Raw genomic sequence first — 113308 nt, forward strand, 5'->3', positions numbered from 1 at the left:
TCCCGGTTGACCCCTATCGAGTACGAGACCATCATGACCCCACCGGCCAGTCAGGCCGCGTGACTGCAACTGTCACCTACCGGTGCAGCAGACCCGGGAGGAGGCTCGGGCTGAGCAAGTTGTTCGTGACGGCACCGCTGCACGCCACGAACTGCGCGTCGATGGCCGGGTTGTGGCCGGACGCGAGGCTGGCGATGCTGCCTGGCGCGCCGGGGATGACGGCCTGCTGGGACCACGCGCGCGGGCTGCGTCGGCACGAATTGCGGTTGGCGTCGTCGTCGCCGTACTGGTCGCTGACTCGGGTGTAGTCGCCGCTGCCCTCGCCCGAGGAGTACGAGTCGCCCAGCGCGACCACGAAGTGCCGGGGCTTGCTCGGCAGCGGCTGGACCGCGATGGCGTCCCAGGCGATGTCCTGCACCCCGGTGCCGTCCCGCGTGAAGTTGCTCAGTTCCACCTTCGGGGTGCCCGTTCCGGTGAAGTCGAAGACACCCAGGTTGACCCACTTGTTGGACTCCCACTGGGTGGGGATGATCCGATGCTCGACCGTGCCGTTCGGGCGGCGGACGGCGTAGTCCGCCTGCCGGGTGTGCGCGCCGTGGTCGGGCATGTGCACCCACACCCTGGTCCACGCGTTCGTCGGGTTGATCGTCCAGGTGCCGGTGACCCGGTAGTTGGGCTTCTCCGCCTGCTTGTAGGTGTGGCTGAACCAGAAGTGGCCGCCGAAACCCGCCCCGATCTGGTGGAAGTCCACCTTCCCCGGGGTCACCACGTCGCCGTCGAACTGGGTGAACGTGGCGAAGTTCAGGCCGAAGCTGCCGCCCCTGGTGTACGTGGGCGTACAGCCCTCCGCGCCGAGCGCCACGGTCGTGGTGATGTCGTCGATGATCCGCGCGCCGCTGGGCAGTCCGTCCACCTTGCAGGACCCGTCGCCGTTGGCCGGCGTGGGGTGGATGTTCTCCCCCGGCTCCGTGTACGGCCGGGGCTCGACGCTGGTGTACGTCCGTCGCTCCGTGCCGCAGGTGGAGGCGCAGCTTGCCCAGGTGGCGGGGCCGTGCCACCAGCACTTCAGGTCGTCGCGCTGGCACGCGCCGGCTTTGGTGGTCGGGTAGTCGCCGGGCACCTTCGGCGGCAACGTCTCGTCGCAGGTGTTGACGGTCGGCCCGCAGAACGTGTAGCGGGCGGGTTGCCCGTGCGCCGGCGTGCCGGGCGACCAGGCCGTCTGGTACGTCGGGAGGTACGCCTCCTCCTCGTAGTTGTAGCGGATCAGCGACGTGTAGGCGAAGCCGGTCACCCGCTCCGGGTAGGACCAGTGGTTGGGGTGCTTGGCGTTGTCGTAGGCGATCTCGTCATCGACGATCAGGTTCCCGAACGAGTCGTAGATGTCCAGCGGCATGGTGAGGAACATCGCCCGGTCCGCCGGGTAGTCGGTGTTGGCGGGATTGTTCGACCAGCCGACGCCGTAGGGCGCCGACGGGTTCTGGGGATCCTGCGGGTAGAAACCGGTGTTGTACGCCCAGATGGCGAACCACCAGTTCTCCAGGTACTTCGGGTCGCCGTCGTTGGCGATCAGACCGGCGTTGCGGGTCTGGTTCCACTTGTCCTGCAGGATGCGCAGCGCCGCGGCGACGTTGACGGCGTAGTCCGTCGCGACCGCCTTCTGCTTGGTCTCGTCCCACGTCACCCCCGCGATCACCTGGTTGGTGTCCGACCGCTTCATCCCCGAGGTGACCTGACCCGCGCCGTAGCCGCAGTCCGTGTGCGCCCAGTCGATGAACTCGTAGTTCGGGGCGGCCAGGTCGAGCCCGTAGTAGCCGAGGCTGGTCAGCGGGTTGCCCACCGAGGCGTCCACGGCGAAGCGGCTGGCCTGCCAGAGGTTCGACTCCTGGGCGAGGATGCCCAGGAAGATCTGCGCGGGAACGTTGCCGCCCCCGGCCAGCGCCAGGGACGGGAACATCCCCTGTGGTGAGTACGCCGGCATGCTGTTGTTGTTCCAGTTGGCGGGCCGCTGGAAGGTCAGTAGGCCGCGCACCGCCAGGTCCGCCGCCCACTCCATCTGCCGCACCGTCGGCTGGTAGACCTGCAACTTCGGGTCGTTGCGGGACACCGCGCAGCTGCGGTCGGGGTCGTCCGGCTGGTTCGGGTACGCCGTGGACGCGGTGCGGGAACCGGGCCGCGTCGGCTTCGGGGCGGGGCCGCCCAGGGCCGGCGACGGTCGGCGTCCCGCGCCGCTGTCCTCCGGCTGCACGGTGAACGTCAGGGAGCTGCCGTTCGTCGTCCGGCGGGCGGAGATGTCGACCCGGTCCGCCCGGCCCGCGTCCGGCCGGCCCGCCGGTCGGCCGGCGGCCTCGCGGCCGGTGGTCGCCCGCGACACCAGCAGCGCCCCGGTCGTCGACACGTCGCTGTCCGGGAGCCCGTCGATCGCCGACCAGCCCCGGGGCATCCGGGCGGCGACCCGGGCCTCCGCCCGTCCGCCGACTGCGAAGACGCGCCCGCCCGCGCCGGCCCGAAGCTTGATCTCGCCCTTCGGTGCCGAACCGTGGTCGCTGACCCGGCCACCCGCGAACCGCTTGAACTCGGTCCGTCCGTCGCGGACGACCTGGAAGGCCACCCCGTCGCGGCCGTCGGCGAGCAGGCGGAACGGGCTGGCCGTCGCGGACGCGACGGTCGTGACCCGGCCCTTGGCGCCGATCCGCACCAGGCTCGCGCCCTTGGAACCGATCAGCTGTCCGCCCACCGGCAGGGTGGAGGTGACCTGACCGGCCGTCCGGACCGCACGGATCGCCCGGGTCGGGTGCGCCGCGTCGACGGTGCCGATCCAGGTGTGTGCCGCTTCGCCGGGCCGGGCGGGCGGCTCCAGCCGGGACAGCGCGACCTGCTCGCCGGCTCCGCAGCCCGGATTGTGGTAGGCGAGGGAGACCCGCTCCGGCAGCTTCGTCACCGCGCCGGTCCTCAGGTCGACGACGGCGGCGAACCCGCCGCGCTGCATGAGCGGCTCCCGGTTGGTGAAGGTCCGGGGGCCGTAGACGACCACGGCACGCCGACCGGAGCCGGTGACGCAGGCCTGCCCGATCCACTGGTCGGCGTCGAGGCCGGGCTCGGCGAGGGTCGCCGCCGTCCGCCAGGCGTACGCCTGAGCCTCGTCGGCCACGAGGAGGTGCAGGCCGCCGGCGTCGCTGGAGGTGGTCACGGCGCGGTCCGTGGAGCGGCGCCACCCCGCGCCCAGCCGGGCGTCGGGGTCGCGTACCCGATCGGGGTGGGTGGGCGCCGCGGTCCTGCCCGCACCGGCGGGCGGCGTGCCGCCGCGGTCGGGCGAGCCGTCGGGCGCTCTGGCGGTCGCGGTGGCCGGCACCGACAGGACGGTGGCGGCGCAGAGCAGCGCCGCCATGGCGGCTGGGGAGTGTTTCATGGTCACCTCAAGCAGACGAGGGGCATCTGCGCGAAAGGTTGACCAACCCAATCATCACCGGGTCATCGGTGCTTCACGGCCACGGGAACGGCCGTGCCCGGCGGGGCCTCCCCACCGGGCACGGATCCGAGCCGGGCTCAGCCCTTGACGTACGGCTTGCCGCTTGCCGCCGGCGCGCGGACCCTGCCGACCAGGCCGGCCACGGCCAGCATGGTCGCCAGGTACGGCAGCATCGCCAGGAACTGGCTCGGAATACTGCTGCCGATCGCCCCGAGGTACGTGCCGAGCTGGTCGGCGAAGCCGAAGAAGAGCGCGGCGAGCAGCGCCCCCGTCGGGCTCCACCGGCCGAAGATCAGCGCGGCCAGGGCGATGAAGCCCTTGCCGCCGATCATGTTCTTGGTGAACGAGTAGAGCGCCAGCGTGTACGACGCCCCGCCGATCCCGGCCACCATGCCGGCCAGCACGACGTTGCGGTAGCGCAGCCGCAGCACCTTCACGCCGAGGGTGTCGGCGGCGGTCGGGTGCTCCCCGATCGACCGGGTGCGCAGCCCCCAGCGGGTGCGGAACAGGGCGATGTGGATGACGAGCACCAGCAGCAGCCCGAGGTAGAGGAAGATGTTGGCGCGGAACAGCGCCGGCCCGAGCAGCGGGATGTCGGAGAGAAGTGGGATCTCCCAGTTGCTGAACCGGGGCGCGGAGTTGTACTTCTCCGCGTTGGTCTGCATCAGCCCCTCGTAGAGGAAGCCGGTGATGCCGACCGCCAGCAGGTTCAGCACGATGCCCATGACCACCTGGTCCACCAGGTAGCGGATGGCGAACACGGCCAGCAACAGCGAGATGAACGCGCCGCCGATCGCGGCGGCGAACAGGCCCACCCAGACGCTGCCGGAGAGGCTGCCGAACAGCGCGCCACTGAACGCGCCCATCAGCAGCTGCCCCTCGATGGCCACGTTGACCACGCCGGAACGCTCGCAGAGCACCCCGGCCAGCGCGCCGAAGATCAGTGGCAGGGCCAGGATGAAGGTGCCGCGCACCATGTTGACCAGGGGCATGAAGTTCCGCCCCTCCGGGGCGGCGGAGACCTGCCAGCACAGGAACGACAGCACGAAGGCGGCCAGCCCGACGCCGAGCAGCACGGTGAACCAGCGCTTCGGCACCCCGGCCATCAGGGCCGCGCCCGCCGCCACGGCGATGATGCCGAACAGAATCGCGCCGACGGTGCCGTTGATCTCCAGCGCCGCGCCGCCCTCGGTCTCGCTGAGGGTGAAGCGGGCCTGCCGGTCGGTGGCGAGCGCCCCGAAGAGCACCGTCGCGAGCACGCCGAGCGTCAGCAGCACCGCGCCGATCTTGCGGGTACGGGTCCAGAAGCCCTCGTCGACCTGGGCCACGGCGACGTCCGGAACAGCCATGGTTGACATGCGTTACCAGCCCTTCGCCAGGCTCGTCTGCAACCGGGCGGCACGGGCGGCCCGGAGCTGGAAGATCGCCTTCACCAGGGCCGGCGCGGCGATGAAGATGACGATCAGCGCCTGGAGCACCGTGACCAGCTCCAGCGAGATCCCCGAGTACGACTGCATCCGGTTGCCGCCGGCCTGGAGCGCGCCGAACAGCAGCGCGGCCAGCAGCACGCCCCACGGCTTCACTCGGCCCAGCAGGGCCACCAGGATGCCGTCGAACCCGATCTGGGCGATCACCAGCGGGGTGAGCGCGTTCGCCGTCGAGCCGAGCACCATCTGGCTGCCGCCGAGCCCCGCGAGCAGGCCGGCGATCGCCATCACCAGCACGTACGTCTTCGCGACGCTGATCCCGGCGGTGCGGGCGGCGTCCGGGTTCGCGCCGACCGCGCGCAGCTCGAAGCCGAAAGTGGAGCGGTTGAGCAGCCAGGCGACGAACCAGGTGGCCAGCACGGCGAGCAGGATGCCGGCGTGCACCCGCAGGTCACCGCCGAGCAGCCGGGGGAAGTGAGCGGAGGAGTCGACGGGCTTGCTGATCGCGTCGGCCCGGTCGGGGTTCTGCACGCCGCTCTGAATGATGATCCAGGACAGGAAGTACACCGCGACGTAGTTGAGCATGATCGTGTTGATCACCTCATGGGCGCCGGCGCGCGCCTTCAGGATGCCGGGGATGAAGCCCCAGAGCGCGCCGCCGACCGCGCCGGCGAGCAGCGCGACGATCAGGTGCAGCACCGGGGGCAGCGGCAGCAGGAAGCCGGCCAGCGCGGCGAGGATGACGCCGATGGTGGCCTGGCCCTGCGCGCCGATGTTGAACAGGCCGCCCCGGAAGGCGAGCGCCACCGACAGGCCGGTGAAGACCAGCGGCGCGGTGTAGGTCAGCGTCTCCGAGATCGGGCCGAGCGCCGCGGTGAACCCGGACGCCTCGGGGTCGAAGATCGCCCCCTTGAACAGGTTCGCGTACGCCTCGCTGACCACCGTCCAGCTCGCGTTCAGCGCGTCGACCGGGCGGGCGGTGATGTAGCCGTAGGTGGCCAGCACCTCCGGGTCCGACACGATGATCAGTACGGCGCCGACGAGCATCGCCAGCAGCACCGCGAGCACCGTGACGGTGACCGTGTTGGCCGCCCACAGGTTGTCCAGGAACAACCGGCCCAGCGTGGGGCGGGCCTCCGGCTCCGGCCGCTTTCCGGCGGTGGCCGAGGCGGCCCGGTCGGCGCTGCCGGCCGCGACCCGCGCCGCCTCGGTCGCCGGGTCCTTGTCGGGGGAGCCCGACACCGGGTTGGGGTTGTTCATGCCTCGTCCTCGCTACCGGGGCCCTCGGGGGCCGGGGTCGCCGCGTCGGCGGCCGGAGTGCTGTGGCCGGCGGCTTCGGTGGCCGCGTCGGGGGTGATGCCGGCCATCAGCAGGCCGATCTCCTCGCGCGGGGTGTCCGGGCCGACGATGCCGATGATCCGGCCCCGGTACATCACCGCGATCCGGTCGGCCAGGCCGATCACCTCGTCCAGCTCGCTGGAGACGACCATGACGGCGGTGCCCACGTTCCGCTCCCGGATCACCCGGGAATGGATGAACTCGATGGAGCCGACGTCGACGCCACGGGTCGGCTGGGCCGCGATGAAGAGCTTCAGCGGCCGGGACAGCTCCCGGGCCACGATCACCTTCTGCTGGTTGCCGCCGGAGAGGGTGCCGACGGCCGCGTCGGCCGACGGGGTACGGACGTCGAACTGCTCGATCCGCTCCTGCGCCGACTTCGCGATGGCCTCCGGCTTCAGGGACAGCCCCTTGCCGAACGGCGGGCGGTCGTAGATGTCCAGCACCAGGTTCTCGGCGACGGAGAACTCCTTCACCAGGCCGTCGACGCTGCGGTCCTCGGGGACGTAGCCGACCCCGGCGCGCAGCACCTTCTTGGTCGACCACCCGTGCACCGGCTGGCCGTCCAGGGTGACCGTGCCGGCGAGGACCGGACGCAGGCCCATGATGGCCTCGATCAGCTCGGTCTGGCCGTTGCCCTGCACGCCCGCCACGCCGAGCACCTCACCCGCGCGCACTGTCAGGTCGACCCCGTCGACGGCGCGGATCTGCCGGTCGTCGTCGACGACCAGGCCGGCGACCTCCAGGATCGGCCGGCCCGGGGTGGCCGGCGGCTTCTCCACGGTCAGCCGGACGCTGCGGCCCACCATCTTGGCGGCCAGTTCGTCCCGGCTCGCGGTCGGCGAGGCGGTGCCCACGGTCTTCCCGCGCCGGATCACGGTGATCCGGTCGGCGATGGCCTTGACCTCGCCGAGCTTGTGGGTGATGAAGACGATCGACTTGCCGGCGGCCTTGAGCGACCGCATGACCGTGAGCAGCTCCGCGGTCTCCTGCGGGGTGAGCACGGCGGTCGGCTCGTCGAGGATCAGCAGGTCGACGTCGCGGGTGAGGGCCTTGACGATCTCCACCCGCTGCTGGATGCCGACCGGCAGGTCCTCGATCACCGCGTCCGGGTCGACCCGCAGGTTGTACCGCTCGGAGACCTCGGCAACCTCGCGCCGGGCCCGCCGCCGGTCCAGGAAACCGGCGATGCCGCCCTTGACCTGTTCGGCGCCGAGCATGACGTTCTCGGCGACGGTGAAGACCGGCACCAGCATGAAGTGCTGGTGCACCATGCCGATCCCGGCCGCGATCGCGTCCGACGGGCCCTTCAGCTTCAGCGGCTTCCCGTCGACCAGGATCTCGCCCTCGTCGGGCTGGTAGAGCCCGTAGAGCACGTTCATCAGGGTCGACTTGCCGGCGCCGTTCTCGCCGAGCAGGGCGTGAATCTCTCCAGGCTCCACCGTCAGGTCGATGTGGTCGTTGGCGACCAGATCACCGAACCGCTTGGTGATGCCGCGCAGTTCGAGTTTCAGCGCAACCTCCTGGAGTGCGAGCGATGGTGCGGCGGGGCCGCCGCGGGGCCGGTCACCGGCCGGGCCGGGCGTCGGGTGGCGCGGACCGGCCGCCCCGGCTCCGCGGGGTGCTCCCCGCGTACGTCGAGGCGGCCGGTCGTCAGGCGTGGGGCCCGCCGGCCCCCGCGGTCGATGATCGCACCGCGGTGGCCGGCGGAGCGGTCACTTGGTCGGCTGGGCCTTCGAGGTGACCGTGATGGTGCCGGCGGCGATGTCCGCCTTGAGCTTCTCGACCTCGGCCTTGAGGTCCGCCGGGACCTTGCTGTCGAAGTCGTGGTACGGGGCGAGCGAGACGCCGTTGTTGGCCAGGTTGCCCACGAAGCCCGGGCTGGCCTGGAGCTTCTCGCCACCGGCGGCCTTGACCACGGCCTCCTTGACGGAGTCGGCGATGTTCTTGACCACGGTGGTCAGCAGCACCGAGCAGCTCGGGGTGCTCTCGCAGCCGTCGGCGTCGACCCAGATGACCGAGTACTTGCCGCCGGAGGCCTGGGCCGCCGAGGTGGTGCCGAGGCCCGCGCCGCCGGCGACCGGCATGATGATGTCCGCGCCCTGGGCGAACAGGGTGTCGGAGACCTTCTTGCCCTCGTCCTGCTTCTCGAAGGAGTTGGAGAAGGAGCCCTTCTGGGTCGCCTTGTCCCAGCCGAGCACCTGGACCTTCTTGCTCTTGGCCTTGTTGTAGTGCGCCACGCCGTCGGCGAAGCCGTCCATGAAGATGGTCACCGGCGGAATCGGGATCGCGCCGTAGGTGCCCACCTTGCCGGTCTTGCTCATCCCGGCGGCCAGGTAGCCGGCCTGGAACGCGGCCTGGGCGGTGTCGAACTGCATCGGGTAGACGTTCGACTCGGGCAACTTCGAGTCGACGATGCCGAACTGCTGGTTGGGGTTCGCCTTGGCGATCTTCGAGGTCGCGTCGCTCATCAGGCCACCGACGGCCAGGATGAAGTCGCACTTCTGGTTGACGTACCCGGTCAGGTTGACCTCGTAGTCCGCCTCGGCCTTCGACGCGACGTACTTGATGTCGATGTTGTCGTTGGCCTTCTTCGCCTCCTGCAGGCCCTTCCAGGCGGAGGTGTTGAACGACTTGTCGTCGATGCCGCCGACGTCGGTCACCATGCAGGCGCTGTATTTCTTGGCGCCGGTGCTCCCGGCGTCCTTGTCGTCCTCGGGGGCCTCACCACACGCGGCGGCGCCCAGCACGAGCCCACCCGCCACGAAGGCGGAGGCGATCCGCATCCCACGCACAGAGCGCAAGACGTCTCCTTCCCATTGCACACCGCTCTGCGCGGTGGCAGCCCTTGAGCCGGCCTGCGCTGCGCCGCCGGCGTCCCACGTTACGGACGGGAGCGTACGCCCGCGTCCACCCACTGGCCGACAATCGTGCACGACTGTTGAGCGCCTGTTACCCCTACGTGATCCTTCGGGTGCGGCAGATCACTTGTGCCCTGACAGTGGGCCGGTCAGGTGTCGCGAACGTCCGTTTCCCGCAGCCTTCCCCTGGCCAGGACGCTACCGCCAGAAGACTGCCACCGCCGCGTTGACCAGGGTCAAGCCTGCGATGGCGAGGAAATGGCCACGGTTGACCGACTCCCGCTTACGGGAGAAGAAGACCATGACAAAGATCAGCAGCGCGAGCACCAACTTGGTAACAAGTTTCGCGGGGGCCGGTTCGTCGCCGTCGCGCAACGGGGCGGACAGTCCGATTCCGGTCAGCAGGCCGATGACCGACCCCCAGAGCATGGCCGCGTTGATCCGCAGCCGGCCGCTGACGTATTGGGCGATCGTGCCGCCGAGCAGCAGGGCGAACCCGATCAGATGGACGTAGAGAAGGATCAGTCTCAGAGCTTCCACCCAACCATCCTCCCCCATCAACGACAGTTCGTAGTAGCGGGGCAGACCAACGCGTGCCGATTGCCACCCCACCCCTACCCACCCCTACCCACCGCGCGATCTTGCACTTTGGGCCCTCGATCTGGGTCAGATGCCCCTCTTGTCGGGGCCGCAAGTGCAGATCGACGCAGCTGGCGGGGTGAGGGGTGGGGTGGGTCAGGTTAGGCGCCAGGTCTGGAAGGTGGGGCCGTCGGCCGGGAGGGTGATCGTGCCGTCCGCGTCGGGGCGCAGGGCGGGTGCGCCGCCGTGGATGTTCTCCGCCGGTCCCAGGCCGGTCAGGCGGACCGGATCACCGGCGGCGCGGCGGGCCAGGACCAGCACCGCGCCGGTCGGGGCCTCGCGCAGGAAGACCAGCGTGTCCGCGTCGGCGTGCAGCCGGCGCAGGCCGCCGTGGCGCAGCGCGGGCTCCGCGCGGCGCAGCGCGATCAGGGCGCGGTACGCGGCGAACGTCGAGGCGTCCCAGCTCTCCGGCCGGTGCCACGGCATCGGGGTCCGCGAGCCCTCGCCGTTGGTGCCGGTCAGCCCCAACTCGTCCCCGGCGAAGATCACCGGGGTGCCGGGCATGGTGGCGAGCAGGCCGGCGGCCACCTCCTGCCGGGCCGCGTCCCCGACGACGGTGCGGATCCGGGCCGAGTCGTGCGACCCGAGCAACTGCCACGAGTGGGTGTACGACCGCCAGGAGATCAGCGACCGGTAGGTGTCCATCGTCGCGAGCACCGCGTCCGCGTCCCGCCGCCGCACCCCGCCCGGGGTGCCGAGGAAGTTCGGCACCGGGTCGTCGCCGTGCCGCAGCCAGGACCAGACCGGGTCGGTGAAGCCGACGTAGTTCATCGTGCCGTGCCAGCCGCCGCGGTCCAGGTCGCCGGTGTGGTCGTGACCGTGCTCGGCCATCAGCAGCCCGTCGGCCCGGGTGTCGGCCACCACCTCGCGCAGCAGCGCCGCCACCTCGTGGGTGTACGCGTCGGCCCCCCGGCGGCCGGTCATGTTCGCCACGTCCACCCGCCAGCCGTCCAGCCCGTACGGGAGGCGCAGCCAGCGGCGCAGCAGCGAGTCGTCGGCGGTGGCGAAGCGGCGACGCAGCTCGGCGCTGCCCCAGTTCAGCTTCGGCAGCGACCTGACCCCGTTCCAGGACTCGTACGACGGCTCCAGGTCGCAGCCGGTCACCTCGTCGAAGTAGTACAGCTCCCGCTCGGGCGCGGACACGTCGGAGGCGGCCCGGGTGAACCACTCGTGCGCGTCGCCGGTGTGGTTGCTGGTGATGTCGCCGAGCAGCCGCCAGCCCCGGGCGCGTACGGCGTCGGCGAGGCGGGCCAGTGCGGCGTCACCGCCGAGCAGCGGGTCGACGGTGTCGAAGCTGGCCGCGTCGTAGCGGTGGTTGGAGCGGGCCGGAAAGATAGGGGTCAGGTAGACGGTGTTCACGCCGAGGCGGTCCAGGTGGTCCAGCCGCCCGGTGATGCCGTCCAGGTCGCCGCCGTAGAACTGACGGGGGGTCTCCGGGCCCCGGCCGATCACCGGGGTGTCCCAGTCGCACGGGATGGCCCAGTCCGGCAGGTCCCGGCCGTCCGCGGCGGCGGAGCGGGCGAACCGGTCCGGGAAGATCTGATAGATCACCGCGTCCCGGGCCCAGGCCGGGGGCGGGGCGTGGGTGACCAGCTTGAAGTCGCCGTTGTCGGGCACGTCGTGGGGCACCACGCCGGCGGCGTTCAGCCAGCGGTAGCCGCGGCTGCCGGTGAGCATGAACCGGTAGTTGCTGACCGGGTTGCGGGCCTCCACGGGGACCCGCCACCAGACGTCGCCGCCGTCGGTGCGGTCGACGACCGCCTCGGTGAACCGGGGCTCGCCGTCGCCGGTGGTGCGCACGTGCACCTGCCGGACGTCGGCACCGGCCGGCACCCGGACGAAGACGTCGACGGTGTCGCCGAGCGCGGGTTCCTGCTCGGGGACGTACAGGGCGGATCCGTCGTGGTGCGGCAACAGGGACATGGCGGTGCCTTTCGCGTCGGTCGGACGGGGAGAGGAATGGGCCTCCCGCCGCGGCCGGTTCCCCGACCGCGGCGGTCGATCCGTGACTGCTCCGGTGTACGTCGGACGCCGACGCCCTTGCCGTAGCGGTGAGCCGAGGAGGCTCAGCCCTTGACAGCTCCGGCGGTGAGGCCGGAGACGATGTAACGCTGGACCATCTGGAAGACCAGCACCGTGGGGATCGCGGTGAGCAGGGTGCCCGCCGCGAAGATCCCGAAGTTGTTGTTGCGTTCGCCGGCCACCAGGCCGAACATGCCGACCGCGAGGGTCTTCGACTCGCTGTTGGTCAGGAAGACGTTCGCCATCAGGAACTCGTTGATGGTGCCGATGAAGGCGAGCAGGCCGGTCACCGCCAGGATCGGCGCCACCAGCGGCAGCATGATCCGGAAGAAGACCTGGGCGTGCGTGGCGCCGTCCATCGTGGCCGACTCGTCCAGCTCCCGGGGGAGCGTGTCGAAGAAGCCCTTCATCAGCCAGGTGTTCACCCCCAGCGCGCCGCCCAGGTAGAGCAGCAGCAGGCCCCACGGGGTGTTGAAGCCGATCGCCGGCCACAGGTCGGTGATCGTCGTGAAGAGCAGGAAGATCGCCACGATCGCCAGGAACTGCGGGAACATCTGGATCAGCAGGAGCGACAACAGCCCGACCCGCCGGCCGGAGAACCGCATCCGGGAGAACGCGTACGCCGCCAGCGCCGACAGGACGACCGACGCGAACGAGGCCACCCCGGCGATGAGCAGCGAGTTGAGGAACCACCACCCGAACGCCGTGCGGTCGAACAGGTTGGTGAAGTTCTCCAGGGACGCCCCGGTCGGCAGCAACTCCGTGGAGGAGAGCGTGCCGAGCGGGTTGAGCGCGGCCGACAGCACGAACAGGATCGGGAAGAGGCTGAACGCGACCGCCAGCACGGCGACCAGGTGCCGCCAGCCGACCTGGGCGAACCATCGGTTGCGACGCCGGCCCGCGTTGCGGTTGACGGCCGGGGCGGTGCCGGTCGCGCCGCCCGCGACCGGAGTGCCGCGAAGCGAGGTCACGAGTACACCTCCTCCTGCTTACGGGTGCGCCGGAAGCTCACCGCCGACACCACCGCGACGATGGTGAAGATGAAGATCGACACTGCGGCCGCCAGGCCGAACTGGGCGCCCTGCGCGCCGAAGGCCAGCCGGTACGTGTACGTGATCAGCAGGTCCGTCGCTCCCGCCGTCGGGTTGTCCGCCGGGAACGGGCCGCCCTCGGTGGTCAGGTAGATCGCGTTGAAGTTGTTGAAGTTGTACGCGAACGACGCGATCAGCAGCGGGGAGAGCGCGACCAGCAGCAGCGGCAGGGTGACCGCCCGGAACGACTGCCAGGGAGACGCTCCGTCGACCGAGGTCGCCTCGGTCAGCTCCTTCGGGATGGCCTGGAGCGCGCCCGTGGCGACCAGGAACATGTACGGGTAGCCGAGCCAGAGCTGCACCAGGATCACCGCGATCCGGGCCGACCACTCCTGGCCGAACCAGTCCACCCCGAGCCCGAACAGGTTGTTGATCAGACCGAAGTCGGTGTTGAACATGTCCCGCCAGACCAGCAGCATCGCGAAGGACGGCATGGCGTACGGCAGGATCAGCAGGACCCGGTAGATGTTGGTGCCCCGCATCCGGGGCGAGTGCAGCGCCAGGGCGATGAACATGCCCAGGATGAACGTGCCGCCGGTGGAGCCGACGGCGAAGGCGAAGTTCCACAGCAGCGTGCCGAAGAACGGCCCGGAGATGGCCGGGTCGGTGAGCACCCGGGAGAAGTTCTTCAGCCCGACGGTGACCTTCCAGCCCTGGGCCAGCCGCTCGCCGTCGGGGGCGACGAAGGCGCCGGACTCCTCGTCCGCCGTCCAGGTCTTGCCCGTCTCGATGTCCTTGATGCAGTCGCAGCCGGCGTCGTACGCCCGGATCGCCTTGCCCTCGTAGGCGCGGGACAGGCCGGCGGAACGCAGCGCGCCGCCGGAGGTCGGCACGACCAGGTCGGTGATCTCCTGGCTGCGGGCGCTGGCCTGGCCGAAGTTGAGCACGGTGTAGCCGTCGGCGGCGGTGACCTTGCCGCCGGGGGCCACGGTGACGTCGGCCGGGTCGAGTTGGCGCAGCCCGCCGGCGTCGCCGGCCGAGACGGCGCGGGTGCCCGGGGCGCTGACCAGGAAGACGAGCGGGCCGGTCGCCGGGTCGCCCTGGGTGGCCACCGAGAGGGCGTACTCGGTGGAGCCGGGCACCTGCTTGACCGAGGCGGTCTGGATGGCGACGACGGCATCCTCCTTGGTGCCGCGGTGGCCGTCGCCGAAGTTCGTGAAGGCGGTGCTCGCCGTGTAGAGCACCGGGACCACCTGGAACGCGATGAGGAACAGCGTGCCGGGGACCAGGTACTTCGCCGGGATGTGCCGGCGGGTCAGGTAGAGGTAGAAGAGCCCGGCGGTGGTGGCGGCCAGCAGGGCCAGCCCGACCCACTTCTCCGCCTCGATGAGCGGGAAGGCCGCCCAGACCGCGATCCCGGCGGTCAGGCCGAGCAGGATCACCTTGACGAGCAGACCGGTCATGGTGATCGGCGCGTGGTGCCGCGCGGTGCGGGACCTGTCCGGGAGCCCGGGTCCGACGGGCTCCCGGCCCGGGGACTGCGTGGCAGCCCCCGGGCCGGACAGCGACGTGCTCATTACTTGATCTGGCCGGAGATGGTCCTGCCGGCCGCGGTGATCGTCTTGGTCGGGTCGGCGCCGCCGATGATGGCGGCCTCGGCCTTGCCGAACGGGTCCCAGATGGTGGCCATGGCCGGGATCGCCGGGAGCACCTGGCCGTTCTTGCCGGCCTCCTGGAACTTGGCCAGGTCCGGGTCGGTGCCCTTGACCTGGTCGAGGGCGGCGGTCAGCGCCGGCGGGCGGGGCTCGGCGTTGTAGAGCGCCACGGCCAGCTCGGGGGTGGTGACGTGGTTGGCCACGAACTCCTGGGCCAGGGCCTTGTTCTTGCCCTTGGCGGCCACGTAGAACGCCTGGACACCCACGAACGGCTGGGCCTCCTTGCCGCCGGCGAAGCCGGGGACCGGGGAGATGTCGTAGGAGATGTTGGCCTTCTTGGCGTCCGCGACGGCCCACGGGCCGGAGACCAGGAAGGCGCACTTCTTGCCGGTGAACGTGGCGATCGAGTTCTCGCCGGTGATCGAGCGCTTCAGCGCGCCGTCGCCCTTCTCACCGAGCTTGGCGATCTTCTTGAACGCCTCGATCGACTCCGGCTTGCCCACGCCCAGGTCCTTCGGGTCGTAGTCGCCGTTGGCGGCCGTGCCGAAGAGGTACCCGCCACCGGAGGTGTAGAACGGGTAGATGTGGTAGGCGTCGCCGTTCTGGCCGGACTGGAGGCAGAGGATCTCGCTGGCCTTCTTCTCGGCCTTGAGCTTCTTGCCGGCGGCGACCAGGTCCTCGACGGTCTTGGGCGCCTCGGGGGCCAGCTCGGTGTTGCGGATCAGCGCCAGGTTCTCCATGGCGTAGGGCACGCCGTAGAGCTGGCCGTTGAACGTGACGGCCTTGACGGCGGTCTCGTTGAAGCCGCTCTTCTGCTCCGCGGCGAGCTGCACGGGGTCGATGGCGCCGTTCTGGACGAGGTTGCCGATCCAGTCGTGCGCGCCGACCACGACGTCCGGGCCGCTGCCCTGCTGCGAGGCGGTCACGAAGTTGGTCTGCAGGTCCTTGGAGACGGCCTGGACCTCGACCGTGACGCCGTTCTCCTTGCCGAACTTCTCGGCGAACGGCTTGAGGGCGGCGGTGCGCTTGTCGTCGGCCCAGATCACCAGCTTGCCGCCGGCCGCCTTGGCGGACTCCTTCGCGGCCGGCGCGTTGCTGTCGTCGTCGCCACCGCCGCAGCCGGTGGCGGCCAGCGCCAGGCCGAGGACGGCGACCACACCCGCGGTACGGATGCGCATCGGTACTCCTGTCGTCATGGCGGATGTGCCGGGGAAGGGCTGCCCCGCCAGTGGGAAGCTTCGTAAGTTCTTGCTGCCCGGCGCCCGGTTGCTGCGCCGCTACTCCCGTATGTTGCGGGGACGTTAGCAAGAGGTTGCAGATAATGGAAGAGCTTGCAGGCGCGTACGCAAGAACTTGCCCTTGGGCTAAAGTGCGCCCATGCGCGCTCGACTGTCCGACATCGCCCAACAGGCCGAAGTCAGCGAGGCCACGGTGTCGCGGGTGCTCAACGACCGCCCCGGCGTGGCCCCTGAGACCCGGCAGGCCGTCCTCACCGCCCTCGACGTCCTCGGCTACGAGCGCCCGGCCCGGCTGCGCAAGCGCAGCGCCGGCCTGGTCGGCCTGGTCGTGCCGGAGCTGGACAACCCGATCTTCCCCGCCTTCGCCCAGGTGATCGAGTCGACCCTGGCGCAGAGCGGGTTCACCCCGGTGCTGTGCACCCAGACCCCGGGCGGGGTCACCGAGGACGAGTACGTCGAGATGCTGCTCGACCGCCAGGTGTCCGGCATCGTCTTCGTCTCCGGGCTGCACGCCGACACGGCGGCCAACCACGACCGGTACCGGGCGCTGATCGCCCGACCGCTGCCGGTCGTCATGATCAACGGGTACGTGCCGGGCGTCGCCGCGCCCTTCGTCTCCTGCGACGACCGGGAGGCCACCGAGCTGGCCGTGGCCCACCTGGTCGCCCTCGGGCACCGCCGGATCGGCCTGATCACCGGACCGGACCGGTTCGTCCCGGTGCAGCGCCGGGTTGCCGGCTGGCGCGCCGCCATGGAGCGCCTGGCGGGCCTGCCCGACGCCGAGCTGGACGACCTGGCCGAGCTGACCCTCTTCGGGGTGGAGGGCGGCGAGGCGGCGGCCGGGCGGCTGCTGGAGCGCGGGGTGACGGGCCTGGTCTGCGGCTCCGACCTGATGGCGCTCGGCGCGGTCCGGGCGGCCCGGCAGCGCGGCCGGTCCGTGCCGGGCGACCTGTCGGTGGTCGGGTACGACGACTCGCCCCTGATGGCCTTCACCGACCCGCCGCTGACCACGATGCGGCAGCCGGTGGCCGCGATGGCCGTGGCCGCCGTCCGAGCCCTGGTCGACGAGATCAACGGGCACGCCGCGCCGCACTCGGAGTACCTGTTCCGGCCCGAGCTGGTGGTGCGCGGCTCCACCGCCGTCGTCCGCCAGGACACCGCCGGCCCGGCGACGGGCGGCCAGCCCCGGCAGCGCCCGACGCCTCCGGCCCTCCCCGTCCCCGCCTGAGTCACCCCCGCCCTCCCCCGTCCCCGCCCGAGCCGCCCCGGGCTCGCGCCGGCCGCCGTCCCGCGCCGCGGATCGCCCGGCGAGTCCACCGCCGGGCCGGGCGTCGACTCCGCGCCCCGTCGCCAAGGGCGTCAATTCTTGCGCAAACCTTGCTTGACTCTTGCAGTGGCCGGGCGGCATTCTGCTCTGACACCCGGCTGACACACCGCCGTGCCACGCCGCGCCACGCCGTCCCGCGCCACAGAACGGGGATCGCCACCGATGACCGCCAGCAACCCGACGCCACTGACCTCCGACGACGACTGGTGGCGCTCCGCGGTCGTCTACCAGGTCTACGTCCGCAGCTTCGCCGACTCCAACGGCGACGGCGTCGGCGACCTCCAGGGCATCCGCGAGCGCCTGCCGTACCTGCGCGACCTCGGGGTGGACGCGCTCTGGCTGACCCCCTTCTACACCTCGCCGATGGTCGACGGCGGCTACGACGTGGCCGACTACCGCAACGTGGACACGATGTTCGGCACCCTCTCCGACTTCGACGCCATGATCACCGACGCGCACGCCCTCGGCCTGCGGATCATCGTCGACCTCGTGCCGAACCACACCTCCAGCAGGCACCCGTGGTTCAAGGCCGCGCTCGCCGCCGCCCCCGGCTCGCCGGAGCGGGCCCGCTACCTGTTCGCCGAGGGCAAGGGCGAGAACGGCGAGCTGCCGCCGAACGACTGGGAGAGCATCTTCGGCGGCCCGGCCTGGACCCGGGTGCCCGACGGCCAGTGGTACCTGCACCTGTTCGACCCGGCCCAGCCCGACCTCAACTGGCGGCGCCCCGAGGTCCGCGCCGAGTTCGAGGAGGTCCTGCGCTTCTGGCTGGACCGGGGCGTGGACGGGTTCCGCATCGACGTGGCCCACGGCATGATCAAGGCCGAGGGGCTGCCGGACGTCGGCTTCAACAGCATGACCACCGGCCGACGCCAGTCGGAGCTGCTCGGCAAGGGCCGGCTGCCGTACTTCGACCAGGACGAGGTGCACGAGATCTACCGGGCCTGGCGGCCGATCCTGGACAGCTACCCGGGCGGCCGGATGGCGGTCGCCGAGGCATGGGCCGAGACGCCGCAGCGGCTGGCCCGCTACATCGGCCCGGACGAGCTGCACCAGGCGTTCAGCTTCGACTTCCTCGACGCCACCTGGTCGGCCGACTCGTTCCGCAAGGTGATCGACACCGCGCTGGCGGAGGCGACGATCGTCGGCGCGCCGACCACCTGGGTGCTGTCCAACCACGACAAGCAGCGGCACGTCACCCGGTACGGCGACGGCGAGGTCGGCCTGCGCCGGGCCCGGGCCGCCAGCCTGCTGATGCTCGCCCTGCCCGGCTGCGCGTACGTCTACCAGGGCGAGGAGCTGGGCCTGCCCGAGGTGCTCGACCTGCCGGACGAACTGCGCCAGGACCCGTCGTTCCTGCGCACCGGCGAGAGCCGGGACGGCTGCCGGGTGCCGATCCCGTGGAGCGGCGAGCTGGCCCCGTACGGTTTCGGCCCTGCGGGCAGCGCGCCGAGCTGGCTGCCGGCCCCGGCCACCTGGGCCGCCCTCTCCGTCGCCGCCCAGGCCGGGGTGCCCGGCTCGACGCTGGAGCTGTACCGTGCCGCGCTGCGGATCCGGCACTCCCACCCCGCGCTCGGCCCGGACGCCGGCGAGGTGACCTGGCTGGAGACCGCCGGCCCGGGAGTGCTGGCCTTCCGTCGGACCGCCGGCGAGGCCGAGCTGACCTGCGTGGTCAACCTCAGCGAGGCCGAGGTCCTGATCGACGGGTACGGCCAGCCGGTCGCCGCCAGCGCGGAGCTCACCGAACAGGGCGTCGGGCACGTCCTGCCGGTCGACGCCGCCGCGTGGTTCGACCGGCGCTGACCTGGGTAGACTCCCAATTGAGCCCCTGGTCCTCCGTTGTGCCCCGCGCCGACGGAGGGCTGGGTCGTCGACCCCTTGTGGTGGGGGGTGAGGTGCCGCCGACGCCCTGCGGAGTCCGCTCCGCGGGGCGTCGGCGTCCATCTGGGCCACAGGACCGGCACCCGCCTCGCCGGGTCGCGGGACGGCGGTGGTGTTCCCCGTCACGTTCAGCGGGGAATCCCGCGGGCGTCCCGGGTCAGCCGCCCTTCTCGGTGAGCAGCTTGGCGATCCGGGCGAAGCCGGCCCGCAACTCTGCCTCGTCCGGCGCCGGGAGCGGTCCGGTCCGGTCGGCCGCCTCGGCCGCCGCCTCCAGCTCGTCGTCGACGACGTCCTCGAAGTCGCCGTAGAGGTCGGCCGCCTCGATCCGGTTGTCCTCGTCCCGCGCGGCGAGCTGGGCGGCGGCGATCTCGCTGCGGATCTCGTCCGGCGACAGCGCCGGCAGCAGGGGTTCGACCACCGCCATGAGTTGTTCCTCCGCCACCACCGACTCGGCGAGGGCCAGCGCGTGCGGTCGCTCGTACGGGCCGCAGACCACCGACTCCCACTCGTCGGCGTCGCCCAGCGGGGCGAAGGTGACGATCCACGGCAGGCCGTGCATCGGTGAGCCTTCCGGCAGGTCCAACGTCACGAGTGCGCCCACCGGCTCATCATGGTCGCTCCGGCCGGGAACGTGGGCGTCATTCGCCTCAACTTGCACCGAAGTAGCTCGGCAGCGGCGGAGGTGGCCAGCCGACCCCGACGATGTGCCGCCCCGAATCAGCGCGCGTTGAGGATGAGCGCGAAGTTCTCGTCGGAATTGTGGTTCGCGAGCAGTTCGAACCGGGAGGACCGCTGGCTCTGATAGTGCGGAACGGAGAAATCCGCGCTGATCAGCCAGTCGAGCACCGCCGTGCGCTCCTTGGCCTTGAGGACCGGGCCGAGACAACCCTCGACCAGGGCCTTCAGCAACGGCCGCCGCACGGCGCCATGAAGCCTGACCATGCAGAAGACGTGGGCCACCTCGTCCCGGCGGTCCTTGTTCGGCTGACCGACTGCGGCCGACAGTTGGTCCTGCGTGCCCGGCAGGGTCACGCGGATGGTATGCAGCGAGCCGTCCACCGTCACCGGACCGGGCCACCGCTTGACCCAGGCGTCCGTGACCCTGCTCGGTGTCATGCCGGCGAACGCCGGCACCGGTCCGGAGGGGGTGGCGGTGGGGGAGCTGGGCAGATATTCCCCCGGTTCACCTCTGGCACCCTGCGTACCGGGGGGGCGCTGCGGGGCCGCACCCCTGCCGTGCACCACCACGACGGCCAGGAGCGAAGCCAGCACCACAGCGGGCGCTGCCAGTAGGAGCCACCTTTTCGACGTCGCCCCGCCGCCTCCCGGAACCGATCCGGGTTCCCGTTCGGTCTCGTTCACAATTGCGCTCCCCGTGTCACATTTAAATGCAGCAGCGTCATTACACACTGCTGGCCGCCTCGGAGAGTACCCGCAGACGGTGCACCCGTCAATATTGTAGATCCATGACCGTATATGGAAGGGTGGCGCTTACGGCACAACCTAAACGACCACGGGGAGGACCACTTGAAAAACCTGCGAACAGCGGCGTTAACCGCGCTGACCTGCGCGAGCCTCGTCGCAGCCCTGTCACCGGCAGCCTCGGCATCGGCTGCGAGCTGCAGCCGCACCGGATGCAACGGAAAACTGGCATCCGCCAATGGGTGCATGACCGGCGCCTATGCCATTTCCAGCTTCACCCGCGTGGACGGCAACGACCCGGGCGGCACGGTGGCCCACGGCGATCTCTACTACTCGCCGGCCTGCGGGGCGATGTGGGGCGACTACACTGCCACGTATTTCGCGGACAGTTCCACGGTGCGTCTGGACTGGCAGCCCACGTACGGCGGTCTGACGCAGAGGGCAACCTCGGTGGCGGTAAACGGCATCGGCAATTACGTCACCACGATGTTCAGCTGGGAATATTCCCTGCAATTGTGCGCGTCAACTCCCACGGGCAACCCCAGCGGCAATGACACCTGCACCGCTTGGCGATGACCATTCATCTCGCACGGCACGGCCCTGGCGCTGATCGGCGCTTTCTGCGAACGGGGGAAAATTGAAAAGAACCAGCCACAAAGCATGCGCGGCGATAGCCGCACTGGTCACACTCGCCGGCACCGTCGGCGCGGTACCAGCGACCGCGGCGTCGACCGGCCGACCGACCGGCGCCTCAGCCACAGATCCTTCAGCGGTCCGGGACCCGGACGCGGCACTCGGTAAGGACTGGTCCGCCTCCTCCGACGTACTGGTCACCGGAGTGGGTGACAGCAACGGCTTCCACCTTTACGTGGCCCGGGAACGGAACGCCTTCGCCTGGTCGACGTTGGCCTCCCTGTCCGCCTCGTCGCTGGACATGGGGCCGTGGATGGGTGAAACCTGCGTGACCGGCTCCGGCCGTTACGCGGTGGCCGTGTTCGCTCCGAAGATGGCGGCCAACAAGCCCAGGCTCGTGCGGGCTGGAGCGATCGCCGCGGTGGTCGACATCGCCAACGGCAAGGCGACCACGGTGGCGACGGGGCTGCAACTGGCCTACTTCAACCCCGCCTGCGGACCGGACGACCGGGTGCTGCTCACCCGGGCCGTCGGCGAGGACATGCAACAGACCGACCTGCTCACCGTGGACGCTGCCGCTCACCGGGTCACCCAGACCCGCCGGATCGCGGCCCAGCTCACCACGCCCGCACCGGCGGCCGATGGCGACTACGGCATCGCCCGGGGACGACTGGTGAAGGTCGGGTCCACCGGAGCACTCACCGAGGTGGCCCGGCCGGTCGGGCCGGTCTCCACTCTTCGCGGCACCGCACGCAGCGGCATCGACCTGGTCGCCATCACTGGTGAACGGGCCGTGGCGCAGCGGTACCAGGCAGGTCGGCTGCGGACCGTCGTCGTCGGCAAGAAGGGTCACCTGCAGCTGATGGGCCAGGCGGGCGGCCGGAACGTGCTCGTCGGCACCGCACCGGCCCCCACGCGCACCTGGCCGGAGCTGGCGGTGATCCGGTCGGACCACCGGGTCCGGGCCGTCTCCGCGCGCGGTCACCTGCTGGCCGAGGAGATCACCACCGCACAGGGCGAGAAGGCGGTACGCGCGCCCCTGTCGCCGGCGGACCGGGCCGACGCCGGCCGGGTCCAGGTGGCGGTACACGCCACCGCCAGCGGTCGCCGTTCCACCGTCGCCTTCGCCACCTCGCGGACAGCGCCCCGGCTGGACGCGCTGCCGACCCATGCGGCGGCCGGGCCGACGGTGAGCGGGCTGGCGGTCGACCCGACGATCTCGAACCCGAAGTGCGCCGTACGGCGGAACGACCCGAAGGTGCAGGCGCAGCAGCCGAGCGCCAACATGGTCGAGTGGGCGGTGGACCGGGCGGTGCACGCCACCCTCACCACGTCCCGGCCGGCCAACTACCTGAAGTCCGGCCTGCCCTCCTACAGCCCGCAGGGGCTCTTCCCGAGGCGGGCGGTGGCCGGCGGCGGTGAGGTGCCGGCGCAGCTCATGTTGGGGATCCTGGCCCAGGAGACGAATCTCTCGCAGGCTTCCTGGCACGCCGTCCCCGGCGACCTGGGCAACCCGCTGATCGCCGACTACTACGGCAACGCCGGGGCCAGTATCGACGTCATCAACTACCCGAAGGCCGACTGCGGCTACGGCGTCGGCCAGGTGACGACGGGGATGAGCGTCGGCGACACGGTCTACACCCGCAACCAGCAGATCGCGATCTCGATCGACTACGCGGCGAACATCGCCGCCGGGCTCAACATCCTGATCGACAAGTGGAACCAGATCTACAACGAGCCGCTCGGGCGGAGCACCCTCAACAACAACGACCCGACCTGGATCGAGAACTGGTTCCTGGCCGTCTGGGCGTACAACAGCGGCTACCACCCGAGCAGCGAGGCCAGCGCCAACAACGGCCGGTGGGGCATCGGCTGGCTGAACAATCCCGCCAACCCGTCCTACGATCCGGCCCGGCCGAAGTTCCTCCGCGACACGTACGCCGACGCGGAGACGCCGAACCACTGGTCGTACCCGGAACGGATCATGGGGTGGGTCGAGACGCCGCAGCTGAAGGGCTGGCCGATCTCCACCGAGGCATACGCCCAGCCGACGTACGGCGCCAACTCTCCGAACTACCCGAGCCGCTTCACCAAGGTGCTGTCACTGCCGGGCGTCTACACGTTCTGCTCGCCGAGCATCAACAGCTGCACCCCGAACGCCGCGAGCCCGTGCCCGGCCGACAGCGAGGCCTGCTGGTGGCACGGCAGCGCGACCTTCGCCAACTGCCCCGGTGGGGCCTGCGCCAAGGAGAAGCTGACCTACAGCTCGACCTCAGCCGAGCCGGGGGTGCAACGGGTGTACGACCGGGACTGCTCGGTCTTCACCGGCAACTCCGACCCGGACAAGGACGCCACCCGCAAGACCAGCGTCGTGTACACCACGATCGACTCGTCGCAGTACGCACTGGGCTGCACCAGCGACCCGAACGACGGAAAGTTCACCCTCCGGGCCGGCTCACCGACAGGCAGCACGAACGCGCTCTACGCCGACATCGACCTGCACCAACTGGGTGCCGGTTACCAGGGGCACATGTGGTTCAGCCACGTCTACCCGACGGTCAACGGAAGTGCCAACCCGAAGCACCACCTGGTCGGCGCCTGGACCCCCAACCTGGACCTGCAACCGGGGGAGCGGATGCGCTTCGACGTCGTCGCGCACCTGCCGAGCCACGGGGGCGAGCACGACGCCGCGGAGTACGTCATCCGCGGCGGCAACGACGGCAGCGAGTACTACTGCGAGCTGGACCAGGGCACCGGGCTGCCCGGGGTGAACGGCCACGACAAGTGGGTGTACCTGGGCGCCTACGACATGGGCCGGGGATCGCAGGTGCTGCTCAACAACGCGGGGACGTCGACCTCCACCGGTAACGTCGATGTCGCCTGGGACGCCATGGCGTTCATCCCGATCTACAACCGCGCGGGCCACCACTGCAAGGATCCCTACTAGCAGGGGGCCGGCATCGGTCCGGCCCGCTGACCCTGAACGTCAGGAAGCGCCCCTTGTCACGCGAAAGAGCGTCGTGGCCGGGGGCGCTTCCCCTGTCCTCGGGTCAGGCCGGGTGTGCGGCGTCCAGGGCGGCCCGGACCAGGTCCAGCGCGGCATCCGGCGCCACCCCGAGCCGGAGCGCCTCGGCCGCGTAGCCGGCCGCCGCCCGCTGCAACCGGTCCACCGCGTCGTCGCGGCCCGGCGCCACGAAGGTGCCGTGCCGCCCCCGCGTCTCCAGCAGCCCGGCGGCCTCCAGCTCCCGGTACGCCCGGGCCACCGTGTTCGCCGCGAGCCCCAGCTCGCCGGCGAGCCGGCGGACCGTCGGCAGCCGGGTGCCGACCGGCAGCCGCCCGTCCCCGATCTGCTCGGCGAGTTGGCCACGCACCTGCTCGTACGGCGGCGTCGGCGACGCCTGGTCCACGATGATCCGCATGTCAGCCCGCTCCCCCGGGCGCACCCGGATCGGTGTCGGCGTCGATGTCCGCCGGCACCGGTCCCTCGGCCAGGTCCACCACCCGGCCGTACGGGCTGGTCGCGGCGAGCGCCGCGCCGAACAGGACGAGCTGGTTGAGCAGGTAGAGGTAGAGCAGCACGCCGACCGCCCCGGCCACCACCGCGTACGCCGGGTTCCGCTCGGTGCGCACCACGTAGTACCGCCCGACCGTGTTCAGCAGCGTGATCCCGACCGCGACCACGAACACCACCGGGCGCAGCCGGCGCCGGCTCATCCGAAGCCGGGGCACCGCCACCAGCAGCGCCGTCGCCAGCACCGCGTTGACCAGGACGCTGAGTACCGCGCTCACCACCGTCAACCCCACCGAGCCGGTGCTGCGCAGCAGGAACCGCAGCACCGACTCCAGCGTGTCCACGGCGGCCACCGAGACACCGAGCATCACGAACACCAGCACCAGCACGCCCAGGTCGATCACCCGGCGCACCACCAGGTTGCCGGGCTGCTGGTTGAGCCCGTATATCAGCCGCTGCGAGGAGCGGATCGCCTCCACCCAGCCGATCCCGGTGAAGGCCAGGATGACCAGGCCGATCACGCCGACGGTGCCGCTGCTCTGGGCGATCTGCGCCGGGTCCAGGAAGGGCAGGTTCTCCCGGAGGAAACCGGCGGCGGAGGCGCTGATCTCGTCGTTGTCCTCCAGGATCGCCCCGAAGATCGCGTACGCGACCAGGCCGAGCGCGAAGACCGCGAAGAAGCCGTAGTACGCGATGGCCGCCGCCAGCCGCGCGGCGAGCACATCGCCGTAGAGCGTCCCGGCCCGCCACAGGTGGTCGAACGTCCGTGACCGGCGGCGCGCGGCGGTGACCCGCCGGCCGAAGCCGGCCTCGATCCGCCCGATCACGTTCACGCCGTCATCCTCGCCGATCGGCCGCCGGCACGTCGACGGCCCGCCGGGTTCAACCGCCGAGCAGGAAATCCCGGCGCGGCTGCCACCGGGCCTGCCCGCTGTGGGAGAAGAGGGTGAACGAGCCCACCTCGAACATCGCCGAGAAGTCGGCCAGGTCCTCGTACACCTTGTCCAGCGCCTCCGGCGCGACGTCCTGGGCCACCGTGACGTGCGGGTGGTACGGGAAGCGGGTTTCCCGGTGCAGCTCCGGCGCGACTCTGATCGCGGCGGCCAGCAGCTCGCACTCGCTGATCCCGGCGGCCACCGCCACGAAGACCACCTGGGTGACGGGGCGGAACGTGCCGGTGCCGCGCAGGTGCAGCGCGAACGGCAGGTGGGCGGCGGCCACCGCGGCGAGGTGCCGCTCGACCGCCGGCAGCGCCGCCACCGGGATCTCGGTGGGCCCGAGCAGCGTCACGTGCGCCTGGACCACCAGGGGGTCGCCGGTCTCGACCCGGCGCCGGGTGAGTGTCCCGCCCCACGGTTCCGGGATGTCCACCGCGATCCCGATCTGGATGGTGTCGCCGGCCACCGGCGCCCCCTCCCTGCGATCCACGTTCCGCGCCACCCCTTCGGCCACCGAGCCGTCCACCCGTATCACGTCGCGCCGGCTACTCGAAGCACGCCGGCGAAAACATTCCGGCAATTCTGTCAGCAACCCCCGGCGTACGTCATTACGGGCCGGCGGGTCGGCTCTCGGCCGCCGGCACCGGGGCGGCGACCTCGCGCCGCGGCTCGGGCAGGCGCACCGCGGAGACCGCGAGCCGGGCCACGCGGCGCCCCTCCAGCGCGAGCACCCGCAGCAGCCACCCCTCGGGCGGGACGTCGGGGGTTCCGCCGTCGCCCGGGGCCAGGGGCACCGACACCTCGTCGCCGTCGATCGGCAGCCGGCCGAGCGCCGCCATCACGTACCCGCCGACCGTCTCGTACGGGCCGGCGGGCAGCCGCACCCCGGTGCGCTCGGCGAAGTGGGAGAGGTTGAGCCGGCCGTCCACCACGGCGGGCAGCCCGGACAGCGCCGGCTCGGGGGCGTCGTCGTGCTCGTCGTGGATCTCCCCGACCAGTTCCTCGATCAGGTCCTCGCAGGTGACGATGCCGGCGGTGCCGCCGTACTCGTCGACCACCACCGCCAGGTGGTGACCCTCGCGGCGCATCTCGGTCAGCGCGGCCAGCACCCGCTTGCTGCCGGGCAGCTGCTTCACCTCCCGGGTAAGCTCGCCGACGGTGGTGTCCGGATCGAGGTCGGGGCGCAGCAGCACGTCGCGCAGGTGGACGAAGCCGACCACGTCGTCGTGGGTGCCGTCGACCACCGGGTAGCGGGTGTGCGTCTCGGCCCGGACCAGCCGCTCCGCCTCGGCCAGGCTCAGCCCGGCGGAGAGGAAGACCACCTCGGTGCGGGGCATCATCACCTCACGGACCAGGCTCGCGCCGGCCACCAGCACCTCGTCGATGATCCGCCGCTCGTCCGGGTCGAGGACGGTGTTGGCGGCGACCAGGTCGCGCAGCTCCGCCTCGCTGATCCGTTCCCGGCCGGCCGCGGGGCTGGCCCCGAGCAGGTCGGTGACCAGCCGGGTGGCGCCGTCGGCAGCCCGGACCACGAGCCGGGCGACCGCCCGGGCCAGCGGCCCCGGAACGCGTCGGGCCCGCCCCGGCGATCGTCGTCGGAGCCCGGGACCGCCCGCTTCCCGCATGTCTGTAGATGGTAGAGCCCCGAGGGCCCGGCGATGGGCCGTGCGGCCACACCGGGCCGTCGTAAGGTGATCACGAACGGCCGCGCGAGGCGCGGCCAGGCAGGAGGCTCGACGTGAAACTGCTCGTCACCGGCGGCGCCGGCTACATCGGCAGCGTGGTGACCCGGATGCTGCTCGACGCCGGCCACGAGGTGGTCGTCCTCGACGACCTGCGCACCGGGCACCGGGAGGCGCTCGCTCCGGAGGCCACCTGGGTCGACGCGCCGATCCACGACGCGGCCCAGGTGCTCACCCCGGGGGCGGGCTTCGACGGGGTGCTGCACTTCGCCGCCCTGATCGCCGCCGGCGAGTCGATGGTCAGGCCGGAGCTGTACTGGCACACCAACACCGTCGGCTCGCTCGCCCTGATCGACGCGGTCCGGGCCGCCGGCGTGCCCCGGATGGTCTTCTCCTCCACCGCCGCCGTCTACGGCAACCCGGTCGAGCTGCCCATCCCGGAGACGGCCGTCAAGGCCCCCACCAACACGTACGGCGCCACCAAGCTCGCCGTCGACATGGCGCTCACCTCCGAGGCGATCGGGCACGACCTGGCCGCCGTGTCGCTGCGCTACTTCAACGTCGCCGGGGCGTACCTGCGCGGCGACCTCGCCATCGGCGAGCGGCACGACCCGGAGACCCACCTCATCCCGATCGCCCTGGACGTGGCCGCCGGCCGGCGGGAGAAGCTCCAGCTCTTCGGCGACGACTACCCCACCGCCGACGGCACCTGCGTGCGCGACTACATCCACGTCGAGGACCTGGCCCGCGCCCACCTGCTGGCGCTCACCGGCGCCGCTCCCGGTCGGCACCGGATCTACAACCTGGGCAACGGCGCCGGGTTCACCAACCGGCAGGTCGTCGACGTGGTCCGCGAGGTCACCGGCCGGCCGCTGCCGATCGAGGTGGCGCCCCGCCGCGAGGGCGACCCGGCCGAGCTGGTCGCCTCCGCCGCGCTGGCCCGCGAGGAGCTGGGCTGGGTGCCCGAGAAGCCCACCCTGCACGACATGGTCGGCGACGCCTGGGCCTTCTACCGCACGCACGTCCTGAAGCGTCCGTGACCGATCCCGCGCGTCCCGGCCCCGCCGGTGACGTCGCCGACCGCGCCGCCGCCGGTTTCCGGCACCGGTACGGCGAGCCGCCCGCCGGCCGCTGGGCGGCTCCCGGGCGGGCCAACCTGATCGGCGAGCACACCGACTACAACGACGGCTTCGTGCTGCCGTTCGCGTTGCCGCTGCGTACCGTCGTCGCCGCCGCGCGGCAGGACGGCGGGCGGTGGACGGCCTGGTCGGAGCTGTCCGACTCCCCGGTGGAGTTCGGCGTCGACGAGGTCGCCGCGCCCGGCCGGGTCGCCGGCTGGGGCGCGTACGTGGCCGGGGTGGTCTGGGCGCTGCGCGACGCCGGCCACGACGTGCCCGGCGCGCGGCTCGCCATCGCCTCGGACGTGCCGGTCGGCTCCGGGCTGTCCTCCTCGGCGGCGCTGGAGGCCGCCGTGCTGGCCGCCCTGGTCGACCTCGGCGGGGTGGACCTGCCGGCCGAACGGCGGCCCCGGCTCGCCCAGCGGGCCGAGAACGCCTACGTCGGCGCCCCCACCGGGATCATGGACCAGTCCGCGGTGATCCGCTGCCGCCCCGGCCACGCGCTGTTCCTCGACTGCCGTACCGAGTCCGTCGAACACATCCCGTTCGACCTGGCCACCGCCGGACTGGCCGTGCTGGTGGTCGACAGCCGGGCCCCGCACCGGCACGCCGGCGGCGAGTACGCCTCCCGCCGCGCCTCCTGCGAGCGGGCGGCGAAGCTGCTCGGGGTGGCCGCGCTGCGCGACGTCCCCGCCGCCGGGCTGGACGAGGCCCTCGCCCTGCTCGACGACGACGAGACCCGCCGCCGGGTCCGGCACGTGGTGACCGAGAACCAGCGGGTGCTCGACACCGTCGAACTGCTGCGCGCCGGCCGGATCCGCGACATCGGCCCGCTGCTGACCGCCTCGCACGCCTCGATGCGGGACGACTTCGAGATCACCGTGCCGGAGATCGACACGGCGGTCGAGGCGGCCCTCGCGGCCGGGGCGTACGGCGCGCGGATGACCGGCGGCGGCTTCGGCGGCTGCGTCCTCGCCCTGGTCGACGCCGACCGCGCCGACGCGGCATCCGCCGCCGTCACCACCGCCTACGCCGCCCGCGACTTCCCCGCCCCCAACTTCCACCTGACCACCCCAAACACCCACCCCCGCCCCTGACACCCGGCCGCCGCCTCACCCCCGCCCCGGCCGCTATTTCACGGAAAGAGTCACCATCCGGGCTTGGATGGCCACTCTTTCCGTGAAATAGCGCGGTGTTCGAGGGGCGGCGTCAGGCGGTTTCGACGATCATGCCGGCGCCCACGGTGCGGTTGGTGGTCTCGTCGATGATGACGAAACCGCCGGTGGTGCGGTTGCGGCGGTACTCGTCGGCCAGGAGCGGCACCGTCGTCCGCAGCCGGACCCGGCCGATCTCGTTGAGCCTCAGTTCGGTGGCGGTCTCGTCGCGGTGCAGGGAGTTGATGTCGAAGCGGTAGTGCAGGCCCCGCACGATCGCCCGCGCCGAGCGGGTGGTGTGCTTGATCGCGTACTTGCCGCCGACCTGCAACGGGCGGGTCTCGTCCATCCAGCAGACCATCGCCTCGATGTCCTGCGCCACCGCCGGGGCGTTGTTCGGCCGGCAGATCATGTCACCCCGGGAGATGTCGATCTCGTCTTCGAGGCGGACCGTGACCGACATCGGCGGGAACGCCTCCTCCACCGGCCCGTCCGCGGTCTCCACCGCCGCGATGCGGCTGGTGAACCCCGACGGCAGCACCATCACCTCGTCCCCCGGCTTCAACACCCCCGAGGCCACCTGACCGGCGTACCCCCGGTAGTCGGTCACCGTCGTGGACTGCGGCCGGATCACGTACTGCACCGGGAAACGCACGTCCTGCAGGTTCCGGTCCGAGGCGATGTGCACCCGCTCCAGGTGGTGCAGCAACGACGGACCGTCGTACCACGGCATGTTCTCCGACCGGGACACGATGTTGTCCCCCCGCAGGGCCGACACCGGTACCACCGTCAGGTCGGGCACGTCCAGCTTCGCCGCGAACGCCGTGAACTCGTCCGCGATCCGCTCGAACACCTCCTGCGAGAAACCGACCAGGTCCATCTTGTTCACGCACAACACCAGGTGCGGCACCCGCAATAGCGAGCACAGGAACGCGTGTCGCCGCGACTGCTCGACGAGGCCCTTGCGCGCGTCCACCAGGATCAGCGCCAGATCGGCGGTGGACGCCCCGGTGACCATGTTGCGGGTGTACTGGATGTGCCCCGGGGTGTCGGCGATGATGAACTTCCGCCGCGGCGTGGCGAAGTACCGGTACGCCACATCGATCGTGATGCCCTGCTCCCGCTCCGCCCGCAGGCCGTCGGTGAGCAGAGCGAGGTTGGTGTACTCGTCCCCCCGCGCGGCGCTGACGGCTTCGACGGCGGCAAGCTGGTCGGTGAACAGCGACTTCGTGTCGTACAACAGCCGGCCGATCAACGTCGACTTACCGTCGTCGACGCTCCCCGCCGTCGCGAACCGCAGCAGGTCCATCGGCCGCGCCCCGAGATCGACCTCGGTGGCCACAGTGTCGGTGCTCATCAGAAGTAGCCCTCCCGCTTACGGTCCTCCATCGCGGCCTCACTGACCCGGTCGTCACCCCGGGTAGCGCCCCGCTCGGTGATCCGCGTCGCGGCCACCTCCTCGATCACCCGCTCCACCGAGTCCGCGTCCGAACGCACGGCGGCGGTGCAGGAGGCATCGCCCACCGTCCGGTAGCGCACCTGGGCCTTGAACCGCTCCTCACCCGCCCGGGGGCGGAAGAACTCGTTCACCGCGTAGAGCATCCCGTCCCGCTCCACCACCTCGCGCTCGTGCGCGTAGTAGATCGAGGGCAGCGGGATCCGCTCCCGCGCGATGTAGTGCCACACATCCAACTCGGTCCAGTTCGACAACGGGAACACCCGGATGGACTCCCCCGGGTGATGCCGACCGTTGTACAACGACCACAACTCCGGACGCTGGTTCTTCGGATCCCACTGCCCGAACTCGTCCCGGAACGAGAACACCCGTTCCTTCGCCCGCGCCTTCTCCTCGTCCCGCCGCGCCCCACCGAACAACGCGTCGAACCGGTGCTTCTCCACCGCGTCCAACAACACCGGCGTCTGGATCCGGTTCCGCGTCCCGTCCGCCGCCTCCCGCACGAACCCCCGCGCCAACGCCTCCGGCACACTCGCCACGATCAACTGAAGGCCCAGCTCGGCCACCCGGCGATCCCGGTACTCCAGGACCTCCGGGAAGTTGTGCCCCGTGTCGACGTGCATCACCGGGAACGGGATGTTCGCCGGCGCGAACGCCTTCTGCGCCAACCGCAGCATCACGATCGAGTCCTTGCCACCGGAGAACAGCAGCACCGGCCGCTCCATCTCCGCGACCACCTCGCGCATCACGAAGACGCTCTCCGCCTCCAGCGCGTCGAGGTGCGAGACCTGGTACGCGGCGGGGGCGGTCATGACACGGCCTCGATTCGCTCGGATCCGCTCATGGGATTCCAGACCTTTCCGGTCGGACACGTAAAGAAGAACGCTCAGGCTACCCGGACTGCCTCTGCAACGCTGCAAGCAACCGGCTGGCGAGATCCTTGCGGCAGACCAGCAGGTCGGGCAGGCGCGGATCAGCCTCGTTGTATCTCAGCGCAGAACCGTCGATCCGGGAAGCATGCAGTCCGGTGGCCGTCGCCACAGCTACCGGGGCGGCCGAGTCCCACTCGTACTGGCCGCCGGCGTGGATGCACGCGTCGACCTCACCTGTCACCACTGCGACGATCTTCGTCCCCGCCGAGCCCATCGGAACGAGATGAGCGCCGACATCCTCCGCCGGATCGGTCAGAAAAACCGGCGGAGGAACTACGACTGGCCGCCAACCGGATGACCCTCCCTCCGCCAACGGTCGCCGCCTCCGGCGTCATCGGCGGGTGCGCCGGCTGCGGTTCGCCCGAAAGGCGCAGACTACCGGCCGGGCCTCGGGCATCCGCCTACGCCCCGCCCGGGTCAGGCCCCGTGATACAGGTTCTGGGTCGGCTCCACACCCCGGGTGACCACCGACTCGACGACGTCCGCCGCCCGGTCGACCAGGAACTCCAGCTCCTTGCGCTCGGCGGCGGAGAAGTCCGACAGCACGTAGTCCGCCGGGTCCTGCCGACCCGGCGGCCGGCCGATGCCGAACCGCACCCGGACGTAGTCCTTCGTGCCCAGCGACTTCGACATCGAGCGCAGGCCGTTGTGCCCGCCCTCACCGCCGCCGCACTTCACCCGCACCTGCCCGTACTCGATGTCCAGCTCGTCATGGACCGCGATCACCCGGCCCGGCGGCACCTTGTGGAACTGCGCCAGCCCGGCCACCGGCCCGCCGGAGAGGTTCATGTACGTCAGCGGCTTCGCCAGCACCAGCTTCGGGCCGCCGAACCCGAGCCGCCCCTCGGTGACCTCAGCCACCGCCCGCTTGTGCCGGCCGAACCTGCCACCCACGCGGGCGGCCAGCAGGTCGGCCACCATGAAGCCGACATTGTGCCGATTGCCCGCGTACTCCCGACCGGGGTTGCCCAGGCCGACCACCAGCCACGGCCCCGCCTCGTCCGTCACGCCACGCCCCTCCCGCTCTCAGCGCCGCCCACCACGGCCGTGCGACCCGACGACCACCGGATATGCCGACAGGCGCCCCCGATCACGGGAGCGCCTGTCGCACGGAACGGGGACCGATCAGGCCTCGGTCTTCGCCTCGGCCGGGGCCTGCTCGCCCTCGGCGGCCGGGGTCTCGGCACCCTCGGCGGTCTCCTCGCCGACCTCGGCCTCGGCCTCGGCGGTGGCCTCCTCGACCTCGGGGAGGGTGGCCTCAAGCTGCTCGGCGGTCGGCGCGGCGGTCACCGAGGCGACCGTGGACTCCGGGTCGGCGACCAGCTCGACGCCGGACGGCAGCTCCACGTCGGCGGCGGTGACCTGGGTGCCGGCCTCCAGACCCTCGATCGACGCCTCCAGGTGGTCCGGCACCTTCGTGGCGTCGGCGATCACCGAGAGGGTGTCGTGGTCGTGCACGATCAGCGTGTCCTTGGCGGCCTCGCCGGTCAGCTGGACCGGGACCTCGACGGTGACCTTCTCGCCGCGGCGGACCAGCAGCAGGTCGACGTGCTCGTAGCTGTCCCGGATCGGGTCCCGCTGGATCGCCTTCGGCAGCGCCAGCACCTGGGTGCCGTCGCTGACCTCGATCGCGAAGAGCTGGTTGGCGCCGCCCTTGCGGATCGCGGCGGCGAACTCACGCACGGGCAGCGCGATGTGCTTGGGCTTCTCGCCGTGGCCGTAAAGCACGGCGGGCACCAAGCCGGCCCGGCGGGTACGACGGGCACCACCCTTGCCGAACTCGGTACGGGGCTCGGCGCTGATCTTTACCTCGGACACGGGGAAACTCCTGATGCTTTCGCTGCGGCGGGCTTGTCGACTGGCGGTGCTGGGGCGAGGGGCTCGCTGGGGCTCATGCGTCATGAACGACTGCCCGGAGCACCGCGTCGATGACGGTGCATCCGTGCGGCGCTTTTCAGCGGCCCGCCGGGCACCCTCGCCGTGGCAACCGTAATAGTCTACCCGAGTTGATTGCGCCCCTGACGGCAGTCCCCGCCTCCACCATCCGCAGGAGCAAAAACGCCCAGCGGACACCGTTCCGGACGCCGGTCGGACATCGACCCGGACGCCCGGCGGAGCCGGTCCGGTACCCGCGCGCCGGCCTCGGGACGAGAGCCGGCGCGCGGGTGGCCGTCAGCTCAGGCCGCCGAACAGGGTGGTCACCGACCCGTCGTCGAAGACCTCCCGGATCGCCCGGGCCAGCAGCGGCGCGATCGACAGCACGGTGATCTTGTCGAGCTGCTTCTCGGACGGCAGCGGCAGCGTGTTGGTCACCACGACCTCGGTGATCGGGCTGTTCTTCAGCCGCTCGGTCGCCGGGTCGGACAGCAGCGCGTGGGTGGACGCCACGACGATCTCCGCCGCCCCGGCCGTCCGAAGGATCTCGGCGGCCTTGGTGATCGTGCCGCCGGTGTCGATCATGTCGTCGACGATCAGGCAGACCCGCCCCTCCACCTCGCCGACCACCCGGTTCGCCACCACCTGGTTCGGCTTTAGCGGATCCCGGGTCTTGTGGATGAACGCCAGCGGGCAGCCGCCCAGCCGGTCCGTCCACCGCTCCGCCACCCGAACCCGGCCCGAGTCCGGCGCCACCACCGTCATCGGCCGACCGGCGAACTTGCGCTCCACGTACTCGGCCAGGATGTCCATCGCGAACAGGTGGTCCACCGGGCCGTCGAAGAAGCCCTGGATCTGCGCGGTGTGCAGGTCCACCGTGAGGATCCGGTCCGCGCCCGCGGTCTTCAGCAGGTCCGCCACCAGCCGCGCCGAGATCGGCTCCCGGCCCCGGTGCTTCTTGTCCTGCCGCGAGTACGGGTAGAACGGCAGGACCACGGTGATCCGCTTGGCCGAACCGCGCTTCAGCGCGTCGATCATGATCAGGGTCTCCATGACCCAGGTGTTGACCCCGTGCGTCACGGACTGCACCACGAAGGCGTCCGAACCACGCACCGAGTCCTTGAACCGTACGAAGATCTCCCCGTTCGCGAACTCGTACGCGTCGGCGGGCGTCGGCGCGACGCCTAGCACCTCGCCGATCTCCTTGGCCAGCTCCGGAAAGCCACGTCCGGAGAAGAGCATCAGGCTCTTGCGGTTTTCGGCGACGATGCTGCCCATGGGCTCGTCTGCTCCCGTTGGTCGGTGGTCCCGGCTGCGGTCCGGCCGGGGACTATGCGGTTGCAGTATCTCCCCCGCCTGGCGGCCCTCGAACCGCCTCGGCGCCCCCGTGGATTGCCTCACCTTCCCTTGCGGCCCTCAGGCCTCCGGCGCATCCTCCGCCGCTTGCGCCACAGCCTGGCGGGCCCGCTCGGCGGCCTCGGCGGAGGCGGTGCCGGGCCGCCTGCGGGCCACCCAGCCCTCGATGTTGCGCTGCGGCGCCCGGGTCACCCCGAGCGCACCCGGCGGCACGTCCTGGCTGACCGCGCTGCCCGCCGCGACGTACGCGCCCGGGCCCACCTCCACCGGGGCGATCAGGCTGGTGTCGCAGCCGATGAACGCCGCCTCGCCGACCGTGGTGCGGTGCTTGTTGACCCCGTCGTAGTTCACGAAGATCGTCGCCGCGCCGATGTTGGCCTTCGCCCCGATCGTCGCGTCACCCACGTACGACAGGTGTGGCACCTTCGCGCCCGCACCGACCTCGGAGTTCTTCACCTCGACGAAGGTGCCGACCTTGGCCCGCTCGGCCAGCTTCGCCGCCGGCCGCAGGTACGCGTACGGCCCGACGCTGGCCCCCGGGCCGACCTCGGCCTCGACGGCGTGGCTGCGCAGCACGGTCGCCCCCGGACCGACCACCGTGTCGATCAGCGTCACGTCCGGTCCGACCACGGCCTCCGCACCGACCACGGTCCCGCCGCGCAGCTGGGTGTTCTGGTCGATCACCGCGTCCCGGTCCACCGCGACCGTCACGTCGATCCAGGTCGTCGCCGGGTCCAGGATGCTGACCCCGGTGCGCATCCACCCCTCGTTCACCCGGTCGCGCAGCAGCCGGCGCAGCGCCGCCAGCTCGACCCGGTCGTTGCAGCCCAGCGTCTCGACGTGGTCGGCGGCCACGTGCACCGCCACCGGCTCGCCGGCGGAGACGAGCAGGCCGAAGACGTCGGTGAGGTACTCCTCGCCCTGGTCGTTGTCGGCGGAGAGCTTACCCAGCGCGGCGCGCAGCCGCACCGCGTCGAACGCGTAGATGCCGGCGTTGATCTCGCGCAGCGCGCGCTGGGCCGGGGTGGCGTCGCGCTCCTCGACGATCTGCTCCAGCCGACCCGACGGGTCCCGGACGATGCGCCCCAGCCCGGTCGGGTCGGGCACCTCGGCGGCCAGCACCGTGGCCGCGGCCCCCGCGCCCTCGTGCGCGTCGACCAGCGCGGCGACCGTCTCGGGGCGGAGCAGCGGCACGTCGCCGTTGATCACCACCACGGTCCCGGCGGCGTCCGGCGCCGCGTCCAGCCCGATCCGGACCGCGTGGCCGGTGCCGAGCTGCTCGGCCTGGAGCACCGGGGTGGCCGCCGGGGCGACCTCGGCCAGGTGTGCCCGGACCTGGTCCGCGCCGTGCCCGACCACAACGACGGTCCGGTCGGCCGCAAGCGGCGCGGCGGCGGTCAGCACGTGGCCGAGCAGGGTCCGGCCGAGCAGGGGATGCAGCACCTTGGGCAGCGCCGACTTCATCCGCTTGCCCTCCCCGGCGGCGAGCACGACGACGGTTCGGAGGTGGAGCTGGGACACGACGTAGCTCCCGTCGGACGGCGACAGTCTCGCGGCCATGCTAACCACGCAGTGGCGGCGGTACAGCGGAAGCTCCCGGGAGAGGATTCGAACCCCTATAATCAGGACCAAAACCTGACGTCCTGCCATTAGACGACCCGGGACGGTCTAAACGGACAAACCAAACGGTCGGCAGACCTCTACACCATAGCGTCCCGAGCCCTCGATGCCATCGCCCATTCCCCTCATGATCCCTTCGGTCCTCCAGAGCGGCCGGCGCGGCACTCCGACGGCACGTCGCGTGGCACGAAGGCATCCACGCACGAAACTGTCCCGCGCGGCTCCACGCGCACGCCGGGTCCCCCCGTGCCGGCCGACGCCGGGTCGACCGGCACGGGTACGGTCGGACGACGCGGCGGCACCGTCCCGGCTTCGGACGGGTCGGCGGCGTGAACAGCGGAGGCAGCGGCATCCCACGACAGGCGTCCCCGAGCGCCGGCGAGGTGACGACATGGCGGACGGTCCGGTCGGCGAGGGTGGCCCAGGTCGCCGGCGGCGCACGGTTGCGGCGGCGGCGGGAAAGCCGCCCTCGCGGGTGCGGATGTCGGCGGCGCAGCGGCGTGAGCAGTTGATCTCGATCGGTCGGCAGCTGTTCGCCGAGCGCGGCTTCGACGCGACCTCGATCGAGGAGGTGGCGGCCCGGGCGAAGGTCTCCAAGCCGGTCATCTACGAGCACTTCGGCGGCAAGGAGGGGCTCTACGCGGTGGTGGTGGACCGGGAGGTCCGGGCCCTGCTGGACCGGATCACCACGGCCCTGACCGCCGGTCATCCGCGGGAGTTGCTGGAGCAGGCGGCGATGGCCCTGCTCGGGTACATCGAGGAGGAGACCAGCGGGTTCCGGGTGCTGGTCCGGGAGTCGCCGGTGATGTCCGCGACGGGCAACTTCAGCAGCGTGATGAACGACGTCGCGCACCAGGTCGAGCACATCCTCGGCGCCGAGTTCAAGACCCGGGGGTACGACCCGAAGCTGGCCGAGCTCTACTCGCAGGCCCTCGTCGGGATGGTGGCACTGACGGGACGCTGGTGGCTGGAGGTGCGCAAGCCGCGTAAGGAGACGGTGGCCGCGCACCTGGTCAACCTGGCCTGGAACGGCCTGTCGCACCTGGACGCGAAGCCCACCCTGATCACGGCGAAGGGCCGGTGACCGGGGTCCGGAACGGCCGGGTTCAGCGACCGCCGGGGACGGCGGCGCGGCGGTGCCGGCGTTCGGCCTCGGCGCGCTCGGGCGGGCCGACCTTGTCGTAGAGGCCGGTGGCTAGGAGCACCAGCCCGAACAGCAGCGACACGATGACGGTGGACATCGAGAAGTTGAGGAAGTTCGCCGAGGTCTGCAGGACGGACATCATCAGCACGCCGGTGACCAGGAAGACCACCCCGGCGGTCAGGTTCATGTAGTGGCCGAGGTTGCTCCGCCGGGACGCCCCGACCATCAGCACGGCCCCGAAGATCACCGAAACCAGCGAGAACGCGAGGTTGGTGCGGAGGCCCAGGGCCCAGGTGCCGCCCCGGTCGAACAGCCCTTCGCCCCAGGTCGCGACCACTCCCCAGACGCCGAAGACCAGGATGTAGAGCCCGATGACCCCGGCGAGGACGCGGTAGAGCGCTCGCGCCGGGTGATTGACCGGAAAGTGCACCATAACCCCTCCGTCCGGATGTGTCCGTTCGGAAGGATTGTCGCCCGCGCGGGCGCCGGATACGGGCCGAACCGCCGCAGCGGGACCGGAACCAGCCGATCCCCGCGGCGGGCAACCCTGGTCAGAGGACGAGCCGGGCCTTCTGCCAGGCCTCGCTCTCCTCCTCGGTGCCGATCTTGCCGTACATGCCGACCATCAGCAGCACCAGCGAGAGGGTCAGCACCACGATGTCGGTGAAGACGGTGAAGTTGAAGATGTTGGCGTCGGTGTGCAGGAAGGCCAGCGCGGCCAGGCCGAGGACCATGAGCGCGTACGCCAGCCACTGGTTGATCGCGACGTCGAGGTTGCGGCCGATCGCGGTGCCGGCCAGGATCGCGACGCCGATCAGGACGCTGAGCAACGAGAAACCGAGATTGGTCCCCTGGCCGAGCACCTTCGTGTCATCCTGGGCGAAGAAGTCGTTGCCGGCGCTGGCGATGACGCCGAGCACTCCGAAGACCACGAAGTACAGACCAACGAGCCCGCCGATCGCCCGGTAGATCGGCCGCGCGGGGTGGTTGACGGGGGTGTGGGCCATGTCTGAATCTCCAAGACCGTGCGGGTGAGGGGTCACCTGATTGTCCCGCACGGCGGGCTGTGACGCCGCACACCCCCCACCCGAGGCCGGCTCGCCTTCCGTGAGCCGGCCGGCTCAGTTCCCGGGGACCTGCTCGGCGAGGGCCAGCCAGGTCTCCTCGACCTGCTCCCGTTCGGCCCGCACGTCCTTGAGTTGGGCGTCCAGCTCGGCGACCTTGGCGTAGTCGGTGGCGTTCGCGGCGAGCTGGTCGAGCAGCGCCGCCTCCCGCTGGTCCAGCTTGCCGATCTGGCGTTCCAGCCGGGTGAGGTCCTTCTTCGCCTGCCGGGCCTCGGCGGCGGACATCCCGCCGGCCGGCGGGGTGGCGCCCGCCGTGGCGGTGGGTCCGCCGGCGACCGCGGCCAGCGGCTGGTTCGCGGTCCGGGCCAGGTACTCGTCGACGCCGCCGGGCAGGTGCACCAGCCGACCGTCGCCGAACATCCCGTACGCCGTCTCGGTGACCCGCTCGATGAGGTACCGGTCGTGGCTGGCCACGATGACGGTGCCGGGCCAGGAGTCGAGCAGGTCCTCCAGCGCGGCGAGGGTGTCGGTGTCCAGGTCGTTGGTGGGCTCGTCGAAGAGCAGCACGTTGGGCTCGCCGGCGAGCAGCCGGAGCATCTGGAGCCGGCGGCGCTCCCCGCCGGAGAGGTCGCTGACCGGGGTCCAGAGCCGGCGGTCGTCGAAGCCGAAGACCTCGGCGAGCTGGGCGGCGGAGACCTCCCGGTCGCCGAGCTGAACCCGGCGCGCGACCTCCTCGACGGCTTCGAGGACGCGCAGGTGACCGGGCAGCTCGGCCAGCTCCTGGGAGAGGAACGCGGGCCGGACGGTGGAGCCGGTGGCGAACCGTCCGGCGTCGGGGCGGGTGATGCCGGCGAGCATCCGCAGCAGGGTGGTCTTGCCGGCGCCGTTGCGGCCGAGGATGGCGATCCGGTCACCGGGGCCGACGTGCCAGGTGGCGTCGTGCAGGATCTCCTTCGGGCCGGCGTGCAGCCGGACGCCCTCCAGGTCGTACACCTGCTTGCCGAGCCGGGCGGTGGCCATCCGTTGCAGCGACATGGTGTCGCGCGCCGGCGGCACGTCGGCGATCAGCGCGTTGGCGGCGTCGATCCGGAACTGCGGCTTGGAGGTCCGGGCGGGCGGGCCCCGACGCAGCCAGGCGATCTCCTTGCGGAGCAGGTTCTGCCGGCGGGCCTCGGTGGCGGCGGCGACCCGCTCCCGCTCGACGCGGGCCAGGGTCCAGGCGGCGAAGCCGCCCTCGTACGCCCGGACGGTCTGGTCGGCGACCTCCCAGGTGGCGGTGCAGACCGCGTCGAGGAACCACCGGTCGTGGGTGACCACGACGAGGGCGCCCTTGCGGCCGACCAGGTGCCTCGCCAGCCAGTCGACGCCGCCGACGTCGAGGTGGTTGGTGGGCTCGTCGAGGATGAGCAGGTCGGAGTCGCGCACCAGCAGGGCGGCCAGCGCCACCCGGCGGCGCTCGCCGCCGGACATCGGGCCGACGGGCTGGTCGAGGCCGAGGTGGGGCATGCCGAGGCCGTCGAGGATGCCGCGGACCCCGGCGTCGCCGGCCCACTCGTGCTCGGCGCCCATGCTCTCGCCGAGCCAGGCGGTGCCGAGCACCACGTCCCGGACGGTGGCCTCGGGAGTGAGGGTCAGAGCCTGCGGCAGCCAGAGCACGCGCAGGTCGCGGCGGTGGGTGACCCGGCCGTCGTCCGGGTCCTCCTGCTTGGTGAGCAGCCGCAGCAGGGTGGACTTGCCGGCCCCGTTGAGGCCGACCACGCCGATCCGGTCGGCGTCGTCGAGGCCGAGCGAGACGTCGGTGAGCAGCGGCCCGGCGGCGCCGTACCCCTTGGACACCCGGTCCAGGTTGACGATGTTGGCCACGAAGCCACCTTTCATGATGAAGGCGTCCCGGTGCCGGCGGGCACCTGGGGACGCCTGGCCTCCAAGGGTACGCGGACCCGCCGGGGCGCCCCGGCGGGCGTACGCTCCGCCCGCCGGGCGAGCGTGTTCCCGGCTCAGCCGATCCGCGCGCCGGGCACCGGGCCGTGCGCGGTGCGCGCCTGGCGGCACACCCCGGCGGTCGCCAGCTCGGCGGCGATCCGCTCGGCGTCGTCGGCGTTCGCGGCGAGGAACACGCAGGTCGGCCCGGAGCCGGAGACGATGCTGGCGAGCGCCCCGGCGGCCTCGCCGGCCTTCAGGGTGCCGGCCAGGGACGGGCGCATGGCGAGCGCGGCGTCCTGGAGGTCGTTGCCGAGGCTGGCGGCGAGCACCCGGGGGTCCCGCTGCCGCAGCGCGGCGAGCAGCCCGTCGGTGCTGCGCAGCGGCGGGCCGGCGGCCCCGGCGTCGCGGAGCCGGTCGAGTTCGGCGTACGCGGCGGGGGTGGACAGCCCGCCGTCGGCGATGGCGACCACCCAGTGCCAGGAGGTGGCGCGGGCCAGCACGGGGCTGACCGCCTCACCCCGGCCGGTGCCGAGCGCGGTGCCGCCGTAGATCAGGAACGGCACGTCGGAGCCGAGGTCGGCGGCGATCCCGGCCAGCTCGTCGCGGGACAGCCCGGTACCCCAGAGGGCGTCGCAGGCGACCAGCGCGGCGGCGGCGTCGGCGCTGCCGCCGGCCAGCCCGCCGGCCAGCGGGATCTGCTTGCGCAGGTGCAGCCGGGCGTGCGGCGCGACGCCCGCGTACCCGGCGAGGGCGCGGGCGGCCCGGATGGCCAGGTTGGTGTCGTCCAGGGCCAGTTCGCCGGTGCCCTCCCCCTCCATCGTCAGGGTGAGGGTGTCGCCGCGGCGGGCGGTGAGCTCGTCGTAGATCGAGATGGCGTGGTAGACGGTGTTCAGCTCGTGGTAGCCGTCCCGGCGCAGCGGGCCCACCCCGAGGTGCAGGTTGACCTTGGCGGGCACCCGCACCCGGACCGGGCCGCTGGCCCCGCGCCGCTGCTGGTCGTCATCGTCGTCCGGTCCCCAGGCCTCGGTCACCGCGCCAGCCTACTGCGCGGCCGGTGGGGCGGTCGGGGCCGACGCGGCGATGGCGGCGAACTGCTCGACGGTGAGCGACTCGCCGCGCGCGCCGGGGTCGACGCCGGCGGCGGTGAGCGCCGCGGCGGCCCGGTCCGCGCCGCCGGCCCAGCCGGCCAGGGCGGCCCGCAGGGTCTTGCGGCGCTGGGCGAAAGCGGCGTCCACGACGGCGAAGACCTGTTTCCGGGGCACCTCCGGGCGGGGCGGCTCGCGGCGGGTGAAGGCGACCAGGCCGGAGTCGACGTTGGGCACCGGCCAGAACACGTTGGGCGGCACCTTACCGGCGGCGCGGGAGCGGGCGTACCAGGCGAGCTTGACCGACGGGATGCCGTAGACCTTGGAGCCGGGGCCGGCGACGAGCCGGTCGGCGACCTCCTTCTGCACCATCACCAGGCCCTGCCGGAGGCTGGGCAGCTCGGCCAGCAGGTGCAACACCACCGGCACGGCCACGTTGTACGGCAGGTTCGCCACCAGCGCGGTCGGCGCGGGGTCGGCCAGCTCGGCGGCACCGATCCGCAGGGCGTCGGCGTGGTGCACGGTCAGCCGGGCGGCGGCCGGCCCGGCGAACCGGGCAGCGGTCTCCGGCAGCGCGGCGGCCAGCGTCGGGTCGAGCTCCACGGCATGGGTGTGCGCGGCCACCGGCAGCAGGGCCAGGGTGAGCGAGCCGAGGCCGGGGCCGACCTCCAGGGCGACGTCGTCCGGGGCCAGGCCGGCGACGGTGACGATCCGGCGCACGGTGTTCGGGTCGTGCACGAAGTTCTGGCCGAGCTTCTTGGTCGGGTGCACCCCGAGGCGGGCGGCGAGTTCCCGGATCTCCGCCGGGCCGAGCAGGCCGGTCACCACGGGCCGAAGGCGCGCTCGCCGTTGGCCGACAGCGCCGCGCACAGCTCGTCGAGGTCCGCGCCGGCGGTCGCGGCCAGCGCCCGCACGGTGAGCGGGATGAGGTACGACGCGTTGGGCCGCCCCCGGTGCGGGGTGGGGGTGAGGTACGGCGCGTCGGTCTCCACCAGGAGCTGGTCGAGCGGGGTGAGCGCGGCGGCCTCGCGCAGCGCGACGGCGCTGCCGAAGGTGACGGTGCCCGCGAAGCTGAGCAGGTAGCCGCGGCGCACGCAGTCGGCGGCGAACCCGGCGTCGCCGGAGAAGCAGTGCAGCACGACGGTGTCCGGGGCGCCCTCGTCGTCGAGGATCCGCAGCACGTCGGCGTGCGCGTCCCGGTCGTGGACGACCAGGGCCTTGCCGTACCGCTTGGCGATGGCGATGTGCGCCCGGAAGCTCTCCTCCTGCGCGGCCCGGCCCTCGTCGCCGGTGCGGAAGAAGTCCATCCCGGTCTCGCCGATCCCGCGCACCCGGTCCCGGGCCGCGAGCGCCTCGATCTGCCGCAGCGCCTCGTCGAGGTCCGCCAGCCGGGGCGCCTCGTTGGGGTGCAGGGCGACGGTGGCCAGCACCGCCGGGTAGCGGTCGGCCGCGTCGGCGCTCCACCCGGAGGACCTCACGTCCACGCCGACCTGGACGAGCCGGTCCACGCCGGCCTCGGCGGCCACCGCGACGGCCGCCGCGACCGGGTCGGCGGCGGCGGCGTTCCCACCCGCCCCGCCGGCCGGGGCGCCGGCCTCGGTGACGGTGATGTCCAGGTGGGTGTGGCTGTCCGGCACGGGGCGGGGCAGCGGCTCGGGCGCGGGCGGGAACTCCCCGGCCCGGCGGGTGGCCCGTTGGCGGCGGGACTCAGTCGGCTCGGTCATCGCCGTCAGCATCACACACCGCCGGTCGGCCCGGAGCGGTGGTGGGCGGGCATAACGGCGGGAGGGCCGGGAATGCGCCGGGCGTCCGACGGCCCCGACCCCGCTCCGGGAGAAGACATGCCCTTCATCACCGTCGGCGCGGAGAACTCCGCGCCCATCGACCTGTACTACGAGGACCACGGCGCCGGGCAGCCGGTGGTGCTGATCCACGGGTTCCCGTTCAACGGGGCGACCTGGGAGAAGCAGACCAGCGCCCTGCTCGCCGCCGGCCACCGCACGATCACGTACGACCGGCGGGGCTTCGGCAACTCCAGCCAGCCGGCCGCCGGGTACGACTACGACACGTTCGCGGCCGACCTGGACGTGTTGCTGACCGAGCTGGACCTGCGCAACGTGATCCTGATCGGGCACTCGATGGGCACCGGGGAGGTGACCCGCTACCTCGGCACGTACGGGTCGGGCCGGGTGGACCGGGCGGTGCTGCTCGCCCCGCTCGCGCCGTTCCTGCTGAAGACCGCCGACAACCCGGAGGGGCTGGACCGGAGTCTCTTCGACGGTTTCCAGCAGGCGATCCTCGCCGACCGGTTCGCGTTCCTCACCAGCTTTTGCGACAACTTCTTCAACTATGCGGAGAACAAGGGCAAATTGGTCAGTGAGGAGGCGTACCGGGCGCACTGGGAGATCGGCACGCGGGCCTCGGCGATCGGCACGTACCAGAGCGTGGACGCCTGGCTGACCGACTTCCGGCCGGACCTGCCCCGGATCGACGTGCCGGTGCTGATCGTGCAGGGCGACCAGGACCGGGTGCTGCCGTACGCGGCGACCGGGCAGCGATTGCAGCCGATGCTGCCCGACAGCCGGCTGACCACGCTCAAGGGAGCGCCGCACGGCATCCCGTGGACCAACAGCGACGAGGTGAACCGCGCGATCCTGGAGTTCGTGGTGGCCCCGGCGATGGCCCGGCGCTGAGGTCGCCGCCGACCGTACGGCCGGCGCGGTCCCCGGGGGCGGGGGCCGCGCCGGCGCGGTGGGTCGGGCCGGCGCGGTGGTCAGCCGGTGAGCCGGGCCAGTTCCTCGTCGACGATCGACGGGTCGAGCTTGCGGAAGACCGGCTTCGGCGCCGCGAGCGGCCGGCCCGCCTCCAGCGGTACGGACTCCCAGCGCGTCCCGACCGTGTAGTCCCCGGTCAGCACCGGGTACGCGGGCCCGCCGTCGAGGTCGTCGACCTCCTCCAGCACGGGCATCGGCGCGTGCACGCCGGTGCCGCCGAGCAGCTCGTGGATCTTCTGCGCGGAGTGCGGCAGGAACGGGGTGAGCAGCGTGTTCGCGTCGCTGATCACCTGGAGGGCGACGTGCAGGATGGTGCCCATCCGGGGCTTGTCCGCCTCGTCCTTGAGCTTCCACGGGGCCTGCTCGGAGAGGTACTTGTTCGCCTCGGCGACGACCCGCATCGCCTCGCCGATGGCCTGCTTCTGCCGGTGCCGACCGATCAGGTCGCCGACGGTGTCGAAGCCGGCCCGGGCGGCGGCGAGCAGCGCCTCGTCTGCCTCGGTGAGCCCCGCCGGGTCGACCGGCGGGATCGCGCCGAAGTTCTTCGCCGCCATCGAGACGGACCGGTTGACCAGGTTGCCCCAGCCGGCGACCAGCTCGTCGTTGTTGCGGCGGAGGAACTCGGCCCAGGTGAAGTCGGTGTCGTTGCTCTCCGGGCCGGCGACGGCGATGAAGTAGCGCAGCGCATCGGCGTCGTACCGCTCCAGGAAGTCCCGGACGTAGATGACCACCTTGCGGGAGGAGGAGAACTTGCGCCCCTCCATGGTCAGGTACTCGCTGGAGACCACCTCGGTGGGCAGGTTGAGCCGGCCCAGCCGGCCCGGCTCGCCGTCGCGCGTGCCCTCGCCCGAGTAGCCGTCGAGCAGCGCCGGCCAGATCACCGAGTGGAAGACGATGTTGTCCTTGCCCATGAAGTAGTAGCTCTGCGCGCCACCGGCGGTGCCGCCCTCGGCGTCCTTCGGGTTCCAGAACTTCCGCCACGCCTCCGGGTCGCCGGTGCGGCGGGCCCACTCGATGGACGCGGACAGGTAGCCGATGACCGCGTCGAACCAGACGTAGATCCGCTTGTCCGGCCGGTCCCGCCAGCCGTCGAGGGGGATCGGCACGCCCCAGTCCAGGTCCCGGGTGATCGCCCGGGGCTGAAGGTCGTCGAGCAGGTTCTTCGAGAACCGCAGCACGTTGGGCCGCCAGCCCTCCCGGCTGTCCAGCCACTGCCGCAGGGCGTCGGCCAGGGCCGGCAGGTCGAGGAAGAAGTGCTCGGTCTCGATGAACTCCGGCGTCTCGCCGTTGATCTTGGACTTCGGGTTGATCAGGTCGACCGGGTCGAGCTGGTTGCCGCAGTTGTCGCACTGGTCGCCGCGGGCGCTGTCGTACCCGCAGATCGGGCAGGTGCCCTCGATGTACCGGTCGGGCAGGGTCCGGCCGGTGGACGGGGAGATCGCGCCGACGGTGACCTTCGGAACGATGTAGCCGTTGCGGTGCATCCCGGAGAACAGTTCCTGCACCACGGCGTAGTGGTTGCGGGTGGTGGTGCGGGTGAACAGGTCGTACGACAGCCCGAGCGCCCGCAGGTCCTCGGCGATCACCCGGTTGTACCGGTCGGCCAGCGCGCGCGGGGTGACCCCCTCGGCGTCGGCCTGCACCTGGATCGGGGTGCCGTGCTCGTCGGTGCCGGACACCATGAGCACGTCGTGGCCGGCCATCCGCATGTACCGGGCGAAGACGTCGGAGGGAACGCCGAAACCGGAGACGTGGCCGATGTGGCGCGGGCCGTTGGCGTAAGGCCAGGCTACCGCCGCGAGAACGTGACTCATGACCAGCAAGCCTAGTGACCTCGCCGGGTACGCCGCGAACCAACAGGCCACCCGGGCGGTCGACGCCCCGCCGGGCACCCCCGGGCCGGCGCGGACGGGGCGGGGCGAGGGGGCCTCGGCGGCCGGGCGGCGTCGAGCGGACGATCGTTGCCCGAATTGTCGCCGACACGCGGCCTGAGCTGCCTGGACACCCACGCCGACCGGTGTCCAATGAAGCCCGTGACCGCCAGCCGAGCCGCCCGGGACCACGAGGAGCCGCCCGCCGGGTCCGCCCGCGACGACGACCCGCCGCCCGGACCGTCGCCCCGGGCCGGGGCCGTGGCGCCACAGCCCCGGCCGGTCCCGCCCGCCGAACCGACCGGGGCGTCCGCCGCCACCACGCCCCGGCCGACCGGACCGATCGCCCTGCCGGGGCCAACCCCGCCCATCGCCCTGCCGGGGCCGGACCCCGCACCCGGGCCGGGCGCGCTGCTGTCCGGTTCGGGTGTCGTTCCCGGGCAGGCCACCGGCGGCCCCGGCCGGCCGGTGGAGGTGGAGCCGACCACGGGGGCACCGGTCGGCGCCGTGCCGCGCCGGGTCCCGGTCCGGCAGCCGGGCGGGCGGCCCCGCCCGGGAACCGCCGTCGGCGACCCGCCGGGGTCCGACGACGGGCCGTTCTGGGCACCGATCGAGGAGGTGCACTGGGACGGCACGCCGCTCGGGGAAGGGCACGGCCGGTGGCGGCAGGGCGACGGCGACCGGGCGGCCCGGGCCCGACGGCGGCGGGCCGACCGCCCCGCCCGGCCGCCGGAGCCCTGGCGGGGGCTCTCCGCGCTTCTGGCGCTGAGCCTGCTCGCCGCGTTCTTCGCCTGGGTGAGCGTCGGCCCGTTCTGGCTGGCCGTCGGGCACCGCGTCACCGGCACCGTGGTGGTCGACGAGTGCACCGGCGGCGGGCTGACCCAGCGCTGCCGGGGGATCTTCACCGCCGACGACGGCCGGTACGTCGCGTTCGGGGTGCGGATCAGCGGCGTGCCCGCCGAGCGCAGCGCCGCCGGCTCCGTCCTGCCGGCCGGGATGACCGGGCCGACGTCCGACGCGGCGTACGCCGACACCGGGGTCGGCCGGCACCTGCGCTGGCTGCTCGGGTTGCTGCTGGTGCTGGCGTGCGGTGGGGCGATCGCCCGGTGCACCGGCGCCACCCTGTTCACCGACCGGCGGGCCCGCCGCTGGGCGGTGGCCGCCGCCGTGGCCGGCCCGCTCGTGATCACGGCCGGCTTCCTTGCCGACGCCTGGTGACGCCCCCGCCGGGCGGACGGGGCGGGGATCTCCCGTGTCCCGTCGCCCACCTGGCCGCACCCGCGCCGCCGGCCGGGCGACGACGGGGGCGACCTCCCGACACCTCAGGCGTGCACGACCGCGTAGACGTCGCGGCGGCGCAGGCCGTACCCGGTGGCGACCTCGGTGATCGCGTCTCGCCGGGACAGGCCGGCGGCCTCCCGTTCGGCCACGGCGGCGCGCAGCGTCGCGTCGTCCGGTCGCTCGGCGGCTGCCGGCGCGGCACCCGCCACCACCAGGGTGATCTCGCCGCGCGGCCCGCTGTCGGCGGCCCAGGTGGCCAGCTCGCCGAGCGGCCGGCGGACCACCTCCTCGTACGTCTTGGTCAGCTCGCGGCAGAGCGCCGCCGGCCGGTCGGCGCCGAACTCGGCGGCCAGGTCGGCGAGCGCCCCGGCGATCCGGTGCGGGGCCTCGAAGAGCACCAGGGTCCGCTCCTCGCCGGCCAGGGCGCGCAACCGGGAGCGCCGAGCGCCGGGGGTGCGGGGCAGGAAGCCCTCGAAGCAGAACCGGTCGCTGGGCAGCCCGGACAGGGCCAACGCGGTGGTGACGGCGCTCGGGCCGGGGGCGGCGGTCACCGGCACACCGGCGTCGAGCGCGCCCCGGACCAGCCGGTACCCCGGGTCGGAGACGCTGGGCATCCCGCCGTCGGTGACCAGGGCGACGACGTACCCCTCGCGGAGCACCTCGACCAGCTCGGGGGTGCGGCGCTCCTCGTTGCCCTCGAAATAGGAGACGATCCGGCCGGGCACGGTGACGTCGAGGTCCCGGGCCAGCCGGGTGAGCCGCCGGGTGTCCTCGGCGGCGACCACGTCGGCGGTGGCGAGCACCTCGCGGAACCGGCCGGACGCGTCGGCCGGGTTGCCGAGCGGCGCGCCGAGGAGGACCAGGCGACCAACTTCGGACATTTCACCCACGAGACTTACTCCTTCATCGACATCTGTGCCGGTATTGGGGACGACGGGCGCCACCGGGCACCTCCGCAGCCTACGATCGCTTGGTGACGAGTGCGTCGACAGCGCAGAGTGCAAGCGCGGGCCAGGCGAAAACGGAGCACGCCGGAACCGGCGCCGCGACCGACGAGTCCGCGCCTGCCCCCATCAGCGGCGGTGGGGGCGTCCCCGCGATCGTGCGGCGGCGGCTGGCGACCGTCGACGCCCGGCTGGACGTCAACTCGTGGCTGGCCACCGCCGTCGTGGTGGCGATCGCGGCGATCCTGCGCCTGGTCGACCTCAGCAGCCCGAAGGGCAAGATCTTCGACGAGATCTACTACGCCCGCGACGGCTGGGGGCTGGTCGACAAGGGCGTCGAGTGGAACTACAAGGACAACGGCCCGTCGTACGTGGTGCACCCGCCGCTGGGCAAGTGGCTGATCGGGCTCGGCGAGTGGGCCTTCGGCTACTCCGACGCCGAGCACAACATCTCCGTGCCGGGGCACCTGATGACCACCGCCCCGGAGTTCGGCTGGCGCATCGGCGCCGCGATCGCCGGCATCGTGTCGGTGCTGCTGCTGGTCCGCATCGGCCGCCGGTTGTTCCGTTCCACCACCCTTGGCTGCGTCGCCGGCCTGCTGCTCGCCCTGGACGGCTTCCACCTGGTGCTCTCCCGCACCGCCCTGCTCGACATCTTCCTGCTGCTGTTCGTGCTGGCCGCGTTCGGCGCCCTGGTCCTCGACCGGGACGCCCGCCGGCGGCGGTGGAGCCGGGCGCTGGAGGCCGGGCTGGACCCCACCGCCGCGGGACGGGCCGGCCGGCCGGCCGGCGGCTGGCGGAACTGGCCCTGGTGGCGGCTGGCGGCCGGGGTGCTGCTCGGCTGCGCCTGCGCGGTGAAGTGGAGCGCCGTGTACTTCCTGCCGGCCTTCGCGCTGCTGGCCCTGTTCTGGGAGGTGGGCGTCCGCCGATCCGCCGGGGTGCGCCGGCCCTGGCGCGACGCCCTGCTCGACGAGGTGCCCTGGCTTGCGCTGGCCGGGGTGCTGATGGTCGTCACCTACGTGGCCACCTGGTCAGGCTGGCTGCTGACCGACGACGGCTACTACCGGCACGCCGGCCCGAACATGCCCGGGCTCAGCGACACCCCGTACCTCGGGGCGCTGAACAACCTGTGGGAGTACCACAAGGCCGCGTACGGCTTCCACACAACCTTGGACAAATCACACCCGTACCAGTCCTGGCCCTGGCAGTGGCTGCTGCTCGGCCGGCCGGTGGCGTTCCACTGGTCCGGTGACGGCGCCTGCGGAGCGCCGACCTGCGCCTCCGAAGTCCTGCTGCTCGGCACGCCGCTGCTGTGGTGGTCGTTCCTGCCCGCCCTGTTCGGGGCGGCCTGGATCGGCGTGGCCCGGCGGGACTGGCGGGCCGGGGCGATCCTGCTCTGCGCGGCGGCCGGCCTGCTGCCCTGGTTCTGGTTCGCCCTGGACGGGCGGACGATGTTCTCCTTCTATGCCGCGCCGGCCCTGCCGTTCCTGGTGCTGGCGGTGGTCTACGTGCTGGGCGCCATCGCCTCCCCCGCCCCCGCCGGGGCCCGGGCACCGGCCGGGGACCCGCCCCCCGGGCCGGACGACGCGGCCGACCGCCGACTGGTCGGCGGGATCGCGGTCGGCGTGTACGTGCTGCTGGTCGCGCTCTGCTTCGCGTACTTCTATCCGATCTTCGTGGGAAGACTGCTGCCGTACGCGGAGTGGTCGGCCCGGATTTGGCTGGACGGCCGCTGGACCTGACGACGGCCCGGCGGCGGGGCCCCGCGCCGGGTGGTCGGCCGCCGGCGTCGGAGCACTCCGGCCGTCGCGGACGGTGATGACGGGGCGGGCGCGGACAGCCGGTAGCGGAAACCGGAGGCGACGTCGGATATCAGATAGCCGGCAGCTACGGCGCGAGGACCTCAGGGGGCCCGGGCACGAAGAAGCGCGCCCCGATCGCCTGCCACGGGGGAAGCGGGCGATTGGGGCGCGCACGTGAAGCTTAACCACCGGGAACCATCGGCACAACGGGTGGACTCGGGTCAGATTTCCGACGGGACTCGCCCCAGCCTGGTGGTTTACACCTGACAGCTAACCGTCCGTCATCCGGTGAAGGCCTGGCAAGATCCCGGCCGGCCGCCCCCGCCGGAGTGCTGGTCATGCGGGCCGCTCGGGGCGGCCGGCCGGGTGCGGGGCAGCCGCCGGGGGGCGACCGACCGTCCGGAGTGGATCTCACTACACTCGCCCCGGTGATCAACAGAAGACGATCGACATCCGTCCTCGGTGGACTGCTGGCGGCGACCGTCCTGATCGGTCCCGGGATCGTGCTGAGCGGGCCCGCGCCCGCGTGGGCCGACGAGGAGACCCCCGCCGAGCCGCCCCGGGTCGAGCTGGTCCTCGACGTCAGCGGCTCGATGCGGGCCCGGGACATCGACGGGCGGAGCCGGATCTCCGTTGCGCAGCAGGCGTTCAACGAGGTCGTGGACGCGCTGCCGGAGGAGACCCAGCTCGGCATCCGGGTCCTCGGCGCCACCTACAAGGGCAAGGACAAGAAGGTCGGCTGCCAGGACACCCAGCAGATCGTGCCGGTCGGCCGGGTGGACCGGACCCAGGCCAAGGCGGCGGTGGCGACCCTCCGGCCCACCGGCTTCACCCCGGTCGGGCTGGCGCTCCGCTCGGCCGCCCAGGACCTGGGCACCGGCGCCACCGCCCGCCGGATCGTGCTGATCACCGACGGCGAGGACACCTGCGCCCCTCCGGACCCTTGCGAGGTGGCCCGGGACCTGGCCGCGCAGGGCACCAAGCTGGTGGTGGACACCCTCGGCCTGGCCCCCGACGAGAAGGTGCGCCGGCAGCTGCTCTGCATCGCCAACGCGACCGGCGGGACGTACACGGCCGCGCAGAGCGCGGACGAGCTGACCGGACGGATCAAGCAACTGGTCGACCGGGCCCGCGACACGTACACCGCGGCCCCGGCCGTGGTGGGCGGCTCCGCCCGTTGCCCGGACGCGCCGCTGCTCGCCCCCGGCGTCTACACCGACCGGGAGCAGTTCTCCGAGCACCGCTGGTACCGGGTCCCGGTGCGCCCCGGGCAGGAGCTGCGTGCCTCGGTGAGCATCGCGCTGGACCGCCCGGTCAACCCGGACTACGGGGTGCTGCTGCGGGCCACCGCCCCGGACGGCCGCGAGCTGGTCCGCGGCGTGGACGCCGGCAGCGGCCGTACCGACGTGGTCTCCGCCGGCCTGCGCTGGTCGGCCGCCGCCGATTCGGACGACGCCGACGAGGGGGAGACGCCGACCCCGGCGCCGGGCGACGCGGACGCCGCCCCGACCACCGTCTGCCTGGTGGTCAGCAACGCCTTCGCGCCCCGTCCCGGCACCCGGGCCAACCCCGGCATGCCGATCGAACTGACCGTGGACGTGGTCGCCTCGTCGCCCGCCCCGGGCGGGCCGGACCTGGGCCGGGGCTGGGTGCTGCTGATGCTGCTGACCCTGGCCGGCCTGCTCACCGGCCTCGTCGCCGGCCTGCTCACCCGCTGGTGGGTCGCGACCTGGAGGGAGAACTGACGATGCGTACCCCGCTGATCCGGTCCGGGGCGGCCCTGGCCGCCGCCGCCGTCCTGACGCTGCCGACCGCCGCCGCGCTGGCCCTGCCGACCGCGCCCGCGCTGGCCGGCCCGCCGCCCCCCGCGACCCGGGACGAGCTCGCCGCGCCCACCCCCTCCCCCGGGGCCACCACGGTCACCAAGGCCGGCACCTCGTTCCTGACCGCCACCGGAATCGCCGCCGGGCAGCCGGTCCGGGTCGGCGCGTCGACCGGCGACCACCTCTACTGGTCCTTCCCGGCCCGCGCCGGGCAGGTCCACGAGATCACCGCGACGGCAAGCTTCCCCAAGGGCCGCACCGGCGCGTCCACCTGGACCGTCGAGGTCTTCGACGGCCTGCGCCGCCGGCAGGCGTGCACGGCGGGGGCGCAGACCCCGACCGCCGCGGCGTCGGTGACCAGCGTCGCGCTCGGCTGCACGCTGCGCCAGGTCCGGTCCTGGGCGGAGCCGTGGTCGGCCGACCCGCTGCCCGGCACGTACTACGTACGGCTCTCGGTGGTGGACCTGCCGGAACCGGACCTCGGGCTGCCGATCGACGTGGACCTGCTGGTCTCGGACGTGGGCGACGGCGACGCCCCGGCCGACGACGGGGAGCTGAAGGCGCCGCTGGTGCCGAACACGAAGGCCGGCACGGTGCTGACCGGTGAGCCGGCGGCGGCACCGGCCGAGGAGGAGGACGACGGGTCCCTCCTCACCGGCTGGCTGCCCGAGGGGTCCTCGCGCTGGATCTGGACCACGGTCGGCGGCGTGCTGGCCGCCGTGGCCGGCGTGGTCGGCTTCGCCCTGACCCGCCGCCCGCGCCGCCCCTGACGGACGCCCCTGACCGACGCCCCGCCCGGCCCACCGCCCCTCCCGGCCGTGCCGCGTAGCCGAGTGCCGGTGGCCGCTCCCTCCGACCAAGGGGGGCGGCCACCGGCGGGGGCTCGTCCGGGGCCCTCCGGTGTCACCCGCTTGCGGTACGTTCGGCACCGATGAGCATCCGGGAGCTGACCACCGAGCAGGTGCCGGCCTGGCGGGCCGGGGCTGCCGGGGCCGGGGCAGGAAATGCGTGACCTGCTGCCGCCCGAGGTGGCGGTGGCCGTCGCCGGGCCCGACGACTGGACCGGGGAGTTGCTGCCCGCCGAGCGGGCCTGCCTCGGCGAGCGGGCGGTGGAGAGCCGGCAGCGGGACTTCACCGCCGGACGGGTCTGCGCCAGGCGGGCGCTCACCCGGCTCGGGGTGCCGGCGGTCGCCCTGCCGTCGGCCCCGGACCGGTCCCCGGTCTGGCCGGCCGGGGTGGTCGGCACCATCACCCACACCCGCGGCTACTGCGCCGCGGCGGCGGCCCGCACCGACCAGGTCCGCTCCGTCGGCATGGACGCCGAGCAGCACAGGGAGCTCAACGCCGGGGTACGCCGGCTGATCGGCCTGCCCGAGGAGTGGGACGAGTGCGCCCGGCTGCCGGCCGGCGTCTCCTGGCCGGCGGTGCTGTTCAGCGCCAAGGAGACCGTCTACAAGGTCTGGCACCCGATCGTCGGCACCTGGCTCGACTTCCACGACGCCCTGGTCGAGCTGGACCCGGACTCCGGCCTGTTCACGGCCCGGATCGCCGCCGCCCGGCTGGAGGCGGCCCCGGTGCCCGACCCGCCCGCGACGATCACCGGACGGTTCACTGTCGACGCCGATCTGGTCCGCACCGCCGCCATCCTGTTACCCCGCTGAGACGGTACGTGTACCCGGAGCCTTGCCAGGGGCGATACCGTCAGGTCGTCGCGATCGTGATCAGGTGCCGAGGAGTACGGTGAGCCACCCCCAGCCCCCTTACGGGCCGCAGGATCCATACCAGCCGAACCAGGAACCGCCGACGGCACCCGTGCCGCAGTGGCCGGCCGATCCGACCGCACCGCTGCCCCCGCCGCCCGTGTCCGGTGCGCCGTACGCGCCGCCGCCGGTTTCCGGCGCCCCGTACCCGCCGGCCTCCGGCGCCCCGTACCAGCCGCCGCAGGGCGGGTTCACGCCGTCGTCCGCCCCGGATCCGGCGTACCAGCCGGGTGGGTACCCGCCACCGGCCACCCCGGACACGGCGTACCAGCCGGGTGGGTACCCGCCGCCGCCCGCCCCGGACGCGGCGTATCCGCCGGTGTCCGGCACGCCGTACCCGCCCACCTCGGGATCGCCGTACCAGCCGTACCAGCCGGGTGCCGCGCCGGGCGGCCCGGGCTATCCGCTCGGCCCGGTCCAGCCGAAGAAGAGCAACAAGAAGCCGATCATCATCATCGCGGTCGTCGCGGCGGTGCTCGCCCTGCTCTGCTGCATCGGTGGCGTGGTGGTGCTCGTCAAGGGCGTCGACGAGGCAGCGAAGGAGGCGGAGCGGCAGCTTCCCGGGCCGGTGGAGACCGGTACTCAGGGCGGCCGGCCGACCGACCGCCCGTCCTCGTCCCCGGCGGACGGTGAGACGTTCAACCTGAAGGCCGGCCAGAGCCTGGTCATCACCGACGACGAGGGCACCCTGGAAATCACGGTGCTGCGGTTCCGCACCTCGACCAAGGGCTGCAAGGCGTACTCGTCCGCGCCCGACAAGGGGCTCTACCTGATCGCGGACATCACCGCGACGGTGAAGAAGGGCAAGATGTCGATCAACCCGTTCTACTTCCAGTGGGTCGCCGACGACGGCACCACCGAGAACGGGATCGCCGGCGCGTTCGCCGGCTGCGGCGACCTGCTCGACTCCGGCGTCAACCTGCGGGAGGGCAGCAAGCGCACCGGCAGCGTCACCTTCGACGTGGCCAACCAGAACGGCGCGATGGAGTACCGGCACAAGCTGGAGACCGCCGGCTCCTGGAAGCCGTAGGTCCGATCCGCGTACCCGGCTGGCCGGGCCCGTCGACCGGTCGCACAGTGAGCGCGGCGGAGGCCGCTCCCCTGCCGGGGGGCGGCCTCCGCCGCGTCGACGGGCGGCCAATCTCGATGGCAGCGGGACCGAAGGCTGCCCTAGGCTGTGCCGGCAATCGCGACGCACGGGATGAGGATCGGATGCGACGTCGACCCTGGAGCGTGGCCCTCGGGCTGCTGCTGGCCACCGTTCTGACGGGTTGCGACACGGCGGGCAACGCCGACAGCCACCCGGCCGGGGGCGAGAGTCCCGCCCCTACGGCAAAGCCGTTCGTCCCGGAGGCCGGAGCCTGTCACCCAGCGGTGGAAACGGTCGGTTACCGGGCCTTGTACACGACGGTGGACTGCGCGAAGACCCACCGCACCGAGACCGTGCACGTCGGCGCCTTCACCGGTGTCGACGCCGACCGGGTCACCCCTCCCCCGCCCGGCTCGACCGAGTTGCGCGCCGCGTTCGAGGTGTGCGACACCCGGACGACGGCGTTCGTCGGTGCCGACTGGCGCGGCGGGCTGATGTCCGTCCAGGTGGTCGTTCCCGAACCGAAGGACTGGACCGACGGCAGCCGCTGGTACCGCTGCGACGTCTTCACCCTGCCCGCGCTCGACGGCAACACCGCCCGCGAACACCCCGACGATCGGGCCGTGGAGCGTGACGGGACCCTCCGCGGGGTGCTGAACCGGCCGTCGCCGCTGGCCCACGGCTGCTTCACGGAGGACGAGTACGAGAACCTCTTGCCGGCCCCGTGCACAAAGCCGCACCGCTTCGAGTACGTCGGGGTCTGGGCCGCGCCGGACGGTAAGCACGAGGCGGCCGACCGTGACTCGAAGCTGATCCACCGGCGCTGCCGCTCGGTGGTCGCCGCCTACACGCGAGGGACGCCGAACGCGAAGCTGGCGCAGGGTGCCGGAACGACGTACCGGCTGCCGTCGCCGGAGGCATGGGAACGTGGCGACCGCGGGATCCGGTGCTTCTACTGGTCGGACGACCGCGACATGACCCGGTCGCTGAAGGGCTGACGCACCCGCTGTCTCACGAGTGCGGATCGGCAGGCGCCGGGCGGCCCGGGGTGGTCTGACCGACCACGAGTGGGGCGGGCCGGTACGACTGTGGTCGGCCCGGCCCGGCGGTGGCGGCCAGCTTGGCCCGGGGCCGGTCGGCGTCGGGGTGGCGCAGCTCGTCGAAGATGGCCGACGCCGCCCGCCAGGCCCGCCGGGCGGCGGCGAGGTCGCCGGCCGCGCGCTCGGCGTCGCCGAGGTTGTCCAGCACCTCCGCCTCGTCGTACCGGTCGCCCAACTCGCGGTGCAGCGCGAGCGCCCGCCGGTAGCAGTCCGCGGCCTGCCCGTGGTCACCGCGCCCGTGGTGGACGTAGCCGAGGCTGTCCCAGGTCAGGGCGGCGCCGTGCCGGTCGCCGTTCTCCTCGTGCAGCCGCAGGGCCGCTTGGCAACAGCGCAGCGCCGGCCCGGGTTCGCCGAGGCGGGCGTGCAGCCAGCCCAGGTTGTTGAGCGCCTTGGCCTGCCCGACCCGGTAGCCGGCGGCCCGGTAGAGGTCGAGCGCCCGCTGCGTCTCGTCGAGCGCCGCCCGGTGCCGGCCCTGCCGGGCCAGCACCCAGCTCACCCCGAGGTGCGTGTGCGCCCGCCCGGTGTCGTCGCCCAGCTCCCGGTAGAGCTCCAGGTCACGGCCGTAGTGCAGGTGCGCACCCCGGTGGTCGCCCAGCCAGGTGCAGGCGATGGCCAGGCCCCGGTGCGCCAGGGCCTGACCGGCCAGGTCGTCTCGGCGTCGGGCCGCCGCGAGGGCGGTGCGGTGCGCGGCGGCCAGCTCGGGCCAGTGCCCGCGCCGGTCGAGGTACGTGGTGAGGGCGGCGGCCAGCGTCCACGCGTGCCGGTCCAGGCCGGTGCCCGCCGCCTGTTCCACCGCGGCCAGCAGGACGTGATGTTCGGCGGTGAACCAGCCGGTCGCCCAGGCGTGGTCCGGCCGGTCGCCCACCGTCACTCCCGGCTCCGGTGCCGGCAGCGTCGCCGGCCGGGCCAGCCGGTACGGGTCGAGCAGGTGGTCCGCCGCGTGCGTGGCGTGCAGGTAGTGGTCGAGGAGGCGACTCCGGGCGGCGGCCCGCTCGGCCTCCGGGTCGGCCTCGTGACACAGCTCGGAGGCGTAGGCGCGGAGCAGGTCGTGCATGGCGTACCGGCCGGGGACACGCTCGGTGAGCAGGTTCGCCCGGGCCAGCCCGACCAGCAACGGGCCGACCCGGGACGGGGGCAGGCCGGCCAGGCTGGCCACCGCCGGCCGCGCGACGTCGGGGCCGGGGTGCAGACCGAGCAACCGGAACAGCCGGGCGGACTCGGCGTCCAGCGCCCGGTACGACCAGGAGAAGACCGCCCGGGCGTCGGTCGCGGGATCACCGGTCTCCAGCGCGGCGAGCCGGTCCGCGTTGGTCTTGCGCAGTTCCGCGGCGAGGGCGGCCAGCGGCACGTCAGGCTGTCCGACGGCCCGGGCTGCCACGATGGCCAGCGCCAGCGGCAGGCCGGCGCAGCGCCGCACGATCTCGTTGAGCGCCATCGGCTCGGTGCCGGCGCGACCGCGGCCGAGCCGGCGGCCCAACAGTTCCCGCGACTCCGCGGGCGCGAGCAGATCCAGGGTCACCGGACGGGCCCCGTCGCTGACGACCAGCCCGGTGAGCCGGTTGCGGCTGGTCACCACGACCAGGCTGTCCGGTGAGCCTGGCAGGAGGGGCCGCACCTGCTCGTCGTCGCGGGCGTTGTCGAGCAGCACCAGCACCCGCCGGCCGGCGAGCAGGCTCCGGAACAGCGCGGACTGCCCGGGCAGGTCGGTGGGCACCCGCTGGGGCGGCACGTGCAGCGCCGCCAGGAAGCCGCGCAGCGCCTCGGCCGGCGGGACGGCCCGGCCGTCGAGGTCGAACCCGCGCAGGTTGACGTAGAGCTGCCCGTCCGGATAGCGGTGCGCGATCCGGTGCGCCCAGTGCACGGCGAGGGTGGTCTTGCCCACCCCGGCGGTGCCGGCGATCGCGGAGATCACGACCGCCCGGCCGGCACCGTCCCGGCCGGTGCGGATGGGGCCGTCCTCGCCGTCAGGATCGCCGGGCAGCAGGTCGTTCAGCTCGCGCAGCGCCGCCGTCCGCCCGGTGAACCAGGCCGGCTCGCCGGGGAGCTGCGCCGGGGGCGGCCCGGCGGGCTGGGACGCGACTGCCCAGACGGGCGCGGCGGGCACGGGCGTGGCGGGCGGCGGCGGGCCGGCGGCGGGTCGGTCGGGCGCGGGCGACGGGCCAGGGCCCGACGGTACGGCCCGAGTCGACGCCTGGCCCCGCAGCACCCGCAGGTGCGCCTCGGCCAGTTCGGCACCCGGCTCCACGCCCAGCTCGTCGACGAGTTGGCGCCGGGTCTCGGCGTACAGCCGCAGCGCGGCGGCCTGCTGGCCGCAGCCGGCCAGGGCGAGCAGGTACCGGGCCACCAGCGGCTCGCGCAGCGGGTGGGCGGTGACCAGGGGGCGCAGGGCGTGCGCGACCCCGGTGCACCGGCCGAGGCCGAGTTCCACGGCGGCGAGCCGTTCGTGGGCGACCAGCCGCTGCTCGTCCAGGCCGGCGGCGGCGGTGGCGACGAAGGCACCCGCAGCGCCGGCGAGCGCCGGCCCACGCCACAGCGTCAGGCCGGCGCGCAGCAGCCGCGCCGCCTCCGCCGGCCGGCCGGCCGCCTCCTCGACGCGGGCCTGCTCGACCGCCGCGGTGAACTCGGCCAGGTCCAGCTCCGTCCCCCGTACGGTGAGCCGGTAGCCGCCGCCCTGGGTGACCAGCAGGTCGGCCGCGCCCTCGGCGCGCAGGGCCGCCCGGATCCGGGAGACGCAGACCTGGACCTGGGTCCGGGCGGTGGCCGGTGGGTCGTCCGCCCAGAGCGCCGCCACGAGTTGCCTGGCGGGGACCAGCCGGTCGGCGTCGAGCAGCAGCAGTGCGAGCACCGCGCGTTGCTGGGGACGGTCGATGGCGAGGACCCGGCCCCCGGCGGTCGCCTGGACAGGACCGAGGACGGACCACCGCATGACGTTCCCCACCAGTCGTGATCGGACGGCCCCAGTCTATGGATGGGAGGTGTGGGGCTGCCGGCGGCAAGCGGTCGGATAGCGGACGCCAAGCGCGTCCGCCCAGGCTTTCCCCAGCCGTCGGCGATGGACCGGCGGAGACGGGCCGGTGCCAGCGCGCCGACCGTCCGGGGTGGACAGGGAGATCGACAATGCGAGCAATCAGGGGACGTGGCGTGCTGACGGCGGTCGTCGGGGCGGCGGCGGTGCTGGGGGCGATCGGCGGGGCGGTGCCGGCCTCGGCGGATCCCGCCGGGCTGGAGACGGTCACCCAGTCGGCGGCCGAGAGCAGCCTGGACAAGTCGGCGCTCGCGTCGTGCCCGGCCGGCAAGGTCGTCACCGGGGGCGGTGGCTTCCTCACGGCCGGGTCGACGGCCGACGGCCGGGTCGGGCTGGACCGGCTGGAGCCGCTGGCGAACGGCACCGGCTTCTTCGTGACGATGCGGGAGGTGGGCCCGACGAACTTCACCGGCGACTGGGGGCTCCAGGCCCTCGCCCAGTGCGCCACCACACCGGCCGGCTACCAGGTCGTGGCGACGACCGGGGCGGTCGGGGCGGAGTTCGTCACGGCGAGCTGCGGGACGAAGAAGGTCATCGGGATGGGCGGGCGGATCAACAGCGGCCTGGGTGACGTCGTCCTCGACCAGGTGGTGCCGTCGTCCGACCTGTCGTCGGTGACCGTCCGGGCGGTCGCGGTGCAGGGCACCTCGCCGACCGGCTGGAGCGCCACGTCGTTCGCGGTCTGCGCCACCGCGCCGGCCGGGCTGGAGCGGATCGTGGTGACGGGAACGAGCTCGAGCGACCCGCAGAGAACCCACCTCAGGACCTGCCCGGCCGGCAAGGCGCTGTACAGCGCGGGGGCCGACATCAACGCCGGCAACGGGCAGGTGCTGCTCAACGCGATCAACATCACCTCGGGCACCACCGTGCGGGTGCGGGCGACCGAGGACGCCGACGGCTTCGCCGGCACGTGGAGCCTCAACGGGTACGGCATCTGCGGTAGCTGACCCGTGGGTCCGGGCCTGGCCCTCGATCGATCGGACGAGGCCCGGACGGGGGCCGCCGGCCTGGCGATCCGATCCGGTATCCAGCGGGATCCCGGGTCCGGTCGCCAGGCAGGCGGAGTCGGACCGTGCGGTCCGGGCGTGCCGGAACAGCCGTCAGACGGTGTATAGGATCTTCACCCCGCTGTTGCTCGTCGCCGAGACGGCCGTGCCACGGACGCCGGAGCTGAGGTTCCGCCAACCACTGTTGCTGGCCGCCTCGTGCACCACACCCCCGGCCACGGTGTAGACGATCTTCACACCGTTGAGGTTGATCGCCGCCAGGGCGTCGGCGCTGACCCCGGAGATGCCGGAGTTGAGGTTCCGCCAGCCATTGGCGCTGGACGCCTCGTGCACCATCCCCCCGGCCACGGTGTAGACGTACTTCACGCCGTCGACGCTGATCACAGCCAGGGCGTTGGCGCTGACCCCGGAGATGCCGGTGTTCAGGTTCCGCCAGCCGCTGTTGCTGGCCGCCTCGTGCACCGAGCCCCCGGCCACGGTGTAGACGATCTTCACACCGTTGAGGTTGATCGCGGCCAGGGCGTTGGCACTGACCCCGGAGATGCCGGTGTTCAGGTTCCGCCAGCCATTGGCGCTGGACGCCTCGTGCACCATCCCCCCGGCCACGGTGTAGACGTACTTCACGCCGTCGACGTTGATCACGGCGATGGCGTTGTTGCTGACGCCGGAGATGCCGGTCCACAGGTTGCGCCAGCCGGTGTCGCTGGACGCCTCGTACACCCGGCCGTCGTTGACGGTGTAGAGCAGCTTGTTCGTGCCCATGACCATCGACGCGGTGGCCGAGCCGGTGATGCCGTTGACCGGCAGCATCTGCCAACCGCTGTGGCTGCCGGACTCGTACACCTGGCGGTTGGTGTTGACCTGCCCGCAGTTCTGGCTGGTCATGTTCCGGGCCGCCGAGGTGGGGCCGGAGATGTACAGCGGACCGGTGTTCGGGCTGCCGTCGGAGGTGATGCCGGAGGCCACGCCGTTGAAGTACGACTCGGTCTTGACCCCGTCGCGCACCTGCTCATAGTGCAGGTGCGGGCCGGTGGAGTTGCCGGTGCTGCCGACCCGGCCGAGCTGCTGGCCGGTCGACACCCCCTGCCCGGCGCGGACCATCGGCGTCTCGATCATGTGCAGGTAGAACGTCCGCCAACCGCCGCCGTGGTCGATGATCACGTACCAGCCGCCGCTGTTGCCCCAGCCGGCGAACGTGACGGTGCCGCTGTAGGAGGCGAGGATCGGCCGGCCGTTGCTGGCCCCGCCGGTGAAGGTCAGGTCGATGTCGTAGTCTTCGTGGCCGTAGTAGGTGGCCATCCTCCATGTCTCGCCGCAGGGAACCGGCATCTGGAAGTTGGGCCGGGGGCCGGCGGCCTGGGCCGGCGTGGCCACGACAGCGGTGGTGCCCGCGACCGCGAGCACCGAGGCACCGGCGGTCGCGAGTGCCAGGCAGGCCGACGTGAGGACGCGGGCGAATAGACCCGTCATTGAGGAGTTCCCTCCGGATTGGGCTACGAGGTAGAAGGATGTCGATCCTAGTGGCGGGACAGCCGAGCCGGAAGATCGACCCAGCCGGCAGGTGCGCTGGGGCCGATGCGGGCCACACTCGTCGCGACACGCCGCCCGATCCGGCCTCATTCCGCTCTGACGACCACCCGCCCGGCCTGGCCGGCGACGAAGACGGCAGAGGTGTTCCAGCCCATGGCGCACAGACTAGGTAGCAACCACCTTGCGCTGCAAAGATCCGTACGGCCGTTGCTCGCCTTCTTCCCGGGCGGACACAGAAGAGCAGGTAGACCCACCCGGGTCACATCGAAAAAGGCCGTCTCCCCCATGGGAAACGGCCTTTTAACCGGGTGGAGCTGAGGGGATTCGAACCCCTGACCCCCTCGATGCGAACGAGGTGCGCTACCGGACTGCGCCACAGCCCCTCCGCCGGCGAACCGGCTTCGGTCCCACCCGGCTTTCACCGGGCGGGCCGGCAGCAAGACTAACAGCACACCCGTCCGCCGAGCGAATCACCCCACCCGCTCGGCGGATCTTGGTAAGAAACGGCCCCCGGAGGGGCCGAAATCTTCCAAGATCGCCCCAGCGCCCGCGAACGGGGGGGCAGGCCGAGCGGGGGTCAGGCCGTGTGGGAGGTGCGGCCCGACTGGTACGGACGGCCCCGCAGGCCGCCCGTCCGCCGGTACGACACCGAGCCGCCGCTGGCCGCGGGCGGCAGGTCTGCCGGGCGGTCCAGGCCCATCGCCGTGCGGCGTACCGCCTCGCGCTGGGCCGCCAGGCGGCGCTGCGCCTCCCGGCGGGCCGCCGCGCGGCGGGCCTGCTCGCGGCGCACCTCGGCATGGCGCGCGGCGAGCCACGCCGCCTCCCGGGCCTGGGCCCGCCGCCGCCGGCGCTCGACCAGCGCCAGCTTGCGCAGGTGCACGACGTACGTCACCAGCAGCGTCGCGGTGACCGAGAAGCTGATCCAGAACCCGGGGCCGACCACGGCCACGCCGATCAGCTCGACGAAGTTGAGCAGCAGCAGAGCGGCCAGCACCCGGCGGCGGCGGTAGATCGCCGGGGTGTGCTGGCGGCGGCGGGGCACGGCCCGTCGACGGGACTTCGCCGCCGGCGGGACGGCGCTCAACCGACGTCGTCGGCGGCCGGCGGCGGGCGGTGCGGAGACCGGGGTGGACAGACCGCCCGTGTTCGTATCTTCACTCAGGGTGACGACAAGGGCTCGGGAGGGGTTGACCGGTCGCCGGCCGGGCACAGTGCGGCCCCGCCGGCGGCGCTGGAGCACCCGCGCCGTCGACTGCGCCCGCTCCGCCACCAGCCGCTCGGTGGCGTCGTACCGACGAACCAGGGCCGGCGCGAGGGCGAGCAGACCGGCGGCGGCGAGGACGGCGAGGAGCACCGAGGTCGGCACCCTCACCCCTCCCGTCACCGAATTCGGGACAACCGCCGTACGGCCGCAGGATCTTCGACAAATCGCCTTCCTGTCGGTCGATCCTGCGGGCGGGCAACGCTTGCCATAGCTTGCAGTTACTTGAGGTTACGGGCCGCCGACCGTCTTGATTGTGCGCCGCGCCGATCAGGCACAGGTGGGCCGCTTCACCCGGCGGTCGCGCGCAGCCGGTGCCAGCGGGCCAGCAGGCCGCCCTCGGCGGCCACTTCTTCGCTGGTCATGGCGTATCCGATGTGGTCACGCCAGGCGCCGTCGATGTGCATGTAACGCACGTGGTACGACTCCTCACGGAAGCCCAGCTTCTCCACCACCCGGCGGGACGGCTTGTTCTCCGGCCGGATGTTCACCTCGATCCGGTGCAGCCCACCGGGGCCGAAGGCGTGGTCCACCGCGAGCGCCAGGGCGGTGGGGATGACCCCCTGCCCGGCGACCCGCGAGTCCACCCAGTACCCGGCGTACGCGGAGCAGAACGCCCGCCGGACCATGCTGCCGATGTTGAGGTGCCCGACCAGCCGCTCCCGCTCCTGCTCGCGCAGGCAGACCGCGAACGGCATCCCCTCGCCGGTGCGCGCCGAACGGCGCTGGTCCCGGTGCACCCAGCGGAACGCGGCCGGCGAGTTCAGCTCGTCCCAGCTCCCGGGCAGCGCGGACTCCCAGGGGGTCAGCCAGGCCCGGTTGGCCCGGCGCACCTCCGACCAGGCCGCCGCGTCCGAGCGCCGGTACGGCCGCAGCAGCACCGGACCGTCCACGAGCACCACCGGCCAGCCCGGCGACCGCCCGGCCCGCAACAGGCTCACTGAGCCTGCCTTCCGCTCGCGACTGCGGGGCTCGCAAGCTCACTCCTCGCGCTCACCGAGCCCGCCTTCCGGTCGCGACTGCGGGGCTCGCAAGCTCACTCCTCGCACTCACCGGCGCCGGTCCAGCAGGAGGACGTCCACGGTGGAGCCGGCGGCGGCGGCGGTGACCCGCTCGCCGAGCACCATCAGCCCGTTCGCCTCGGCCAGCCCGGAAAGGGTGAACGGGCCGCCCGACAACGGCTGGACGGTGTATCCGCCGCCGCGCCGCTCGGCCACGTGCGCCGGCCGGAACTCGCGCAGCCCGCCGGGCGAGGTGATGGTCTCCAGCAGATGCGCGCGGACGCTCGGCCGGAACACCGGCTCGGCCCCGGCCAGCAGGTTGATGGCGGGGCGGGCCAACACCTCGAAGCCGATCAGCGCCGCGCCGGGCTCACCGGGAAGACAGACCACCGGCACCTCCTCAGCGCCGACCGTACCGAACCCGAGGGCAGTGCCGGGATAGAGGGCCACCTCGGTGAAGGTGACCGGCCCGGCCCGGCCCCCCTCCCGGCGGGACAGGATCCGGCGCACCATGTCGCCCGGCCCGGTACCGGTGCCGCCGGTGGTGATGATCAGGTCGGCGCGCAGGGTCTGGTCCTCCAGCAGCCCGCGCAGCCCCTCCGGGTCGTCGTCGCAGATACCCACCCGGTACGCCAGCGCCCCGACCTCGGCCGCGGCGGCGGTCAGCGCGTGGGAGTTGGCGTCCACCACCTGGCCGGGCTGGCTGCCCCGGCCCACGTCGACCAGCTCGTCGCCGGTGGCCACGACCACCACCCGGGGGCAGGGCCGGACCACCACGTGCCCGATGCCGGTGGCGGCGAACACCGCGACCAGGGCCGGGGAGACGTACGTGCCGGCGCGGGCGAGCAGCGTACCGGCGGGCAGCTCCTCACCGGCGCGGCGTACCCCGTACCCCCGTTTGGGGGTGCGGAAGATCTCCACGGCGGCCATGCCCTGGTCGGTCCACTCCACCGGCACCACCACGTCGGCGGTGATCGGCAGCGGCGCCCCGGCAGCGACGGAGAAGCAGGAGCCCGGGGTGAGCCGGACCGGACGCCAGCTCGCCGCGCCGAGGTCGCCGACCACGTTCAGCCGCACGGTGCGGGAACCGGGCGGGCCGGGGTGGTACCCCCCGGCCCGGCCCGTGCCGGAGAGGTCCTCCCAGCGTGCCGCGTACCCGTCCACGGCCGCCTGGTCGAAGGCCGGGAAGGAGTGCGGCGCGACGACGTCCTCGGCGAGGACGTTGCCGTACGCCTGGGTGAGGTCGAGGTCGAGCGGAGGCAGCGCGCGTAACCTGCGCAGCACGCTGCCCAGGTAGTCGGCGAGCGGCGTCAACTCGTTCGCGGCCGCCTCGGCGTCGGCCGTCGCGGTCATGTATTAGGACCGCCCGACGCGCCTGCGGCGACGAACTCGCCGAGCCACGCACGGAACTCGGCGCCGAGGTCCTCCCGCTCGGCGGCGATCTGCACCACGGTCTGGAGGTACCCCAGCGGCATGCCGGTGTCGTAGCGGGTGCCCCGGTAGACGATCGCGTGCACCGGCACGCCCTCGGTGCGCAGCAGCTCCATCGCGTCGGTGAGCTGGATCTCCCCGCCGCTGCCCGGCTTCGTCCGCCGGATCGCGTCGAAGATCCGCCCCGGCAGCACGTACCGGCCGAGGACGGCGAGGTTGCTCGGGGCGTCCTCCGGCTTCGGCTTCTCGACCATGCCGGTGACCTTCACGACCTCACCGACGTCGGTCAGCTCCGGCTCGGCCGGCTCGACGGAGGCGATGCCGTACCGCTTCGTCTCGGCCGGGTCGACCTCGAAGAAGGCCAGCACGACGCCACCGGTGCGGGCCTGAAGCTCCAGCATCGCCGGTAGCAGCGGCTCGGACGGCTTGACGAACTCGTCGCCGAGCAGCACCGCGAAGGGCTGGTCCCCGACGTGCGACTCGGCGTACCCGACGGCGTGGCCGAGGCCGAGCTGCTCGGGCTGGCGGCAGGTGTAGATCTCGGCCAGTTCGCTGGGCCCGCGCACGGCGGCCAGCCGCTCGGTGTCGCCCTTGGCCTCCAGCCGGGCCTCCAGGTCCGGCCGACGGTCGAAGTGGTCCACCATCGATGTCTTGCCGCGCCCGGTGATCAGCAGCACGTCGCCGATGCCGGCCTGGGTGGCCTCCTCGACGATGTACTGGAGCACCGGCCGATCGACCACCGGCAGCAGTTCCTTGGGCACCGCCTTGGTCGCCGGCAGGAACCGGGTGGCCAGGCCGGCAGCGGGGATGACGGCCTTGACGGCGCGGGAACGACCGGTTGCGGCGGCCGGTGAGGGGTTCGCTGAGTGCTCCGACATGTCGCGAGACTATCGGCCACGGGCGTGCCGCGACGGGTGAGGACCGGAAGACGCGCCGCCCGGCCCGGACCGCGCCACCGGCACGTCGGGCCGCCCGGCCTCCGGGTCGGCCGGGCCGACCGCCGCCGCGACGCGGGCCGGGGACTCCCGCCCGTCGATCGCCGCGCCCGCCCGGGGCAGCCCGTCGGAGGGGCTGACCGCGGCGGCCGGCACGGCGATCTCCTCCACCGGGGGCCAGGGCAGCGCCTCGGCCAGCCGCCAGACGTCCCGGCCGGCCGCCTTGGCCGCGTACAGGGCGGCGTCGGCGGCGTCGAGGACCTGCTGGCCGGTGGTGGCGTGGTCCGGGTACACGGCGATGCCGACGGAGACGGTCACTTCGATGGTCACCCCGCCTGGCCCGTCCAACGCGACGGGGGTGTCCCGGACGGCCGCGCCGAGCCGTTCGGCCACGATGGTCGCGCCCCGCGCGTCGGTCTCCGGCAGCAGCAGCACGAACTCCTCCCCGCCCTGGCGGAAGGCCAGGTCCACCTCGCGGATCTCGCCCCGGAGCCGACGGGCGAACTCGGCGAGCACCGCGTCCCCGGCGGCGTGCCCCCAGGTGTCGTTGACCGTCTTGAAGCGGTCCAGGTCGAGCGCGAGGACGCTGAGCATCCGGCCGAACCGGCTGGCCCGCTCCACCTCCCGGCGGATCGACTCACGCAGGTAGCGGTAGTTCCACAGCCCGGTGAGCGGGTCGGTCAGCGACAGCCGCTGGGCCTCCTCGTGCACCCGGACGTTGTCCACCGCCACGGCCGCGTGCCCGGCGAAGGTGCGCAGGGTGACCAGGTCGTCGTCGTCGAACTCGTCCCCGCCGAGCCGGTCGTAGAGGACCAGCACGCCGAGCGCCGTCGCAGGCTCCGCGCCGGCCCGTTCGGCGAGACCGCCGGGGGTGGCGAAGGGCACCGCGACGTACGTCTCGCAGCGCGGCTCCCCGGTCGGTTCGGCCGCCGGATCGACGCGGCCCCGGCACGGCTCGCCGGTGGCCGCCACCGAGCCGACCACCCCGCGCCCCACCGGCACCCGCAGCGCCGCCGGGTCCACGCCGGCGGGCCGCGCCGGGTCGGCGGCGTCCGGCAGCGCCCCGGCGGCGGGCCAGCGCCCGTCCAGCCCTTCGGCGCACCGCCCCACCAGCACCCCGCCGTCGACCAGCAGCACCGCCCCGGCCCGGGCCCCGGTCGCGGCGATGGCGCTGTGCAGGATCACCCGCAGGATGCGTTGCAGGTCGTGGGTGCTGGCCAGGGTGTCGCCGAGCACCGCGAGATGCCCGCGTAACTGGTCCCGGCTGCTGGTGAGCGCCTGCACGTAGGAGTCGGTCTCCCGGGTCATCCGGTTGAACGCGGCGGCGAGCCGGCCGATCTCGTCGCGGCTGCGCACCGGCACCCGGGCGCCCAAATCGCCACGGGCCACCCGGTCCACCCCGCCGGCCAGCTCGACCAGCGGCCGGGTGGTGACCCGGGCCAGCCGCCAGGCCACCGCCACCGCCAGCAGCCCGGCCAGCACCACCGCGCCGACCAGCGCCGCGTACAGGCCGGGGGGCTGCTCGCTGGGCACGGAGAGCACCAGCGGCAGCGGCTGCCCCGGCGACGGGCCCACCCGGCGGACGTACCGGCCGTCCACGGTCTCAATGACCCGGTCCCCGGTGACCTTCCGCGCGGCGGTGAGGACCGCGTCGCGTACCCCTGGGTCCTCGGTGGTGTGGGCGACGCCGCCGGCGTCGTCGAGGAGGGTGACCGCGACGCCGGTGACCGCCGCCAGCCGGGCCACGAAGCCCGGGTCGACCGGCTGGGCCGCGGCGACCGCGCCCAGGTCGGCGCCGGCCCGGTCGCGCAGCCCGACCCGCGCGGTGAGCGCGCGGACCGGCCCACCGGCGGGGTTGTCGGCGGAGCAATCCCGCCATGGCCCGGCCAGGGCGCCGGGGGTGGCGTAGAGGACGCCGCCGGCCACGTCGGTGACCAGCACGGCCGCGGCCAGGCCCCGGCTCACCACCTGCCCGGCCGCGCCGGGCCGCCCGGCCTGGTCGGCGACGAGGGCGACCGCGTCGGCCGCCGCCCGCAACTGCTGGCAGAGGGCGTCGACCGAGGTACGCACGCTCGCCGCCGCCAGCCCGAGCCGTTCGGCCGAGCGGCTGCGGTCGACGGCCGCCATGGTCGAGCCGACGAGGAGCGCGCCGAGCAGGACCGGGCCGAGCACCACCGCGAGGAAGGCTGCCGTCAACCGCCCGCGTAGCGTCAACGCTTCCCCCCGGAAGTTCCGCGCCCGATGCTAGCGATGCTGACACAGTGCGACCGGGTGGGAAACGTTGCGTCAGGAGTGTTGCGTGCCTGATTTTTCTGATGACGCGGAAGTGACCCGTGCGGCGAAGCGGAGTGCCCGGGTTGAACTGCTCGCCCGCCGCCGCGCGCTGCCCGCAGCGGCCCGGGCCGAGGCGGCGGCGCGCGTCCGGGCTGCGCTGGTCGAGGTGGTCCGCCGGCTGCGCCCGACCCTGATGACCGCGTACGTCCCGGTCGGCTCCGAGCCGGGCGGGCCGGAGCTGCCGGAGGCGTTGCGCGCGGCGCTGTCGCCCGGGGCCGAACTGCTGCTGCCGGTGCTGTGCGACGACCTCGACCTGGACTGGGCGGCGTACACCGGCCCCGGCTGCCTGGTCGCGGCCGGGCGGGGACTGCGGGAGCCGACCGGCCCGCGGCTCGGCCGGTCGGCGGTCGCCGCCGCCCAGCTCATGGTGGTGCCGGCCCTGGCGGTGGACCGGCGCGGGCGACGGCTGGGCCGCGGGGGCGGCTCGTACGACCGGGCGCTGGCCCGGGCCGGTGACAGGACCCTGACGGTGGCCCTGCTGCACGACGGTGAGCTGCGCGAACACCTCCCGGTCGAGCCGCACGACCGGCCGGTCCGCGCGGTGATCGGCCCCGGGACGGGGCTGCGTACGCTGACAGGCGGCCCCGGGCCGGCCCCGGCACTTCCGCTGGACGAACCCGGGTCCGATGACGCACCATTGGCACTCGAATGAGCCGAGTGCCAACCGGCCGTGCCAGATCATCCGGAGGAGAACGTGCCCACGTACCAGTACGCCTGCACCGCGTGCGGTCACCAGCTCGAGGCGGTGCAGTCCTTCTCTGACGAGCCGCTGACCGAGTGCCCGGCGTGTGCGGGGCGGCTGCGCAAGGTCTTCAACTCGGTCGGCATCGTCTTCAAGGGCTCGGGCTTCTACCGCACCGACTCCCGCTCCGGGGCCGACCCGGCCAAGAGCGGCTCCGAGAAGCCGGCCAAGACCGACTCGTCGTCCGGCGACTCCGGGTCGTCGTCGAGCACGTCCGGCGGCTCGACCAGCGAGTCCTCGGGCTCGTCGACCTCGTCCGGGTCGTCGTCCTCGGGCGGCTCGTCCGGGTCGGCGTCCTCGGGCGGCACGCCGAAGGCCCCGGCGGCCAGCGGTTCCAGCTCCTCCTGACCCGGTTCCCTAGCAGATCGCCGCGCCGCGTGGGGGTTGTCCACAGGCGGCCCGGTTGTCCACAGGCCCCGCCCCGACCCGGGCGGGGCCGGCCCTTCCCGTCCTAGCCTGCTGCTCCCGGTGCCGTCACGGCGCCGGGCGAAACGGGGTGCCCCGGTGCCACCACGGCGCCCGGGGAAGGCGGGAGGACCGGATGGCGATCACCGGGGCGGGCACGGGAACACTGCGGCCGGTGCGCCGGCCCCGGCTTCCAGGACGGTCCGCGCTGCTGCGTGCCGCCCTCGTCGCCGTCCTCCTCGGGCTCGCCGCGGCGGTCCTGCAGACCCCGGCCGGCTGCCCGCCACCGCCGGGCGGCTCCAACTCCCCCGGCCCGGGCCCGGTGCCGTCCACCGGCGGCCCGCCGTCCGCGCTGCCGCTGCCCGACGGGGCGGTCGGCGTCCCGGTCCGGCTGGCCGAACCCGCCGCGCTCGCCGTGGTCCGCCCCGGCGCCCGGGTCGACCTGCTCGCCGTGCCGGCCGACGGCCGGGCCGCCGAGGCCGACCTGTTGGCGTCCCGCGCGCTGGTGCTCGACGTGGTCGGGGCCGGCGCGGCGGACGGCTCCTCGGCGCTCTACCTGGCGCTGCGCCCGGAGCAGGCGCAGCGCGCCGTCGGACTGCCGGAGGGCAGCCGGTTCGCCATCGTGGTCCGCGGCTGACGGCCGAGCGGAGCAGGACGGCACGGCCGAGCGCCGCAGTGGCGCGACGGGCGGCGGGCCCGGACGCCCGGACAGGCCGGGACGACGGGCGGCGGGGCTCAGGCCCAGTGCGGCGGGCGTTCGGCGAGCAGCCAGTCGTCGTTGCCGCCGGACCGCTCGCCCCAACCCCGGTCGGTGTCGTCGGCCGTCTGCTCGGGCAGCACCACGAAGTCGTCGCTCAGCTCGACGGCGCGGTCGTCGTCGCCGCGCGCCTGCGTCCCCGGGTCGATGCTCACGAGCGGCAAGAGTACCGGTTCCGGCCCGCGTCCGGTCGGCCACGCGGTCCCGGGGTTGGTAGCGTCGGACGGCGTGACGACGCCCAGCGGTGACCGCCCCGAGGACGACTACTGGCGCCGCCCGCCGGACGCTCCCGGCAGCGCCGGCGCGGCCCCCGGCCAGGAACGGCCGGCCGGCGCAGACAGTCCCGGCCCGGCGGCCGGGTACGGCGGGCCGCCGCCCACCACGCCCCCGCCGCCCGGCTGGCGGCCCCCGGTGCACCTGCGGGCGGCACCACCCCGGCACCTGCCGCCGCAGGACACGGCCGGGTTGGACGTGGAGGAACAGCGCGCCCAGTGGGTCACCTGGAGCGTCGGCGGGGCCGCAGCGGTGGTGCTGGTCGCCCTGGTCTGCCTGTTCTGCTCCCGGGCGATCTTCTGACCGGGCCCTCGCCGCACGGACGGTCAGAGGATGCCGCCCCAGACCGCCTGGGCGCCGGTGTCACCGGTCAGGTAGACGTAGACCAGCGAGGCCACCCCGAGCACGACCACCACGACGGTCAGCAGCAGGGGCGCCCAGGAGGGCAGCCGGGAGACCCGGTCGTCGTTGCGGGTCACCAGCAGCAGGAGGAGGGCCGCCACGGCGAGGCCGACGGTGAACCAGAGCAGCGTCCCGCCGTACTCCGCGTGCTCGTGGACCTGGTCGAGGATCTGCGGCGGGTAGCCCTTCTCCCGCAGCGCATCCTCCAGCGCCTCGCCCGACTCCGTCGCCACCCAGGTGACGATCGGGGTGACCACCGCGAGGGCGGCCACCGCCCAGCCGAGCCGGGGGCGCCACCTCGGCAGCAACCCGTACGCGGCAGCCAGCACGGCCAGCAGCGGAACGAACGCCACGGCGGCGTGGATCACCAGAACGTGGCCTGGCAGCCCGTTGATCTCCCTGAACACCCGGCACCTCCAGTGGACGCGGTCCGCGGCAGCCAGCGTACGACGATCCGACGCCACGGCAGTGCCGACGATCGGGTACACGCGCGCGTCGATTGCCCGGTTCAACCCGGGTTCCGGGCGACGGCGGGCTGTGGCCCTGGCCACCCGGCCGAGGAGCTCGCTTGTCGCCTGGTGGGGGCCGTGTTGTCATTGACCTCATGTCCGGTGGTGAGGAGCTGCTTCGGTCGAGGGGCCTGCGGGTCACCCGGCCGCGCCTCGCCGTGCTGGACGTCCTCGCCGCCGGGGGCCACCTGGAGGTCGACGAGATCACCCGCCGGGTGCGGGAACGCCTCGACTCCGTCTCCACCCAGGCCGTCTACGACGTCCTCGGCGCGCTGTCCCGGGCCGGGCTGTCCCGCCGGATCGAGCCGGCCGGCAGCCCCGCCCGCTACGAGGCGCGGGCCGGGGACAACCACCACCACGTGGTCTGCCGGGGTTGCGGCGAGATCGCCGACATCGACTGCGCGGTCGGCGCGGCCCCGTGCCTCGACCCGAACACCGCGTACGGCTTCGAGGTGGACGAGGCGGAAGTCACCTTCTGGGGGCTCTGCCCGGTCTGCCAGTCCCGCCGTTCCGCCGACGACTGACTGACACCACCACCGTCGGCCGGGCTCGGGGCGTGGCACCCTTGGTCGGGTGGACTCCGATGACCTCGGCCTGTTCGGTCCGGGATCGGTCACGTGGAAAGTGCACGAGGAGCCGATCCTGATCGTCGCCGGCCTGCGTTCGCTCTACCTCCAGGCGCTGCATCCCCGGGCCATGGCCGGGGTGGCGCAGAACAGCGACTACCGCGCCGACTCGTGGGGGCGGCTGGTCCGCACCGCCACGTACGTGGCGACCACCATCTACGGCACCACCGCCGAGGCCGAGGCCGCCGGGGCACGGGTACGCCGGCTGCACGCCCGGCTGCGCGCCACCGACCCGGCCACCGGGGAGGAGTTCCGCGTCGACGACCCGGAGCTGCTGCGCTGGGTGCACGTGGCCGAGGTGGAGTCGTTCCTCAGCACCGCCCGCCGCGCCGGGCTGCGGCTGACCGACGCCGAGGTGGACGGCTACTACGGCGAGCAGCGCCGGGTGGCGGCCCTGGTCGGGCTGGACCCGGCGGACGTGCCCGGCACCGCCGGGGAGGTGGCGGAGTACTACCGGCGGGTCCGGCCGGACCTGCGGATCACCCGGGAGGCGGCGGAGACGGCCGTCTTCCTCACCGCTCCGCCGATCCCGTGGAAGCTCAACCTCCCGGCCCGGGTCGGGCTGAGCCTCGGGCCGGCCCGGTTCGCGTACCTCGGCGTCGCCGGCACCGCCTTCGCGCTGCTGCCGCCCTGGGCCCGCCGGATGTACGGCGGGCTGGGGCTGCCGACCACCGAGCTGTCGGCCGACCTCAGCGTGCGCGCCCTGCGGCTCGCCCTGGCGGCCCTGCCGCGCCGCTGGCGGGAGGGCCCGTTGCAGCAGGCCGCGAAGGCGCGGGCGGCCGGCGTCGCCGTCTGATCCCCGCGGGTCCTGGCCCGCCCCGGCGGCGGCGGCGCGGTGCCGGTCAGGCGGCGCGGCGTCGGTCAGACAGTGCGCTCCAGCGCCGCCCAGGGCTCCTTGCCCGGTGTCTGCGAGCCGGTGGGGCAGGTGCGGCGGTAGTCGCACCAGCCGCAGCGCGGCCCGGGCGTGGTGGGGAACGCCTCGTCGGGGTCGGCTCCGTCGGCGACCGCCCGCTCGGCGGCCATGATGTCCCGCGCGGTCTCCTCGGCGCGGGTGAGCTGCCGGGTCAGCGACTCGGCGGTGTGCTCGTGCGCCGCGATGGTTCCCGTGGGCAGATGGTGCAGCTCCACCCGGTGGCACGGCCGGCGGAACACCCGCTCGGCGGCGTACGCGTAGAGGGCCAGCGCCTGGGAGCCGCGCGCGTCGTCGGCGTCCGTCCCGGTGCGGCCGGTCTTGTAGTCCACGATCACCAGCTCCGGGCCGTCGGGGCCGGGTCGGGAGTCGATCCGGTCGGTGCGGCCGTTGAACGCGAGCACCGCCGTCTTCACCGCCACCACCCGCTCGACGCCGACCGGCTCGGTCTCCGGGTCCAGGGTGTCGACGTAGGACTCCAGCCAGCCCAGCGCCCGCCGGTACGCCTCCCGCTCCTGCTCGTCGTCGCGGTAACCGTCGCGGACCCAGGTGCCCTTCAGCAGCGTGACCAGCGCCTCCGGCCGCCGGCGGTCGGCGGGCAGCGCGTACCAGTTCTTCAGGGCGGTGTGCACGCTCGCGCCGAGCGAGTTGTGCGCCCAGGGCGGGCCCTTCGGCGGCGCCGGCCGGTCCACGTACGAGTAGCGGTAGCGGCGGGGGCAGTCCGCGTACGCGCCGAGCTTGCTGGGCGTGCAGACGAACAGCCGCTCCGGCATGCCGTCGAAGCCGAGCTGCTCGGGCTGGCCGGCGCGGGCCCGGGGGGCCCGACCGGAGGTGGATCGTCCGGGTGAGGAGGCTCGTCGCACCCCACCGATCCTGCCACCCCGGTACGACGGCCCGTCCGACCCGGTCGGCGGGTCGGGGCAGACGGCGGGCGGCCGGGGGCGGGTCGGGTCAGGCCATGTTCACGTACTGGGTGACGAAGGCGGCGACGGCGTCCGCGATGAGCTGCACCGCGATGGCGGCGAGCAGCAGGCCGGCGATCCGGGTGAGCACCTCGATCCCGCCGGGCCGCAGGATCTTGACGATCCCGCCGGAGAAGCGCAGCACGAGCCAGACCGTGAGCATCACCGCGACGATGGCCGCCGCGATGGCACCGTAGTCGGTGGCCCCGTCGGCCTGCTGGACGAAGAGCATGGTCGCCACGATCGCGCCCGGCCCGGCCAGCAGCGGGGTGCCCAGCGGCACCAGGGCGATGTTCGAGGTGGACTGCTGGGTGGGGTCGTCAGCCTTGCCCGTGAGCAGTTCCAGGGCGACCAGGACCAGCAGCAGCCCGCCGGCCGCCTGGAGCGCCGGCAGGTCCACGTGCAGGTAGGCGAGCAGGGTCTGGCCGGCCACGGCGAAGACCACGATCACCCCGAGCGCCAGCGCCACGGCCTGCCACGCCGCCCGGTGCCGGTCCCGGGCCGACAACGGCCCGGTGAGCGCGAGGAAGATCGGCATCATGCCCGGCGGGTCGACGATGACCAGCAGGGTCACGAAGACCTCGCCGAAGAGCTTGGGATCCACCCGGACACGGTAGCCGCGCGGGTGAAGGCGGATCAGGTCGAAGCGACAGGCGTCACCCCGCCGGCCTCGGCCAGGATCCGCTCGTACACCTCGACGGCCGTGGTGAACGCGCCGAGCCGGACGGTCTTGTGCGTGCCGTGGAAGTCGGACGAGCCGGTGACGAACAGGCCCAGCTCGGCGGCGAGCGCCCGCACGTGCGCCCGCTCGGCGGGCGAGTGGTCCTCGTGGTCGGCCTCCAGGCCGGCGAGACCGGCCGCCGCCAGCTCGACGATCAGCCCGTCCGGCACGATCGGCCCCCGCCGGCTGGCCCTCGGGTGGGCGAGGACCGGCACGCCGCCGGCCGCCCGGACCAGCCGGACCGCCCGGAACACGTCGAGGTCCTCCTTGGGCAACCGGTAGCGCTCCCCCAGCCAGGCCGACCCGAACGCCTCGACGGTGGTGGTCACCAGCCCGGCCCGGATCAGCGCCTGGGCGATGTGCGGCCGGCCCACCGTCCCGCCGGCCGCCCCGGCCAGGATCTCCGGCCAGCTCACCTCGACGCCGTCGGCGCGCAGCAGTTCGACGATCCGCTCCCCGCGCACCTCACGGCCGGCCCGCATCCGGGCCAGCTCCGCGACCAGCTCCGGGTGGTCCGGGTCGAAGAGGTACGCGAGCAGGTGCAGCGCCACCGCCGGCTCGGTTCCGTACCAGCGGCAGGAGATCTCCGCGCCACGGATCAGGGTCAGCCCGGGAGGCAGCGCCGCCACGGCGGGCGCCCAGCCGGCGGTGGTGTCGTGGTCGGTGATCGCCAGCACGTCCAGTCCGGCGTCGGCCGCGGCCCGGACCAGTTCGGCCGGGGTGAGGGTGCCGTCGCTGGCCGTCGAGTGGGTGTGCAGGTCGATGCGGGCTGCCGGTCCGGGGTGCGGGGTCATCGCCCGACGCTACCCGCCGCGGGCACGGCCCCGGCCGGGGCGGGAGGTCTGGGGGTCACGTCGGTGACCACCAGCGGCCGGCCGCCCGCGTCGACGCCGGACACGGGGGCGGCGTCGGCCTGCTCCCCGGCGAGCACCCGGTCGGTGCGCACCTGCACGAGCCAGCCGCGCCCGTCGACGTACCCGGCGGTCCGGGTCGGGGTCCAGGCCGCCGCGCCGGCCAGCGCCGGACCGGCTCGGCGGGCCACCGGCGTCCCGTCGAGGGTGGCCAGGTCGATCAGGAGCGCCCCGGTGGCCTTCGACGCGCCGGTACGGCCGTTGGCCAGCAGCCAGCGGCCGTCGGCGGAGACCGCGCCGAACCCGTCGGCGTCGAGGACCGGACCGCAGGCGGTACGGGTCACGGCGAGGTTCCGGGCGGGGTCGAGCAGCGCCAGGCAGGGCCGGCCGGGCGTACCGGTGGTGACCACGCCGACCGCCCGGCCGTCCGGCAGTCTCCCGTGGACGGCGAGGACGTCGTCCCCGGTCCCGGCGGAGATCCCGCCCACGGCCGGTCGCCACACCGCGTACCCGGGGCGGGCGGGGTCGAGGCGCACGAGGACGGCGTCGCCGACGAAGCCGACCGGGACGGCCGGCCCGGGAGCAGGCGTGCTGGTGACCGCGACGAGTCGTTCGCCGACGATTCCGGCGAGGGTGATCCGGTCGCCGTCCCGCCAGGCCACCTGCCGGCCGGTGGTGGCGACGGCGACGGCCCCCGCGCCCGCGAGGAGCGCCTGGCTGCTGCCGTCCGGCCGCACGGAGAGCAGGGTCCGGCCCGCCGCGGTCGGACCGCTCACCACCAGCCAGCCGCCCCGGTCGGGGATGCGTTGGGCCCGGTCGACCGCACCCAGCCCGAGCGGGATGCTCTCGGCCCGGGTGGTGCGCAGGGTCGTGCCGACGATCAGGTCGACGGCGGAGCCGCCCGGGCCGGGAATCGGGCGGGCGGCCCCGGCCGACGGGCTCGCCACCAGGTGCGGGGTCGGGCCGGCGGTGGCTTCACGCGGGTCGCCGAGCACCACGGTCGGGGTGGTCGGGTGGCCCGCCTGCGCACCGAACTGCACCAGGCCGGCACTGACCAGCACGGTGGCCGTCCCGGCGAGGGCGATGCCGGTCAGGGTGCGGCGGCGACGGGTGCGGTTGGCGCGCCGGATGGCCAGGCCCGCCGGGTCCACGGCGAGGGGACGGAGCGCGGCGGCCTGCCGGGACAGGGTCTCCCGGACCGCGCGCTCCAGCTCGTCTCTCGGCACATCCAATGGACGCCCGGGGCCCCTCGTCCGGTTGTCAGCGGGGATCGGCACGCCGCTCACCGCCTCTCCGCGCCGACGGCCCGGGTGGACGCCCCGACGGCGTCGGCCGCGACGACGTCGGCGACCGGCGGGGCTGGGGCGGCCACCGGCGCCGAGTCCTTCGGGCGGCCGCTGCGGCGTGGGGCGCCGGCGGCACGTCGGGCATCGGCCGGCACGCGGGACGAGACGGCTGCGGGCACGCGGGACGGCTCCTCGGCCGGCGCGGGCCGGCGCGGTGGCGTCCGGGACGCGTCGGGCGGGCCGGCGCGGGCCGGGACGGGGGCGTCCGACGCCGCGGCCCCGGACGGGCGACGCGGCGGCTCCCGGCCGGCGGACCGCGTCGATCCGGGCAGGTCGAGGGCCGCCTGCTCTCCCAGCCGGCGGCGCAGGGTGGCCAACGCCCGGGACGTCTGGCTCTTCACCGTTCCCGGGGAGATCTCCAGCAGCGCGGCGGTCTGCGCCTCCGACATGTCCTCGTAGAAGCGCAGCACCAGCACCGCCCGTTGCCGGCTGGGCAGCGCCCTGAGGTGCCGCCAGAGCACGTCCCGGTCGAGCTGCTGCTCGATCTCGTCGGTCCCGGCCCGCTCGGGCAGCACCTCCGTCGGCCGTTCCCCGTGCCAGCGTCGCCGCCACCAGCTCGTCGAGGTGTTGACCATGACTCGGCGGGCGTACGGCTCGATCGCGTCGATCCCGCCGAGCCGCCGGCAGGCCAGGTACGTCTTGGTCAGGGCCGTCTGGAGCAGGTCCTCGGCCGTGGCCCAGTCCCCGGCGAGCAGGTACGCGGTGCGCAGCAGGGCACCGGAACGGGCCTCGACGAACTCACGGAAATCCTCCTCCAGCGGGTCCCTACCGGCCACGCCCACCTCCCGCGCCCCCGTGCCCTGCTGGCAGGCTGCCACGCCGGGGCGCGTCGGTCGACGGCGATTGGTGCCTTGTTATCCGATGTTCGGACGGAGTTCTCAGGCGCCGTCGTCGGCCTTGGCCTCGTCCGCCTCCTTGCCCAACCGCGCCTCGACTGCCTGCGGCTCGTACATCTCCTCGACGACGCGCAGGTAGAGCTCGTTGGGGTTGGGCAGGTTCTTGATCTCGCGGAGCGCCTGGTCCTGGCCGGCGGACTCCAGCACGAAGGTGCCGTAGTTGAGCGCGCGGCCGGTCGGGCTCTGCTCGTACTTCATGTCGGTGACCCGGGCCAGGGGCATCATCGCGACCTTGCGGGTGATGATGCCGTTGACGACCATCACCCGCTTGTTGGTCAGGATGAAGCGGTCGTACCACCAGTCGGCGACCCGCCAGGCGACCCAGCCCATCACGGCGAACCAGAGCAGCACCGCGATGGTGGTCAGCGCGCCGACGTCCTGCCCGGCGAGGAAGCCGGAGAGGTAGCCGAGGACGAAGGTCGCGGCGATGCCCACCAGGATCGGCGTGGTGAGGTGGATCCAGTGCCGCTTCCACTCGCCCCGGTACCGCTCCGTGGGGAAGAGGTAGCGGGCGACGAGCGAGCTGGGCTCGTCCTCCAGCGGGAGGACCCGCCGGGGCCCCAGCGGCATGCCGGAGGCGTCGACCCGCAGGCCGGCCAGCTCCTCCTCGGAGATCTGCGGTGCCTGGTAGCCGGCCTCGGGGTCGCGGACCCAGGCACGCCCGGAGCGCCCCTCGCCCGCGTACGGGCCGTCGCCGTAGCCGACGTCGTCCGAGAACGGGGGGCCGTCCGAGGGCCCAGAGCGGGAACCCGGCACGTCGTCGGGTCGGACCCGGGGAATCGGCTCCGTGTCTCGCTCCCGGTGCCCCCGGTCGGGGTCGTCGGGATCGAAGGGGGGGCCGGAGGGGCTTCCCATCGGCGGCTAGGCGATGAGGCTGGTGAAGAAGTCGCCGAAGCCTTGGGCGATGTCCATGATGCCGCCACCGATCGACTTGAAGACGTCTGCGGCTGAGTTCGGCCGGTAGGCGACAAAGAAGATCAAGAATGCGATACCGGCCCAGGTGAGGACCTTCTTGACCATGGCGGGCCATCCTCTCGCGCTGGCGCCGGGTCCATTTACCGCAGCGGCACCCAGAGTATCAGTAAGGTGTCGTACAGTGAATCTTTGCGTCCGTTCCCCGACAGAACGGGAGACTGTCAGGCCTTCCCGTGCAGGTACGGGGACGGTGCGCCGTACACGAGCTCGGACGGCGTCCACTCCGTGAGGTCGCGCAACTCCACGTCCTCGGCGAGCAGATGCCCCGCACTCGCCGGCCAGGCTATCGCATGAAGCCACATTCCCCGAGCCTCGCCGGCGTACGCGCTTCGATCTGTCGGGGAATTCACGAGCCACAGTGGAGTCGGATGGCCGGCCACCCGGATCCTGGCCTGTCCGATGTGCTCCGGATGCCCGGGGCCGGGTTCGTTCAACGCCTCGGCGAGTTGCGGACCCGGATCGGGGCCCGCCAGCCCGGCGAGCCGGGTGCCCAGGCCCACTCCCGGCTCCTCGGCCACGAAGACCAGATCGGCGGGGCCGCCGCCGAGCGGCTCGGGCCCGGCGCAGGCGACCGCGGTGGCCCGCACCCCCGTCCGCTCGTCGCCGGCGTACGCCACGCCCGTCAGGGTCCAGCCGGGCGGCAGTGGCCAGGGGCACCACACCGGCGTGGCCGGCTCCGCCCCGGGCGCGGCGGCGGCGACCCGGTCCACCACGCTTGCCATGATCTCCGCGCCGATGTGCTCGGGCACGTGCAACGGCGGCACCGGGCCACAGCGCAGGCACCGCCATTCGGTGTGCATGAGGTCCGGCTCCCGCACGGATCCACCACACCTCGGACAACTCACCGTGACACTCACGTTTCCACCGTCGCCCCGGACGGCGGGGCAGTCAAGTCGAGCGGCCGTTTCCCCGGCGCGTCGGGGCGGGATTCCACCGACCGTGCCCGACCGCGGCGCTGGGTCACCGGGCCGGCGCCCACCCCGGATCCGGACGGCGGACCGGTGTGGACACCGGCTCAGTCGGGCGGCGGGCCGGCGTGGGCCCGGATCCACGCGTGCATCGCGATCCCGCTGGCCACCCCGGCGTTGATCGATCGGGTCGAGCCGTACTGGGCGATCGAGAAGAGCTGGTCACAGGCCACCCGGGCGGTCTCGGAAAGTCCCGGGCCCTCCTGGCCGAAGAGCAGCACGCAGCGGCGTGGCAGGGTGGTCGTCTCCAGCGGTCGGGAGCCGGGCAGGTTGTCGATGCCGACCACCGGCAGGTCCCGCCCCACCGCCCAGGCGACGAACTCGTCGATCGTCTCGTGGTGCCGGACGTGCTGATACCGGTCGGTCACCATGGCACCCCGCCGGTTCCACCGCCGCCGCCCGACGATGTGCACCTCGGCGGCGAGGAAGGCGTTGGCGTTGCGCACCACCGTGCCGATGTTGAAGTCGTGCTGCCAGTTCTCGACGGCCACGTGGAAGTCGTGCCGGCGCCGGTCGAGGTCGGCGACCACGGCCTCCCGCCGCCAGTACCGGTACCGGTCCACCACGTTGCGCCGGTCGCCCTCGGCCAGCAACTCCGGGTCGTACCGGGGGTCGTCCGGCCGGTCGCCGGGCCACGGCCCCACGCCGACTTCGAGCTGGTCACCCGTCACGGTCTGAAGAGGGTACGGTCCGCCCGCCGCCCGCCGGCCGTGGGGTGCCCGCGGGGCCGGCGGGGACAGCGGCCTGATCAGCCCAAGTCGAGCGCACCGCAGAGCCGGTCCAGGAAGCGCCGGTCGGCCGGAGCGGTGGGCACGTCCGCCGGGGCCGGGACCCCGCCGACGGTGACCCGGCAGACCCGGGCCGCCACCGACTGCACCCACTGCCGGTACGCGGCCGAGTCGGCGGGGTCGGCCCGGCGGCGCAGCACCCGCACCGAGGCCCGGCAGGCGGCCAGCAGATCGACGAGGTCGGTGAGCCGGCCGGCCGGGGCGGGTGCCCCGTCGTGCCGGGCGTAGATGACGGCCACCACGGCACGGACCAGGTCGCTGTCGGAGGCACGGCCCGCCGCCACGGCGTCCAGGCCGGCGAGCCCGGCGACGACGCCCCGCGCCGGGCGTCCGGGGGCGGGCGTGGCGGCGGCGACGAGCACGCGGCCGGGCAGCCCGGTCAGCAGGTCCCACTCGGCGGCGGAGTAGACGGCGGTGGTCAGCGGTGCGGCGCGGCGGCCGGCAGAGGGCGGCTCTCCGGCGACGGAGTGGCTCATGGGGACCTCCGGCGCCAGCATAAGCCTCCGACCAGGGAAAGGGCCCCAACCCGCGGAAGACGGCGGGAGGGGCCCGATGCCGGACGGGAGGGTCAGCGCGGCTCGGGGAAACTCGGCCGCTCCGGGTCGACGCCCTCTGCGACGGCGTTGGCCGCGTACTCCCGCTTGGGGACCATCACCCGGCGGCGGAAGACGCAGACCATGGTGCCGTCCTGCTTGTAACCGCGGGTCTCCACGGAGACGACCCCCCGGTCGGGCTTCGAGCCGGACTCGCGCTTGTCCAGCACGGTGGTCTCGCCGTAGATGGTGTCGCCGTGGAAGGTCGGGGCCACGTGCCGCAGCGACTCGACCTCGAGGTTGGCGATGGCCTTGCCGCTGACGTCGGGGACGGACATGCCGAGCAGCAGGGAGTAGATGTAGTTGCCGACCACCACGTTGCGCTGGAACTGGCTCGCCGACTGGGCGTAGTGGGCGTCCAGGTGCAGGGGGTGGTGGTTCATGGTGAGCAGGCAGAAGAGGTGGTCGTCGTACTCGGTGACGGTCTTGCCCGGCCAGTGCCGGTAGACCGCGCCGACCTCGAACTCCTCGTAGTAGCGGCCGAACTGCATCGACTTCCCCTTCACGGCGGCGACGGAGTTCGGGCCAGCATGCCTTATCGAGTGTTAAGGCGAGGGCCGAGGCCGACCGGCCGAGGAAATGTCACACCGGCGGCGGCACTTGGGGGGAGACGCAATGAGCGGCGGGGCCCTCCCCGGCACCCGCCGCCCACGCTCTGATGCGACAGATTCTGCCGTACGGAGGTGCCGAACGAACAGAGACCGACGTCACATTTATCTTTTCGTAACAATACTCTGCGTGACTGCCAACCGGTTCCGGAGCGATCTCCGCAGGTCGGATCGGCGCTAGTCAGGCATCAGATCACCGACGCAGCGCCACCGCCTGGCCGGACGGTCATGGAAACGCTCCCATCACGGCTCGTCACGCAAATGCGTCGTGCATGTGCACGCCGCAAGCCGGAGGCGACAGATGCGGGTCGATGCCCTGGGCCCCCTCCCCACCCGGCCTGCGGGTTTCGGCACCGGCCGGCCGGGAATTCGTGGGCACCCGTCCTGGTTCCAGGAGGCGTAGTTGATTCCGCGGTGATCGGAGAGTGCAAATGGCAACCGTTGAGCTGACCACGGGGAACTTCGACGAGGTGGCGGGCAGTGACGGCATCGTCCTCGTCGACTTCTGGGCCGAGTGGTGCGGCCCGTGCAAGCGGTTCGCCCCGGTCTACGAGCGCTCCTCGGAGAAACACTCGGACATCGTCTTCGGCAAGGTCGACACCGAGGCGCAGCAGGAACTGGGCGCCAAGTTCGACATCCGCTCCATCCCGACGATCATGGCGATCCGGGACGGCGTGATCGTCTTCTCCCAGCCCGGCGCCCTGCCCGAGTCCGCCCTGGAGAACCTCATCGAGCAGGTTCAGGGCCTCGACATGGACGACGTCCGCAAGAAGCTGGCCGAGCACAACCACTGAACCGACCATCGCGACGGCCGGGCCCTGGGCCCGGCCGTCGTCGCGTCCCGGGTAGGGCCGTCGCCGGGCGGGCGGAAAGTACCGGTACGGCCGGTGCCGACCGGCCGACGGAGGGACCCCTGCCAGCCGATCCATCCCGTATGGTCCTGAACCGATGGAGACGTTGACCCGGCGTGGCCGGGCGGTCCGGCTGGGCGCGACCGCGCTCGGCCTCGCCGTGCTGCTCGCCGGCACGGCCTGGGGCAGCGACGACCACTTCCCGTTCGGCCCGTTCCGGATGTACTCCACCTCGGACCCGCCCGACGCCCCCGCCCCGGACACCCGCGTCGAGGGCGTGGACCGCACCGGCGCGGTGGTCGACCTGGGCCAGGACGCCACCGGCATCCGCCGCGCCGAGATCGAGGGCCAGCAGAGCCGGTACGTCGCCGAGCCGGACCGGCTGCGCCAGGTCGCCGACGCGTACGCCGAGCGTCACCCCGGCGCCGCCGGGCTCGTCGAGGTGCGCATCGTGATCCGCTGGTACGGCATCGAGGACGGCCGGCCGACCGGCCGCTGGGCCGACGAGACGGTGGTCAGCTGGCAGGCGGAACGGTGATCGGCTGGCTGACCGAGGCGGTCCCGCGCGGCCGGGTGGCCGCCTTCCGCACCCTGATCTATCTCTTCGTGGCCGCCGACCTGGTGTTCTTCACCCCCTGGGTGCGCACCCGGGCCAGCGTGCCCGGCGAGCTGTACCAGCCACTGCTCGTCGGGCGGGCGCTCCCGCTGCCCACCCCCACCCCGGCGCTGGTCGCCACGATCTTCTGGGTCCTGCTGCTCCTCGCCGCGCTCGCCGCGACCGGGCGCGCCCACCGCCTGCTCGGCTGGTCGGTCTTCGCGCTCTACCTGGAGTGGATGATCATCGCGATGAGCTACGGCAAGGTCGACCACGACCGGTTCGGCCTGCTCGTCGCGCTCGCCGTGCTCCCCGCCGCCGGGCGGGCCCGGCACGGCGACCCGACGCGCACCGAGGCCGGCGGCTGGGCGCTGCGGGTCACCCAGATCGCGGTGATCTGCACGTACTTTCTGGCCGCGTTCGCCAAGTTCCGGTTCGGCGGGCTCGACTGGGCCACCGGCTCGGTGCTGGCGCGGGCGATCATCCGGCGCGGCACCGACCTGGCCGACCTGATCGCCGGGGTGCCGTACCTGCTGCTCGTGGCGCAGTTCGGCATCCTCGCCTTCGAGCTGCTCAGCCCGGTGGTCTTCCTGCTCTCCGAACGCTGGCGGCAGGCCATGATCGGCTTCTTCTACTCGTTCCACCTGGTCACCATGGCGACGATCACCATCTCGTTCGCGCCGCACCTGGTGGCGATGGCCGGCTTCCTACCGCTGGAGCGGGTGCGCCCGGTGCTCTGGGCCCGTCGGCTCGGCGGGCTTCGCCGATCCGGCCCGCGCGGGACCGGCGGGTCGGAGCCGGCGCAGGCGGTCCCGACCGCCCCGGCCGCGGCCGCGCCGGGTCAGGCGTCCGTGGTGGGTCGGCCGGCCGGGCCGTAGAGCCGCTCCCGCGCCTCCTGGGGCAGCGAGCACGCGGCGGTACCGCCCGGCAGCCGGTGCCGGTTGCGGGCCACCCAGCGGTACACCGGCCGGGCCGCCGCGAGGACCGGCGGGAACCGCAGGCCGGCCCCGGCCACCCGCCAGAGCGGACCGCTGTCGCCGAGCAGCCTGGCGATCGCGTCCGGGCCGGCGGCCCGGGAGCCGTCCGCGCCGACCCACTGCACGGCCTCCTCGCACTCGGCCTCCGTCAGGCCCAGCGCGTCGAGGTCGGCGAACTGCCAGGGCAGCACCCGCGCCCCGGTGGGGATGCGGTGCTCGATGAACTGGGCGCACTTCGTGCAGAACGCGCAGTCGCCGTCGTAGACGAAGGTCGACGTCTCCATGACTCCATCCTCCCCCGGCCGGGTGACCGCCGGGGTTCCGGTGTCCGGTAGGTCACTTGCGCTTCTTTCGTACACGTGTTCGAATGATGGCCATGCGCTGGAACGACCTCTCCGCTCCCCCGGACGAGGGCGGTTCCGAGCGGGCAGCGCCGGCGGCTCCACCCCTGCCGCCGGCGCTGCCCGGCGCGACCCGTCCGACCCGCCGCAGGAGCACGCCCGGCTGCGTAGCGCGCTCGCGGACGAGGGCGAGCGGCGGGGATAGAGTCGGCGGGTGCGTACCGCTCAGCAGATCCTCGCCGATTCCGCCGTGATCGCCGTCGTGGGCGCGTCCCGCGACCCGAGCAAGGCCGCGCACCGGGTGCCGGCGCAGATGCAACGGCACGGCTGGCGGATCATCCCGGTCAACCCGACCGTCGACGAGCTGTTCGGCGAGCGGGCGTACGCGTCGCTGGCCGACATCCCGCACCCGGTCGACCTGGTCGACGTGTTCCGCCCGGCCCGGGACGCGGTCGGGGTGGTCCGTGAGGCGGTGGCGATCGGCGCGCCCGCGGTCTGGTTGCAGTTGGGGATCGTCTCGCCGGAGGCGCGGCGGATCGCCGAGGAGGCCGGAATCGACTATGTCGAGGACCGCTGCCTCATCGTCGAGCGCGCCGCCGCAGGCCTGACCCGCCTGCCCTGATCAGGCGTCGCCCCGACCGGGCCGGTCAGAGCTTGTACTCCTTGAGCAGGCCACGCGAGATGATCGTCTTCTGGATCTCCGAGGTGCCCTCGCCGATGAGCAGGAACGGGGCCTCCCGCATCAGCCGCTCGATCTCGTACTCCTTGGAGTAGCCGTAGCCGCCGTGGATGCGGAACGCCTCCTGGACCACCTCGGCGCAGTACTCGGAGGCGAGCAGCTTGGCCATCCCGGCCTCGACGTCGTTGCGCTGGCCGGCGTCCTTGAGCCGGGCGGCGTTGACCATCAGGGCGTGCGCGGCCTCGATCTTCGTGCCCATCTCGGCGAGCTTGAAGGCGATCGCCTGGTGCTTCGCCAGCGGCTGGCCGAAGGTCTTCCGCTGCTGGGCGTACGCGACGGCCAGCTCGAAGGCGCGGACGGAGATGCCGCAGGCACGGGCGGCGACGTTGACCCGGCCGACCTCGATGCCGTCCATCATCTGGTAGAAGCCGCGGCCGACCTTGTCCGGTCCGCCGAGCACGGTGGCGGCGGGGACGGTGACGCCGTCGAGGACCATCTCGGTGGTCTCGACCCCCTTGTAGCCCATCTTGTCGATCTTGCCGGGAATGGTCAGGCCGGGCGCGGTCTCGCCGAAGCCGGGCTCCTTCTCCAGCAGGAAGGTGCTCATGTTGCCGTACACCGAGTCGGCGCCGGTGTCGGTCCTGACCAGGGTCGCCACCACCGAGGAGTACGCCCCGTTGGTCAGCCACATCTTCTGGCCGTTCAAAACGTAGTTGTCGCCGTCGCGGACCGCCCTCGACTTGATCGCCGAGACGTCGGAGCCGCACTCGGGCTCGGACATGGAGAACGCGCCGCGCACCTCGCCGGTCGCCATTCGCGGCAGCAGCCGGGCCTGCTGCTCGGCCGAGCCGTGCTGGGAGATCAGGTACGCCACGATGAAGTGGGTGTTGACGATGCCGGAGATCGACATCCAGCCCCGGGACAGCTCCTCGACCACCAGGGCGTAGGTCAGCAGGGACTCGCCGAGCCCGCCGTGCTCCTCGGCGATGGTCAGGCCGAACAGCCCCATCTCGCGCATCCCGTCGAGGATGTCGGTGGGGTACTCGTCGGCGTGCTCCAGCCGCTGCGCGTGCGGGATGATCTCCTTGTCGGCGAACTCCCGGACGGTTTCCAGGATCGACCGCTGCACGTCGGTCAGGCCGGGCGTCTGGGCGAGTCGGGCCATCTCAGCCTCCGGGGATCGGCGCATTACTCATGGGTAACTGAACGCTCGGTCAGTATCGGCCTCCCGGCCGGCGAGGCCAAGGCAACCTGTCCACACAACCGCTGTGAAAAGGTTCACCGCTGCGGGTAGCGTCCGCAACAGGGCAGGTCACCAAGGGTGCGCGGGAGGGGCCGAATGAGTTATCCACCGCCGGATCCGGACCAGCCGCCGTCGCCGTACGAGCCACCGCCCGGCGAGCCCGGCCAGTCGGGCCCGCCCCCGGGATACGAGCAGTACGGGCGACCGGGCCAGTACGGCCCACCCACCCCGGGTTACGGGCAGTACGGCCAGCCAGGACCGTACGGCCAGCCAGGGCAGTACCCCGGCCAGCCGCCGTCCGGCCGGGCGACGAACATCCTCGCCGTGCTGTCGTTGGTCTTCGCGTTCGTCTTCCCGCCTGCCGCCATCGTGTTCGGGCACGTGGCCAAGCGGCAGCTCCGGCGCACCGGCGAGGAGGGCGACCAGCTCGCCACCTGGGGCCTGGTCCTCGGCTACCTCTTCACCGCGGTCGGCCTGCTGGCCTGCTGCGGTTGGATGGCGCTGACGATCTGGGGCAGCTCCGGCGGCGGCAGCTCCTACAACTGACGCCCGGCCACAGCCCGGAGCGGGTCAGCGGAACTGAGCCTCCCGCACGCTGTTCCCGCCGTCCACCACCAGCATCTGCCCGGTGATGTACGACGCGGCGGGCGAGCAGAGGAACGCGATCGCGGCGGCCACCTCGTCCGGGGTGCCGGGACGGCCCACCGGGGTGCCGAGCCCCTGCCGGATCTCCGCCACCGTGGAGGCGGCCGTGTGGATGGTCCCCGGGGCCACCGAGTTCACCGTCACCCCGTCGGCGATCATCTCCATCGCCAGCGCCCGGGTCAGACCGACCACGCCCGCCTTCGCGGCGGCGTACGCCGCCTCGGTGGGCAGGGCGTTGACCGGGCCTGCGGTGGCCGCCAAATTGACGATCCGCCCCCAGCCGCGCTCGGCCATCCCGCCGATGAACGCGCGGCTGCACAGGAACGCGGTGGTCAGGTTCCGCTCGATCTCGCCGTGCCACTCCGCGTAGCTGAGCTGGGCCACCGGGCGCAGCACCTCGGGGCTGGCCCGGCTGGCCAGGCCGGCGTTGTTGACCAGCACCTCCACGTCGCCGAGTTGCTCGGCGACCGCGTCGGCGAGCGCCCCGACCTCCGACTCGTCGGTGAGGTCGGCGACGAACCCGGTTACCCCCAGCTCGCCGGCCCGTTCGTGAATACGCCGGGTGGTGGACACGATGGCCACCCGGGCGCCCAGGTCGGCCAGCCGACGGGCCGTGGCGTACCCGATGCCGTCGGGGCTGCCGGCCCCGGTGACCAGGGCGACCCTGCCGTCGAGCCGCATGGTGACGGGGTCGGCCAGCGGTGCCGGGGCGTCCTGGTCGGCCGGGGCTGTCGCGGCGGTGGCCCGGCCGCGCCGGGCCAGGCCCGGCCGGCTCGCGTCCCGCCGCGGTCGGCTACCGGAACGGTCCGCGGACCGCGCGTCTGCTGCCATGCCGAGATCCTGCCCGCTACGCCCCCGCCGGGCAACGCGGCACCCGGTAACGGGGACGCCCATTCTGGGCGGGCCTGGCTACCCTGACCGCGCACCCTCGACAGACGGAGAGAACCGATGACATATCCGCCGCCGTCCGGCACCGACCCCTGGTCCCAGCCGTCCACCCCGCCCGTCGACCCCACCCTGCCGGTCAGCGGTCAGCCGACGGGCGCGGACCCGTACGCGCCTGTCGACCCGTACGCGGGAATGAAGTCGGGGCAGCCCGCGCCTGCCGCCGCCGACCCGTACGCCGTGCCCGGCTACGCACCCCCCGGCTACCCGCCGGCCGGCTACCCCGGGTACGGGTACCCGCAGCCGCCGAGGACCAACGGCCTGGCCATCGCGGCACTGGTGCTCGCCCTGGTCGGCATCGCGTCCTGCATCACCGCGCCGGTCGGCGCGATCATGGGTCACGTCGCCCAGAAGCAGATCCGGCAGACCGGCGAGGGCGGGGAGGGGATGGCGAAGGCGGCCATCATCGTCGGCTGGATCCTCACCGGCCTGATAGTGCTGGGGATCATCTTCTACATCGTGATGATCGGCATCGCGATCTACGCGGGCAGCACGAGCAGCAGCAGCTACTGACGCTGGGCCGGCGCTACGGTGCCGCCCCGCGCGCCGGGGCGGCACCGGCTCACCCCGCTGGGGGCGTGAAGCTGGAGGTGCGGGTCAGCCCAGCCGCGCGCCCCTTGGCCGCGATCACCAGGGCCATCTTGCGGGACGCCTCGTCGATCATCTCGTCGCCGAGCATCACCGCGCCGAGCCGGCCGCCCGCCTCCGAGGTGTAGTGCTCGTACGCGTCGAGGATCAGCTCCGCGTGGTCGTAGTCGGCCTGGGCCGGCGAGTAGACCTCGTTCGCGGCGTCGATCTGCCCGGGGTGCAGCACCCACTTGCCGTCGAAGCCCAGCGCGGCCGACCGCCCGGCCACCTCGCGGAACGCGTCGACGTCCCGGATCTGCAGGAACGGGCCGTCGATGGCCTGCTTGTCGTGCATCCGGGCGGCCATCAGGATGCGCATCAGGATGTAGTGGTACGGGTCGCCCGGGTACTCGGGGATGAGCGCGCCCACCACCAGGGACCTCATGTTGATCGAGGCCATGAAGTCGGCCGGCCCGAAGATGATGGTCTCCACCCGGGGCGAAGCGGCGGCGATGGCGTCGACGTTGACCAGGCCGGCGGCGTTCTCGATCTGCGCCTCGATGCCGATCCGGCCGACCTGGAGGCCGAGGGTCTTCTCGATCTGGGTGAGCGTCAGGTCCAGCCACTGCACCTGGGCGGCGTTCTGCACCTTCGGCAGCATCACGCAGTCCAGGTTGGCGCCGGCACCCTCGACGACCTCGATCACGTCCCGGTACGTCCACGGGGTGGTGAGGTCGTTGACCCGGACCACCCGGGTCTTGCCGGCCCAGTCGCCCTCGTTGAGCGCGGCCACGATGTTCTTGCGCGCGTCCGGCTTGGCCAGCGGGGCCACCGCGTCCTCCAGGTCCAGGAAGACCTGGTCGGCGGGGAGGCCCTGGGCCTTGCCGAGCATCTTGACGCTGGAACCGGGCACGGCGAGGCAGGATCGGCGAGGACGACCGACAGCGGCCATGGATGCGCTCCTTCCCGCGTCGGCGGACCGGCCGACGGGCTGACGGGGCCCGCCGCGCCGGCGGACTTAACGATCGCAAAGGTGCTTGTGACGCCACGGTAACCTCGTGCCGTGACCGGGGTGAATGGACCTGTGGAAGATCTCACTGGGCGTCGGATCGTGGTGGTGACCGGAGCCAGCTCCGGCATCGGGCTGGCCGCCGCCGTGGACCTGGCGCGCCGCGGCGACCAGGTGGCACTGGTCGGCCGGGACCCGGCCCGCCTCCAGGCAGCCGGCGACCGGGTGCGGGACGCCAGCGGCGAGCGGCCCGAACTGTTCCGGGCCGACTTCGCGGTCCTCGACGACGTGCGAGGGCTGGCGGAACGGCTGCGTGCCGCGTACGACCGGATCGACGTGCTGGCCAACAACGCCGGAGCGATCGTGCTGCGCCCGGTCACCACGATCGACGGGTTCGAGCTGTCGATGCAGGCCAACCACCTCGCCCCGTTCCTGCTCAGCACCCTGTTACGGGATCGGGTCGGCAGGCTGGTGGTCACCGCCTCCGGGGCGCACCGCAGCGGCGTACTCGATCCGGACGACCTCAACGCCACGCTGCGCGGCTACCGGCCGATGCGCGCGTACGGCACCAGCAAGCAGGCGAACATCCTGTTCACCGCCGAGGCGGCCCGGCGCTGGCCGGAGATCCCCGCGTACTGCTTCCACCCGGGGGTGGTGCGGACCCGGTTCGGCGCGGACAGCCGGCTGGTGGCCCTGGGCATGCGGCTCATGCCGTTCCGCAGCCCGGAGCAGGGCGCCGAGACGCTGGTCTGGCTCGCCGACCAGGAGCCGGCCAGGCTGACGTCCGGCGGCTACTACGCCGACCGGCGGCCCCGCCGACCGCTGCGCAAGGCCGCCGACCCGCGGCTCGCCGCCCGCCTCTGGACGGCCAGCGCGGAGGCGGTCGGCGTCGACGCCGGGTAGCCCACCCAGCCACGCGGCGCCGGTCGCGCCCGCCTCACCCGGGCAGGTGCACCGGGACGCTGGTCACCACCACCCCGGCCAGCTCCCGCAACGCCCGGCGCAGCCGCCGCTCCACCTGACTGTGCAACGGCCGGTGCCAGGGGTGGCGCAGCACCACCTCGGGCACGATCACGGTGAGCACCAGGTCGGCCCTGGAGGCGTGCAGCGCCTCCAGGTAGTGGGCCAGCGGGCCGATCACCGCCCGGTACGGCGACACGATCGTCTCCAGCCGCAGGTGGTCCCCCCACGCCTCCCACTGGCCACGGAACCGGTCGGCCTCCTCCTCGTTCGGGGCGAGGTGCACCGCCAGGGTCGGCTGCCCGAGCGACGCCGCGTACGCGAGGGCGCGCAGCGAGGCCCGATTGAGCCGGGCCACCGGCACCACCACCAGGTGCTGGATCTGTTGTGGCACCTCCTGCCCCTCGGCCGGCAGGGACGGCCCGGAGGACGCCGGGGAACCTCCGGGCGGGCGCAGCGCCAGTGCCCCGTCCAGCCGCCGGTAGTGCCGCTGTACCCGGTGGAAGAGCAGCACCAGCAGCGGCACGGCGACGACCACCACCCAGGCGCCCTCGGCGAACTTGGCGACCGCGGCGGTCAGCAGGACCAACCCGGACAGCGTCGCGCCGAACGCGTTGACCACCAGCCGACGACGCCAGCGCGCCCCGCGCCGACGCCGCCAGTGCACCACCATCCCGGCCTGGGAGAGGGTGAACGCCAGGAACACCCCGACCGCGTAGAGCGGGATCAGCGCCTCGGTGTGCCCGCCGAAGGCGAGGAAGACGAGCGCCGCCGTCACGGAGAGCGCCACGAGGCCGTTGCCGAACGCCAGCCGGTCGCCCATGTGCAGGAACCGGCGCGGGGCGTGCCCGGCCCGGGCCATGAAGAACAGCAGCCGGGGAAAGTCGTTGAAGGCGGTGTTCGCGGCCAGCAGCAGGATCAGCGCGGTGGCCGCCTGCACCAGGGCGTACCAGGGGCCGGTGGGGAAGCTGCTCCGAGCGAGCTGGGACAGCAGCGTCTCCCCCGGCCTGGGTGCCAGGCCGTTCAGGTGGATCAGCACGACGATGCCGGCGAACAGGACCACCAGCATGGCGACCATCCAGCTCAGGGTGGTGCGCGCATTGCGCCACTCCGGCGGCCGGAACGCCGGAACCGCGTTGGACACCGCCTCGATGCCCGTCATCGACACCGCCCCGGAGGAGAACGCCCGCAGCACCAGCAGCAGGCCCAACCCCTCGGCCACCGGCACGTCCGGCGGCGGCAGCGCCGCGAACCCCCGGCCGGCCGCCCGGAGGAAGCCGACGCCGAGCACCGCCAGCAGCGCGACGACGAAGGCGTACGTGGGGAGCACGAAGATGTTCCCGGCGGTACGCACGCCCCGGAGGTTGCCGGCGAGCAGCACCGCGATCATCAGCACACCGAGCGGAACGGTGAGCCCGGTGAGCCCCGGCAGGGCCGAGGTGACGGCGTGGATGCCGGCGGCCATCGACACCGACACGGTCAGCACGTAGTCGACCATCAGCCCGGCGGCCGCGGCCAGCCCCGCCCCGGCCCCCAGGTTGTCACCGGCGACGATGTACGAGCCGGCGCCGTGCGGATAGGCCGGGATGGTCTGCCGGTAGGACACTCCGACCATGATCATCAGTACCACCAGCAGCGCGGCCAGCGGCAGCGACAGCCCGAGCGCGGTGCTGCCGGCCAGCGCCAGCACGGTCAGCATCGCCTCCGGCCCGTACGCCACCGAGCTGAGCAGGTCGGAGGAGAGCACCGGCAGGGCGACCAGCTTGCGCATCCGCTCGTACAGCACGGCGGAGCTGGCCAGCGGCGGCCCGAGCGCCCCCCGGCGGAGCCGGGCGAGGCCGCGACCGAGGTGGGAGCCGGGCAGGTTCGCCGGCTCGGTGGCGACCAGTTCGTCGGGCTCCCCGACCTGGAACATCTCGATCGGCGCCAGCCGGCCGAACCGGCTCGGGGCGGGCCGGCGGCGGTACCGCCCGAGGGTCGGGTCCACCGGCAGTTCACCCGCCGGCCCCGGCCGGTCCCGCCGGGTCACCTGCCACCGGTCCCCGATCCGCCGCAGCGATCCCAGCTCCTCCGGCCCCAGAGCCGGGAACTCCGCCGCCGGGGTGACGACCGTCCCCTCCCCACCGCCTTCGCCCATCCCACCGCCCCTCTCCCCTCGCACTGTCGCCGAGAAGGTGCCCCGGGGCGGGCGGAACCGCGACACTCGCCGCGGAAAGTACGTGGCGTCAGGCCGGCGGACGCTCGGCGAGCGGGGTCGCGTCGGCCGGCAGCGGGGTGGGAACGACCCCGCGGCCGGCGCGCGCCCCACCGAGCACCACCACGACCACGCCCACCAGCAGCAGCGCGAGCCCGGGCAGCGCGGTGGCCCGGGGGAGCTGGCCGAGCCAGGCCCAGGCGATCAGGGCGGCCCCGGGGGCCTCCAGCAGGATCAGCACGCTGACCGTGGTCGCCGGGATCCGGCGCAGCGCGTAGTTGAACATCGAGTGGCCGAGGAGCTGTGCGCCGCCCACCAGGGCGAGGATCGCCAGCCACGTGCCCGCGTCCCAGCCGCCCAGCCGCACCCCGCCGACCAGGCAGACCGCCAGCAGGAACAACGCGCACACCCCGTAGCAGACGGTGGTGTACGTGGTGGTGCTGACCGCCCTGCGGGCCCGCTCCCCGAGGGCGGTGTAGACCGCGGCGAACATGCCGCCGACCAGCGCGAGCAGGTCGCCGGCGAACGCCGGGCCGGAGACGCCGAAGTCGGCCCCCGAGGCGAGCGCCGCGCCGCCGACCGACACCCCGATGCCGGCCCAGACCGCCGCCGGCAGCCGGTGCCCCTGGCCACGGGCGATCAGCCCCTGCCAGACCGGTTGAGTGGCGACCAGGGCGGTGGCCGCGGCCACGGAGGTGAGTCGGACGCTCGGCATCCAGGTGGCGAAGTGGGCGGCCAGCGCGACCCCGGAGAACACGCAGTACCAGCCCTCGCGCCGGCCCACGCCGACGGTCAGCGCCCGGAACTCGGCCCGCCGCCGGGCCAGCGCGAACGGGCCGAGCACGCCGACCGAGAGCAGGTTCCGCCAGAAGGCGATCGCCAGGGCCGGCGCGGCCGCGAAGGCGACCAGCGGCGCGGACGAGGAGACCGCGACGACGGCCAGGGCGACGACGCCGACGGTCGGCGCGTCGACCGGCGGGCGGGGCTGCGGGGGTACGGACACGGGAAGCGATCCTCACACGGCACGGGACAGCACAGAACGTCATTGTCCGGTTACGATCATGGAATTCCGTCGGCGACCCTCCCCCTCGACGCCCGGAGGCACCTCCCCATGCCCGTCTTTCACGCGGTGCTGTTCGACTTCTTCGGCACACTCACCCGTTCCGTGCAGCGCGGCACGGCCCACCGGTCCACCGCCGAACTGCTCGGTTGCCCGGTCGAGGCGCTCGCCGCCGTGCTCGACCGCAGCTACTACGAGCGCGCCAGCGGGCGGTTCGGCGACGCCCGGGCGACCCTGCGCTGGGTCTGCGACCAGGCCGGGGTGGACCCGCCGGAGAGCGCGCTGCGCGCGGCGGTCCGGTCCCGGCACCGGGCGGTCCGGGCCGACACCCGGCTGCGCGACGAGGCGGTGCCCGTGCTGGAGGCGCTGCGCCGGCGCGGCCTGGGCACCGGGCTGGTCAGCGACTGCACCCACGAGCTGCCGGCGTTCCTGCCCCAGCTGGCCGTCGACCCGCTGCTCGACGTACGGGTCTTCTCGGTGGAGCTCGGTCGCTGCAAGCCCGACCCGGCGCTCTACCTGGCCGCGTGCCGGCTGTTGGGGCTGCCGCCAACCGACTGCCTGTACGTCGGCGACGGGGGCAGCCGGGAGCTCACCGGCGCGGAGCAGGCGGGCCTGACGGCGGTGCGGCTGGCTGCCCCGGACCTGGCCGAGCACATGGTGTTCGACGCCGAGCCGGACTGGACCGGGCCCGTGCTCCGCTCGCTGACCGAGGTCATCGACCTGGTCGACCCGGCCGCCGTGCCGGCCTGACCTGTAATACGGCCGCCCTGACCTGCTGGCAGTGCCCCGCTGCGGCAAGCGGGGGCGGTTCAGCGGCGGCGGACCCGGTGCAGGCGGAACGGCCTGCGAGTGACCCGGACCACCGGGGCCGGTCGGGGCGGCTCAGCGAGCGAGGAGTCCGGGAGCCGGTCGCCGGCTGTGGGCTCGCCGGTCGGGACCAGCCGGACCAGGGCGCAGCCCTCGGCAGCCCACCGCCGGACCAGGTCGGCCGTGGGGCCGGGGGCGTTCAGCCGCTTGGCGGCCACCGTCGGGGCCAGGGCCGTCCACTCCTCGCTGTCGGGAGTCACCCGGGCCACCCGGGCCGGCCAGGCGACGATCCGCCCGCCGTGGTCGCCACGCAGGACGACCTGTGCCTCGGCTGCCTCGGCCAGGCCGGGTGCCGCCTGCTCGCCGGGACCGCTCACCACCAGGAGCGACCCCTCGAACGGTACGCACCACAGCGCCCGCGCAGGCTCTCCCGCGACGCCCACCCAGGCGACGGCGGCCTTCTTCACCGCCTCGTCGACCAGGGGCGTCGCGACCCGCTCGTCCACCTCGTCCGTCACCCCGGCATCCTCCCGCATGTCCTCGGGCCGGCGCGACCGCACCGCCACCACGGTTCGCATCTTGCCGGCCCGCCGGGCCGGCACCGCACCCACCGAGCGTCGACCGCGGGCACTGCGCGCCGCTCAGCCGACGAAGGGCGGGACGGCGATCTCGCCGCGGGCCACCGCCATCACGTCGCCGGTCACCGTGGCACCGACCGCGGCGCCATGGGCCGCCGTGACCGTGCAGGCCAGGAAGGACGGACGGTTGATCTCGGCACCCTGCCGGACGGCGTAGGAGGAACGGCCGTCGCCCGGCAGCAGGCCGCTGGCGACCAGCCACACCCCGAGCCCGAGGGCGGCCGACCCGGTCGCCGGGTCCTCCGAGACGCCGTGCCCGGGCACGAACACCCGGGCGTGTGCGGTTTGCGAGTCGGCCTCCCAGGAGAAGACGCTGACATGCTCGATCCCGTACCGCTCCGCCGCCGCCGTGTTGACCCGGGCGCGGGCCACCGCGTCCGGCCGCACCGGCAGGTACGGGAACTCCAGCCCGCAGCCGGCCACCCGGGGGGCCGGGCCGGCGTGGTCGGCGGCGCTCAGGCCGGTCATCTCCAGCAGCGGCTCCAGGTCCAGCTCGGGGCCGAGGGTGGGAATGCCACCGGTCAGCGTCGCCCCGGTCGCGGTCACCTCGATCGGCAGCACCCCCGCCCCGCACTCCTGGGTGACCTGCCCCACCCCGAACATCCCGCGCCGGCTCGCGGTCACCGCCGCGCCGACGCTGGGGTGCCCGGCGAACGGCAGCTCGCCGGTGGGGGTGAAGATCCGCGCCCGGTAGGTGACCCCGACCCGCGTGGGAGGCAGCACGAACACCGTCTCGGACAGGTTGAACTCCAGCGCGAGCGCCTGCATCTGCTCGGTGGCCAGCCCTTCGGCACCGAACACCACGGCCAGCGGGTTACCGGCGAAAGGGCGGTCGGTGAAGACGTCCACGATCTCGTACGCCAAGGTCGACATGTTGATAAACAGTAGGCGCTTAGGCTGGTGCCCGTGAGCACGCCGAACCGGGTCTACATCGCCCGACTCGCCGGAGTCGCCGTCTTCGACCCGAACGGCGACCAGGTGGGACGGGTACGGGACGCGGTCGCCCGGATCCGGCCGACCCAGCGCCCGCCCGAGGTCGTGGGTCTGGTGGCGGAGATGCCGATGCGCCGGCGGATCTTCCTGTCCATCAACCGGATCACCTCCATCGACGCCGACGCGGTGGTGCTCGGCACGGGCACCCTCAACCTGCGCCGGTTCGAGAAGCGCCCCAACGAGCTGCTGGTGCTCCAGGAACTGCTGGACCGGCGGGTGCAGATCGACCCGGGCGGCCAGCCGGGCGCGGTGGTCGACGTGGCGATGGAGTGCAGCCGGGGCGGCGAGTGGTCGCTGAGCCGGGTGGCCGTCCGCGAACACACCGGCCGGCTCAGCCGCCGTGGCCAACTCCAGCAGGTCGACTGGGACCGGGTACGCGGCCTCAGTGGCATCGGTGAGAACCGGGGCACGGCGAACCTGCTCGCCGTACTGGAGGACATGCGACCGGCCGACCTGGCCAACGCCCTCCAGGACCTGCCCGACGCCCGACGGAACGAGGTGGCGGCGGCGCTGGACGACGAGCGGCTGGCCGATGTGCTCAGCGAACTGCCCGAGCGCGACCAGGTGGAGATCCTCGCCGCGCTGGACCGGGAGCGGGCCGCGGACGTGCTGGAGGAGATGGACCCGGACGACGCCGCCGACCTGCTCAACGAGCTACCCCCGCCCGAGCAGGACATGCTGCTCGACCTGATGGAGCCGAACGAGGCCGACCCGGTACGCCAGTTGCTGAAGTACACCTCCGGCACGGCCGGCAGTGTGATGACCTCGGAGCCCGTGATCCTGCCCCCGGACGCCACGGTCGCCGAGGCCCTCGCCCGGATCCGGGAGGAGCAGCTCTCCCCGGCGGTGGCCGCCCAGGTCTTTGTGACCCGCGCGCCGATGACCACCCCGACCGGCCGCTACCTGGGCATGGTGCACTTCCAACGGCTGCTCCGCGAGCCGCCGGCCGACCTGCTCGGCGGGGTGGTGGTCAACGACATCGACCCGCTGCGCGCGAACACCCCGCTGCCGGAGATCACCCGCCGGATGGCCACCTACGACCTGGTCGCCATGCCGGTGGTGGACCGGAACAACCGGCTGGTCGGCGCGGTCACGGTCGACGACGTGCTGGACCACTCGCTGCCGCGCGACTGGCGGGACCGGGGTGCCGAGCCCGCCCCGAGCGCGCCCGTGGTGCTGGACGGCGCGGATGAGTGAGCAGCGTCGGGCCGAGCGGCTGGACCAGCCGCGCGAGCCCCGGAGGGCGAAGCTGCCCCGGTTCGACCCAGAGGCGTTCGGCCGCTGGTCCGAGGGGATCGCCCGGGGCATGGGCACGGCCAACTTCATCGTCTACATGACGGTGGTGATCGCCGCCTGGTTCGTCTGGAACACGCTGGCCCCGGTGGACCTGCGTTTCGACCCGTACACCTTCACCTTCCTGACTCTGGTGCTCTCCCTCCAGGCCTCGTACGCGGCACCGCTGATCCTGCTCGCGCAGAACCGGCAGACGGACCGGGACCGGGTGGGGATGGAGGAGGACCGGCGCCGGGCGACGATGCAGAAGGCGGACACGGAGTACCTGGCCCGGGAGGTCGCCGCGCTGCGGATCGCGCTGGGCGAGGTGGCGACCCGGGACTTCCTCCGCTCGGAGCTGGCCCGGTTGGCCGAGGAGCTGGACGAGGCCACCCAGCGCCGGCAACGACTGGAGCGCCGGCAGCAGGACAAGCCGGCCCCCCACGGGGCCGGGGAGCCCCGCGCCCGCGGAGAACGACGTAATCGCGGGGAGCCTCGTGGTTCCGGAGAGGCTCGTGGGCCCGATGAGCGGGAGGCCGGGGAGGCGCCCAAGGCCGGGGAAACGCTTGGGGCCGGGGAGTTGCGTGGGGCCGGGGAGCCGCTCGACGAGCCGATCGACGAGCTGGACGGCGACTTCGCCCGGTACGGCCGCCCGGAGGGCCCGGCCCGGGAACGCTGACGGGCCGGATCGGGAGCGCTCCGGCCGGGAGCCAGCAGGCCTGGGGAAGTCGGGCGGAGCCACCCTCCGGCCGGCGGGCCCGGAGCGGTGGCCGGCGGGGCCATCGATTCGCTCACACCGGTCCCGGCGGCGGCCGGCACGGATCGCCCCCGACGTAGCATTGCGGGCATGTCAGCACCCGTCAGCACCGTCGAGGACGCCATCCAGGCCGCCCTGGCCACCGTCGACGACCCGGAGATCCGCCGGCCCATCACCGATCTCGGCATGGTCCGCTCCGCCCAGGTCGGCGACGACGGCGTGGTCCGGGTCGAGCTGCTGCTCACCGTGGCCGGCTGCCCGCTGAAGGACAAGCTGCGCACCGACATCACCGCCGCCGTGGGCGCGGTGCCCGGGGTGACCGGGGTGGAGATCGAGTTCGGGGTGATGAGCCCCGAGCAGCGCCAGGGTCTCCAGGCGAAGCTGCGGGGCGGCGGTGCCGCCGCGGAGCCGGTGATCCCGTTCGCCCAGCCCGGCTCCCGCACCCGCGTGTACGCGGTGGCCAGCGGCAAGGGCGGCGTGGGCAAGTCCAGCGTCACGGTCAACCTGGCCGCCGCGCTGGCCGCCCGGGGCCTGTCGGTGGGCGTGGTGGACGCCGACATCTACGGACACTCGGTGCCCCGGATGCTCGGCACGGACGCCCGGCCCACCCGCGTCGAGGACATGATCATGCCGCCGCAGTCGCACGGCGTGAAGGTCATCTCGATCGGCATGTTCACCCCCGGCAACGACGCCGTGGTGTGGCGCGGCCCGATGCTGCACCGGGCGTTGCAGCAGTTCCTGGCCGACGTCTACTGGGGCGAGCTGGACGTGCTCCTGCTGGACCTGCCCCCGGGCACCGGCGACGTGGCCATCTCGCTGGCCCAGCTCCTGCCGAACGCGGAGATCCTGGTGGTGACCACCCCGCAGGCCGCCGCCGCCGAGGTGGCCGAGCGGGCCGGCGCGATCGCGGTGCAGACCCACCAGCGGGTGGTCGGCGTGATCGAGAACATGTCCTGGCTGGAGCTGCCCGACGGCACCCGGATGGAGGTCTTCGGCTCCGGCGGCGGCGAGGCGGTCGCCGAGTCGCTGACCCGGACGATCGGCGCCCAGGTGCCGCTGCTGGGTCAGATTCCGCTGGACACCCGGGTCCGGGAGTCCGGCGACGCCGGTAACCCGATCGTGCTGGCCGAGCCGGAGTCGCCGGCGGCGAAGGCCCTGAACGGGGTCGCCGACCGGCTGGCGGTGCGGCGGGAGTCCCTGCTCGGCAAGCCGCTCGGCCTCAAGCCCGCCGGCCGCTGACCCGGCCACCCCTCGTATCGAGCGGGGGCGGCGCGCTCCCGTACGGGGCACGCCGCCCCCGTTCGGCTCCCAGCCCGGAACGGGCCGGTCAGTCAGGTGGCGTCGTCGTAGCTGGCCGTGCGGGGGGCGGGGGCCGTCGCGGCGGAACCACCAGGGGTCTTCGTCCGCAGGTCCACCGAGGCGGCCACGTCCTTGAGGTCGTCGTGCACGCCGGTGACGTCCGCCCGCAGGTTGTCGTACACGCCCTGGAGGGGCTTCCGGATCGCCTGCTCGTCCTCCTCGCTGAGCAGGTGCTTGCGGATGAACGCCTTCGGGTGCAGGTCCTCGAGCTGGATGTCGGTGCCCAACTCGCGGCTCAGGTCGCCGGTCGCGTTGCGGGCCATGGCGCGCAGGTTGCGGACCATCCGCAGCCCGTCGTTGATCACGACGGGCAGCCGGTCACCGAAGATCAGCAGCGCCAGGAGCAGCAGCGCACCGATCTCCCACCAGTTCAGGTTGTCGAACACGGCTGGGCCTCCTCGTCGGCGTCAGCCAAGACTACGCACGTCGGACGCCCGACCGGGAGGGGGTAACGGGTCTCACTTGGCGTCCGCGGCGAGGGTCACCGACGCGTTCTGCCGGTTCGACCCACGTCGATACTCCACGGTCACCACCGACCCCGGGGCGAACTTCCGCACCAGAGCGATCAGGTCGGTGGAGTCGGCCATCGGGCGGCCGTCGAGCCGCAGGATGACGTCCCCCGCCCGCAGCCCGGCCCCGGCCGCCGGGCCGGCCGGTTCCACCGCCGCCAGCCGTACGCCGCCCGCGCCGCCGCCGGCCGCGCCGGCGCCGCCGACCTGAGCGCCGATCACCGTGCGCCGGGCCTTGCCGGTGCCGATGATCTCCTGGGTGACCCGTTTCGCCTGGTTGATCGGGATGGCGAAGGCGAGCCCGATGTTGCCGGCCTCCTGGCCGTCTGCCACCAGCGACTTGATCGTCGAGTTCACCCCGACCACCCGCCCCGCCCCGTCCACCAGCGGGCCGCCGGAGTTGCCGTGGTTGACTGCGGCGTCGGTCTGGATGGCCGCGTAGTAGCGGGTGGGGCCGCCGGGCTCGCCGGCCTGCATCGTCCGGTCCACGGCGCTCACGATGCCGGCGGTCACCGTGTTGGCCAGCGACAGCGGCGAGCCGACGGCCAGCACCGGATCGCCGACCGCGAGTGCGTCGGAGTCGCCGAACTGCACCGGCCGCAGGCCGGTACGGGACACCTTGAGCACCGCGATGTCGGACTCCGGGTCCCGGCCGACCACGGTGGCGGCGGCGGTGCTGCCGTCGTTGAGGACCACCGTCGCCTTGCCAGGGCCACCGGCGACGACGTGGTCGTTGGTGACCACGTGTCCGTCGGTGCTGACGATGAAGCCGGATCCCTCGCTGGTGCCGCCCAGGCCGGCCACCCGGACCGTCACCACGCTGGGCAGGATCTTCTCGGCGACCCCGGCCAGCGACTCCGGCCGGCGCTGGGCGAGCGCGGGCGGGTCGGCGGCGTCGGCGCCGAGCACGGTCCCGCCGGCCACGCCGCCGCGCACCGCGAAGACGTACCCGAGGGCGCCACCGAGGGTGCCGGCGAGCAGCGCGGTGATCAGCGGGATCAGCAGCAACTGGCGCAGAGCCGGCCGGCCGGGCGCGTCCGGGTCGGTGACCCGTTCCGGCTCGACGTCGGCGCCTCCGACCGGGCCGGGCACGACCACCGCCGCGGGGGCGTACGGGTCCCGCCACGGGTCGGTGAGCGCGTCGGACCACCAGGGCGAACTCGTCGGGCCGCCCGGAGGGCCGCCGGACGCCCTCGGGGACCCCGCCGGCGTCGCCCCGCCCCCCGGCGGGCCCGCCGGCGTCGGAGTTCCCCCGGGCTGGCGCCAGTCCCAGCCGTCGGTCACGTAGACCTCCCAGTCGTCCCCGGCTCCCCCGCTTCGGACCGGCACGGGAGGCCGATCCCGACGACGGGGGATACCGCATCCAGGATTACACGAACGCCGCGCGTGCAGTCAGCGGTTGCCGTCGGTGATCGTCGGCCGGCAACCCCCGTCCGGCACGTCCACATGATCGTCCGAGACCGGACTCGCGGCTGCATCCGTCCGGCCCCGCCTCTAGGCTCATAGCGCCAACCCGCCCCTGACGGAGGTGTCCCATCGCTACGGCCGCCAGTTCCGGCAGCTCGATGCTCCAGACGTTGCAGTTCGCCGAGTCGTACGTCACCGAGGATCTCGTGCTGCGGACCGCCCGCAGCCTCGCCCACGAGGTGGGCCTCGACGCGGTGACCCCGGGTGCGGGGGCGGCCCTGCGGCTGCTCGCCGCCGCCGGCAGCGCCCGGGCGGTGGTGGAGATCGGCACCGGCACCGGGGTCAGCGGGCTGTGGCTGCTGCGCGGCATGCGCGTGGACGGCGTCCTCACCACGATCGACGTGGAGGTGGAGCATCAGCGGATCGCCCGCCGGATCTTCGCCGAGGCGGGCTTCCCCGCCGGGCGTACCCGGATCATCACCGGCCGGGCGCTGGACGTCCTCCCCCGGCTCGCCGACGGCGCGTACGACCTGGTCTTCGTCGACACCGAGGCCACCAGCTTCAGCTCCTGCGTGGACGCGGCGCTGCGGCTGCTGCGCCCCGGTGGTGTGCTCGCGCTGCACGGCACCCTGGCCGGCGGCCGGATCGGCGACCCGGCCGCCCGGGACGTGGAGACAGTGACCACCCGGGAGACGATCAAGGCGATCCGGGAGTCCGAGCACTGGACGCCGGCGCTGCTCCCCGTCGGGCACGGCCTGCTCGCCGCGGTCAAGTGCTGAGCGGCCACCGCCCGCTCACCCCCGCCGGCCGCTGAGCCTCACGGGCCGGTCGGGAACGCCGGGCCGGCGGGTGCGACGCCGGACCGGTCAGTCAAGGGTGCCGAGCCAGCGCAGCAGGCCCCGGACGCCCCAGCCGGTGGCCCCCCGGGTCAGCTCGACGGCGTCGCCGTCGGCCCAGGACGGCGCGGACATGTCGATGTGCAGCCAGCGCCCCCGCAGATCGCCGGTGAACTCGCGCAGATAGAGCGCGGCCAGCACCGAGCCGGCGCCCTGGTTGGGGGCGCTGTACAGGTCGGCCACCTCGCTGCCGAGGTGCTCGACGTAGTCGGCCGGCAGCGGCATCCGCCAGGCTGCCTCGCCGGCCGCGTCGATCGCCGCCAGCAGGTCGGCGGCCAGTTCGTCGTTGTCGGAGTAGAGGGCGCCGGTGCGCTTGCCGAGCGCCACCGCGTTCGCACCGGTCAGGGTGGCCAGGTCGAGCAGCAGGTCGGGCTTGAGCTCGGCGACGGCGTACGCCAGCGCGTCGGCGAGCACCAGCCGGCCCTCGGCGTCGGAGTTGGTGGTCTCGCTGGTGACGCCGCCGTAGTGCGTGACGACGTCGCCGGGGCGGAACGCCGACCCGCTGACCGCGTTCTCCGCCAGCGGCACCAGGGTGGTGACCCGGACCGGCAGCCCCAGCGCCGCCGCGCCCAGGGTGGCGGCGACCACCGCGGCGGCCCCGGCCATGTCCTTTCGCATCAGCTTCATCGCCGCCACCGGCTTGATCGAGATGCCGCCGGTGTCGAAGGTGATCCCCTTGCCGACCAGCACCACATGGGTACGCGCCCCGGCCGGCCGCCAGTCCAGCTCGACGAGGCGGGGCCCGCTGGCCGAGCCGCCCCCGACGGCGAGGATCCCGCCGAAGCCCTCGGCGGCCAGTTCGTCCGGCTGCCGCACGCGCACGTGCAGGTCGGGCTGGTCGGCCACCGCCGCCTCGACCTGCTCGGCGAACCACTGCGGGTTCTTCACCGAGGACGGGGTGTTGGTCAGGTCCCGGGCCAGGTGGGTCATTCGCGCGGTGACCTCGGCCGTGGTCACCACGTCGGCGTACCGGGACGGGTCGGTCACCAGCACGTCGACGCCGGCCAGGGCGGGGCGCTCGCCGGCCTCGGTCAGCCGGAACCGGTAGGACGCCAGCAGGAGCCCCTCGACCAGGCCGCGCACCGCCTCGGCCGGGGCGTCGCCCGGCAGCCCGATCGTGAGATGTGTCTCACCTCCCGCAGTCCGGGCCAACGCGGCGCCCGCCGCACGCCATCCGGCCTCGTCACCGGCCCCGATCCCGGCCAGCAGCAGCCGGCCCGGGGTGCGCCCGGGGCGCAGGTGCACGTGCACCTCGCCGGCCCGGCCGGTGGCCCGGGCCGCGGGTGCGAGGGCGGCCGCCTCGGCCAGCACGTCGTCGTCGGGCACGGGCAGACCGGCCGGCAGCGTGGCCGGGGCGTCCCCGCCCTCGGCAGCCGCCGCGGGTCGGATGGGCAGGGCCAGGGAGTCGGGCCGCTCGGGCCCGCTCACCAGACGGATGGCCAGCACGCTGCAACGACCTCCAGAACGACCGGGAGAACGGGCCCGGCGCCCGTACCCAAAGATGAAGGCCCTGAGCCACCGGCGGGGCCGGTGGCTCAGGGTTGTACGAACCGTCCGCTCGACGACCGTCGGCCGGACCGCTCCTCGGTCAGCCGGCGGCTGCCTTCAGTGCGTCACCGAGCGCGTTGGCCTCGTCGGGAGTCATCTCGACGACGAGCCGGCCACCACCCTCCAGCGGGACCCGCATGACAATGCCCCGGCCCTCCTTGGTGACTTCCAGCGGACCGTCGCCCGTCCGCGGCTTCATCGCCGCCATGTTGTCTCCCCTCAGACCTACGCCAGGGTCGGTGGGTTGCCCCACAGCCTCTTCGCCATCGCCCGCCGCAACTTGCACGGCGGCACCGATGACGATTTTCCCTGATGAACACCGCCGGACCCAAACCGAAGCAGCATTGATGTAACAGCATCTAGCATATCCTGAGAAGGCCTGTCACAATGTGCGGTCATGCAGGCACGGTCGGCACTCTTCGACCTGTACGGCGACCACCTCCGACCCAGGGGTGGCCGCGCGCCGGTCGCCGCCCTGGTCAAGCTGCTCGCGCCGCTCAGGATCGCGCCTCCGGCGGTGCGGACGGCGGTGAGCCGGATGGTCCGCCAGGGCTGGCTCGACCCGCTCCGCCTGGTCTCCGGGCCGGGATATTCGATCACACCGAAAGCCGCCCGACGACTCGACGAGGCGGCCGCCCGGATCTACCGGACCGGCCGGGTCAGCTGGGACGGACGGTTCGACCTGCTCGTCCTGTCGACCCCCACCTCCCGCCGGGAACGGCAGCGGCTCGCCGCGAACCTGAGCTTCCTCGGCTACGGCACCCTCGACGAGCAGACGTGGGTGGCCACCCGAGCGGCGGAGGACGTCGACATGTTGCTCGACGACGCGGGTGTGCGGTACGAGCGGTTCACCGCGTCCCACGCCGCCGGCACCCCGGGTGCGGTCGAGGTGGTCCGCCGGGCGTGGGACCTCAGCGAGATCGGGCGGGCCTACGAGCAGTTCGTCGCCGAGCAGCGCCCGCTGCTGGCCAAGGTGACCGCGCGCAGCGACGACGAGGAGGCGTACGCGGCACGGTTCCGGCTCGTGCACGCGTGGCGTACCTTCCTCTTCCGGGACCCGCAGCTCCCCCCGGCGCTGCTGCCCGAGCGCTGGCCCGGCACCGCCGCGGCCAGTTTCTTCGACCGGCACGCCGCCCGGCTGCGGCCGGCCGCCGACCGGTACGTCGAGCAGTGCCTCGACGCCACGAACCGCACCCCCCGACAGAAGGGTCGTTAGAACGTGACCGAGCCGCTGCTCGTTGACCGCACCGACTCCGTCGTCACCCTGACGCTGAACCGCCCCACGGCGATGAACGCGCTCGACGTGGCGCTCAAGGAGGCGCTCCGGGACGCCCTGGCCGGGCTGGGGTCCGACCGCAGCTGCCGGGCCGTGGTGCTGGCCGGGGCGGGCGGGTCGTTCAGCGCGGGCCAGGACCTGCGCGAGCACGTGCAGGCCCTCGAATCGGCCGGGGCGGACCCGCTGGCCACCGTCCAGGCTCACTACAACCCGATCGCGGCCCGGCTGGCCAGCCTGCCCAAGCCGGTGGTCGCCGCGGTCCGGGGAATGGCCGCCGGGGCCGGCGCGTCGCTGACCCTCCTGGCCGACTTCCGCGTCGGCGGGCCGAAGACCCGCTTCCTGATGGCCTTCGCCGGGATAGGGCTCGCCGCCGACACCGGCGCGTCCTGGACGCTGCCCCGGCTCGTCGGCCACGCCAAGGCCGTCGAGCTGCTGATGCTCGCCGAGCCGGTGTCCGCCGAGGAGGCGCACCGGCTGGGTCTGCTGAACCGGCTGGTCGACGACGACGAGCAGGTGCTGCCCGCCGCGCAGGAACTGGCCGCCCGGCTCGCCGCCGGCCCGACCGTCGCGTACGGGGCGATCAAGCGCCAGCTCTCCGTCGCCGACGCCGGCACCCTCGCCGACGCCCTGGCTGCCGAGGCGCAGGCCCAGTCGATCTGCGGCGCCACCGCCGACCACCGGGCCGCCACCACGGCCTTCGTGAACAAGCAGAAACCGGTCTTCGAGGGACGCTGAACGCGATCCGCTCCAGCCGGGTGGGCGGGCCCGGTGGGGCCGGCGGTCAGCGGGCCACGTAGCCGCCGTCGATCGGGACGGTGTGGCCGGTGATCCACGCCGCGTCGTCGGAGGCGAGGAAGAGCACCACCCCGGCCACGTCGTCCGGGGTGGGGATGCCCGGCTTCGGGTTGAACGACTCCATCTGCCGGCGCATCTGCGCCGGGTCCGGCGCGCCGGCGATGAAGTGCTCCGCCAGCGGGGTCATCACCACCGACGGGGCGACCGCGTTGACCCGGATGCCGCGGGTCGCGTACTCGACGGCGGCCGAGCGGGTCAGCCCGATGATGCCGGCCTTGGTGAACGTGTACGGGGAGATGTTCTCCTGGGCGGCCAACCCCGTGGTCGAGGAGGTGTTGACGATCGCGCCCCCGTCGCCGTGCAGCATCGCCTCGATGCCGTACTTCAGGACGTGGAAGACGCCGTCGCCGTTGATCCGGCTGACCCGCTCCCAGTTCTCCACGTCCATCTCGTGCAGCGGCTGCTGACTGCCGTCGATGCCGGCGTTGTTGAAGATCACGTCGATCCGGCCGTACCGCTGCACGGCGTCCACGAAGCCCTGCTCGACCGACGCCGCCTCACCGGTGTCGACGGTGACCGCGAGCGCGTCCGGCAGCTCGCCGGCCACCCTCTGCCCGCCGGCGGCGTTGATGTCGGCGATCACCACCCTGGCCCCCTCGGCGGCGAACCGTCGGGCGGCAGCCTCACCCAGCCCGGAGGCGCCACCGGTGATGAACGCGACCTTGTCCTGGAACCGCATCGCACCTCCCCTGGGCCGGGCGTCGACGCCGGCCCGCCACGAGCCCTCGTTACCCGGCGAGCCCTTGCCTAGTCGTCCTCCTCCGGGTCCTGGTTGGCCTCAGCGCCGAGCACGAACGCCTGCATGGCCAGCTCGTCCCCGGACGGCGAGACGAACGTGGGCAGTTCCTGCGGGCCCAGGTCGCGCACGTACGACCAGAACAACCGGACCGCCTCGGCCGGGGTCTCCGCCTCGATCGGAAGATCAAGGCTGACCAGCCACGGACGGCGCGCCGGCGGTGGCCCGAGTCTCTCGGCCAGCTCCCGGTAGGCGCCGGCGGGCAGCGCGGTGACCGGCCCGTCGAGGGTCAGCCCCTCGGCCGCCACCGGCTCGTCGAAGGCCCTTCGGGTGTACGCGACCACGAGCGAGCCGGCGGCGGGATCGGACTGGGGGTCGTCCGGGTCCTCCCGGCGCTCGACGGTGGGTCGGGCGACCCGACCCAGCGCGACCAGCCGCAGCGGCCCCTCGGTCAGCACCGCCACCGGATCGCCGGGGCGGGGGCCGGCGGGCGCGGTCGGCCCGGCGGGGGCCGTACCCGGCGGGTAGGCCGCACCGGCGGCATCGAGCCCGGTCAGCTCCAGCGTGTCGTGATGAACGAGCCGCTCGGCGTCGTACCGGCCCGGTGGGAGGAGCACGGCCCAGGCGCCGTCACCCGGCCCGCCCTCGCCCCGGACGTGGATCGTGCCGCTCACGCGGCGATCGGTGTCGGTCATGCAAACCATCCCATCACGCCGGCTCTGCCGCGCTGACGTGGCAGCCGGTCAGGTGGTCGTCCACCATCCCGGTGGCCTGCATCAACGCGTAGGACGTGGTGGGGCCGACGAACCGGAACCCGCGCTTCTTGAGCGCCTTGGCCATCGCGGTGGACTCCGGGGTCAGCGCCGGCACCTGGGTGAACGTCTCCGGCCGGGCGGCCCGGGGCGGCGGCGCGAACGACCAGAGCAGGGCGGAGAGCCCGTCGGGCAGGTCCAGGGCGGCCCGGGCGTTGGCGATCGCCGCCTCGATCTTGGCCCGGTTCCGGACGATGCCGGCGTCGGCCAGCAGCCGGGTCACGTCCGCCTCTCCGTAGCCCGCCACCGCCTCGATGCTGAACTCGTCGAAGGCCAGCCGGAAGGCGGGGCGCTTGCGCAGGATGGTGAGCCAGGACAGCCCCGACTGGAACGCCTCCAGGGTCATCCGCTCGTAGAGCGCGTCGTCGCCGCGCAGCGGCCGACCCCACTCCCCGTCGTGGTAGGCGGCGTAGTCCGGGGTGCTCGCCCCCCACGCGCAACGGGGCAGGCCGTCCGCGCCGATCACCAGGTCAGTCACGGCGTACACGCTAGACCGGGACGCCGACGGCCCGCCGCCGTGCCGCCGCAACGGGGGTGTCGGGGCACCGGGAACCCGCGTTGTCACCGACCCGGCGGGCGCCCCGGGGGCCGGCGGTCAGGGCAGGCGGCCCTGCTCGACCAGCCGGCCGAACTTCTTCAGCGCCTGGGTGAGGCTGACCTTGGAGCCGGGCCAGAGCACCGGCCAGGCCACCCGGCCGGCGGTGCCGGCGGGGAGGTGGAACCACTCGTGCCAGACCACCTGGGTCCGGCCGCCCTCGATCTGGGTGCAGCGCAGCACCCCGGGGCCGCGTAGCAGCCGACCGCAGTGCACCACGCCGACCTCGTAGGGCGCGTCGACCCGCACCACCCGCATCTCGTCCCGCAGGACCGCCGGGCCCAGCGCGGTGACCGCCTCCACGAGGCTGCCCTCGCCACCGTCGCCCTCGACCACCTTGACCGTGGTGAACGGGATCCAGTCCGACTGCCGCTCCCACGCGACGAGGGCGGCGAACACCCGCTCGGCCGGGGCGTTGACGATGACCGTCGCGGTGACCTCGCCCGCGCCGGGCTGGGCCGCCTCGCGCAGGCCTTCGCCGTCCGCCCCGCCGGTCACGCCGGCTCCGGCCGGACCGCCGGCCCCCGCCCACCGGCCGGGTCCGCCGGCTCGTCGGCACCGGAAGGGGCCGCCTCCGGGGCGTCGGCGTCGGCGGCCCGCGCGGGCACCGTTGCCGGCTCGTCGGCGGGGCCCACCGCGGTCGGCGCGTCGACGTCGGCGGACACCGCGGTCGACTCATCCGCATCGGCGGACACCGTTGCCGGGCCGTCGGCCTCAGCACCCGCCGTCGTCGGCCCGTCGGCGTCGACCGACGCCGCCTTGAGGTCGCCGACGGGGGTGGTGTCGGCCGCCTCGGCGGCGGCCGCGGCCTGCTCACGGGTGCGGCGCAGCTCGTCGGCGTCCGCGGCCCGTCCCTCGCGCAACGCGGTGACCTCCGCCTCCAGCACGCCGATCAGCTCGGACTTGTACCCGATGTCGTAGGCCGTCCGGCGCAGCGCCTGATCGACCTGGGCCATCCGGTACCCCCGCACCGCCGTGTCGAAACGGACGTCGCCCACGTCGGACTCGCGCAGCGGCCGGCTGGCGGGCAGCGGGACCGCCCGCCCGTCCGGCTCGACCGGCTCCAGGCCGGTATCTCGGCCGGTGACCAGCACCGTCACCCCGAAGAGCACCGCCGCGGCGGTGAGCGCGACGACCAACAGGAGCAGCACCTGACCCATGTAGGAGATCGTGGCACGCGGACGGGCCGGGAGCGACCCCGCCGGGCGGTCCTCCCACAGATCGGTGCGGATCTGTGCGGTCGTACCGGGCGGACCGGACGCCGGCCGACCGGCTAGCGTCGCAGGGCGGGCCGGGTCGCACGGCCATGGCGAGATCGGGAGGCGAGCATGACCGGGGCGTTTCGGCTCGGAAGTCGCACGTTCGCGCCGGGCGAGCTGGCGGTGATGGCCATCGTCAACCGCACCCCGGACTCGTTCTTCGACCGGGGCGCCACCTTCGCCCAGGACAGCGCGCTGCGCGCCGTGGAGCGGGCGGTCACCGACGGGGCGGAGATCATCGACATCGGCGGGGTGAAGGCCGGCCCCGGCGACGAGGTGGACGTGATCGAGGAGATTCGGCGCACGGTGGACACCATCGCCGCGGTCCGGGCCGCCTTCCCGGACGTGGTGATCTCCATCGACACCTGGCGGGCCGAGGTGGCGGTGGAGGCGGTCGCGGCCGGCGCCGACCTGCTCAACGACACCTGGTCCGGCGCGGACCCGGCGCTCGCCCGGGTCGCCGCCGAGACCGGCGCCGGACTGGTCTGCTCGCACGCCGGCGGGCTCGCGCCGCGCACCCGCCCGCACCGGGCCGCATTCGACGACGTGGTGGCCGACGTGGTCGCGACGGTGACCGGCCTCGCCGAGCGCGCGGTCGCCCTGGGGGTACGCCCCGACGGCGTCCTCATCGACCCGGCGCACGACTTCGGCAAGAACACCCGGCACTCGTTGGAGATCACCCGCAGGCTCGCCGAGCTGTCCGGCACGGGCTGGCCGCTGCTGGTGGCCCTGTCCAACAAGGACTTCATCGGCGAGACGCTCGACCTGCCGGTTGCCGAGCGGCTGGAGGGCACCCTCGCGGCGACCGCGGTGTCGGCCTGGCTGGGCGCCCGGGTGTTCCGCGCCCACCAGGTGCTGCCCACCCGCCGGGTCCTGGACATGGTGGCGTCGATCCGGGGCGACCGCCCGCCGGTCGCCACCCGACGCGGCCTGGCCTGAGCGTCCGCCGGTGCCGGGCGCACGGGTCGACGCGCGGCCGGCGGGTCAGGTCCAGCGGAGGATGTTCCGACGCCAGGCGTAGAGGATGCCCAGCGCCAGCACCGCCACGAAGATGCCCATCTCGGCGACGGTGACCAGGCCGAAGCCGGGGCGGTCGAAGACCACCGCCCAGGGGAAGAGAAAGACCGCCTCGACCGCGAACAGCACGTACAGGTACGCGTAGACGTAGTAGCGGATCTGCATCTGCGCCCAGTCGCCGCCCACCGGGTCGAGGCCGCACTCGTAGCTCGCCCGCTTGCCGGGGGGATCCGCGGGGCGGGCGGGGCGTAACACCCGGTTCGCGGAGAACGCCGCGACGAAGAAGAGGACGCCGGCGAGCAGCAACAGCCCGAGTGTCGCGTACGAGCCCAGGTAGCCGGTCACGGTGAGTCAGCCTACCGGCCCCGCCCGGCCGCGTACCGGACACGTTACGGAACTGTTTCCCGGCGGGACTGGTGTCCTGCGGCAAGTATTACCGAATAATGAATTCGCCCTGATGGTCCCGGAAGAGAGATGGCCCGCGTGGACGTACGCCCCGTTCGGCGGGTAGCCGATCGACGTGTCGCCGTACTGCTTGCGGCGTCCATCACGTTCGGTGTCGCGGCGCTGCCCGGCTGGGCCGCCGCCGCCCCCTCCGTGGCCCGCTCGGCGGTCGCGCAGGCCGACCCGCCCGGGGACCCGGTTGGCGAGCCCGGCGGCGAGACGCCTCCGGTCGAGCCCACCGCGACCGACCCGGCGCCCACCGAGGCCCCACCGACCGTGCCGCCGCCATCGGAGACCGCCGCCCCGCCGCCCACGCCCGACGAGCCTGCGGCCACCACGCCGGCCGGGCCCGTCGACCCGCCGGCCACCACCGCTCCGGCCACCACCGCTCCGTCGCTCCCGCCGCCGGCGACCTCCGCCCCGCCGCCCCGCCCGTCGGCCCCCGGCGCGGGCGCACCGGCGCCGAGCCGGCTGGGCGTGCGGGTCAGCACCGAGGACGTCACGCTGACCGAGGCGTACTGGAACGCGGAGAACACGACGACCACCCTGCGGGTCACCGTGACCAACACCGGCGAGGTGGCAGAGCTGATCCGGCTCTCGTACACCCTCCCGGCGGGCCTGACCGACGCCGGCACCCCCGGGTGCGCCGAGGCCGGCGGCGGCGTGCACCACTGCGGCGGGTGGCAGGCCGCGCCCGGCGACCGGTTCAGCGCCCTGGTCAAGGTGCGCGTCGACGGCGCCGCTTGGCGGCAGATGCCGCTCAGCGGCGCGGTCCGGGTGAGCGCGAGCGCCCCCGGCGTGGCCGGCTCGGTCGAGGACAACGAGGGCTTCGCGGTGCTCTTCCCGCCGGGGCCGCCCGTACCGGGCATCTCCCTGGACGCCGACGGGGTGGCCTTCGACATCAGCGGGGCCGCCAGCGAGCTGAACGTCCGGCTCGGCAACACGGGCAAGGCCGATGCCGCCGGTCGGGTCGAGGTGGTCCTGCCCGCCGGGGTGACCGTGCCGACCCCGCCCCCTGGCTGCGTCGCGCTGAGCCCCGCCCGTACCCGCTGCGACGTCGGCACGGTGCCGGCCGGCGGCACCGTCACCGTCCGGCTCCCGGTGAGCGCGACCGCCGAGGCCCAGCGGGAGGCGCCGCTGGCCGGTGCCGTGATCGGCCGGGTCGACCCGCGCAGCGGGCAGGCCCGGCAGCTCCAGATGAGCTTCCGGATCACCGCGGCGGCCGCGATGTCCACCCCGATCGCCACCCCCGCCCCGGTCGGCTCCCAGGGCGTGCTGGCCGCGGCCGGCGGGGGCCCGGACCCGGCCGGCGGTCTCACCTCGGTGCAACGCAGCGCGGTCATCCTGATCGTGGTCTCCGTGCTGCTGGTCGTGCTGGCGCTCGTGCTGGCCACCACCTCGCTGCGCCGCCGGCTCGCCGGGCCGGCCGATCCCGTGCCGGCCCAGTCGGACTGACCCGGGGCTGCCCGGCCCGCCACCGACCGCCCGCCACCCACCGCCCGGCGCCGGTCGTTCGGCGGGCCGGGCCCGCCCACGGTCCTCCACCGAAAGCCGAGGCGGACCGGTGATCCTGATTACGGCGGGCGTGCCAAAACAGCATCAGACAGGGCATAATCGCCCCGAATTCGATCCCAGTCGGCGGACCACAAGGCGAGTTCGACCCCCCACTCGACGTAGGCTCTCGGGTGAGGAACTACAGCGGACCGGACCAGCCACGGCGGTGCGGGGCAGCGGTGCGTCAAGGAGGTCGCGTGGCCGGGAAAGGCAAGGTCACCATCATGTTCAGTCGCCCGCGCCACCGCGCCGAGCGAAGCGAGGTTCAGGCGTGACCAAGCAGATCCGTCAACTCGACCGGGTGGTCATCCGGTTCGCCGGGGACTCCGGCGACGGCATGCAACTGACCGGCGACCGGTTCACCTCGGAGACGGCGCAGCTGGGCAACGACATCTCCACGTTGCCCAACTTC

At 73.4% G+C, this 113308-nt stretch carries 104 protein-coding genes, 2 tRNA genes and 4 pseudogenes (1 of these 110 cut by a window edge); 39 read left to right on the top strand and 71 right to left on the bottom strand.

The window, feature by feature from the left end; all coding sequences use genetic code 11:
* Window positions 1–76 precede the first annotated feature (76 nt).
* The 10 genes from ABT023_RS10025 to ABT023_RS10070 form a co-directional block, all read right to left on the bottom strand.
* Window positions 77–3406, bottom strand: coding sequence for a golvesin C-terminal-like domain-containing protein (locus tag ABT023_RS10025; protein WP_350883698.1), 3330 nt, complete (start codon window positions 3404–3406; stop codon window positions 77–79).
* Window positions 3407–3543: 137 nt separating this feature from the next.
* A complete protein-coding gene (locus ABT023_RS10030) occupies window positions 3544–4824 on the bottom strand; it encodes an ABC transporter permease (protein ID WP_350883700.1) in 1281 nt (426 codons plus the stop codon).
* Window positions 4825–4827: 3 nt separating this feature from the next.
* A complete protein-coding gene (locus tag ABT023_RS10035) occupies window positions 4828–6153 on the bottom strand; it encodes an ABC transporter permease (RefSeq protein ID WP_350883702.1) in 1326 nt (441 codons plus the stop codon).
* Window positions 6150–7745, bottom strand: coding sequence for an ABC transporter ATP-binding protein (locus ABT023_RS10040; RefSeq protein ID WP_350883999.1), 1596 nt, complete (start codon window positions 7743–7745; stop codon window positions 6150–6152). The genes ABT023_RS10035 and ABT023_RS10040 overlap by 4 nt, the downstream gene beginning before the upstream one ends.
* Before the next feature lie 201 nt (window positions 7746–7946).
* Entirely contained in the window at window positions 7947–9017 is a 1071-nt protein-coding gene (locus ABT023_RS10045; protein WP_350884001.1) for a BMP family lipoprotein, read from the bottom strand.
* 273 nt (window positions 9018–9290) lie between these two features.
* Entirely contained in the window at window positions 9291–9632 is a 342-nt protein-coding gene (locus ABT023_RS10050) for a hypothetical protein (protein WP_350883704.1), read from the bottom strand.
* Window positions 9633–9827: 195 nt separating this feature from the next.
* Window positions 9828–11654 (bottom strand): glycoside hydrolase family 13 protein, encoded by a 1827-nt coding sequence (locus ABT023_RS10055; protein ID WP_350883706.1) that lies wholly within the window; start codon window positions 11652–11654, stop codon window positions 9828–9830.
* Window positions 11655–11797: 143 nt separating this feature from the next.
* Complete coding sequence (locus ABT023_RS10060) at window positions 11798–12607, bottom strand: sugar ABC transporter permease (RefSeq protein ID WP_350884003.1); 810 nt, start codon at window positions 12605–12607, stop codon at window positions 11798–11800.
* Window positions 12608–12720: 113 nt separating this feature from the next.
* Window positions 12721–14361 (bottom strand): ABC transporter permease subunit, encoded by a 1641-nt coding sequence (locus ABT023_RS10065; RefSeq protein WP_350883708.1) that lies wholly within the window; start codon window positions 14359–14361, stop codon window positions 12721–12723.
* Window positions 14361–15617, bottom strand: a complete 1257-nt coding sequence (locus ABT023_RS10070; RefSeq protein ID WP_350883710.1) for a sugar ABC transporter substrate-binding protein — start codon at window positions 15615–15617, stop codon at window positions 14361–14363. Before ABT023_RS10070 ends, ABT023_RS10065 begins: the two co-directional genes overlap by 1 nt.
* A gap of 199 nt (window positions 15618–15816) precedes the next feature.
* Here ABT023_RS10070 and ABT023_RS10075 point away from each other — a divergent pair, with 199 nt between their 5' ends.
* Both ABT023_RS10075 and ABT023_RS10080 read left to right on the top strand, forming a co-directional pair.
* Window positions 15817–16905: a LacI family DNA-binding transcriptional regulator gene (locus tag ABT023_RS10075; protein WP_350883712.1), complete on the top strand. Its 1089-nt coding sequence runs from the start codon at window positions 15817–15819 to the stop codon at window positions 16903–16905.
* Between the two features lie 261 nt (window positions 16906–17166).
* Window positions 17167–18804 (top strand): glycoside hydrolase family 13 protein, encoded by a 1638-nt coding sequence (locus tag ABT023_RS10080; protein ID WP_350883714.1) that lies wholly within the window; start codon window positions 17167–17169, stop codon window positions 18802–18804.
* 235 nt (window positions 18805–19039) lie between these two features.
* On the opposite strand, the gene ABT023_RS10085 is transcribed toward ABT023_RS10080, so the two are convergent.
* Window positions 19040–19483, bottom strand: coding sequence for a hypothetical protein (locus tag ABT023_RS10085; RefSeq protein WP_350883716.1), 444 nt, complete (start codon window positions 19481–19483; stop codon window positions 19040–19042).
* A 116-nt stretch (window positions 19484–19599) separates the two neighbouring features.
* The gene (locus tag ABT023_RS10090; protein WP_350883718.1) at window positions 19600–20244 is read right to left on the bottom strand and encodes a hypothetical protein; all 645 of its coding nucleotides are present in this window, start codon (window positions 20242–20244) and stop codon (window positions 19600–19602) included.
* Window positions 20245–20409: 165 nt separating this feature from the next.
* Here ABT023_RS10090 and ABT023_RS10095 point away from each other — a divergent pair, with 165 nt between their 5' ends.
* Both ABT023_RS10095 and ABT023_RS10100 read left to right on the top strand, forming a co-directional pair.
* Entirely contained in the window at window positions 20410–20880 is a 471-nt protein-coding gene (locus ABT023_RS10095) for a hypothetical protein (protein WP_350883720.1), read from the top strand.
* 262 nt (window positions 20881–21142) lie between these two features.
* On the top strand, window positions 21143–23884 hold the full coding sequence (locus ABT023_RS10100; RefSeq protein ID WP_350883722.1) for a hypothetical protein: 2742 nt from the start codon (window positions 21143–21145) through the stop codon (window positions 23882–23884).
* Between the two features lie 103 nt (window positions 23885–23987).
* Here ABT023_RS10100 and ABT023_RS10105 read toward each other — a convergent pair whose 3' ends face one another.
* The 4 genes from ABT023_RS10105 to ABT023_RS10120 all read right to left on the bottom strand — a co-directional run bounded on the left by ABT023_RS10105 (window position 23988) and on the right by ABT023_RS10120 (window position 27011).
* Window positions 23988–24356: a GntR family transcriptional regulator gene (locus ABT023_RS10105; protein WP_350883724.1), complete on the bottom strand. Its 369-nt coding sequence runs from the start codon at window positions 24354–24356 to the stop codon at window positions 23988–23990.
* A 1-nt stretch (window position 24357) separates the two neighbouring features.
* Complete coding sequence (locus ABT023_RS10110) at window positions 24358–25281, bottom strand: YhjD/YihY/BrkB family envelope integrity protein (RefSeq protein ID WP_350883727.1); 924 nt, start codon at window positions 25279–25281, stop codon at window positions 24358–24360.
* 49 nt (window positions 25282–25330) lie between these two features.
* Window positions 25331–25918, bottom strand: coding sequence for a 2'-5' RNA ligase family protein (locus tag ABT023_RS10115; RefSeq protein ID WP_350884005.1), 588 nt, complete (start codon window positions 25916–25918; stop codon window positions 25331–25333).
* 76 nt (window positions 25919–25994) lie between these two features.
* On the bottom strand, window positions 25995–27011 hold the full coding sequence (locus ABT023_RS10120; protein ID WP_350883729.1) for a hemolysin family protein: 1017 nt from the start codon (window positions 27009–27011) through the stop codon (window positions 25995–25997).
* Window positions 27012–27178: 167 nt separating this feature from the next.
* Between ABT023_RS10120 and galE the strand changes: the two genes are divergently transcribed.
* Complete coding sequence (gene galE / locus ABT023_RS10125) at window positions 27179–28108, top strand: UDP-glucose 4-epimerase GalE (protein ID WP_502890636.1); 930 nt, start codon at window positions 27179–27181, stop codon at window positions 28106–28108.
* On the top strand, window positions 28105–29283 hold the full coding sequence (galK, locus tag ABT023_RS10130) for a galactokinase (RefSeq protein ID WP_350883734.1): 1179 nt from the start codon (window positions 28105–28107) through the stop codon (window positions 29281–29283). The genes galE and galK overlap by 4 nt, the downstream gene beginning before the upstream one ends.
* Before the next feature lie 112 nt (window positions 29284–29395).
* Here the strand turns inward: galK and cysN are convergent, their stop codons facing one another.
* From cysN to ABT023_RS10170, 8 genes and pseudogenes are all read right to left on the bottom strand, one after another.
* Window positions 29396–30697, bottom strand: a complete 1302-nt coding sequence (cysN, locus tag ABT023_RS10135) for a sulfate adenylyltransferase subunit CysN (RefSeq protein ID WP_350883736.1) — start codon at window positions 30695–30697, stop codon at window positions 29396–29398.
* Window positions 30697–31608 (bottom strand): sulfate adenylyltransferase subunit CysD, encoded by a 912-nt coding sequence (gene cysD, locus ABT023_RS10140; RefSeq protein ID WP_350883738.1) that lies wholly within the window; start codon window positions 31606–31608, stop codon window positions 30697–30699. Before cysD ends, cysN begins: the two co-directional genes overlap by 1 nt.
* Before the next feature lie 79 nt (window positions 31609–31687).
* Window positions 31688–32072, bottom strand: a pseudogene (locus ABT023_RS10145) (inositol monophosphatase family protein); the annotation flags it as partial.
* 73 nt (window positions 32073–32145) lie between these two features.
* Entirely contained in the window at window positions 32146–32736 is a 591-nt protein-coding gene (pth, locus tag ABT023_RS10150) for an aminoacyl-tRNA hydrolase (protein ID WP_350883740.1), read from the bottom strand.
* A gap of 117 nt (window positions 32737–32853) precedes the next feature.
* Window positions 32854–33546 (bottom strand): 50S ribosomal protein L25/general stress protein Ctc, encoded by a 693-nt coding sequence (locus tag ABT023_RS10155; protein ID WP_350883742.1) that lies wholly within the window; start codon window positions 33544–33546, stop codon window positions 32854–32856.
* A gap of 354 nt (window positions 33547–33900) precedes the next feature.
* Window positions 33901–34881 (bottom strand): ribose-phosphate diphosphokinase, encoded by a 981-nt coding sequence (locus ABT023_RS10160; RefSeq protein WP_350883744.1) that lies wholly within the window; start codon window positions 34879–34881, stop codon window positions 33901–33903.
* 52 nt (window positions 34882–34933) lie between these two features.
* A pseudogene (gene glmU / locus ABT023_RS10165) lies at window positions 34934–36519 on the bottom strand (bifunctional UDP-N-acetylglucosamine diphosphorylase/glucosamine-1-phosphate N-acetyltransferase GlmU).
* A 33-nt stretch (window positions 36520–36552) separates the two neighbouring features.
* A tRNA-Gln gene (locus tag ABT023_RS10170) sits at window positions 36553–36623 on the bottom strand.
* Window positions 36624–36970: 347 nt separating this feature from the next.
* On the opposite strand from ABT023_RS10170, the gene ABT023_RS10175 reads away from it, so the two are divergent.
* On the top strand, window positions 36971–37663 hold the full coding sequence (locus ABT023_RS10175) for a TetR family transcriptional regulator (protein WP_350883746.1): 693 nt from the start codon (window positions 36971–36973) through the stop codon (window positions 37661–37663).
* 22 nt (window positions 37664–37685) lie between these two features.
* On the opposite strand, the gene ABT023_RS10180 is transcribed toward ABT023_RS10175, so the two are convergent.
* From ABT023_RS10180 to ABT023_RS10205, 6 genes are all read right to left on the bottom strand, one after another.
* The gene (locus ABT023_RS10180; RefSeq protein WP_350883748.1) at window positions 37686–38156 is read right to left on the bottom strand and encodes a DUF4383 domain-containing protein; all 471 of its coding nucleotides are present in this window, start codon (window positions 38154–38156) and stop codon (window positions 37686–37688) included.
* Window positions 38157–38274: 118 nt separating this feature from the next.
* Entirely contained in the window at window positions 38275–38730 is a 456-nt protein-coding gene (locus ABT023_RS10185) for a DUF4383 domain-containing protein (protein WP_350883750.1), read from the bottom strand.
* Between the two features lie 114 nt (window positions 38731–38844).
* The gene (locus tag ABT023_RS10190; protein WP_350883752.1) at window positions 38845–40650 is read right to left on the bottom strand and encodes an ABC-F family ATP-binding cassette domain-containing protein; all 1806 of its coding nucleotides are present in this window, start codon (window positions 40648–40650) and stop codon (window positions 38845–38847) included.
* A gap of 134 nt (window positions 40651–40784) precedes the next feature.
* Window positions 40785–41741 carry a 4-(cytidine 5'-diphospho)-2-C-methyl-D-erythritol kinase gene (locus ABT023_RS10195; protein ID WP_350883754.1) on the bottom strand — a complete coding sequence of 319 codons (957 nt, stop codon included), beginning with the start codon at window positions 41739–41741 and terminating at the stop codon, window positions 40785–40787.
* A 9-nt stretch (window positions 41742–41750) separates the two neighbouring features.
* Entirely contained in the window at window positions 41751–42620 is an 870-nt protein-coding gene (gene rsmA / locus ABT023_RS10200; RefSeq protein ID WP_350884007.1) for a 16S rRNA (adenine(1518)-N(6)/adenine(1519)-N(6))-dimethyltransferase RsmA, read from the bottom strand.
* The gene (locus tag ABT023_RS10205) at window positions 42617–43531 is read right to left on the bottom strand and encodes a TatD family hydrolase (RefSeq protein ID WP_350883756.1); all 915 of its coding nucleotides are present in this window, start codon (window positions 43529–43531) and stop codon (window positions 42617–42619) included. The genes rsmA and ABT023_RS10205 overlap by 4 nt, the downstream gene beginning before the upstream one ends.
* A 105-nt stretch (window positions 43532–43636) precedes the next feature.
* Here ABT023_RS10205 and ABT023_RS10210 point away from each other — a divergent pair, with 105 nt between their 5' ends.
* Window positions 43637–44488: an alpha/beta fold hydrolase gene (locus tag ABT023_RS10210; protein ID WP_350883758.1), complete on the top strand. Its 852-nt coding sequence runs from the start codon at window positions 43637–43639 to the stop codon at window positions 44486–44488.
* 80 nt (window positions 44489–44568) lie between these two features.
* Here ABT023_RS10210 and metG read toward each other — a convergent pair whose 3' ends face one another.
* Entirely contained in the window at window positions 44569–46383 is a 1815-nt protein-coding gene (gene metG, locus ABT023_RS10215; RefSeq protein ID WP_350883760.1) for a methionine--tRNA ligase, read from the bottom strand.
* A 210-nt stretch (window positions 46384–46593) separates the two neighbouring features.
* Here metG and ABT023_RS10220 point away from each other — a divergent pair, with 210 nt between their 5' ends.
* Complete coding sequence (locus tag ABT023_RS10220; protein ID WP_350883762.1) at window positions 46594–47658, top strand: hypothetical protein; 1065 nt, start codon at window positions 46594–46596, stop codon at window positions 47656–47658.
* 104 nt (window positions 47659–47762) lie between these two features.
* On the opposite strand, the gene rsmI is transcribed toward ABT023_RS10220, so the two are convergent.
* Window positions 47763–48602, bottom strand: coding sequence for a 16S rRNA (cytidine(1402)-2'-O)-methyltransferase (rsmI, locus tag ABT023_RS10225; RefSeq protein ID WP_502890637.1), 840 nt, complete (start codon window positions 48600–48602; stop codon window positions 47763–47765).
* Window positions 48603–48694: 92 nt separating this feature from the next.
* On the opposite strand from rsmI, the gene ABT023_RS10230 reads away from it, so the two are divergent.
* The 6 genes from ABT023_RS10230 to ABT023_RS10255 all read left to right on the top strand — a co-directional run bounded on the left by ABT023_RS10230 (window position 48695) and on the right by ABT023_RS10255 (window position 56138).
* Window positions 48695–50407 carry a dolichyl-phosphate-mannose--protein mannosyltransferase gene (locus ABT023_RS10230; protein WP_350883766.1) on the top strand — a complete coding sequence of 571 codons (1713 nt, stop codon included), beginning with the start codon at window positions 48695–48697 and terminating at the stop codon, window positions 50405–50407.
* 488 nt (window positions 50408–50895) lie between these two features.
* Complete coding sequence (locus ABT023_RS10235) at window positions 50896–52212, top strand: VWA domain-containing protein (RefSeq protein ID WP_350883769.1); 1317 nt, start codon at window positions 50896–50898, stop codon at window positions 52210–52212.
* A 2-nt stretch (window positions 52213–52214) separates the two neighbouring features.
* Window positions 52215–53060 carry a peptidase gene (locus ABT023_RS10240; RefSeq protein ID WP_350883771.1) on the top strand — a complete coding sequence of 282 codons (846 nt, stop codon included), beginning with the start codon at window positions 52215–52217 and terminating at the stop codon, window positions 53058–53060.
* A 234-nt stretch (window positions 53061–53294) separates the two neighbouring features.
* Window positions 53295–53951, top strand: coding sequence for a 4'-phosphopantetheinyl transferase family protein (locus ABT023_RS10245; RefSeq protein WP_350883773.1), 657 nt, complete (start codon window positions 53295–53297; stop codon window positions 53949–53951).
* Between the two features lie 79 nt (window positions 53952–54030).
* Window positions 54031–55080 (top strand): DUF4352 domain-containing protein, encoded by a 1050-nt coding sequence (locus ABT023_RS10250; protein WP_350883775.1) that lies wholly within the window; start codon window positions 54031–54033, stop codon window positions 55078–55080.
* 182 nt (window positions 55081–55262) lie between these two features.
* Window positions 55263–56138: a septum formation family protein gene (locus ABT023_RS10255; protein WP_350883777.1), complete on the top strand. Its 876-nt coding sequence runs from the start codon at window positions 55263–55265 to the stop codon at window positions 56136–56138.
* 13 nt (window positions 56139–56151) lie between these two features.
* Here ABT023_RS10255 and ABT023_RS10260 read toward each other — a convergent pair whose 3' ends face one another.
* Window positions 56152–59166, bottom strand: coding sequence for an AfsR/SARP family transcriptional regulator (locus tag ABT023_RS10260; protein WP_350883779.1), 3015 nt, complete (start codon window positions 59164–59166; stop codon window positions 56152–56154).
* A gap of 191 nt (window positions 59167–59357) precedes the next feature.
* Here ABT023_RS10260 and ABT023_RS10265 point away from each other — a divergent pair, with 191 nt between their 5' ends.
* The gene (locus ABT023_RS10265) at window positions 59358–60212 is read left to right on the top strand and encodes a hypothetical protein (RefSeq protein ID WP_350883781.1); all 855 of its coding nucleotides are present in this window, start codon (window positions 59358–59360) and stop codon (window positions 60210–60212) included.
* A gap of 153 nt (window positions 60213–60365) precedes the next feature.
* Here the strand turns inward: ABT023_RS10265 and ABT023_RS10270 are convergent, their stop codons facing one another.
* The 7 genes from ABT023_RS10270 to ABT023_RS10300 all read right to left on the bottom strand — a co-directional run bounded on the left by ABT023_RS10270 (window position 60366) and on the right by ABT023_RS10300 (window position 68644).
* Window positions 60366–61742 carry a M23 family metallopeptidase gene (locus ABT023_RS10270; protein WP_350883783.1) on the bottom strand — a complete coding sequence of 459 codons (1377 nt, stop codon included), beginning with the start codon at window positions 61740–61742 and terminating at the stop codon, window positions 60366–60368.
* Window positions 61743–62111: 369 nt separating this feature from the next.
* A tRNA-Ala gene (locus tag ABT023_RS10275) sits at window positions 62112–62185 on the bottom strand.
* A gap of 194 nt (window positions 62186–62379) precedes the next feature.
* Window positions 62380–63174, bottom strand: a complete 795-nt coding sequence (gene sepX, locus ABT023_RS10280; RefSeq protein WP_350883785.1) for a divisome protein SepX/GlpR — start codon at window positions 63172–63174, stop codon at window positions 62380–62382.
* A gap of 179 nt (window positions 63175–63353) precedes the next feature.
* Complete coding sequence (locus tag ABT023_RS10285; RefSeq protein ID WP_350883787.1) at window positions 63354–64004, bottom strand: GNAT family N-acetyltransferase; 651 nt, start codon at window positions 64002–64004, stop codon at window positions 63354–63356.
* Between the two features lie 108 nt (window positions 64005–64112).
* Window positions 64113–65417: a molybdopterin molybdotransferase MoeA gene (locus ABT023_RS10290; RefSeq protein ID WP_350883789.1), complete on the bottom strand. Its 1305-nt coding sequence runs from the start codon at window positions 65415–65417 to the stop codon at window positions 64113–64115.
* Window positions 65414–66373, bottom strand: a complete 960-nt coding sequence (locus ABT023_RS10295) for a UTP--glucose-1-phosphate uridylyltransferase (RefSeq protein WP_350883790.1) — start codon at window positions 66371–66373, stop codon at window positions 65414–65416. The genes ABT023_RS10290 and ABT023_RS10295 overlap by 4 nt, the downstream gene beginning before the upstream one ends.
* A 9-nt stretch (window positions 66374–66382) precedes the next feature.
* Window positions 66383–68644: a diguanylate cyclase gene (locus ABT023_RS10300; RefSeq protein ID WP_350883792.1), complete on the bottom strand. Its 2262-nt coding sequence runs from the start codon at window positions 68642–68644 to the stop codon at window positions 66383–66385.
* Window positions 68645–68729: 85 nt separating this feature from the next.
* On the opposite strand from ABT023_RS10300, the gene ABT023_RS10305 reads away from it, so the two are divergent.
* From ABT023_RS10305 to ABT023_RS10315, 3 genes are all read left to right on the top strand, one after another.
* Window positions 68730–69416: a 5-formyltetrahydrofolate cyclo-ligase gene (locus ABT023_RS10305; protein WP_350883794.1), complete on the top strand. Its 687-nt coding sequence runs from the start codon at window positions 68730–68732 to the stop codon at window positions 69414–69416.
* Window positions 69417–69434: 18 nt separating this feature from the next.
* Window positions 69435–69854, top strand: coding sequence for an FmdB family zinc ribbon protein (locus ABT023_RS10310; RefSeq protein WP_350883796.1), 420 nt, complete (start codon window positions 69435–69437; stop codon window positions 69852–69854).
* Window positions 69855–70047: 193 nt separating this feature from the next.
* Window positions 70048–70548: a flagellar biosynthesis protein FlgA gene (locus tag ABT023_RS10315; RefSeq protein ID WP_350883798.1), complete on the top strand. Its 501-nt coding sequence runs from the start codon at window positions 70048–70050 to the stop codon at window positions 70546–70548.
* Window positions 70549–70646: 98 nt separating this feature from the next.
* On the opposite strand, the gene ABT023_RS10320 is transcribed toward ABT023_RS10315, so the two are convergent.
* The gene (locus ABT023_RS10320; protein WP_350883799.1) at window positions 70647–70832 is read right to left on the bottom strand and encodes a hypothetical protein; all 186 of its coding nucleotides are present in this window, start codon (window positions 70830–70832) and stop codon (window positions 70647–70649) included.
* Between the two features lie 64 nt (window positions 70833–70896).
* Here ABT023_RS10320 and ABT023_RS10325 point away from each other — a divergent pair, with 64 nt between their 5' ends.
* Window positions 70897–71244 (top strand): hypothetical protein, encoded by a 348-nt coding sequence (locus ABT023_RS10325; RefSeq protein WP_350883801.1) that lies wholly within the window; start codon window positions 70897–70899, stop codon window positions 71242–71244.
* A 23-nt stretch (window positions 71245–71267) separates the two neighbouring features.
* On the opposite strand, the gene ABT023_RS10330 is transcribed toward ABT023_RS10325, so the two are convergent.
* Window positions 71268–71750 (bottom strand): DUF2231 domain-containing protein, encoded by a 483-nt coding sequence (locus ABT023_RS10330; RefSeq protein WP_350883803.1) that lies wholly within the window; start codon window positions 71748–71750, stop codon window positions 71268–71270.
* 197 nt (window positions 71751–71947) lie between these two features.
* On the opposite strand from ABT023_RS10330, the gene ABT023_RS10335 reads away from it, so the two are divergent.
* Both ABT023_RS10335 and ABT023_RS10340 read left to right on the top strand, forming a co-directional pair.
* Window positions 71948–72376: a Fur family transcriptional regulator gene (locus ABT023_RS10335; protein ID WP_350883805.1), complete on the top strand. Its 429-nt coding sequence runs from the start codon at window positions 71948–71950 to the stop codon at window positions 72374–72376.
* A 49-nt stretch (window positions 72377–72425) separates the two neighbouring features.
* Entirely contained in the window at window positions 72426–73274 is an 849-nt protein-coding gene (locus ABT023_RS10340) for an oxygenase MpaB family protein (RefSeq protein WP_350883807.1), read from the top strand.
* Window positions 73275–73339: 65 nt separating this feature from the next.
* Here ABT023_RS10340 and ABT023_RS10345 read toward each other — a convergent pair whose 3' ends face one another.
* The 11 genes from ABT023_RS10345 to ABT023_RS10395 all read right to left on the bottom strand — a co-directional run bounded on the left by ABT023_RS10345 (window position 73340) and on the right by ABT023_RS10395 (window position 81979).
* A complete protein-coding gene (locus ABT023_RS10345) occupies window positions 73340–74251 on the bottom strand; it encodes a RecB family exonuclease (RefSeq protein ID WP_350883809.1) in 912 nt (303 codons plus the stop codon).
* A gap of 88 nt (window positions 74252–74339) precedes the next feature.
* On the bottom strand, window positions 74340–74954 hold the full coding sequence (locus tag ABT023_RS10350) for a MarC family protein (RefSeq protein WP_350883811.1): 615 nt from the start codon (window positions 74952–74954) through the stop codon (window positions 74340–74342).
* Between the two features lie 32 nt (window positions 74955–74986).
* Entirely contained in the window at window positions 74987–75865 is an 879-nt protein-coding gene (locus ABT023_RS10355; RefSeq protein ID WP_350883813.1) for a PHP domain-containing protein, read from the bottom strand.
* Window positions 75862–77148, bottom strand: coding sequence for a hypothetical protein (locus ABT023_RS10360; RefSeq protein ID WP_350883815.1), 1287 nt, complete (start codon window positions 77146–77148; stop codon window positions 75862–75864). Before ABT023_RS10360 ends, ABT023_RS10355 begins: the two co-directional genes overlap by 4 nt.
* A gap of 56 nt (window positions 77149–77204) precedes the next feature.
* Window positions 77205–78044: a SigE family RNA polymerase sigma factor gene (locus ABT023_RS10365; protein WP_350883817.1), complete on the bottom strand. Its 840-nt coding sequence runs from the start codon at window positions 78042–78044 to the stop codon at window positions 77205–77207.
* A gap of 102 nt (window positions 78045–78146) precedes the next feature.
* Window positions 78147–79019 (bottom strand): PH domain-containing protein, encoded by an 873-nt coding sequence (locus ABT023_RS10370; RefSeq protein ID WP_350883819.1) that lies wholly within the window; start codon window positions 79017–79019, stop codon window positions 78147–78149.
* 6 nt (window positions 79020–79025) lie between these two features.
* A complete protein-coding gene (locus ABT023_RS10375) occupies window positions 79026–79184 on the bottom strand; it encodes a hypothetical protein (RefSeq protein ID WP_165878125.1) in 159 nt (52 codons plus the stop codon).
* 116 nt (window positions 79185–79300) lie between these two features.
* Window positions 79301–79996 (bottom strand): DUF6758 family protein, encoded by a 696-nt coding sequence (locus ABT023_RS10380; protein WP_350883821.1) that lies wholly within the window; start codon window positions 79994–79996, stop codon window positions 79301–79303.
* Window positions 79997–80154: 158 nt separating this feature from the next.
* Window positions 80155–80778, bottom strand: a complete 624-nt coding sequence (locus tag ABT023_RS10385) for a TrmH family RNA methyltransferase (protein ID WP_350883823.1) — start codon at window positions 80776–80778, stop codon at window positions 80155–80157.
* A gap of 77 nt (window positions 80779–80855) precedes the next feature.
* Entirely contained in the window at window positions 80856–81392 is a 537-nt protein-coding gene (locus tag ABT023_RS10390) for a hypothetical protein (protein WP_350883825.1), read from the bottom strand.
* Between the two features lie 71 nt (window positions 81393–81463).
* Entirely contained in the window at window positions 81464–81979 is a 516-nt protein-coding gene (locus ABT023_RS10395) for a MaoC family dehydratase (RefSeq protein WP_350883827.1), read from the bottom strand.
* Between the two features lie 548 nt (window positions 81980–82527).
* On the opposite strand from ABT023_RS10395, the gene trxA reads away from it, so the two are divergent.
* The 3 genes from trxA (at window position 82528) to ABT023_RS10410 (ending at window position 84420) form a co-directional block, all read left to right on the top strand.
* Complete coding sequence (gene trxA, locus ABT023_RS10400; RefSeq protein WP_350883829.1) at window positions 82528–82890, top strand: thioredoxin; 363 nt, start codon at window positions 82528–82530, stop codon at window positions 82888–82890.
* 154 nt (window positions 82891–83044) lie between these two features.
* A complete protein-coding gene (locus ABT023_RS10405; RefSeq protein WP_350883831.1) occupies window positions 83045–83485 on the top strand; it encodes a hypothetical protein in 441 nt (146 codons plus the stop codon).
* A complete protein-coding gene (locus ABT023_RS10410) occupies window positions 83482–84420 on the top strand; it encodes an MFS transporter permease (RefSeq protein ID WP_350883833.1) in 939 nt (312 codons plus the stop codon). The genes ABT023_RS10405 and ABT023_RS10410 overlap by 4 nt, the downstream gene beginning before the upstream one ends.
* On the opposite strand, the gene ABT023_RS10415 is transcribed toward ABT023_RS10410, so the two are convergent.
* Window positions 84384–84803, bottom strand: coding sequence for a thiol-disulfide oxidoreductase DCC family protein (locus ABT023_RS10415; protein WP_350883835.1), 420 nt, complete (start codon window positions 84801–84803; stop codon window positions 84384–84386). The genes ABT023_RS10410 and ABT023_RS10415 overlap by 37 nt on opposite strands.
* 271 nt (window positions 84804–85074) lie before the next feature.
* Here ABT023_RS10415 and ABT023_RS10420 point away from each other — a divergent pair, with 271 nt between their 5' ends.
* Window positions 85075–85482, top strand: coding sequence for a CoA-binding protein (locus tag ABT023_RS10420; protein WP_350883838.1), 408 nt, complete (start codon window positions 85075–85077; stop codon window positions 85480–85482).
* Between the two features lie 25 nt (window positions 85483–85507).
* Here the strand turns inward: ABT023_RS10420 and ABT023_RS10425 are convergent, their stop codons facing one another.
* The gene (locus ABT023_RS10425) at window positions 85508–86704 is read right to left on the bottom strand and encodes an acyl-CoA dehydrogenase family protein (RefSeq protein WP_350884009.1); all 1197 of its coding nucleotides are present in this window, start codon (window positions 86702–86704) and stop codon (window positions 85508–85510) included.
* 174 nt (window positions 86705–86878) lie between these two features.
* Between ABT023_RS10425 and ABT023_RS10430 the strand changes: the two genes are divergently transcribed.
* Window positions 86879–87328 carry a DUF4190 domain-containing protein gene (locus ABT023_RS10430; RefSeq protein ID WP_350883839.1) on the top strand — a complete coding sequence of 150 codons (450 nt, stop codon included), beginning with the start codon at window positions 86879–86881 and terminating at the stop codon, window positions 87326–87328.
* 24 nt (window positions 87329–87352) lie between these two features.
* Here the strand turns inward: ABT023_RS10430 and ABT023_RS10435 are convergent, their stop codons facing one another.
* Window positions 87353–88189 (bottom strand): SDR family NAD(P)-dependent oxidoreductase, encoded by an 837-nt coding sequence (locus ABT023_RS10435; RefSeq protein WP_396669867.1) that lies wholly within the window; start codon window positions 88187–88189, stop codon window positions 87353–87355.
* A 186-nt stretch (window positions 88190–88375) separates the two neighbouring features.
* Here ABT023_RS10435 and ABT023_RS10440 point away from each other — a divergent pair, with 186 nt between their 5' ends.
* Window positions 88376–88885, top strand: coding sequence for a DUF4190 domain-containing protein (locus ABT023_RS10440; RefSeq protein ID WP_350883843.1), 510 nt, complete (start codon window positions 88376–88378; stop codon window positions 88883–88885).
* Window positions 88886–88934: 49 nt separating this feature from the next.
* Here the strand turns inward: ABT023_RS10440 and ABT023_RS10445 are convergent, their stop codons facing one another.
* Window positions 88935–89891, bottom strand: a complete 957-nt coding sequence (locus ABT023_RS10445; RefSeq protein ID WP_350883845.1) for an HpcH/HpaI aldolase/citrate lyase family protein — start codon at window positions 89889–89891, stop codon at window positions 88935–88937.
* Window positions 89892–90023: 132 nt separating this feature from the next.
* On the opposite strand from ABT023_RS10445, the gene ABT023_RS10450 reads away from it, so the two are divergent.
* Entirely contained in the window at window positions 90024–90851 is an 828-nt protein-coding gene (locus ABT023_RS10450) for an SDR family NAD(P)-dependent oxidoreductase (protein WP_350883847.1), read from the top strand.
* Between the two features lie 34 nt (window positions 90852–90885).
* Here the strand turns inward: ABT023_RS10450 and ABT023_RS10455 are convergent, their stop codons facing one another.
* Window positions 90886–93045, bottom strand: a complete 2160-nt coding sequence (locus ABT023_RS10455) for an APC family permease (RefSeq protein ID WP_350883849.1) — start codon at window positions 93043–93045, stop codon at window positions 90886–90888.
* A gap of 88 nt (window positions 93046–93133) precedes the next feature.
* Window positions 93134–94105 (bottom strand): DMT family transporter, encoded by a 972-nt coding sequence (locus ABT023_RS10460; RefSeq protein ID WP_350883851.1) that lies wholly within the window; start codon window positions 94103–94105, stop codon window positions 93134–93136.
* 108 nt (window positions 94106–94213) lie between these two features.
* Here ABT023_RS10460 and ABT023_RS10465 point away from each other — a divergent pair, with 108 nt between their 5' ends.
* Window positions 94214–94912 (top strand): HAD family hydrolase, encoded by a 699-nt coding sequence (locus tag ABT023_RS10465; RefSeq protein ID WP_350883853.1) that lies wholly within the window; start codon window positions 94214–94216, stop codon window positions 94910–94912.
* A gap of 59 nt (window positions 94913–94971) precedes the next feature.
* Here the strand turns inward: ABT023_RS10465 and ABT023_RS10470 are convergent, their stop codons facing one another.
* Window positions 94972–95505, bottom strand: coding sequence for a hypothetical protein (locus tag ABT023_RS10470; protein WP_350884011.1), 534 nt, complete (start codon window positions 95503–95505; stop codon window positions 94972–94974).
* Window positions 95506–95610: 105 nt separating this feature from the next.
* Window positions 95611–96480, bottom strand: a complete 870-nt coding sequence (locus tag ABT023_RS10475) for a PhzF family phenazine biosynthesis protein (protein WP_350883855.1) — start codon at window positions 96478–96480, stop codon at window positions 95611–95613.
* 33 nt (window positions 96481–96513) lie between these two features.
* On the opposite strand from ABT023_RS10475, the gene ABT023_RS10480 reads away from it, so the two are divergent.
* The 3 genes and pseudogenes from ABT023_RS10480 to ABT023_RS10490 all read left to right on the top strand — a co-directional run bounded on the left by ABT023_RS10480 (window position 96514) and on the right by ABT023_RS10490 (window position 99868).
* Window positions 96514–97797, top strand: a complete 1284-nt coding sequence (locus tag ABT023_RS10480) for a magnesium transporter MgtE N-terminal domain-containing protein (protein ID WP_350883857.1) — start codon at window positions 96514–96516, stop codon at window positions 97795–97797.
* Window positions 97790–98371: pseudogene (locus tag ABT023_RS10485) on the top strand (DUF1003 domain-containing protein); the annotation flags it as partial. The gene ABT023_RS10480 and the pseudogene ABT023_RS10485, both read left to right, overlap by 8 nt.
* Window positions 98372–98719: 348 nt before the next feature.
* Window positions 98720–99868: an Mrp/NBP35 family ATP-binding protein gene (locus ABT023_RS10490; protein WP_350883859.1), complete on the top strand. Its 1149-nt coding sequence runs from the start codon at window positions 98720–98722 to the stop codon at window positions 99866–99868.
* A 92-nt stretch (window positions 99869–99960) separates the two neighbouring features.
* On the opposite strand, the gene ABT023_RS10495 is transcribed toward ABT023_RS10490, so the two are convergent.
* Both ABT023_RS10495 and ABT023_RS10500 read right to left on the bottom strand, forming a co-directional pair.
* On the bottom strand, window positions 99961–100374 hold the full coding sequence (locus ABT023_RS10495) for a twin-arginine translocase TatA/TatE family subunit (RefSeq protein ID WP_350883861.1): 414 nt from the start codon (window positions 100372–100374) through the stop codon (window positions 99961–99963).
* 72 nt (window positions 100375–100446) lie between these two features.
* Entirely contained in the window at window positions 100447–101781 is a 1335-nt protein-coding gene (locus ABT023_RS10500) for a S1C family serine protease (protein WP_350883863.1), read from the bottom strand.
* Window positions 101782–102062: 281 nt separating this feature from the next.
* Between ABT023_RS10500 and ABT023_RS10505 the strand changes: the two genes are divergently transcribed.
* Window positions 102063–102683: an O-methyltransferase gene (locus ABT023_RS10505; protein WP_350883865.1), complete on the top strand. Its 621-nt coding sequence runs from the start codon at window positions 102063–102065 to the stop codon at window positions 102681–102683.
* Between the two features lie 87 nt (window positions 102684–102770).
* Here the strand turns inward: ABT023_RS10505 and ABT023_RS10510 are convergent, their stop codons facing one another.
* Both ABT023_RS10510 and ABT023_RS10515 read right to left on the bottom strand, forming a co-directional pair.
* Window positions 102771–104246 carry a leucyl aminopeptidase family protein gene (locus ABT023_RS10510; protein WP_350883867.1) on the bottom strand — a complete coding sequence of 492 codons (1476 nt, stop codon included), beginning with the start codon at window positions 104244–104246 and terminating at the stop codon, window positions 102771–102773.
* Between the two features lie 142 nt (window positions 104247–104388).
* Window positions 104389–104556 carry a DUF3117 domain-containing protein gene (locus ABT023_RS10515; RefSeq protein ID WP_007455245.1) on the bottom strand — a complete coding sequence of 56 codons (168 nt, stop codon included), beginning with the start codon at window positions 104554–104556 and terminating at the stop codon, window positions 104389–104391.
* A 189-nt stretch (window positions 104557–104745) separates the two neighbouring features.
* Between ABT023_RS10515 and ABT023_RS10520 the strand changes: the two genes are divergently transcribed.
* Together ABT023_RS10520 and ABT023_RS10525 are read left to right on the top strand one after the other, a co-directional pair.
* Window positions 104746–105564, top strand: coding sequence for a PaaX family transcriptional regulator (locus ABT023_RS10520; protein WP_350883869.1), 819 nt, complete (start codon window positions 104746–104748; stop codon window positions 105562–105564).
* 3 nt (window positions 105565–105567) lie between these two features.
* Complete coding sequence (locus tag ABT023_RS10525) at window positions 105568–106359, top strand: enoyl-CoA hydratase/isomerase family protein (RefSeq protein ID WP_350883871.1); 792 nt, start codon at window positions 105568–105570, stop codon at window positions 106357–106359.
* 46 nt (window positions 106360–106405) lie between these two features.
* Here ABT023_RS10525 and ABT023_RS10530 read toward each other — a convergent pair whose 3' ends face one another.
* The 5 genes and pseudogenes from ABT023_RS10530 to ABT023_RS10550 all read right to left on the bottom strand — a co-directional run bounded on the left by ABT023_RS10530 (window position 106406) and on the right by ABT023_RS10550 (window position 109782).
* The gene (locus ABT023_RS10530) at window positions 106406–107158 is read right to left on the bottom strand and encodes an SDR family NAD(P)-dependent oxidoreductase (protein ID WP_350883873.1); all 753 of its coding nucleotides are present in this window, start codon (window positions 107156–107158) and stop codon (window positions 106406–106408) included.
* A gap of 68 nt (window positions 107159–107226) precedes the next feature.
* Window positions 107227–107910 carry an RING finger protein gene (locus ABT023_RS10535; protein WP_350883875.1) on the bottom strand — a complete coding sequence of 228 codons (684 nt, stop codon included), beginning with the start codon at window positions 107908–107910 and terminating at the stop codon, window positions 107227–107229.
* A pseudogene (locus ABT023_RS10540) lies at window positions 107907–108505 on the bottom strand (DNA-3-methyladenine glycosylase I). The gene ABT023_RS10535 and the pseudogene ABT023_RS10540 overlap by 4 nt, the downstream one beginning before the upstream one ends.
* 117 nt (window positions 108506–108622) lie before the next feature.
* Window positions 108623–109120 carry an SRPBCC family protein gene (locus tag ABT023_RS10545; RefSeq protein ID WP_350883879.1) on the bottom strand — a complete coding sequence of 166 codons (498 nt, stop codon included), beginning with the start codon at window positions 109118–109120 and terminating at the stop codon, window positions 108623–108625.
* Window positions 109117–109782, bottom strand: coding sequence for a DivIVA domain-containing protein (locus ABT023_RS10550; RefSeq protein ID WP_350883881.1), 666 nt, complete (start codon window positions 109780–109782; stop codon window positions 109117–109119). The genes ABT023_RS10545 and ABT023_RS10550 overlap by 4 nt, the downstream gene beginning before the upstream one ends.
* 168 nt (window positions 109783–109950) lie before the next feature.
* Between ABT023_RS10550 and folP the strand changes: the two genes are divergently transcribed.
* A complete protein-coding gene (folP, locus tag ABT023_RS10555; RefSeq protein ID WP_350883883.1) occupies window positions 109951–110820 on the top strand; it encodes a dihydropteroate synthase in 870 nt (289 codons plus the stop codon).
* A 45-nt stretch (window positions 110821–110865) separates the two neighbouring features.
* Here folP and ndhC read toward each other — a convergent pair whose 3' ends face one another.
* Window positions 110866–111243: an NADH-quinone oxidoreductase subunit A gene (gene ndhC, locus ABT023_RS10560; RefSeq protein WP_350883885.1), complete on the bottom strand. Its 378-nt coding sequence runs from the start codon at window positions 111241–111243 to the stop codon at window positions 110866–110868.
* A 129-nt stretch (window positions 111244–111372) separates the two neighbouring features.
* Between ndhC and ABT023_RS10565 the strand changes: the two genes are divergently transcribed.
* Both ABT023_RS10565 and ABT023_RS10570 read left to right on the top strand, forming a co-directional pair.
* Window positions 111373–112797 carry a hypothetical protein gene (locus ABT023_RS10565; protein ID WP_350883886.1) on the top strand — a complete coding sequence of 475 codons (1425 nt, stop codon included), beginning with the start codon at window positions 111373–111375 and terminating at the stop codon, window positions 112795–112797.
* A gap of 370 nt (window positions 112798–113167) precedes the next feature.
* Window positions 113168–113308: the beginning of a 2-oxoacid:acceptor oxidoreductase subunit alpha gene (locus tag ABT023_RS10570; RefSeq protein WP_350883888.1), read on the top strand. The gene runs 1704 nt beyond the window's last position; the window shows 141 of its 1845 coding nt (coding positions 1–141); the start codon lies at window positions 113168–113170; its stop codon lies off the right edge, out of view.

It is taken from the genome of Micromonospora sp. NPDC002296, assembly GCF_040296145.1.
Lineage (GTDB): Bacteria > Actinomycetota > Actinomycetes > Mycobacteriales > Micromonosporaceae > Micromonospora.

Excerpts from the sequence above, each read along its gene's own strand:
- ABT023_RS10025 (WP_350883698.1), bottom strand. The coding sequence starts at position 3,406 with ATGAAACACTCCCCAGCCGCCATGGCGGCGCTGCTCTGCGCCGCCACC.
- ABT023_RS10030 (WP_350883700.1), bottom strand. The coding sequence starts at position 4,824 with ATGTCAACCATGGCTGTTCCGGACGTCGCCGTGGCCCAGGTCGACGAG.
- ABT023_RS10035 (WP_350883702.1), bottom strand. The coding sequence starts at position 6,153 with ATGAACAACCCCAACCCGGTGTCGGGCTCCCCCGACAAGGACCCGGCG.
- ABT023_RS10045 (WP_350884001.1), bottom strand. The coding sequence starts at position 9,017 with ATGCGGATCGCCTCCGCCTTCGTGGCGGGTGGGCTCGTGCTGGGCGCC.
- ABT023_RS10055 (WP_350883706.1), bottom strand. The coding sequence starts at position 11,654 with ATGTCCCTGTTGCCGCACCACGACGGATCCGCCCTGTACGTCCCCGAG.
- ABT023_RS10065 (WP_350883708.1), bottom strand. The coding sequence starts at position 14,361 with ATGAGCACGTCGCTGTCCGGCCCGGGGGCTGCCACGCAGTCCCCGGGC.
- ABT023_RS10070 (WP_350883710.1), bottom strand. The coding sequence starts at position 15,617 with ATGCGCATCCGTACCGCGGGTGTGGTCGCCGTCCTCGGCCTGGCGCTG.
- ABT023_RS10075 (WP_350883712.1), top strand. The coding sequence starts at position 15,817 with ATGCGCGCTCGACTGTCCGACATCGCCCAACAGGCCGAAGTCAGCGAG.
- ABT023_RS10080 (WP_350883714.1), top strand. The coding sequence starts at position 17,167 with ATGACCGCCAGCAACCCGACGCCACTGACCTCCGACGACGACTGGTGG.
- ABT023_RS10105 (WP_350883724.1), bottom strand. The coding sequence starts at position 24,356 with ATGCGGATCATCGTGGACCAGGCGTCGCCGACGCCGCCGTACGAGCAG.
- ABT023_RS10120 (WP_350883729.1), bottom strand. The coding sequence starts at position 27,011 with ATGCGGGAAGCGGGCGGTCCCGGGCTCCGACGACGATCGCCGGGGCGG.
- galE (WP_502890636.1), top strand. The coding sequence starts at position 27,179 with ATGCTGCTCGACGCCGGCCACGAGGTGGTCGTCCTCGACGACCTGCGC.
- cysN (WP_350883736.1), bottom strand. The coding sequence starts at position 30,697 with ATGAGCACCGACACTGTGGCCACCGAGGTCGATCTCGGGGCGCGGCCG.
- cysD (WP_350883738.1), bottom strand. The coding sequence starts at position 31,608 with ATGACCGCCCCCGCCGCGTACCAGGTCTCGCACCTCGACGCGCTGGAG.
- ABT023_RS10160 (WP_350883744.1), bottom strand. The coding sequence starts at position 34,881 with ATGGGCAGCATCGTCGCCGAAAACCGCAAGAGCCTGATGCTCTTCTCC.
- ABT023_RS10175 (WP_350883746.1), top strand. The coding sequence starts at position 36,971 with ATGGCGGACGGTCCGGTCGGCGAGGGTGGCCCAGGTCGCCGGCGGCGC.
- ABT023_RS10180 (WP_350883748.1), bottom strand. The coding sequence starts at position 38,156 with ATGGTGCACTTTCCGGTCAATCACCCGGCGCGAGCGCTCTACCGCGTC.
- ABT023_RS10185 (WP_350883750.1), bottom strand. The coding sequence starts at position 38,730 with ATGGCCCACACCCCCGTCAACCACCCCGCGCGGCCGATCTACCGGGCG.
- ABT023_RS10205 (WP_350883756.1), bottom strand. The coding sequence starts at position 43,531 with ATGCTGACGGCGATGACCGAGCCGACTGAGTCCCGCCGCCAACGGGCC.
- ABT023_RS10210 (WP_350883758.1), top strand. The coding sequence starts at position 43,637 with ATGCCCTTCATCACCGTCGGCGCGGAGAACTCCGCGCCCATCGACCTG.
- metG (WP_350883760.1), bottom strand. The coding sequence starts at position 46,383 with ATGAGTCACGTTCTCGCGGCGGTAGCCTGGCCTTACGCCAACGGCCCG.
- ABT023_RS10220 (WP_350883762.1), top strand. The coding sequence starts at position 46,594 with ATGAAGCCCGTGACCGCCAGCCGAGCCGCCCGGGACCACGAGGAGCCG.
- rsmI (WP_502890637.1), bottom strand. The coding sequence starts at position 48,602 with ATGTCCGAAGTTGGTCGCCTGGTCCTCCTCGGCGCGCCGCTCGGCAAC.
- ABT023_RS10240 (WP_350883771.1), top strand. The coding sequence starts at position 52,215 with ATGCGTACCCCGCTGATCCGGTCCGGGGCGGCCCTGGCCGCCGCCGCC.
- ABT023_RS10245 (WP_350883773.1), top strand. The coding sequence starts at position 53,295 with ATGCGTGACCTGCTGCCGCCCGAGGTGGCGGTGGCCGTCGCCGGGCCC.
- ABT023_RS10255 (WP_350883777.1), top strand. The coding sequence starts at position 55,263 with ATGCGACGTCGACCCTGGAGCGTGGCCCTCGGGCTGCTGCTGGCCACC.
- ABT023_RS10260 (WP_350883779.1), bottom strand. The coding sequence starts at position 59,166 with ATGCGGTGGTCCGTCCTCGGTCCTGTCCAGGCGACCGCCGGGGGCCGG.
- ABT023_RS10265 (WP_350883781.1), top strand. The coding sequence starts at position 59,358 with ATGCGAGCAATCAGGGGACGTGGCGTGCTGACGGCGGTCGTCGGGGCG.
- ABT023_RS10270 (WP_350883783.1), bottom strand. The coding sequence starts at position 61,742 with ATGACGGGTCTATTCGCCCGCGTCCTCACGTCGGCCTGCCTGGCACTC.
- ABT023_RS10290 (WP_350883789.1), bottom strand. The coding sequence starts at position 65,417 with ATGACCGCGACGGCCGACGCCGAGGCGGCCGCGAACGAGTTGACGCCG.
- ABT023_RS10295 (WP_350883790.1), bottom strand. The coding sequence starts at position 66,373 with ATGTCGGAGCACTCAGCGAACCCCTCACCGGCCGCCGCAACCGGTCGT.
- ABT023_RS10315 (WP_350883798.1), top strand. The coding sequence starts at position 70,048 with ATGGCGATCACCGGGGCGGGCACGGGAACACTGCGGCCGGTGCGCCGG.
- ABT023_RS10335 (WP_350883805.1), top strand. The coding sequence starts at position 71,948 with ATGTCCGGTGGTGAGGAGCTGCTTCGGTCGAGGGGCCTGCGGGTCACC.
- ABT023_RS10355 (WP_350883813.1), bottom strand. The coding sequence starts at position 75,865 with ATGACCCCGCACCCCGGACCGGCAGCCCGCATCGACCTGCACACCCAC.
- ABT023_RS10370 (WP_350883819.1), bottom strand. The coding sequence starts at position 79,019 with ATGGGAAGCCCCTCCGGCCCCCCCTTCGATCCCGACGACCCCGACCGG.
- ABT023_RS10375 (WP_165878125.1), bottom strand. The coding sequence starts at position 79,184 with ATGGTCAAGAAGGTCCTCACCTGGGCCGGTATCGCATTCTTGATCTTC.
- ABT023_RS10390 (WP_350883825.1), bottom strand. The coding sequence starts at position 81,392 with ATGCTGGCGCCGGAGGTCCCCATGAGCCACTCCGTCGCCGGAGAGCCG.
- ABT023_RS10395 (WP_350883827.1), bottom strand. The coding sequence starts at position 81,979 with ATGCAGTTCGGCCGCTACTACGAGGAGTTCGAGGTCGGCGCGGTCTAC.
- trxA (WP_350883829.1), top strand. The coding sequence starts at position 82,528 with ATGGCAACCGTTGAGCTGACCACGGGGAACTTCGACGAGGTGGCGGGC.
- ABT023_RS10405 (WP_350883831.1), top strand. The coding sequence starts at position 83,045 with ATGGAGACGTTGACCCGGCGTGGCCGGGCGGTCCGGCTGGGCGCGACC.
- ABT023_RS10415 (WP_350883835.1), bottom strand. The coding sequence starts at position 84,803 with ATGGAGACGTCGACCTTCGTCTACGACGGCGACTGCGCGTTCTGCACG.
- ABT023_RS10425 (WP_350884009.1), bottom strand. The coding sequence starts at position 86,704 with ATGGCCCGACTCGCCCAGACGCCCGGCCTGACCGACGTGCAGCGGTCG.
- ABT023_RS10430 (WP_350883839.1), top strand. The coding sequence starts at position 86,879 with ATGAGTTATCCACCGCCGGATCCGGACCAGCCGCCGTCGCCGTACGAG.
- ABT023_RS10440 (WP_350883843.1), top strand. The coding sequence starts at position 88,376 with ATGACATATCCGCCGCCGTCCGGCACCGACCCCTGGTCCCAGCCGTCC.
- ABT023_RS10445 (WP_350883845.1), bottom strand. The coding sequence starts at position 89,891 with ATGGCCGCTGTCGGTCGTCCTCGCCGATCCTGCCTCGCCGTGCCCGGT.
- ABT023_RS10455 (WP_350883849.1), bottom strand. The coding sequence starts at position 93,045 with ATGGGCGAAGGCGGTGGGGAGGGGACGGTCGTCACCCCGGCGGCGGAG.
- ABT023_RS10465 (WP_350883853.1), top strand. The coding sequence starts at position 94,214 with ATGCCCGTCTTTCACGCGGTGCTGTTCGACTTCTTCGGCACACTCACC.
- ABT023_RS10470 (WP_350884011.1), bottom strand. The coding sequence starts at position 95,505 with ATGCGGGAGGATGCCGGGGTGACGGACGAGGTGGACGAGCGGGTCGCG.
- ABT023_RS10475 (WP_350883855.1), bottom strand. The coding sequence starts at position 96,480 with ATGTCGACCTTGGCGTACGAGATCGTGGACGTCTTCACCGACCGCCCT.
- ABT023_RS10490 (WP_350883859.1), top strand. The coding sequence starts at position 98,720 with ATGTCAGCACCCGTCAGCACCGTCGAGGACGCCATCCAGGCCGCCCTG.
- ABT023_RS10505 (WP_350883865.1), top strand. The coding sequence starts at position 102,063 with ATGCTCCAGACGTTGCAGTTCGCCGAGTCGTACGTCACCGAGGATCTC.
- ABT023_RS10515 (WP_007455245.1), bottom strand. The coding sequence starts at position 104,556 with ATGGCGGCGATGAAGCCGCGGACGGGCGACGGTCCGCTGGAAGTCACC.
- ABT023_RS10520 (WP_350883869.1), top strand. The coding sequence starts at position 104,746 with ATGCAGGCACGGTCGGCACTCTTCGACCTGTACGGCGACCACCTCCGA.
- ABT023_RS10530 (WP_350883873.1), bottom strand. The coding sequence starts at position 107,158 with ATGCGGTTCCAGGACAAGGTCGCGTTCATCACCGGTGGCGCCTCCGGG.
- ABT023_RS10535 (WP_350883875.1), bottom strand. The coding sequence starts at position 107,910 with ATGACCGACACCGATCGCCGCGTGAGCGGCACGATCCACGTCCGGGGC.
- ABT023_RS10550 (WP_350883881.1), bottom strand. The coding sequence starts at position 109,782 with ATGGGTCAGGTGCTGCTCCTGTTGGTCGTCGCGCTCACCGCCGCGGCG.
- folP (WP_350883883.1), top strand. The coding sequence starts at position 109,951 with ATGACCGGGGCGTTTCGGCTCGGAAGTCGCACGTTCGCGCCGGGCGAG.
- ABT023_RS10565 (WP_350883886.1), top strand. The coding sequence starts at position 111,373 with ATGGCCCGCGTGGACGTACGCCCCGTTCGGCGGGTAGCCGATCGACGT.